The 115,343-nt window shown below is 72.2% G+C and carries 97 protein-coding genes, 1 tRNA gene and 4 pseudogenes (1 of these 102 cut by a window edge); 47 read left to right on the top strand and 55 right to left on the bottom strand.

Annotation, left to right across the window (positions count from 1 at the left end; translation table 11 throughout):
* Positions 1–172 precede the first annotated feature (172 nt).
* The 8 genes from C1C97_RS10230 to C1C97_RS10195 all read right to left on the bottom strand — a co-directional run bounded on the left by C1C97_RS10230 (position 173) and on the right by C1C97_RS10195 (position 10,786).
* On the bottom strand, positions 173–1,060 hold the full coding sequence (locus tag C1C97_RS10230; RefSeq protein WP_110919263.1) for a glycosyltransferase family 32 protein: 888 nt from the start codon (positions 1,058–1,060) through the stop codon (positions 173–175).
* Positions 1,057–2,181, bottom strand: a complete 1,125-nt coding sequence (locus C1C97_RS10225; protein ID WP_121031676.1) for an NAD(P)/FAD-dependent oxidoreductase — start codon at positions 2,179–2,181, stop codon at positions 1,057–1,059. The genes C1C97_RS10230 and C1C97_RS10225 overlap by 4 nt, the downstream gene beginning before the upstream one ends.
* A gap of 155 nt (positions 2,182–2,336) precedes the next feature.
* On the bottom strand, positions 2,337–3,032 hold the full coding sequence (locus tag C1C97_RS10220) for a LysM peptidoglycan-binding domain-containing protein (RefSeq protein ID WP_233542879.1): 696 nt from the start codon (positions 3,030–3,032) through the stop codon (positions 2,337–2,339).
* Between the two features lie 478 nt (positions 3,033–3,510).
* The gene (locus C1C97_RS10215) at positions 3,511–4,368 is read right to left on the bottom strand and encodes an inositol monophosphatase family protein (RefSeq protein ID WP_121031672.1); all 858 of its coding nucleotides are present in this window, start codon (positions 4,366–4,368) and stop codon (positions 3,511–3,513) included.
* Positions 4,369–4,374: 6 nt separating this feature from the next.
* Positions 4,375–6,720, bottom strand: a complete 2,346-nt coding sequence (gene ligA, locus C1C97_RS10210; RefSeq protein ID WP_121031670.1) for an NAD-dependent DNA ligase LigA — start codon at positions 6,718–6,720, stop codon at positions 4,375–4,377.
* Positions 6,721–6,938: 218 nt separating this feature from the next.
* Positions 6,939–8,021: a MaoC/PaaZ C-terminal domain-containing protein gene (locus C1C97_RS10205; RefSeq protein ID WP_121031668.1), complete on the bottom strand. Its 1,083-nt coding sequence runs from the start codon at positions 8,019–8,021 to the stop codon at positions 6,939–6,941.
* Between the two features lie 4 nt (positions 8,022–8,025).
* Positions 8,026–9,408, bottom strand: coding sequence for a 3-oxoacyl-ACP reductase (locus tag C1C97_RS10200; RefSeq protein WP_110919257.1), 1,383 nt, complete (start codon positions 9,406–9,408; stop codon positions 8,026–8,028).
* A 49-nt stretch (positions 9,409–9,457) separates the two neighbouring features.
* Positions 9,458–10,786, bottom strand: a complete 1,329-nt coding sequence (locus tag C1C97_RS10195; protein ID WP_110919268.1) for an acetyl-CoA C-acetyltransferase — start codon at positions 10,784–10,786, stop codon at positions 9,458–9,460.
* Between the two features lie 158 nt (positions 10,787–10,944).
* On the opposite strand from C1C97_RS10195, the gene C1C97_RS10190 reads away from it, so the two are divergent.
* The gene (locus tag C1C97_RS10190; RefSeq protein WP_233542876.1) at positions 10,945–11,667 is read left to right on the top strand and encodes a TetR/AcrR family transcriptional regulator; all 723 of its coding nucleotides are present in this window, start codon (positions 10,945–10,947) and stop codon (positions 11,665–11,667) included.
* Positions 11,664–13,778, top strand: a complete 2,115-nt coding sequence (locus C1C97_RS10185) for an acyl-CoA dehydrogenase family protein (protein ID WP_110919255.1) — start codon at positions 11,664–11,666, stop codon at positions 13,776–13,778. Before C1C97_RS10190 ends, C1C97_RS10185 begins: the two co-directional genes overlap by 4 nt.
* Before the next feature lie 285 nt (positions 13,779–14,063).
* On the opposite strand, the gene C1C97_RS10180 is transcribed toward C1C97_RS10185, so the two are convergent.
* Genes C1C97_RS10180 through C1C97_RS10165 form a run of 4 tightly spaced genes read right to left on the bottom strand, consistent with a single transcriptional unit; the run spans position 14,064 to position 17,656 of the window.
* Positions 14,064–14,981: a PP2C family protein-serine/threonine phosphatase gene (locus C1C97_RS10180; protein WP_110919254.1), complete on the bottom strand. Its 918-nt coding sequence runs from the start codon at positions 14,979–14,981 to the stop codon at positions 14,064–14,066.
* Entirely contained in the window at positions 14,978–16,138 is a 1,161-nt protein-coding gene (locus C1C97_RS10175) for an adenylate/guanylate cyclase domain-containing protein (RefSeq protein ID WP_110919253.1), read from the bottom strand. Before C1C97_RS10175 ends, C1C97_RS10180 begins: the two co-directional genes overlap by 4 nt.
* Entirely contained in the window at positions 16,131–16,739 is a 609-nt protein-coding gene (locus tag C1C97_RS10170; protein WP_110919252.1) for a hypothetical protein, read from the bottom strand. The genes C1C97_RS10175 and C1C97_RS10170 overlap by 8 nt, the downstream gene beginning before the upstream one ends.
* On the bottom strand, positions 16,736–17,656 hold the full coding sequence (locus C1C97_RS10165) for a biotin--[acetyl-CoA-carboxylase] ligase (protein WP_110919251.1): 921 nt from the start codon (positions 17,654–17,656) through the stop codon (positions 16,736–16,738). Before C1C97_RS10165 ends, C1C97_RS10170 begins: the two co-directional genes overlap by 4 nt.
* A 150-nt stretch (positions 17,657–17,806) precedes the next feature.
* Between C1C97_RS10165 and C1C97_RS10160 the strand changes: the two genes are divergently transcribed.
* From C1C97_RS10160 to C1C97_RS10125, 8 genes are all read left to right on the top strand, one after another.
* Positions 17,807–18,088, top strand: coding sequence for a YciI family protein (locus C1C97_RS10160; protein ID WP_110919250.1), 282 nt, complete (start codon positions 17,807–17,809; stop codon positions 18,086–18,088).
* 151 nt (positions 18,089–18,239) lie between these two features.
* The gene (locus C1C97_RS10155; protein WP_121031665.1) at positions 18,240–19,823 is read left to right on the top strand and encodes an acyl-CoA carboxylase subunit beta; all 1,584 of its coding nucleotides are present in this window, start codon (positions 18,240–18,242) and stop codon (positions 19,821–19,823) included.
* Positions 19,820–20,155, top strand: coding sequence for an acyl-CoA carboxylase subunit epsilon (locus tag C1C97_RS10150; protein WP_121031663.1), 336 nt, complete (start codon positions 19,820–19,822; stop codon positions 20,153–20,155). The genes C1C97_RS10155 and C1C97_RS10150 overlap by 4 nt, the downstream gene beginning before the upstream one ends.
* Positions 20,156–20,294: 139 nt before the next feature.
* Positions 20,295–21,407 carry a MauE/DoxX family redox-associated membrane protein gene (locus C1C97_RS10145; RefSeq protein WP_121031699.1) on the top strand — a complete coding sequence of 371 codons (1,113 nt, stop codon included), beginning with the start codon at positions 20,295–20,297 and terminating at the stop codon, positions 21,405–21,407.
* A gap of 76 nt (positions 21,408–21,483) precedes the next feature.
* Positions 21,484–23,220, top strand: coding sequence for a DUF885 domain-containing protein (locus C1C97_RS10140; protein WP_110919247.1), 1,737 nt, complete (start codon positions 21,484–21,486; stop codon positions 23,218–23,220).
* Positions 23,221–23,325: 105 nt separating this feature from the next.
* A complete protein-coding gene (locus C1C97_RS10135) occupies positions 23,326–24,756 on the top strand; it encodes a dicarboxylate/amino acid:cation symporter (RefSeq protein WP_121031661.1) in 1,431 nt (476 codons plus the stop codon).
* 255 nt (positions 24,757–25,011) lie between these two features.
* A complete protein-coding gene (gene exaC, locus C1C97_RS10130) occupies positions 25,012–26,535 on the top strand; it encodes an acetaldehyde dehydrogenase ExaC (protein WP_121031659.1) in 1,524 nt (507 codons plus the stop codon).
* Between the two features lie 158 nt (positions 26,536–26,693).
* A complete protein-coding gene (locus C1C97_RS10125; RefSeq protein ID WP_233542878.1) occupies positions 26,694–27,125 on the top strand; it encodes a DUF779 domain-containing protein in 432 nt (143 codons plus the stop codon).
* A 401-nt stretch (positions 27,126–27,526) separates the two neighbouring features.
* On the opposite strand, the pseudogene C1C97_RS12615 reads toward C1C97_RS10125, so the two are convergent.
* From C1C97_RS12615 to C1C97_RS10105, 5 genes and pseudogenes are all read right to left on the bottom strand, one after another.
* Positions 27,527–27,955 (bottom strand): annotated as a pseudogene (locus C1C97_RS12615) (sugar transferase).
* 24 nt (positions 27,956–27,979) lie between these two features.
* Positions 27,980–28,120 (bottom strand): hypothetical protein, encoded by a 141-nt coding sequence (locus C1C97_RS12360; RefSeq protein WP_158591149.1) that lies wholly within the window; start codon positions 28,118–28,120, stop codon positions 27,980–27,982.
* 33 nt (positions 28,121–28,153) lie between these two features.
* The gene (locus C1C97_RS12355) at positions 28,154–28,291 is read right to left on the bottom strand and encodes a hypothetical protein (protein ID WP_158591148.1); all 138 of its coding nucleotides are present in this window, start codon (positions 28,289–28,291) and stop codon (positions 28,154–28,156) included.
* Between the two features lie 24 nt (positions 28,292–28,315).
* Positions 28,316–28,564, bottom strand: a complete 249-nt coding sequence (locus tag C1C97_RS10110; RefSeq protein WP_121031651.1) for a hypothetical protein — start codon at positions 28,562–28,564, stop codon at positions 28,316–28,318.
* Between the two features lie 12 nt (positions 28,565–28,576).
* Positions 28,577–28,840 carry a hypothetical protein gene (locus C1C97_RS10105; RefSeq protein WP_121031650.1) on the bottom strand — a complete coding sequence of 88 codons (264 nt, stop codon included), beginning with the start codon at positions 28,838–28,840 and terminating at the stop codon, positions 28,577–28,579.
* Between the two features lie 212 nt (positions 28,841–29,052).
* Here C1C97_RS10105 and C1C97_RS10100 point away from each other — a divergent pair, with 212 nt between their 5' ends.
* The 4 genes from C1C97_RS10100 (at position 29,053) to C1C97_RS10085 (ending at position 33,536) form a co-directional block, all read left to right on the top strand.
* Positions 29,053–29,367, top strand: coding sequence for a hypothetical protein (locus tag C1C97_RS10100; RefSeq protein ID WP_121031648.1), 315 nt, complete (start codon positions 29,053–29,055; stop codon positions 29,365–29,367).
* Between the two features lie 18 nt (positions 29,368–29,385).
* The gene (locus C1C97_RS10095) at positions 29,386–30,024 is read left to right on the top strand and encodes a Maf family protein (RefSeq protein ID WP_121031646.1); all 639 of its coding nucleotides are present in this window, start codon (positions 29,386–29,388) and stop codon (positions 30,022–30,024) included.
* 104 nt (positions 30,025–30,128) lie between these two features.
* Positions 30,129–31,940: an acetyl/propionyl/methylcrotonyl-CoA carboxylase subunit alpha gene (locus tag C1C97_RS10090; protein ID WP_121031644.1), complete on the top strand. Its 1,812-nt coding sequence runs from the start codon at positions 30,129–30,131 to the stop codon at positions 31,938–31,940.
* Between the two features lie 189 nt (positions 31,941–32,129).
* Positions 32,130–33,536: an MFS transporter gene (locus tag C1C97_RS10085; RefSeq protein WP_110919241.1), complete on the top strand. Its 1,407-nt coding sequence runs from the start codon at positions 32,130–32,132 to the stop codon at positions 33,534–33,536.
* A gap of 194 nt (positions 33,537–33,730) precedes the next feature.
* On the opposite strand, the gene C1C97_RS10080 is transcribed toward C1C97_RS10085, so the two are convergent.
* On the bottom strand, positions 33,731–35,155 hold the full coding sequence (locus tag C1C97_RS10080) for an NAD(P)H-quinone dehydrogenase (protein WP_199712246.1): 1,425 nt from the start codon (positions 35,153–35,155) through the stop codon (positions 33,731–33,733).
* Between the two features lie 76 nt (positions 35,156–35,231).
* On the opposite strand from C1C97_RS10080, the gene C1C97_RS10075 reads away from it, so the two are divergent.
* Together C1C97_RS10075 and C1C97_RS10070 are read left to right on the top strand one after the other, a co-directional pair.
* Entirely contained in the window at positions 35,232–36,047 is an 816-nt protein-coding gene (locus tag C1C97_RS10075) for a purine-nucleoside phosphorylase (protein ID WP_121031642.1), read from the top strand.
* 104 nt (positions 36,048–36,151) lie between these two features.
* The gene (locus tag C1C97_RS10070) at positions 36,152–36,589 is read left to right on the top strand and encodes a hypothetical protein (RefSeq protein WP_110919238.1); all 438 of its coding nucleotides are present in this window, start codon (positions 36,152–36,154) and stop codon (positions 36,587–36,589) included.
* Between the two features lie 246 nt (positions 36,590–36,835).
* Here C1C97_RS10070 and C1C97_RS10065 read toward each other — a convergent pair whose 3' ends face one another.
* Both C1C97_RS10065 and mfd read right to left on the bottom strand, forming a co-directional pair.
* On the bottom strand, positions 36,836–37,024 hold the full coding sequence (locus tag C1C97_RS10065) for a hypothetical protein (protein ID WP_147406073.1): 189 nt from the start codon (positions 37,022–37,024) through the stop codon (positions 36,836–36,838).
* A gap of 114 nt (positions 37,025–37,138) precedes the next feature.
* Positions 37,139–40,918 (bottom strand): transcription-repair coupling factor, encoded by a 3,780-nt coding sequence (gene mfd / locus C1C97_RS10060; RefSeq protein WP_121031638.1) that lies wholly within the window; start codon positions 40,916–40,918, stop codon positions 37,139–37,141.
* A gap of 223 nt (positions 40,919–41,141) precedes the next feature.
* On the opposite strand from mfd, the gene C1C97_RS10055 reads away from it, so the two are divergent.
* On the top strand, positions 41,142–41,984 hold the full coding sequence (locus tag C1C97_RS10055; protein WP_121031636.1) for a uroporphyrinogen-III synthase: 843 nt from the start codon (positions 41,142–41,144) through the stop codon (positions 41,982–41,984).
* On the opposite strand, the gene C1C97_RS10050 is transcribed toward C1C97_RS10055, so the two are convergent.
* Both C1C97_RS10050 and C1C97_RS10045 read right to left on the bottom strand, forming a co-directional pair.
* Positions 41,957–42,715 carry a sirohydrochlorin chelatase gene (locus C1C97_RS10050; RefSeq protein WP_110919234.1) on the bottom strand — a complete coding sequence of 253 codons (759 nt, stop codon included), beginning with the start codon at positions 42,713–42,715 and terminating at the stop codon, positions 41,957–41,959. The two genes, C1C97_RS10055 and C1C97_RS10050, sit on opposite strands and share 28 nt — an antisense overlap.
* A gap of 22 nt (positions 42,716–42,737) precedes the next feature.
* On the bottom strand, positions 42,738–44,426 hold the full coding sequence (locus tag C1C97_RS10045) for an alpha/beta hydrolase family protein (protein ID WP_121031634.1): 1,689 nt from the start codon (positions 44,424–44,426) through the stop codon (positions 42,738–42,740).
* A 370-nt stretch (positions 44,427–44,796) separates the two neighbouring features.
* Here C1C97_RS10045 and C1C97_RS10040 point away from each other — a divergent pair, with 370 nt between their 5' ends.
* On the top strand, positions 44,797–45,297 hold the full coding sequence (locus C1C97_RS10040) for a DUF2505 domain-containing protein (protein WP_110919232.1): 501 nt from the start codon (positions 44,797–44,799) through the stop codon (positions 45,295–45,297).
* Positions 45,298–45,409: 112 nt separating this feature from the next.
* Positions 45,410–46,705, top strand: a complete 1,296-nt coding sequence (gene nhaA, locus C1C97_RS10035; protein ID WP_121031632.1) for a Na+/H+ antiporter NhaA — start codon at positions 45,410–45,412, stop codon at positions 46,703–46,705.
* Between the two features lie 78 nt (positions 46,706–46,783).
* On the opposite strand, the gene pth is transcribed toward nhaA, so the two are convergent.
* Both pth and C1C97_RS10025 read right to left on the bottom strand, forming a co-directional pair.
* Positions 46,784–47,371, bottom strand: coding sequence for an aminoacyl-tRNA hydrolase (gene pth, locus C1C97_RS10030; RefSeq protein ID WP_110919265.1), 588 nt, complete (start codon positions 47,369–47,371; stop codon positions 46,784–46,786).
* Positions 47,372–47,633: 262 nt separating this feature from the next.
* On the bottom strand, positions 47,634–48,269 hold the full coding sequence (locus C1C97_RS10025; protein WP_110919230.1) for a 50S ribosomal protein L25/general stress protein Ctc: 636 nt from the start codon (positions 48,267–48,269) through the stop codon (positions 47,634–47,636).
* Between the two features lie 675 nt (positions 48,270–48,944).
* On the opposite strand from C1C97_RS10025, the gene C1C97_RS10020 reads away from it, so the two are divergent.
* Positions 48,945–50,423, top strand: coding sequence for a sugar transferase (locus C1C97_RS10020; RefSeq protein WP_110919229.1), 1,479 nt, complete (start codon positions 48,945–48,947; stop codon positions 50,421–50,423).
* A 182-nt stretch (positions 50,424–50,605) separates the two neighbouring features.
* The gene (locus C1C97_RS10015) at positions 50,606–52,279 is read left to right on the top strand and encodes a GH25 family lysozyme (protein ID WP_121031630.1); all 1,674 of its coding nucleotides are present in this window, start codon (positions 50,606–50,608) and stop codon (positions 52,277–52,279) included.
* Positions 52,280–52,472: 193 nt separating this feature from the next.
* Here the strand turns inward: C1C97_RS10015 and C1C97_RS10010 are convergent, their stop codons facing one another.
* The 4 genes from C1C97_RS10010 to C1C97_RS09995 form a co-directional block, all read right to left on the bottom strand.
* Entirely contained in the window at positions 52,473–53,453 is a 981-nt protein-coding gene (locus C1C97_RS10010) for a ribose-phosphate diphosphokinase (protein WP_110920549.1), read from the bottom strand.
* Positions 53,454–53,508: 55 nt separating this feature from the next.
* Positions 53,509–54,984 (bottom strand): bifunctional UDP-N-acetylglucosamine diphosphorylase/glucosamine-1-phosphate N-acetyltransferase GlmU, encoded by a 1,476-nt coding sequence (gene glmU, locus C1C97_RS10005; RefSeq protein ID WP_121031628.1) that lies wholly within the window; start codon positions 54,982–54,984, stop codon positions 53,509–53,511.
* Positions 54,985–55,048: 64 nt separating this feature from the next.
* Positions 55,049–55,120: transfer RNA gene (locus C1C97_RS10000), tRNA-Gln, on the bottom strand.
* Positions 55,121–55,193: 73 nt separating this feature from the next.
* Positions 55,194–55,922, bottom strand: coding sequence for a hypothetical protein (locus C1C97_RS09995; protein WP_121031626.1), 729 nt, complete (start codon positions 55,920–55,922; stop codon positions 55,194–55,196).
* Positions 55,923–56,060: 138 nt separating this feature from the next.
* Here C1C97_RS09995 and C1C97_RS09990 point away from each other — a divergent pair, with 138 nt between their 5' ends.
* Positions 56,061–57,938 (top strand): ABC-F family ATP-binding cassette domain-containing protein, encoded by a 1,878-nt coding sequence (locus C1C97_RS09990; protein WP_121031624.1) that lies wholly within the window; start codon positions 56,061–56,063, stop codon positions 57,936–57,938.
* Between the two features lie 205 nt (positions 57,939–58,143).
* Here the strand turns inward: C1C97_RS09990 and C1C97_RS12610 are convergent.
* A pseudogene (locus C1C97_RS12610) lies at positions 58,144–58,404 on the bottom strand (GTP-binding protein); the annotation flags it as partial.
* 148 nt (positions 58,405–58,552) lie between these two features.
* Between C1C97_RS12610 and C1C97_RS12605 the strand changes: the two are divergent.
* A complete protein-coding gene (locus tag C1C97_RS12605; RefSeq protein WP_233542880.1) occupies positions 58,553–59,116 on the top strand; it encodes a hypothetical protein in 564 nt (187 codons plus the stop codon).
* Positions 59,117–59,246: 130 nt separating this feature from the next.
* Here the strand turns inward: C1C97_RS12605 and C1C97_RS09980 are convergent, their stop codons facing one another.
* From C1C97_RS09980 to rsmA, 5 genes and pseudogenes are all read right to left on the bottom strand, one after another.
* The gene (locus C1C97_RS09980) at positions 59,247–59,885 is read right to left on the bottom strand and encodes an HD domain-containing protein (protein WP_121031622.1); all 639 of its coding nucleotides are present in this window, start codon (positions 59,883–59,885) and stop codon (positions 59,247–59,249) included.
* 136 nt (positions 59,886–60,021) lie between these two features.
* Entirely contained in the window at positions 60,022–60,327 is a 306-nt protein-coding gene (locus C1C97_RS09975) for an antibiotic biosynthesis monooxygenase family protein (RefSeq protein WP_110920544.1), read from the bottom strand.
* A gap of 91 nt (positions 60,328–60,418) precedes the next feature.
* A complete protein-coding gene (locus C1C97_RS09970; protein WP_121031621.1) occupies positions 60,419–61,858 on the bottom strand; it encodes an RNB domain-containing ribonuclease in 1,440 nt (479 codons plus the stop codon).
* A 122-nt stretch (positions 61,859–61,980) separates the two neighbouring features.
* Positions 61,981–62,991, bottom strand: a complete 1,011-nt coding sequence (locus C1C97_RS09965) for a 4-(cytidine 5'-diphospho)-2-C-methyl-D-erythritol kinase (RefSeq protein WP_110920998.1) — start codon at positions 62,989–62,991, stop codon at positions 61,981–61,983.
* Positions 62,992–63,179: 188 nt separating this feature from the next.
* Positions 63,180–64,061: pseudogene (gene rsmA / locus C1C97_RS09960) on the bottom strand (16S rRNA (adenine(1518)-N(6)/adenine(1519)-N(6))-dimethyltransferase RsmA); the annotation flags it as partial.
* Positions 64,062–64,941: 880 nt separating this feature from the next.
* Between rsmA and C1C97_RS09955 the strand changes: the two are divergent.
* Entirely contained in the window at positions 64,942–65,469 is a 528-nt protein-coding gene (locus tag C1C97_RS09955) for a hypothetical protein (RefSeq protein WP_147406072.1), read from the top strand.
* A gap of 77 nt (positions 65,470–65,546) precedes the next feature.
* Here C1C97_RS09955 and C1C97_RS09950 read toward each other — a convergent pair whose 3' ends face one another.
* Positions 65,547–66,545, bottom strand: a complete 999-nt coding sequence (locus C1C97_RS09950; RefSeq protein WP_407657276.1) for a TatD family hydrolase — start codon at positions 66,543–66,545, stop codon at positions 65,547–65,549.
* 187 nt (positions 66,546–66,732) lie between these two features.
* On the opposite strand from C1C97_RS09950, the gene C1C97_RS09945 reads away from it, so the two are divergent.
* The 3 genes from C1C97_RS09945 to C1C97_RS09935 are packed head-to-tail and all read left to right on the top strand — an operon-like array spanning position 66,733 to position 71,515.
* A complete protein-coding gene (locus C1C97_RS09945) occupies positions 66,733–67,683 on the top strand; it encodes an AAA family ATPase (RefSeq protein WP_121031613.1) in 951 nt (316 codons plus the stop codon).
* Complete coding sequence (locus C1C97_RS09940; RefSeq protein ID WP_121031611.1) at positions 67,680–69,104, top strand: DUF58 domain-containing protein; 1,425 nt, start codon at positions 67,680–67,682, stop codon at positions 69,102–69,104. Before C1C97_RS09945 ends, C1C97_RS09940 begins: the two co-directional genes overlap by 4 nt.
* Positions 69,101–71,515, top strand: a complete 2,415-nt coding sequence (locus tag C1C97_RS09935) for a transglutaminase TgpA family protein (protein ID WP_233542875.1) — start codon at positions 69,101–69,103, stop codon at positions 71,513–71,515. Before C1C97_RS09940 ends, C1C97_RS09935 begins: the two co-directional genes overlap by 4 nt.
* A 238-nt stretch (positions 71,516–71,753) precedes the next feature.
* On the opposite strand, the gene rsmI is transcribed toward C1C97_RS09935, so the two are convergent.
* Entirely contained in the window at positions 71,754–72,821 is a 1,068-nt protein-coding gene (gene rsmI, locus C1C97_RS09930; RefSeq protein ID WP_233542874.1) for a 16S rRNA (cytidine(1402)-2'-O)-methyltransferase, read from the bottom strand.
* Positions 72,822–72,999: 178 nt separating this feature from the next.
* On the opposite strand from rsmI, the gene C1C97_RS09920 reads away from it, so the two are divergent.
* Complete coding sequence (locus C1C97_RS09920; protein WP_233542873.1) at positions 73,000–74,622, top strand: dolichyl-phosphate-mannose--protein mannosyltransferase; 1,623 nt, start codon at positions 73,000–73,002, stop codon at positions 74,620–74,622.
* Here the strand turns inward: C1C97_RS09920 and C1C97_RS09915 are convergent.
* The 4 genes from C1C97_RS09915 to C1C97_RS12725 are packed head-to-tail and all read right to left on the bottom strand — an operon-like array spanning position 74,606 to position 77,886.
* Entirely contained in the window at positions 74,606–75,325 is a 720-nt protein-coding gene (locus tag C1C97_RS09915; RefSeq protein WP_121031693.1) for a TIGR01906 family membrane protein, read from the bottom strand. The two genes, C1C97_RS09920 and C1C97_RS09915, sit on opposite strands and share 17 nt — an antisense overlap.
* A gap of 8 nt (positions 75,326–75,333) precedes the next feature.
* Positions 75,334–76,644 carry a L,D-transpeptidase gene (locus tag C1C97_RS09910; protein ID WP_110920604.1) on the bottom strand — a complete coding sequence of 437 codons (1,311 nt, stop codon included), beginning with the start codon at positions 76,642–76,644 and terminating at the stop codon, positions 75,334–75,336.
* 52 nt (positions 76,645–76,696) lie between these two features.
* Entirely contained in the window at positions 76,697–77,311 is a 615-nt protein-coding gene (locus tag C1C97_RS09905; protein ID WP_121031609.1) for a DUF3499 family protein, read from the bottom strand.
* Between the two features lie 5 nt (positions 77,312–77,316).
* The gene (locus tag C1C97_RS12725; RefSeq protein ID WP_110920602.1) at positions 77,317–77,886 is read right to left on the bottom strand and encodes a WhiB family transcriptional regulator; all 570 of its coding nucleotides are present in this window, start codon (positions 77,884–77,886) and stop codon (positions 77,317–77,319) included.
* Positions 77,887–78,117: 231 nt separating this feature from the next.
* Between C1C97_RS12725 and C1C97_RS09895 the strand changes: the two genes are divergently transcribed.
* Complete coding sequence (locus C1C97_RS09895) at positions 78,118–78,825, top strand: TIGR03089 family protein (protein ID WP_110920601.1); 708 nt, start codon at positions 78,118–78,120, stop codon at positions 78,823–78,825.
* Positions 78,826–78,941: 116 nt separating this feature from the next.
* Here C1C97_RS09895 and C1C97_RS09890 read toward each other — a convergent pair whose 3' ends face one another.
* Positions 78,942–79,511: a GtrA family protein gene (locus C1C97_RS09890; RefSeq protein ID WP_121031691.1), complete on the bottom strand. Its 570-nt coding sequence runs from the start codon at positions 79,509–79,511 to the stop codon at positions 78,942–78,944.
* A gap of 183 nt (positions 79,512–79,694) precedes the next feature.
* On the opposite strand from C1C97_RS09890, the pseudogene C1C97_RS09885 reads away from it, so the two are divergent.
* The 5 genes and pseudogenes from C1C97_RS09885 to C1C97_RS09870 form a co-directional block, all read left to right on the top strand.
* Positions 79,695–80,876: pseudogene (locus tag C1C97_RS09885) on the top strand (5-(carboxyamino)imidazole ribonucleotide synthase); the annotation flags it as partial.
* 102 nt (positions 80,877–80,978) lie between these two features.
* Complete coding sequence (gene purE, locus C1C97_RS12720; RefSeq protein ID WP_325048978.1) at positions 80,979–81,482, top strand: 5-(carboxyamino)imidazole ribonucleotide mutase; 504 nt, start codon at positions 80,979–80,981, stop codon at positions 81,480–81,482.
* 249 nt (positions 81,483–81,731) lie between these two features.
* Complete coding sequence (locus C1C97_RS09880; protein ID WP_121031605.1) at positions 81,732–83,456, top strand: LCP family glycopolymer transferase; 1,725 nt, start codon at positions 81,732–81,734, stop codon at positions 83,454–83,456.
* 51 nt (positions 83,457–83,507) lie between these two features.
* Positions 83,508–84,500: a lipid II:glycine glycyltransferase FemX gene (locus tag C1C97_RS09875; RefSeq protein ID WP_121031603.1), complete on the top strand. Its 993-nt coding sequence runs from the start codon at positions 83,508–83,510 to the stop codon at positions 84,498–84,500.
* Positions 84,497–85,252, top strand: coding sequence for an SDR family NAD(P)-dependent oxidoreductase (locus tag C1C97_RS09870; RefSeq protein ID WP_121031601.1), 756 nt, complete (start codon positions 84,497–84,499; stop codon positions 85,250–85,252). The genes C1C97_RS09875 and C1C97_RS09870 overlap by 4 nt, the downstream gene beginning before the upstream one ends.
* 87 nt (positions 85,253–85,339) lie before the next feature.
* Here the strand turns inward: C1C97_RS09870 and C1C97_RS09865 are convergent, their stop codons facing one another.
* Positions 85,340–86,800: a hypothetical protein gene (locus tag C1C97_RS09865; protein WP_121031600.1), complete on the bottom strand. Its 1,461-nt coding sequence runs from the start codon at positions 86,798–86,800 to the stop codon at positions 85,340–85,342.
* Positions 86,801–86,914: 114 nt separating this feature from the next.
* Positions 86,915–87,922 carry a class II fructose-bisphosphatase gene (glpX, locus tag C1C97_RS09860; protein WP_121031598.1) on the bottom strand — a complete coding sequence of 336 codons (1,008 nt, stop codon included), beginning with the start codon at positions 87,920–87,922 and terminating at the stop codon, positions 86,915–86,917.
* A 137-nt stretch (positions 87,923–88,059) separates the two neighbouring features.
* On the opposite strand from glpX, the gene C1C97_RS09855 reads away from it, so the two are divergent.
* From C1C97_RS09855 to C1C97_RS09830, 6 genes are all read left to right on the top strand, one after another.
* Positions 88,060–88,866: a DUF4245 domain-containing protein gene (locus tag C1C97_RS09855; RefSeq protein ID WP_233542872.1), complete on the top strand. Its 807-nt coding sequence runs from the start codon at positions 88,060–88,062 to the stop codon at positions 88,864–88,866.
* Positions 88,867–89,085: 219 nt separating this feature from the next.
* Positions 89,086–89,736: a carbonic anhydrase gene (locus C1C97_RS09850; protein WP_110920084.1), complete on the top strand. Its 651-nt coding sequence runs from the start codon at positions 89,086–89,088 to the stop codon at positions 89,734–89,736.
* 92 nt (positions 89,737–89,828) lie between these two features.
* Positions 89,829–91,235 (top strand): class II fumarate hydratase, encoded by a 1,407-nt coding sequence (locus C1C97_RS09845; RefSeq protein ID WP_121031596.1) that lies wholly within the window; start codon positions 89,829–89,831, stop codon positions 91,233–91,235.
* 246 nt (positions 91,236–91,481) lie between these two features.
* Complete coding sequence (locus tag C1C97_RS09840; protein ID WP_121031594.1) at positions 91,482–93,224, top strand: pyruvate dehydrogenase; 1,743 nt, start codon at positions 91,482–91,484, stop codon at positions 93,222–93,224.
* A 284-nt stretch (positions 93,225–93,508) separates the two neighbouring features.
* Positions 93,509–94,669, top strand: coding sequence for an ABC transporter ATP-binding protein (locus tag C1C97_RS09835; RefSeq protein WP_121031592.1), 1,161 nt, complete (start codon positions 93,509–93,511; stop codon positions 94,667–94,669).
* Positions 94,670–94,848: 179 nt separating this feature from the next.
* The gene (locus C1C97_RS09830) at positions 94,849–95,862 is read left to right on the top strand and encodes an NAD(P)-dependent alcohol dehydrogenase (RefSeq protein ID WP_121031690.1); all 1,014 of its coding nucleotides are present in this window, start codon (positions 94,849–94,851) and stop codon (positions 95,860–95,862) included.
* Between the two features lie 16 nt (positions 95,863–95,878).
* On the opposite strand, the gene C1C97_RS09825 is transcribed toward C1C97_RS09830, so the two are convergent.
* From C1C97_RS09825 to C1C97_RS09815, 3 genes are read right to left on the bottom strand one after another with little or no spacing between them, the layout of a single operon-like run.
* Positions 95,879–96,772, bottom strand: coding sequence for a carbohydrate ABC transporter permease (locus tag C1C97_RS09825; RefSeq protein ID WP_110920080.1), 894 nt, complete (start codon positions 96,770–96,772; stop codon positions 95,879–95,881).
* Positions 96,772–97,743, bottom strand: coding sequence for a carbohydrate ABC transporter permease (locus C1C97_RS09820; RefSeq protein WP_110920090.1), 972 nt, complete (start codon positions 97,741–97,743; stop codon positions 96,772–96,774). Before C1C97_RS09820 ends, C1C97_RS09825 begins: the two co-directional genes overlap by 1 nt.
* Positions 97,744–97,745: 2 nt before the next feature.
* A complete protein-coding gene (locus C1C97_RS09815; protein ID WP_233542871.1) occupies positions 97,746–99,062 on the bottom strand; it encodes an ABC transporter substrate-binding protein in 1,317 nt (438 codons plus the stop codon).
* A gap of 281 nt (positions 99,063–99,343) precedes the next feature.
* Here C1C97_RS09815 and C1C97_RS09810 point away from each other — a divergent pair, with 281 nt between their 5' ends.
* Together C1C97_RS09810 and xylB are read left to right on the top strand one after the other, a co-directional pair.
* On the top strand, positions 99,344–100,306 hold the full coding sequence (locus C1C97_RS09810) for a sugar-binding transcriptional regulator (RefSeq protein WP_121031588.1): 963 nt from the start codon (positions 99,344–99,346) through the stop codon (positions 100,304–100,306).
* A gap of 95 nt (positions 100,307–100,401) precedes the next feature.
* The gene (gene xylB / locus C1C97_RS09805; protein WP_121031586.1) at positions 100,402–101,814 is read left to right on the top strand and encodes a xylulokinase; all 1,413 of its coding nucleotides are present in this window, start codon (positions 100,402–100,404) and stop codon (positions 101,812–101,814) included.
* Between the two features lie 79 nt (positions 101,815–101,893).
* On the opposite strand, the gene C1C97_RS09800 is transcribed toward xylB, so the two are convergent.
* From C1C97_RS09800 to C1C97_RS09790, 3 genes are all read right to left on the bottom strand, one after another.
* A complete protein-coding gene (locus tag C1C97_RS09800) occupies positions 101,894–103,426 on the bottom strand; it encodes a mannitol dehydrogenase family protein (RefSeq protein ID WP_121031584.1) in 1,533 nt (510 codons plus the stop codon).
* 130 nt (positions 103,427–103,556) lie between these two features.
* Positions 103,557–104,024, bottom strand: a complete 468-nt coding sequence (locus C1C97_RS09795) for an NUDIX hydrolase (protein WP_110920923.1) — start codon at positions 104,022–104,024, stop codon at positions 103,557–103,559.
* Between the two features lie 30 nt (positions 104,025–104,054).
* Positions 104,055–104,594, bottom strand: coding sequence for a prepilin peptidase (locus C1C97_RS09790; protein ID WP_121031582.1), 540 nt, complete (start codon positions 104,592–104,594; stop codon positions 104,055–104,057).
* Positions 104,595–104,673: 79 nt separating this feature from the next.
* Here C1C97_RS09790 and C1C97_RS09785 point away from each other — a divergent pair, with 79 nt between their 5' ends.
* The gene (locus C1C97_RS09785; protein WP_110920909.1) at positions 104,674–105,444 is read left to right on the top strand and encodes a hypothetical protein; all 771 of its coding nucleotides are present in this window, start codon (positions 104,674–104,676) and stop codon (positions 105,442–105,444) included.
* A 156-nt stretch (positions 105,445–105,600) separates the two neighbouring features.
* Here C1C97_RS09785 and C1C97_RS09780 read toward each other — a convergent pair whose 3' ends face one another.
* Complete coding sequence (locus C1C97_RS09780; RefSeq protein ID WP_233542870.1) at positions 105,601–107,058, bottom strand: PhoH family protein; 1,458 nt, start codon at positions 107,056–107,058, stop codon at positions 105,601–105,603.
* A gap of 285 nt (positions 107,059–107,343) precedes the next feature.
* On the bottom strand, positions 107,344–108,105 hold the full coding sequence (locus C1C97_RS09775; RefSeq protein ID WP_110920910.1) for an isoprenyl transferase: 762 nt from the start codon (positions 108,103–108,105) through the stop codon (positions 107,344–107,346).
* A gap of 138 nt (positions 108,106–108,243) precedes the next feature.
* On the opposite strand from C1C97_RS09775, the gene trhA reads away from it, so the two are divergent.
* The gene (gene trhA, locus C1C97_RS09770; RefSeq protein ID WP_121031580.1) at positions 108,244–108,957 is read left to right on the top strand and encodes a PAQR family membrane homeostasis protein TrhA; all 714 of its coding nucleotides are present in this window, start codon (positions 108,244–108,246) and stop codon (positions 108,955–108,957) included.
* Positions 108,958–109,048: 91 nt separating this feature from the next.
* Here trhA and C1C97_RS09765 read toward each other — a convergent pair whose 3' ends face one another.
* The 3 genes from C1C97_RS09765 to mca form a co-directional block, all read right to left on the bottom strand.
* A complete protein-coding gene (locus C1C97_RS09765) occupies positions 109,049–111,145 on the bottom strand; it encodes a thioredoxin domain-containing protein (RefSeq protein ID WP_110920756.1) in 2,097 nt (698 codons plus the stop codon).
* 140 nt (positions 111,146–111,285) lie between these two features.
* On the bottom strand, positions 111,286–111,690 hold the full coding sequence (locus tag C1C97_RS12600; protein WP_233542869.1) for a hypothetical protein: 405 nt from the start codon (positions 111,688–111,690) through the stop codon (positions 111,286–111,288).
* A gap of 8 nt (positions 111,691–111,698) precedes the next feature.
* Positions 111,699–112,613, bottom strand: a complete 915-nt coding sequence (gene mca / locus C1C97_RS09755) for a mycothiol conjugate amidase Mca (protein ID WP_110920757.1) — start codon at positions 112,611–112,613, stop codon at positions 111,699–111,701.
* 141 nt (positions 112,614–112,754) lie between these two features.
* Here mca and C1C97_RS09750 point away from each other — a divergent pair, with 141 nt between their 5' ends.
* From C1C97_RS09750 to C1C97_RS09740, 3 genes are all read left to right on the top strand, one after another.
* On the top strand, positions 112,755–113,243 hold the full coding sequence (locus tag C1C97_RS09750; protein ID WP_110920758.1) for a DUF4307 domain-containing protein: 489 nt from the start codon (positions 112,755–112,757) through the stop codon (positions 113,241–113,243).
* 163 nt (positions 113,244–113,406) lie between these two features.
* Positions 113,407–113,904, top strand: a complete 498-nt coding sequence (greA, locus tag C1C97_RS09745; protein WP_110920759.1) for a transcription elongation factor GreA — start codon at positions 113,407–113,409, stop codon at positions 113,902–113,904.
* A gap of 161 nt (positions 113,905–114,065) precedes the next feature.
* Positions 114,066–114,281 (top strand): hypothetical protein, encoded by a 216-nt coding sequence (locus tag C1C97_RS09740; protein WP_110920760.1) that lies wholly within the window; start codon positions 114,066–114,068, stop codon positions 114,279–114,281.
* A gap of 129 nt (positions 114,282–114,410) precedes the next feature.
* Here C1C97_RS09740 and ilvA read toward each other — a convergent pair whose 3' ends face one another.
* Positions 114,411–115,343, bottom strand: the 3' portion of a protein-coding gene (ilvA, locus tag C1C97_RS09735; protein ID WP_121031578.1) for a threonine ammonia-lyase. The gene runs 315 nt beyond the window's last position; only the last 933 of its 1,248 coding nucleotides appear in the window; the start codon falls outside the window, past its right edge; its stop codon occupies positions 114,411–114,413.

Below are 115,343 nucleotides of genomic sequence, written 5' to 3'. Positions count from 1 at the left end.
GCACCTGCCTCGCTCCCGGCGCCCCGTGGCCGTCTCCTGGCGCCCCGGTCCGGAGCACCCCCGTCCGGAGCGCCCCCGGTGGGCGAGGTCCTGGGCCCCGGTGGGCGAGGTCCGGAGCGCCCCCGGTCCGCGGGGTCCGGGGCACGGCGTGCCCTGGGCGCGGCGCCCGTCGCTACTGGTAGTCGCCCAGGTCCAGCCGCAGCTCCGGGTCCTGCCGGACGTGCTCCAGGTGCTTCAGCTGCAGCGGGTGCAGGACACCGCCGAGCAGCCGGGTCCACGAGACGGGGTAGCCCACCACCTCACCGCGCTGCTCCCCGGGGAACTCGGCCGCCTGGTCCGCGTAGTAGTCCAGGCGGCGCTCCACCTCCCGCAGCCACTCGGCGGTGAGCGGGGTGGCCGCATGGGCGATGAACGCTCCCATGCCCACCAGGCGGGAGTGGTACAGGGCCAGGTCCTTGCCCAGCTGGCCGGGCAGCCGGGTGACCTGCCCCGCACTGAGCTCGGGGTACCCGGCGAGCCACGCCCGTGGATCCTGTCCCACCCGGGTGAACGCGGAGCCCCACGACCCCGTGGGCGCCTTGAGGTCGCAGTACCCGCCCCCGTGGTGGTGCATCAGGTACGCGCGCAGGTAGTCCGAGCGGTGAATCAGGGACAGGTTCTCGTAGGCCGGGTGCAGGGGGTGCTCCGGCACCACCCACTCGTGCAGGTTCTGCGCGGTGACCAGATCCACGGGCACTCCGATCCGTTCGCGAAGCACCGCCAGGTTCTCCCGACGCCGCGGGGTCATGGGGTTCTCGCCCAGCCAGAGCACGAACACCCGGCGCCGCACCGGACCGGGCACCGCGGTTGCTGCTGCGGTGGCAGGGGCGTCGCGGGCCACGAAGGAGCGGCGGTACCGGGCGGGATCGAACTCGTACGGGTGCCATCTGGCGTGCCAGCGACCCGCCACGGTTGCCGCGGAGAACAGCGCCGAGCGCTGCGCCCGGCGGCGGCGCTTGTTCGCCACGAACAGCGCGTGCTTGACCTGGCGCGCCGCCAGCAGCGGGTCCACCGGGTTCACGCCGCACGCTCCGGCTGCAGCGCGGCCACCGTCTCCGGGGTGAGCCACCCGCCCACGCCGCCGGTCACGATCTGCTCGGCCGCCGCGGCAGCCATCGCCGCGCTCGTCTGGAAGCCGTAGCCGCCCTGGCCTGCGAGCCAGAACACGCCGTCGGCCGCGGGGTCCCAGCCGCACACGGGCACGTCCGAGGCGCGTTCGGTCCGCAGCCCGGTCCATGCCTTCGCCACCCCGGTGATGCGCAGCTCCGTGTGCTCGTGGATGGTGGCGATCAGGCGCTCGACGGCGCCCGGGTGCGGCTGCGCGTCGCACGCCTCGCTGGGCTCGGACTCCCCCACCGAGATCATGGCGCCCACGGGATCGGGCCGGTAGTACCAGTGCTCCGCGGCGTCCATGACCATGGGGTGCTCGGCCGGCATGGCCGTGTCCAGGCGGACGAGGGCAGCGGTGCGGCGCAGCGGCTGCAGACCCTGCGGCGCGCCCCCCAGCAGCGAGCCCACGTGCTCCGCCCACGCCCCGGCCGCGTTCACCACGGTGCCCGCGCGGACGACGTCGTCGGGTTCCGTCCCGGGGCTGGTCGCCGCGGGCAGCAGCTCCCAGGTGCTGCCGGCACGCCGGGCCCCGGTCACACGGAACCCCGTGCGCACTGCCACGCCCGCGCTCTCGGCCCGGCGCCGGTGCCACGCGAGCAGCGCTGTGGCGTCCGAGCGCACCGCGGCGCCGTCCACCGCGGCAGTGCGGTAGCGGGCCGCGTCCGCGCGCAGCTCGGGGCACAGGGCGAACAGGTCGGTGCCGCTCATGCGGCGCAGTCCCGGCACGGTCTCCGCGGCGACGTCCGCGGGGGACCCGGCCACGACGAACGGGCTGGGCCACACCAGGGGCGAGGGCAGGTCCGCGGACGCCTCGGCGAGAGCGGCGATGGACCACCGGGTCAGTTCCAGCACCGGTTCCGGGCCGTAGCTCGGGATGAGCTGCTGGGCCGAACGCGCGGAGGTGTGCTGGGCCACGGCGTTCTCGGCCTCCAGGACACAGATGCCCCGGCCGGTGCCGCGCAGGCGTGCCAGCTCCGATGCCGCGGACAGACCCGCGATGCCCGCCCCGATGATCACGATGTCGTGGTGCATGAGCCCATGGTGCCATCCGCCGCAGGAGCAGGTGCGCGGCACACGAGAAGAACCCCGCCCCTCACCGTGACGGTGAGGGGCGGGGTTCCGCGGCGGTCCCGGACGATCGGATCGGCCGGGTCAGCCGTTCATCGACGCGCGATGAGGTGCCTGGATCAGGCGGGGATGTTCAGGACCTGGCCCGGGAAGATCAGGTTGGGCTCCGCCACGATGCCGGTGTTCGCCGAGTACAGGGCCTTCCAGCCGCCGTTCACGCCGAGCTTGTTGGCAATCGTGCCCAGGGTGTCCCCGGCCTGCACGGTGTAGGTGCCGGCGGCCGGAGCTGCCTGCTGCACGGGAGTAACCGGAGCGGAGTACTGCACGGCCGGGGCCTGGGCCACGGGGGCGGCCTGCTGGACCGGGGCAGCCTGCTGCACGGGAGCGGCCTGCTGGACCGGAGCAGCCTGCTGCACGGGGGCGGCCTGCTGGGCCGGAGCGGCTTCCTTCACCGGCGCGGCCTGCTGCACAGGGGCAGCCTGCTGCACGGAGGAGGACTGCGGGGCCACAGAGGACGCGGCACCGGAGGCGATCATGCCGGAGCACTCCCACTGGCTGGCACCGGAGCGGGCCATGAGGGCGGCGGCGGCAGCGTCCTGCACGTGGGCGGGAGCCTCACCGGCAGTGGCGTAGCCCTGCGTGATGTCGCTTCCCATGCCCTGCCAGGTGCTGGTCAGGAACTGGTAGGCACCGGAGGCACCTGAGGAGGCGTTGTGCGCCTGGTAGTTTCCACCGGACTCGCACTGCTTGATGGCGTCCAGGCTGGGGGCCGCGTTGGCGGGAACGGCGAAAGCACCGACGGCCACACCGCCCATCATGACAGCAGCGGCACCACGGCGAATAGCGGTTGAAGTCTTCATCATGCTCCGTAAGGCCACCTACGCTCGTTCCCATCCCTGGGTGTCTTCGCGCCGTCGTCTACCCGTGACTGTTGGTTTTAGGGGTAGAAGCTACGGAATGCTGCCATATAGACGACGTACGGTGTTGCAGCAGCATCCAGCACAATCCGGGGCACGGATCATGTGCACCCGGAGGCGAACTTCCGCTCACGAAAGTCCGCCGAGGAAGTTGTAGATAACGGTAGCGTAACGTTCCCCTGTTTTCCAAGAGCAACGTTACGTGTTCGTTATCCCGCTTCGGGGGGCAACCCCAGTCGCGGGCATGTATCACGGCCTTGGGGACCGTTCAACTCGGGCAACGCTAGGGCACCCCACCCCGAGGGTCAACCCGAGACCGCCCGGATCGGTGGATAACGGCGGGATTCCCAGGTGATAACGGGGTGATATCCAGCCTCTATCGGGCGCCCCACGCGGCAATCACACTAGCCATGCGCGCCTTCTCGTAGGCGTTCGCCTTCGCACTCGATGCGCTGTGGGGTTCCTCACTCAGCGCCGGCTGCGGCGGCAGCTGCGGCCGCTCGACCCGCGCACCGGCCTCCTGGGCGATGAGTGCTCCGGCGGCCCAGTCGTGCTCGTGCAGACCGCGCTCCGAGTAGCCGTCCAGCGTCCCGTCCGCGACCATGCAGAGATCCAGCGAGGCCGCCCCGAGGCGCCGCATGTCCGAGAAGTGCTCCATGGTGTCCAGGAACGAGCCGAACTGCTCCCGGCGCACCGCGGCGTCGTAGGAGAAACCCGTCCCGTACAGGGCTCCCCTGCGGGCCGGCACCGGGCCGGACAGCCGTGCGTCCTCGCCGTTGCGCCGCACCCACGCCCCCAGTCCAGCCACGGCGTAGTACACGCGCCCCAGCGCGGGGGCGTCCACCACTCCCACGAGCCAGTTGCCGTGCTCGTCGCAGGCGGCCACGGACGTGGCGTAGTACACGATGTCCCGGATGAAGTTGGTGGTCCCGTCCAGCGGGTCCACGGACCAGCGCAGGCCCGAGCGCTGCTCGGGAACGTGGGTCCCGGACTCCTCACCCGTGACGGCGTCGTAGGGCCGCTCCCGCTGCAGCACGTCCAGGACCGCCTGCTCCGCGGCGACGTCGAACGCCGTGACCCAGTCCCCGTCCGAGGACTTGTTCACCGCCTGGAACGCCGAGGCGTCCCGGCCGCGCAGCACGTGCGCTCCCGCCTCCGCGGCCCGCAGGGCCACGCCCAGCAGGTCCTCCAGCTCGTCCGTCCCGGGACCCAGCCCCTCCAGGGCATCCGCCATGGTTCTCTACTCCTGTGTGTCGTCGGTGGTGCCGGTGGTGTCGGCCGTGTCCTGGGAACCGTCGGCGGTTCCGGTGCCGGCGCCCGCGGCGTCCTCGAACGCCGCCGGACCCTCGGCGAGCAGGCGCTCGAACCCGGACTCGTCCAGCACCGGGACGCCGAGCGACTCCGCCCTGTCCAGCTTGGTGCCCGCGTTCTCGCCGGCCACCAGGAAGTGCGTCTTCCTGGACACGGACCCCGAGGCCTTCCCGCCGCGTCTCAGGATGGCCTCCTTGGCGGAGTCCCGGCTGTAGCCCTCGAGGGAGCCCGTGACCACCACCGTGATGCCCTCGAGCGTGCGCGGTGTGGACTCGTCGATCTCCTCCTCCATGCGCACACCCGCGGCCGCCCAGCGGTCCACCACGGTGCGGCGCCACGGCTCGTCGAAGAACTCCCGGACGGCCTGGGCGATCACCGGCCCCACGCCGTCGGTGCCGGCCAGGGTGTCCAGGTCCGCCGCGCGGATCGCGTCCATGCTGCGCAGTGCGGTGGCCAGCGAGCGCGCCGCGGTGGGACCCACGTGGCGGATGGACAGCGCCACCAGCACGCGCCACAGCTCGGTGTCCTTGGCCTGCTCCAGCTGCGCGAACATCTGCTCGGTGGTCTTGGAGGGCACGCTCGGCTTGGCCCTGGTGGGTTTGGTCCAGAAGTACGGCACCAGCTCCGGGGTGGTCCGCTGGGTCTTCTCCCCCGTCTGCCGGTCCGTGACCGTGCGCCGGGAGTCCCGCCACACCATCACGTCCCGCAGGTCCTCCGGGGTGAGGTCGAACAGCCCGGCCTCGTTGCGCAGCGGCGGGACCGAGAGATCGGTGCCGTCCGGTGCGTCCAGGGGCACGGGCTGGGTGAGGGCCTTGGCGGCCTCCTCGCCCAGCGCCTCGATGTCGAAGGCACCCCGTCCCGCCGCGTGGTTCACGCGTTCCTTGAGCTGGGACGGGCAGGTCTCCGCGTTGGGGCAGCGGATGTCCACGTCCCCCTCCTTGGCAGGGCGCAGCGGCGTGCCGCAGGAGGGGCACTCGGTGGGCATCACGAACTCCCGCTCGGTGCCGTCCCGCAGCGCCACCACGGGGCCCACGATCTCCGGGATCACATCCCCGGCCTTGCGCAGCACCACGGTGTCCCCGATCAGCACGCCCTTGGCCTTGACCACGTCCTGGTTGTGCAGCGTGGCCATCTCCACCGTGGAGCCGGCCACCCGCACCGGGTCCATGAGGCCGAACGGGGTCACACGACCGGTGCGGCCCACGTTCACCAGGATGTGCACCAGTTTGGTGTTGACCTCCTCCGGCGGGTACTTGTAGGCCACCGCCCAGCGGGGCACGCGCGAGGTGTATCCCAGCCGGAACTGGGTGCGGCGGTCGTCCACCTTGACCACGATGCCGTCGATCTCGTGCAGCAGACTGTGCCGCTTGTCCCCGAATTCCGCGATGAACTCCAGCACCTCGGGGATGGAGGCGAGCACCCGGGAGTACGGGCTCACGGGCAGCCCCCACTCCTGCAGGACGTGGTACGCCCGGGACTGGGTCTCCAGCTCGAAGCCCCGGGCGGCGCCGATGCCGTGCACGAACATGGACAGCGGCCGCCTGGCCGTGACCTGGGGGTCCTTCTGCCGCAGGGACCCCGCGGCGGCGTTGCGCGGGTTGGCGAAGGGCGCCCGGCCCTCCTCCACCATGGCCTCGTTCAGCGCCCGAAAGTCCTTGGAGGAGATGAACACCTCGCCGCGGACCTCCACCTCCTCGGGCAGGTCCTCGCCCGTGAGCCGCTGCGGGATGCTCCTGATGGTGGCCACATTGTGGGTGATGTCCTCGCCCGTGGTGCCGTCGCCGCGGGTGGCCGCGCGCACGAGCACACCGTCCCGGTACAGCAGGTTCACCGCCAGCCCGTCGATCTTGACCTCGCTCAGCCACGCGACCTCCGGCGCACCGGGAAGCTCGACCACCTGCTTCTGCGCGCGTTCCAGCCACGCCACGAGCTCGTCGGTGGAGAAGACGTCCTCCAGCGAGTACATCTTCTCCAGGTGCTTCACCGGGCTGAACGCCGCCCCCACCTCGCCGCCCACCTCCTGCGTGGGCGAGTCGTTGGCCTTGAGCTCCGGGTGCAGCGCCTCGAACTCCTCGAGGGAGCGGTAGAGGGCGTCGTACTCGGCGTCCGAGATCACGGGCTGGTCATGCACGTAGTACGCGGCGCGCGCCTCGCGGACCCGGTCCGAGAGCTCGGCGTACTCCTCCCGCAGGGCCTCGCTGGGCTCCTCCGGGTTGAGGCTCTGGCCGTTTGCGTCCGTGGCCCGCTGCGCGTTCTTGGCGTTGACTGTGCTCACGCCACCATTGTGGCCCAGGACGACGACACGCACGACACGCCCCGCACCCCCTGAGCCCGCGATCCGGCTCGCCGACACCGCGAGGTCACCGTCGGGACGCTCCGCGCGGCCACGGCCGGGCGGAATTCGGTGGCAGTCGGACAGAGGCAACGGGCCCCCTCGGATCCGTGGATCCGAGGGGGCCCGTCGAGCGGTGTCCCGTGGCGGCGGTGCGCCGCCTACAGCGCGGCGACCCGCAGCTGCGCGTGCGGACGGTTGCGCTTGGGGCCCCACACCTGGACGTGCGATGCGCTCCAGTGGGCGCCCCGACCGTCGTCGTCCACGGCCACGGCGACCGTGGCGGGCAGGCGCACCGGGGTGGCGAAGTCCACCGACCACGTGAACGGCACCTCGGACGGCACGCCCGTAAGCGCGAGCGCGCGCGACGCCGTGTACATGCCGTGCGCGATCGCCCCCTTCATGCCCAGCGCCCTGGCGGAGGGGTCCGAGAGGTGGATGGGGTTGTAGTCGCCGCTCACCGCGGCGTAGTCCCGCCCGGTGCCGGCGCCCAGCGACCACTGCCCGGTGGGCAGCGGCGCCTCGAACGGCGCGTGCTCGCGCTGCGCGGCGTCCTCGGAGCCCGCGCGCGGGGCCTCACCCGCAATGGCGGTGTGCACCCCCTTGGCGAGGTAGCCGGAACGTCCGGCCCACGCGACCGAGCCGTCCTCGCGCGTCAGGGTGACGACGGCGTCGAGCATGGTCCCGGCGCGGTGCGCACGCAGGTTCTCGGTCCACGCGGTCGCGGTGACCCGCTCCCCCACCGCCACGTCCGAGACGTGGTGCACGGTGTTGGAGATGTGCACCATGCCGAGCACGGGCAGCGGGAAGTCCTTGCGGGTCAGCACGGACATGGCCACGGGGAACGCGAGACAGTGCAGCGCACCGGAGAACACGGCGGTCTCCGCGGACCCCGGCGCCTCGGGGTGCGGGGTGGCGTGGACCACACGGCAGAACTTCTCGTGCCACTCGGGATCGGCGGCCAGACCCTCCACCACGTGGGCCACGCGGGGCAGCTCGAGCGCGCCCGAGACCCTGTCCCGCCCGGGCGTGCGCAGCGACGCCGGCAGGATGCGACCCACGGGCGAGGTGCGCAGCGCGGGCAGCACCCTGCGCGAGGCCGACGCCGCGGCGTCGCCCGCGGCGGACGTAGCCGCGCGCGCTCCCGCGGTGGCGTAGAGCGCGGGCAGCTTCACGGCGCCCGACGGCATGGTGCGCTCGTAGCCCTCCGGGAGCGAGGGGACGGTGGAATCCGCAGCACTCATGCGCTCAGGCCCCCACCATGCTCTGGCCGCACACGCGCAGCGTCTGGCCGTTGACGCCACCGGCGGCGTCCGAGAGCAGGAACGTGATGGCCTGCGCCACGTCCACCGGGGTGCCACCCTGCTGCAGGGAGTTCAGCCGGCGGGAGATCTGCCGGCGCGCGGCCGGGATCTTGGCGGTCATCTCGGACTCGATGAACCCGGGTGCCACCGCGTTGATGGTGCCGCCCTTGGCGGCGATCAGCGGAGCGGTGGCGGCCACCGCGCCGATCACACCGGCCTTGGAGGCCGCGTAGTTGGTCTGCCCGCGGTTGCCGGCCACACCGCTGGTGGAGGCCAGGCACACGATGCGCGGCGCGGGCCCCAGCTTGTCGGAGGACAGCAGGGTCTCGGTGATGCGCAGCTGGGACTCGATGTTCACCGCGATCACCGAGTTCCACTTGGCCTCGTCCATGTTCGCCAGCATCTTGTCCCGGGTGATCCCGGCGTTGTGCACCACGAGGTCCAGGCGGCCGTAGCGCCCGGCCACGAGGTCCAGGATCTTCTGCCCGGCCTGGGGATCGGTCACGTCCAGCTGCAGCGCGGGGACGCGCAGCTCGTTGGCGAGCTTGCTCAGGGCGTCCCCGGCGGCCGGGACGTCCACCGGGATCACGGTGGCGCCCGAGGCGGCCAGCGTGCGTGTGACCTGCTCGCCGATCCCGCGTGCGGCGCCGGTGACCACGGCCACCTTGCCCGCCACGGGGTGCTCCCAGTCCACACCGGCATCGCCGCGGTCGTCGCCGACCGTGAGGAACTGCCCGTCCACGTACGCGCTGCGCCCGGACAGGAAGAACCGCACGGCGCCGATCACGCTGGGGGCGTCCGCGGCCACGCCGTCCGCGACGAGCACGCCGTTGGCGGTCACGCCCCCGCGCATCTCCTGGGCCACGGAGCGCAGCAGGCCCACCACGCCCTGCCGTGCGGCCGCCTGCGCCGGAGCCAGCTGCTCCGCACCCGGGAGCGTGCCCGAGGCCGCTCCCGTGCCGATCCCCGGGGCGGGGCGGGACAGCGTGATGACCCGGCCACCGGCACGCAGCTTGCGCAGCGCCGAGGACAGCTCCAGGGCGGGACCGCCCAGGTCGGCAGGCCCCTGCGCCTCGGTGTAGTCGATCAGCACGGCGCCCACACGGTCCACGTCGGAGGCGTGGCGGCGCACGTCGAGGTCCCAGCCGAGCATGGCCGACGCCGCGGCGTCGGCGGCCCTGCCCCGGCCCAGCACCAGCACCGCGCCCTCGGGGAAGTCCCGGCCGCTGCGGTAGCGGCGCAGGGCCACAGGGCGCGGCAGGCCCAGCTTGCTCGCGAGCTGCTTGCCCAGCCCCGAGTTGACCATGTCCAGATATGTGTCCGTCACTTCAGTTCTCTCCCGGATCTCGTGATGTCTCGCGGTTGACGTGGGGTGCTCAGGCCGAGCGCAGCAGCATGGCCACGCCCTGGCCACCGGCGGCGCACACAGAGATCAGCGCGGTCTGCGGGCGGCCCTCCGCCTTGGCTCGGGCGGCGAGCTCCTTGGCCGTGGAGGCCACGATGCGACCGCCCGTGGCCGCGAAGGGGTGGCCCGTGGCCAGCGAGGAGCCGTTGACATTGAGCTTGGAGCGGTCGATCGAGCCCAGCGGAGCGTCCAGACCCAGGCGGTCCTTGCAGAACTCGGGGGACTCCCACGCCTTCATGATGGCGAGCACGGTGGAGGCGAACGCCTCGTGGATCTCCACGAGGTCCAGGTCCTGCAGGGTCAGCCCGTGGCGGGCCAGCAGGCGCGGCACGGCGTAGGCGGGGGCCATGAGCAGGCCCTCCTTGCCGGTCACGAAGTCCACCGCGGCGGACTCGGTGTCCACGACCTCGGCGAGCGGGGTCAGCCCACGCTGGGAGGCCCACTCGTCCGTGGTGATCAGCACGGCGGAGGCACCGTCCGTGAGCGGGGTGGAGTTGCCGGCCGTCATGGTGGCCTCACCGGAGAGCTTCTTGCCGAACACCGGGTTCAGGTTGCCCAGCTTCTCCACGGTGGAGTCCGGGCGCATGTTGTTGTCCTTGGTCAGGCCCTTGAACGGGGTGACGAGGTCGTCGAAGAAACCGCGCTCGTAGGCGGCGGCGAGGTGCTGGTGGGAGGCCGCGGCCAGCTCGTCCTGCGCCTCGCGGGTGATGCCCCAGTGCTGGGTGGTCAGCGCCTGGTGCTCGCCCATGGACAGGCCCGTGCGGGGCTCCCCGGAGCTGGGCACGGCGGGCGTGAGGTCCGCGGGGCGGATGTCCTTGAACGCCTGGATCTTCTGCATGGTGGTCTTCGCGCGCTGCAGCTTGAGCAGCGCACGGCGCAGGCCCTCGCTCACGGCGATGGGCGCGTCCGAGGAGGAGTCCACGCCTCCGGCGATGCCGGCCTCGATCTGGCCCAGGCGGATCTTGTTGGAGATGGAGCTCACCGTCTCCATGCCCGTGGCGCACGCCATCTGGACGTCGTAGGCCGGGGTGGCGTGGTCCAGCGCGGAGCCCAGGACGGACTCGCGGGTCAGGTTGAAGTCGCGGGAGTGCTTGATCACGGCACCGGCGGCCACGGCACCCAGGCGCTCGCCCGCGATGCCGGTGCGGGCCACCAGGCCGTCGATCGCCGCGGTCAGCATGTCCTGGTTGGAGGCGTTGGCGTACGGGCCCCCGGCGCGCGAGAACGGGATGCGGTTGCCGGCCACCACCACGGCGCGGGTGCCCGCCGGGGTCGAGGCGTGCTTGCCGGTGGCTGCCATGACGGGAGCGGGCTTGCTCCCGGTGCCGCGCGTGTCCGTGGTCTTCTCCGTGGTCTTCGGTGCGTTGCGCTGCGTGTTCTCGGACATGGGGGTCCCTCCTGAGGGGTGTGTGCGATGTGGATCACTTGAAACCCAGAGTAGCTGATACTCTCGGTATCGTGAAACAGGTCACGACCCCCGTGGACGGCAGGAACAGCCGCTGGCAGCGCCACCGTGCCAAGCGGCGCACCGAGTTGCTCACGGCCGCCCGCGACGCCGTGGCCGCCCACGGTGCCGCCATCTCCATGGAGGAGATCGCGACCGCGTGCGGCACGTCCAAATCCGTGTTCTACCGCTACTTCACGGACAAGGCGGGCGTGCAGGCCGCCATGGGCGAGTACTTCGTGACCCGCATGCGACGCCGCATGGTGGCCGCGGCGAGCGAGGCGGACACGTTCGCGGCCATGATCCACGCACTGGTCTCGGAGTACCTGCGCTCCGTGGCGGGCTCGGCGGAGGTCTACCGCTTCGTCGTGACCGCCCCGGACGAGCAGGGTTCCACAATCGAGCGCTTCGTGAACTCGGTGCGGGACCTGCTCATGGAGCAGCACGTGCGACACCACGGGGAGCAGGTGATGGCCGCGAGCCTGCTGCAGTGCTGGGCCGCCTCCACCGTGGGCATGGTCCGCGGTGCCGGTGAGGCCTGGCTCGCCCGGGGGGACGTCCCCGGGATGCCGGACCGCCACACCATGAGCCGCATCATCACCACATGGGCCGTGGAAGGCCTGCGCCCCGCGGCGGGTGCTGTCCCGCCGGAGCCCTCCGGCGCGGACCTCCCTTCCAGCGCGACCCGTCACCAGGACGGCCCGTCCGTCCACGACACCCCTCAGGAGTCAGCATGACCACCATTCCGGTCAGCGGAACCATTCCCGACACCGACCGCATCGAGGACCTGCCCGAGGAGGGCGCCACCGTACCCTCGGGCATCGACACCGCCGAGCTCGGCAGGATCCTGCTGGGCCGCTGGCCCGAGGCGCGCCTCGCGGCACGCAAGCGGGCCGAGGATCCCAGGTTCCACTCGCAGTACAACCAGACCGTGGAGGACCAGCGCAACCACACGTTCGAGCAGCTCAAGCTGCTCGCGGACGCCGGGCCCCAGTACCTGGGCATGCCCGAGAGCGTGGGCGGGGACATGAGCCCCGGCGCGAACCTCTCCGCGTTCGAGGAGCTCGTGCTCGCGGACCCGTCCCTGCAGATCAAGTCCGGTGTCCAGTGGGGTCTCTTCGGCTCGGCCGTGCTGAACCTGGGCACCGAGGAGCACCACCAGAAGTGGCTGCCCTCGATCCTGGACCTGAGCATGCCCGGCGCCTTCGCCATGACGGAGATCGGCCACGGCTCGGACGTCGCGTCGATCGGGACCACCGCCACGTACATTCCCGAGACCGACGAGTTCGAGATCCACACCCCGTTCAAGGCGGCGTGGAAGGACTACCTGGGCAACGCCGCGGTGCACGGGCGGGCCGCCACGGTCTTCGCGCAGCTCATCGTCAACGGCACCAACCACGGGGTGCACTGCCTCTACGTGCCCCTGCGGGACGAGAACGGCGAGTTCCTGCCCGGTGTGGGCGGCGAGGACGACGGCCGCAAGGGCGGGCTCAACGGCATCGACAACGGCCGGCTGCACTTCGACCACGTGCGTGTTCCCCGCACCAACCTGCTGAACAAGTACGGGGACGTGGACGAGAACGGGGTCTACTCCTCCCCCATCCAGTCCCCGGGCCGGCGCTTCTTCACGATGATCGGCACCCTGGTGCAGGGCCGCGTGTCCCTGGACGGCGCCGCCACCATCGCGAGCCAGGCGGCACTGAGCATCGCGGTGCGCTACGCCGAGCAGCGCCGGCAGTTCAACACCCACTCGGACACCCAGGAGCAGACGCTGCTGGACTACCAGCGCCACCAGCGCCGCCTCATTCCCAGGATCGCCGAGACCTACGCGATGACGTTCGCGCACCAGCAGCTGCTGGACAAGTTCCACGAGGTGTTCTCCGGCGAGGACGACTCCGACGAGAACCGTGAGCAGCTGGAGACCCTGGCCGCCGCGTTCAAGGCCATGTCCACGTGGAGCGCGCTGGACACCCTGCAGGAGTGCCGCGAGGCGTGCGGCGGTGCCGGGTTCATCGCCAAGAACCGCTTCGTGGAGCTGCGGGCGGACCTGGACGTCTACGCCACGTTCGAGGGTGACAACACCATCCTGCTGCAGCTCGCCGCCAAGCGGCTGCTCACGGACTACTCGGCGGGCTTCAAGGACGCGGACATGGGCGTCATGGCGCGCTACGTGGCGGACCGGGCGGCCGAGACCGGGTTCAACCGCACGGGGCTGCGCAAGCTGACCCAGGCGGTCTCCGACACCGGTGACTCCCGCAAGTCCGTCAACGCGCTGCGTGATCCGGAGGCCCAGCGGGCGCTGCTCGTGGACCGGGTGCACACCATGGTGGGTGACATCGCGGACGAGCTGCGTGCGGTGGGCAAGAAGTCCCGCCTGGAGCAGGCGGAGGCGTTCAACGAGAACCAGAACCGGCTGCTGGAGGCCGCCCGAACCCACGCCCGGCTGCTGCAGTGGGAGGCGTTCACCGCGGGGCTCGAGAAGATCGAGGACCCGGACACCAAGCGTGTGCTCACGTGGCTGCGGGACCTGTTCGGGCTGCACCTGATCGAGACGGACCTGGCCTGGTACCTGTCCTACGGCCGGCTGTCCATGCGCCGGGGCCGTGCCCTGGAGTCCTACATCAACCGCTTGATCGCCCGCCTGCGGCCGTACGCGCTGGAACTCGTGGACTCCTTCGGGCTGTCCCCCGAGCTGCTGCGCGCGGAGATCGGCGGCACGGTGGAGGCCGAGCGCCAGGAGGAGGCCGCCGAGTACTACCGGCGGCTGCGGGCCAGCGGGGACGCCCCCGTCAAGGAGCCCAAGCCCGCCAAGCCCGCGGGCGCGAAGAAGCGCGGCAAGCGCAGCTGAGCGGCCGGCCGCCGCGTCACGCCCCCGAGGGGTGCGGTGCGCAGCGGCTGGGTCTGCCATCCCAGGACACGTCCCAGGACCACGGTCCCGCGGCACCCTCCGAACTCGGAGGGTGCCGCGGGACCGTTTCCGTGTCCGCAGGGCATATCCACCGCCCGGGTTCCGACCGCCGCCGCGTCGAGCCCCCGCCAGGTCGGGCCGCCGTGGGGTCGGGCCCGCACCGGGTACCGGGGCCAGCGCGCGTCGCCTGCCGTGCGGGCATCGGCGTCCGCGCCGCGCCGCCGTTCAGCGGACGCGCGGGATGGAAGAGGTGTTCGCCCGGGGGTCGTCCGCGGTGAGCACGTCCGCGACCACGAGCGTGACGTTGTCCCGCCCGCCGGTGCGCAGCGCGGCCTGGACGAGGACGTCCGCGGCCTCCTTGGGGTGCTGGACCGAGTGCAGGACCCGGGCGATGTGCGCCGGGGACAGCTCCCCGGTGAGACCGTCCGAGCACATCAGCAGCCGCTGGCCCGGCACCGCGGGCAGCACGACGACGTCCGGCTCCCAGATCTGTCCGGTCCCCAGCGCCCGGGTGATCACGTTGCGGCGCGGGTGCACGAGTGCCTGGGCGGGGGTGAGCTGGCCGATGGACACGAGGTACTGCACCTCGGAGTGGTCCACGGTGAGCTGGGCGACCCCCACGGGCCCGGTCTCGGGCGTGACCTGCGCGCCCGGTGCGGGGCCGGTGAGCTGGTAGGTGCGCGAGTCCCCCACGTTGAACACGAGCCACAGCCACGTGCCGGAGATCTGCACGAGCCACGCTCCCGTGACCGTGGTCCCGGCGCGGGTTCCGCACTCCGCCTGGATGGCCCGGTCCGCCTCCCACAGCACCGAGCGCACCCGGCGCACGGCCTCCAGCGCCTCGTGGGGGATGTCCGGGTCCAGCTTGAGCTGCCGGTCGATGGTCGCGCGGAAGCGGGCCACGTCCGAACCCGGTTCCGGCTCCACGATCCGGTAGTCCCGGAAGTCCTCGAGCGTGAACAGCTCCGAGGCCCCGAGCGTGGACACGCACAGCGCACTGGCCACCTCGCCGGCCTCGTGCCCGCCCATGCCGTCCGCCACGGCGCACATGGTGTCCGTGACGATGAGGGCGTCCTCGTTGGTCTCACGACGCAGCCCGCGGTCGGTGACACCGCCCGATCGGATGGTCAGCGCAGCGGTCATTCGACCTCGTCTTCCAGGAGGGGCCCGTGGCCCTGGGTGATGGCCACGGGGCGCACGTCCCCGAAGCCGCGGACGTTGCACGTGGCCTGGGGTTCCAGCACGAAGCGCTCGTCGCCGGCGAGCACGCGGGCCGTGGACTCGTCCACCACCACCCCGCCGGGATCCGTGAGCGCCACCAGGCGGGAGGCGAGGTTCACCGTGGGTCCGTACAGGTCCCCCAGCCGGGGCAGCACGCGCCCCCACACGAAGGCGACCCGCGCCTGCGGCAGCAGCTCGTCCTCCCTGATGATGCGGGCGAGCGCCAGTGAGATCTGCGCCCCGCCCTCGGGGGTCTCGGAGAGGAACATGACCTCGTCCCCGATGGTCTTGATGACCCGGCCGCCGCCGATGGAGATGACCTCGGCGCACCGCTTCTCGAAGCGCTGGACGAGGTTCGCGAGCGTGCGCTCGTTCATCCGCCGGGACAGGGACGTGTAGGAGACGAGGTCCGCGAAACCCACGCCGCGCGCGAGCGGCAGGGCGGACCCGCCCACGTCCGGGGCGGCGTCGTGCAGGGTGAGGGTGGTGCCGTCCGGGCGCTCACCGCGCATCGCGAGGCGCTGGACGGCCGCGGAGAGCTGCCGCCGCCACGCGTAGTCCAGCAGGTGCTCGAGGGGTTCCAGCAGATCGGGGAGGACGCTGAGCAGCTCGCGCCGGGCCCGGGCGTCGGTCATGCCCTGGTGGGCCACCATGTCCTCCACGAGTGCCTCCACCTGCCACACGACCATGCGGTCCGTGAGCTGCGCCACGGAGCGGGCCAGGGACAGGGCCGCCTCCTCGCTCAGCCTGCCCCCCTGCACCAGGCCGGAGACCACGCGCAGGGCCCGGACGTCCTCACCGGTGAAGTAGACCTCGTCGTCACTGAGGTTGGGGAACCCCAGCGCGCGCCAGATCTTGCGGGCGGACGCTGTGGACAGCTCCGCGTCCCGCGCGGCCTCGCGGCGTCGCAGGTTGCGCTGGGACCCGAGCAGCAACGAGTCCAGGTGGCGCACCGCGGCCTGGGACTCCTCCGAGCCGTACAGGTTGGACTGCACGGGGTTGTGCAGGTTCAGGTTCAGCTGCTCCGTCTGGGGGCCCGTGACAGGCGGGCCCGTGTGTTCCGAGGGGTCGTCAGCCACGCGGTCCTCCTTGCTGGGCGTTGGGGGTCCCGGGACGGCCCGGTCCGGCGGTGTCGCCTCCACCACTGTAGTTCCCCACCCCGGCCGCGGACTCGCGCACGAGCTGCGCGAAGCGTGCCGGTTGCGGGCAGCCCGCCAGTTTGAGGCCGCCCAGCGGGCCGAAGTCCGCGAGCACGGTGCCGCGGTCCAGCACCTCGCGGGTCTCCCCCGCCGTGGCGGCACCGCGCGTGACCCGCACCGAGCCCAGGGCGCTCAGCGGCAGGTGCACCACGCCGTCGCGGGCCGCCGGGCCCAGCAGCGCCAACCGCGCGGTGGTGAGCACGAACCGCGTGCGCAGCCACCGCCACGCGGGGATCAGCACGAACCGCCACGCCGCGAGCAGCGCCACCACCAGCAGCACCCACCCCACGAACGTGTGCAGCGTGGTCCACGGGGTGTCCGTGGGCCGCCAGGTGAGGTCCAGGACGCGGCGCAGGGCCGAGTACACGAGCACCGTGAGCCACGCGGCGAGCGCCGGACGCACCAGCCCCAGGGGGTGCGGGCGGGTGGCCACCACGGTCTCCTCCCCCGGTGCCAGGTCCAGACGGTGCCCTTGCCTCATGCGCGGGGCCCCTCGGCGGCGCCCCGTCCGCCCGGTGCGGGGCTCGCGGGACGCACGTGGACGACGTCGCCCGCGGAGTACTCGTGCTCGGTCCCGTCCGCGGCGCGCACCAGCAGCTGCCCGGAGGCGCCGAGCCCCGTGGCCGTGGCGAGCAGGGGCTCCGCGGACCCGGGCAGCTGGAGGGACACCCTGCGCCCGAGGGTGCCCAGCCGGTTCTCGATGTCGCGTCGCAGCTCGCCGTCCGGGCCCAGCTGTCCGGCGGGGTCCTGCGCGGCCCGGTCCATGACCTCGGAGAACCGGGCGAGGACCACCGTGAGCAGCTCGGGGCGGGCGGGGACGTAGCCGTCGGGCCCGGCCTCCAGCCGCAGGGACGTGGCCGTGGGCACGGGGAGCTCCTGCTGGTTCACGTTGATGCCCGCGCCGATCACCACGGTGCGCGGGCCCGCACCGGTGGTGGGCACGAGGCCCGCGAGGATGCCGCAGAGCTTGCGGTCGCGGTTCAGGACGTCGTTGGGCCACTTGATCGTGGCCGGTGCGCCCATGAGCCCGCGCACGGCCTCCGTGATGCTGTGCGCCATGAGCAGGGTGAGCCACGGGAGCAGCTCCTGGGGCCAGGGGCGGCCCGCGCGGTCCACGGGGGTGCAGGCCACCGAGAAGGTGACGGCGGCTCCCGCGGGGGTCACCCACTGCCGGTCCAGCCGGCCCTTTCCCCGGCTCTGGTAGCCGGTCACGACGGCCTCCAGGTCCGGTCCGTCCCCGTCCCGCGGGGTCCGCTGCGCCACGCGGTCGGTGAGCCACGTGTTGGTGGAGCCCACGCTGTCCAGGACCGTGATCTCGCGGTACCCAAGGGGCCGCAGCGCCGCGGCGAGCTCGGCGGCGTCGTAGTCCGCGGCGGGATGCTGTTCCGTGACGTCCATGGGGCCTGCGCTCCTTCGGCATGCGGCCTGCGCCGCGGTCGGTGTCTCCTCGTACTGTCGTGCTCCCAACCCTATGTCCAGCCCGGTGCCCCGGACATATGCTGGGACGGGCCGGACCCGGCCCGTGACCCGGCCGTGGGAGGACCCAGCATGAGCATCTTCGCCCTGAACTACACCTACGGCGGTCCGCCAGAGATCCTCGCGGAGCACCGTCCGGCCCACCGGGCCTTCTTGCGGCAGCTCAACGAGCGCGGCGTCAACCTGGCCTCCGGACCGCTCGGTGACGACGGCGCCCTGATCCTGCTCCGCGCCGACGGCGCCGACGAGGTGGAGCGCCTCATCCAGGACGACCCCCTGGTGGTCCACGGGGCGGTCACCGCGCACGAGATCCGCGAGTGGTCCGTGACGATCGGGGCCGTGGGCACGGACTGAGCCCCGGCGCCGTCGACCGCTCGAAGATCACCCCCGGGGATTGTGGGACCTCGACAACGGCCCACCCCGCGGTGCCATCTACACTGGAGGTCGATTCCGGGGGGCCCGCGGCACGCCCGGACACGAGCCGACCACGACAACGCGAGGTGTTATGAGCCACGACCTGTCCACCACAGCAGGCAAGATCGCCGATTTCCGGCAGCGCCGGGAGGAGGCCGCAGCGCCGGCCGGACAGGCGGCCGTGGACAAGCAGCACTCCCGGGGCAAGAACACCGCGCGCGAGCGCATCGAGATGCTGCTGGACCCGGACTCCTTCGTGGAGTTCGACGCGCTGGCCGTGCACCACAGCACCATGTTCGGCATGGAGAAGAAGAAGCTGCTCGGTGACGGCGTGGTCAGCGGCTACGGCACCGTGGACGGGCGCCTGGTGGCCGTGTACTCGCAGGACTTCGGGGTGTTCGGCGGTTCGCTCTCCCAGGTCAACGGCGAGAAGATCGTGAAGGTCCAGAAGTTCGCGCTGCGCAACGGCTGCCCCGTGATCGGCATCAACGACGGCGGCGGCGCGCGCATCCAGGAGGGCGTGGCCTCACTGGCCATGTTCGCCGACATCTTCCGCATGAACGTGCGGGCCTCGGGTGTGATCCCGCAGATCTCCCTGATCATGGGGCCGTGCGCCGGCGGTGCCGCGTACTCCCCCGCCCTGACCGACTTCGTGGTGATGGTGGACAAGACCTCCCACATGTTCATCACCGGCCCGGACGTGATCAAGACCGTCACGGGTGAGACCGTGGATATGGAGACCCTGGGCGGTGCCCGCTCCCACAACGAGCGCACCGGCACCGCGGCGTACCTGGCCTCGGACGAGCAGGACGCCTTCTACTTCGTGCACGAGCTGCTGGAGTACCTGCCCGGCAACAACCTGCAGGACAGCCCCCTGCTGGACCACGACCAGGTGCCCGAGACCACGGACGAGGACCTCGCGCTGGACGAGCTGATCCCGGACTCCGCGAACCAGCCCTACGACATGCGCACCGTGATCGAGACGGTCGTGGACGACGGGCAGTTCCTGCAGATCCAGGAGCTCTACGCACCCAACGTGATGGTGGGCTACGCCCGTGTGGAGGGCCACACCGTGGGGATCGTGGCGAACCAGCCCATGCAGTTCGCGGGCACGCTGAACATCGCCGCGTCCGAGAAGGCCGCGCGCTTCGTGCGCCACTGCGACGCCTTCAACATCCCCATCCTCACGTTCGTGGACGTCCCCGGGTTCCTGCCCGGCACGGACCAGGAGTTCAACGGCATCATCCGCCGCGGCGCCAAGCTGCTCTACGCCTACGCCGAGGCCACCGTCCCGATGGTCACCCTCATCACGCGCAAGGCGTACGGCGGCGCGTACATCGTGATGGGCTCCAAGAAGCTCGGTGCGGACATCAACCTGGCGTGGCCCACCGCGCAGATCGGCGTGATGGGCTCCCAGGGCGCGGTGGAGATCCTCTACCGCCGGGACCTCAAGGCCGCCGAGGACAACGGGGAGGACGCCCAGGCCCTGCGCGCCGAACTGGCCCAGCAGTTCGAGGAGGACCTGCTGAACCCGTACCAGGCCGCCGAGCTCGGGTACGTGGACGCCGTCATCTGCCCCTCCGAGACCCGCGAGCAGATCATCAAGGCCCTGCGCGGGCTGTCCGACAAGCGGGCGTCCCAGCCCGCCAAGAAGCACGGGAACATCCCGCTGTGAGCCCCGCGGACCGGATCGACCGTGCTGCTCCCGCCGCCTCCCCGGCGGCCGGGACACCGCCGCGGCCCCCTGCCGATCCCGGGACCGCCGCGGTGGCGTCCCTGCCGGAGGCCTCGGTGCAGGGGAAACCGCTGTTCACCGTGACGCGCGGCAACCCCACCCCCGAGGAACTCGCGGCGCTGGTCGCGGTCCTCGGTGCGCAGCCCGCGCCACAGGAGTCGCCCCGGCCCCGTCCCGGCCGGGCCCCGCGGTCCCAGTCCCGACGGGTCCGGCTGGGCCTGCGGCTGCGTCCCGGCCGCGGTGCGTGGCGCTGGACCCAGCCCGAGCGCTAGCAGGCGGGACAACGCCTCGGCCCGGCCGGCGGCGCGCCCGCCCGTCTTGTGGTGCTCGCGCCGTCGGCACGGGCACCGGCTCCCACCCCCGGGGTGCTTCCGGACGGCGGACGGTTCCGCAGGAGGGAATAATGTGCACGTGGCCGCCATCTCCGTCTCCGCCCTCGTGTCCCTCGCCGTCGTGCTGCTCGTGAGCGGCACAGCGAAGCTGCTGGCCCCGGAGACCGGCCGCACCCTGCTGTCCACCGTGCCCCTGCCATCCGCCCTGCGTGCCGGCTGGGTGCAGGGCGTTCTGCCCTGGGTGGAGATCGTCCTGGCCGCGGGGCTGCTGTTCACCTCGGGGACCCTGCTGATCGCCGCAGCACTGGCCGCCACGGTGCTGTTCGCGGCCTTCACCGCGGTGGTGCTGCGCGGTACCCGGGTCCCGGACCCCGCGTCCTGCGGGTGCTTCGGTTCCCTGTCCCGGGCGCCGGTTTCCCGACGCACCGTGGTGCGCAATCTCGGTTTCACCCTCGTCGCGGTGCTCGCGCTGGTCCTCGCGGTGCTGGGTGCCGACGGCCCCGCGGTCGACGTCCCGTGGTGGACCGTCGCGGCGGGGGCCCTTCCCGTGGTGCTCGTCCTGCTGACCGTGTGGAGCGAGCGCCCGGGTGCACCTGCGGCGGATCCGCACGACGTCGCCCGCGTGCCCCTGCTCCCGGATTCCGGGGGGCGTCGCGGTGCCGGGGGAGGCCGCGAGGCCGCGGCGGTCCCTGCGACCGGGCGCCCCGCGGCAGTGCCGGCCCGGATGGCACCGGACGCCCCCGACGGCGCTCCGGATCCCGCTCCCGGGGCGGAGCCGGCGGAGTACGAGCGGGTCCCCATTCCCTTCGCCGGGCTCACCGGTGCCGAGGGCTCCGTGGTGACGCTGCGGGAACTGGCCAGGACGCAGGCACGGGCGCTGTTCACCGTGAGCCCCACGTGCGGCTCGTGTGCTCCCGTGATCGAGCGGCTGACCCCGTTGCGGGACCGGGTGGGGCCGGTGGCGCTGCACGCGGTCGTGGCCCGTGAGGAGCACCGCGACCTGCTCCCCGCGCCGTTGCGCCCCGCCGCCCTGGTGGACCGGGAGCACGCCACGGCCACGCTGTTCGAGCAGTCGGGCACGCCCTGGGCCGTGGTGCTCGGCGCGGACGGCCTGCTGGCCGGCGGGCCCGTGGCCGGGAGCGGACCCGTGCTGGAGCTGCTCGACGAACTGCAGGAGCGCTTCGCCGCATGAGCAGCGCGGGCGGCACGGTGGCCGGGATGCGGATGGATGCTTGCCCGGGACCCGAGTGTGACTAGGGTTACATTCCGTGACCACAACCAACACCGCATCGCAGCCCCCGGAGCCCCTGGCACCCCTGGGCTCCGCCCGGCGCACGGCCACCGCCGTTGACGCCCTCGCCGACACCTACTTCCAGCAGTGCATGGCCCTGGACCCCAGCGCCGCCACGTTCAACGGGATCCCCGGCCATGAGACCGAGTACCCGGACTTCGGCCCGGACGGACGGGCCCGGCGTGCCGAGCTCGTGCGCACCACCCTCGAGAAACTGGACGAGGTCCAGCCGCAGGACGACGTCGACCGCGTGACCTTGCACGCCCTGCGCAACGAACTCGAGATCGAGTGGGAGCGCCACGAGGCGAACCTGGACGTCTCCGCGGTCAACAACATCGAGTCCCCCGTGCAGGGCATCCGCCAGATCCTCGACGCCATGCCGCGCGAGACCGAGCAGGACTGGCAGCACATTGCCGGGCGCATGGCGAACATCCCGGCCGCCCTGGAGCAGTACCGCGCGGGACTGGACGAGGCCGTGGCACTGAACCGTCCGCCGTCGGCCCCGCAGATCGTGGAGGCCTCCCAGCAGGCCGAGCAGTACGCCTCCGACGAGGGGTTCTTCGCCACGCTCGCGGCGGACCCCGCCGCGCCCGCCTCGGTGCGTGCGGACCTGTCCCGCGCCGCCGACGCCGCCCGCGAGGCCTACCGGGGCGTCGCCCGGATGCTGCGCGAGGACTTCGCCCCGGTCGCCCGGGAGTCCGACGCGTGCGGCCTCGAGGACTACCGCCTGCACCTGGCGTCCTTCCTGGGCGCCCGCCGGGACCCCCGCGAGGTCTACGACTGGGGCGTGCAGCAGCTGCTCGCCCTCGATGCCGAGCAGCGCGCCGTGGCCGAGCAGATCCAGCCCGGCGCCAGCATCCAGGAGGCCATGGCCGCGCTGAACGCAGACCCCGCACGGCAGCTGCACTCCCCCGAGGAGCTGCAGGCGTGGATGCAGAAGCTCTCCGACACCGCCCTGGCCGCCATGGCGGGCACGCACTTCGAGATCACCGAGCCCATGAGCACCCTGGAGTGCTGCATCGCCCCCACGCAGGACGGCATCATCTACTACACCCCGCCCAGCTCGGACTTCTCCCGGCCCGGGCGCATGTGGTGGTCCGTGCCCGCGGGCGTCTCGCAGCACAACACGTGGGAGGAGACCACCACCGTCTACCACGAGGGCATCCCGGGCCACCACCTGCAGTGCGCCACCGCGCTGGCGAACGCCGGTGAGCTCAACGAGTGGCGCCGCATGGGCATCTGGGTCTCCGGCCACGGCGAGGGCTGGGCCCTGTACGCGGAGCGCCTCATGGCCGAGCTCGGCTTCCTGGACGATCCCGGGGACCGGATGGGCATGCTCGACTCGCAGCGCCTGCGCACCGTGCGCGTGATCTTCGACGTGGGCTTCCACTGCGGCTTCGAGATCCCGGAGGAACTCGGGGAGCTGCTCGGCGGCGCCCGCGCGGGTGAGGTGTGGACCCCCGAGGACGGCTGGAAGTTCCTGCGGCACAACGTGGCCATGGCGGAGGGCACGCTGCGCTTCGAGTGGCTGCGCTACATGGGCTGGCCGGGTCAGGCGCCCTCCTACCGCGTGGGGCTGCAGATGTGGCTCGACGCCCGCGAGCAGGCCAGGGCGCGCGAGGGCGCGGACTTCGACCTCAAGCGCTTCCACAGCCGCGCGCTGCGACTGGGCTCCGTGGGATTGGACACACTGACCTACGCCCTCGCGCTGTAGCGCCGCGCGCTCCCGGGGATCGTCGCCCGCGGTCCCCGGGAGCGCCCGTCACACTTCGTCATGGTGGCCGCGCGGTTCATGACGGGGCGCTCTATTGTAGCGGACATGAATTCCGCAGAAAGTACCCGGCGTCTACCGCGATGGATGACGTCCTTCGGGTGGCAGATCCTCGTCGCCCTGATCGCGGGCGTCCTCCTCGGGTCCCTGGCCGCGGCCATGGGCGGGGACCCGGAGGAGAGCCCCAACTGGCTCATGACCACGCTGGACACGATCGGCACCAGCTACGTGACCATCCTCAAGGCCGCGGTGGTCCCCCTGGTGATCACCGCCGTGATCTCGTCGATCGCGAACCTGCGGGACGTCTCCAACGCCGCGCGCCTCGCGTGGAAGACCCTCATGTGGTTTGCCATCACCTCGCTGATCGCCGTGGTGATCGGCATGGTGCTCGCCGTGGTGGTCCAGCCCGGGGTCGGCACCGGCCAGGCGCAGCCCGAGGCCTACTCCGGTTCCGAGGGCTCGTGGCTCGCGTTCCTCAAGGGCCTGATCCCCGTGAACGTCCTGGGGCTGGAGACCACCTCCACGGTGGTGGATCCCGAGACGGTGACCACCAAGGTCAACTTCAACATCCTGCAGATCCTCGTGGTGTCCCTGGTGCTGGGCATCGCCGCGCTGAAGGTGGGCAGGGCCGCGGAGCCGTTCCTGACGCTGATGCAATCCGGGCTGGCCATCATGCAGAAGGTGGTGTGGTGGATCATCCGCCTGGCGCCCCTCGGCACGCTGGGCCTGATCGGGACCGCCGTGTTCCAGTACGGCTGGACCTCCATGGGTTCGCTCGTGAAGTTCGTGCTCACCGTGTACGCGGGCCTGGCACTCGTGGCCTTCGTGGTCTACCCCGTGCTGCTCAAGCTCAACGGGCTGTCCGTGAAGCAGTTCTTCGCCGGCGTGTGGCCCGCCATGCAGCTGGGTTTCGTCTCCCGCTCGTCCCTGGGCACCATGCCCGTGACCCAGCGGGTCAGCGAGTCCAACCTGGGCGTGCCCGGGCACTACGCCTCGTTCGCCATCCCGCTGGGTGCCACCACCAAGATGGACGGCTGCGCCGCGGTCTACCCCGCCGTGGCCGCCATCTTCGTGGCCCAGTTCTACGGCGTGGACCTCACCCCCATGCACTTCGTGCTGATCGCCCTGGTGGCCGTGCTGGGCTCGGCGGCCACCGCCGGGACCACCGGCGCCACGGTGATGCTCACCCTGACGCTGTCCACCCTGGGCCTGCCCCTGGACGGCGTGGGCCTGCTGCTCGCCGTGGATCCCATCCTGGACATGGGCCGCACCGCGCTCAACGTCACCGGCCAGGCCCTGGTGGCCGCGGTGGTCTCCACGCGCGAGGGCATCCTGGACCGGGGCCGCTACGACGCACCCCTGGCCGGTCGTCCCTTCAAGGACGACGACGCTCCCAGCACCCCGGATGCCTCGCTGCCGGTTCCCGCGCCGGTGGGCGTGGCCGCCACCGCGGAGACGGACGGGCAGCGCACCGAGTAGTTCCACGAACCGCTACTTCTGCGACCAGGGCGGACCGGGTACTTCCCGGTCCGCCCCGCCGCGTGCCGGTGTGCCCGTGGCGCGGTGCGCGTGCGCGTGCGCTTGCACGGGACGGGAGGGCGCCCGGCGGTCTGCGGAGTGTTTCGCGGACACCCGGGGCACCCGGGGCACCCTCCGGCGCACGCGGGGGCTGTGCGTGTCCCCTCCGAACACTATGCTGTGATGCACGTCACCTACGAACACAGGATGGTCAGCATGAGCGTGTACGCACAACCCGGCAAGGACGGCTCCAAGGTCTCCTTCAAACCCCGGTACGAGCACTTCATCGGCGGGTCCTGGGTGCCCCCGGTCAAGGGGCAGTACTTCGAGGACATCACGCCCGTGACCGGGCAGCCGTTCACGGAGGTGGGGCGCGGCACCGCCGAGGACATCGAGGCCGCGCTCGACGCCGCGTGGGCCGCGGCCCCCTCGTGGAACGCCTCCACGCCCACGCAGCGCGCACTCATGCTCAACCGGATCGCGGACCGCATGGAGGAGAACCTCGAACTCATCGCGGTCGCGGAAACCTGGGACAACGGCAAGCCCGTGCGGGAGACGCTCAACGCGGACATCCCCCTGGCCATCGACCACTTCCGGTACTTCGCGGGTGCCATCCGCGCACAGGAGGGCCGCCTGTCCCAGCTGGACGAGGACACCGTGGCCTACCACTTCCACGAACCGCTGGGGGTGGTGGGCCAGATCATCCCGTGGAACTTCCCGATCCTGATGGCCGTGTGGAAGCTCGCCCCGGCGCTGGCAGCAGGCAACTGCGTGGTGCTCAAGCCCGCGGAGCAGACGCCCGCGTCCATCCTGGTGCTCATGGAGCTGATCCAGGACCTGATCCCGGACGGCGTGGTGAACATCGTCAACGGCTTCGGCGTGGAGTGCGGCAAGCCGCTGGCCTCCAACAAGCGGATCCGCAAGATCGCGTTCACGGGCGAGACCACCACGGGGCGTCTGATCATGCAGTACGCGTCCGAGAACATCATCCCCGTGACCCTGGAGCTGGGCGGCAAGTCCCCCAACATCTTCTTCGCGGACGTGGCGCGCGAACGGGACGGCTTCTACGACAAAGCCCTGGAGGGCTTCGCGTTCTTCGCCCTGAACTCCGGCGAGGTGTGCACGTGCCCCTCCCGCGCGCTGATCCAGGAGTTCATCTACGACTCCTTCCTCGCGGACGGCATCGAGCGCGTGAAGCAGATCAAGGCCGGCAACCCCCTGGACACGGACACCATGATCGGCGCGCAGGCCTCCACCGACCAGCTGGAGAAGATCCTCTCCTACCTGGACATCGGCAAGAAGGAGGGCGCCAGGGTGCTCGTGGGCGGTGAGCGCGCCGAGCTGGAGGGGGATCTCGCGGGAGGCTACTACGTGCAGCCCACGGTGTTCGAGGGCACCAACTCCATGCGCATCTTCCAGGAGGAGATCTTCGGCCCGGTGCTTTCCGTGGCGAAGTTCGGCGGCTACGAGGACGCCATCTCGATCGCCAACGACACCCTCTACGGTCTGGGAGCGGGCGTCTGGTCCCGGGACGGCAACACCGCGTACCGCGCGGGCCGGGCCATCCAGTCCGGACGGGTGTGGGTGAACCAGTACCACAACTACCCCGCGCACTCGGCGTTCGGCGGGTACAAGTCCTCGGGCATCGGACGGGAGAACCACCTGATGATGCTCGACCACTACCAGCAGACCAAGAACATGCTCGTCTCGTACACCGAGACGCCGCAGGGCTTCTTCTAGACCGGAACGGTGGGAAGCACATGGGTGAGCAGCCAGCGCAGGACCGCCCCTCGGACACGGCGGCGATGTCGCCCCCGGGGCCCGATGCGCGTGGCATCGGAACTGCTGCGGTCGGCGTCGGCTCCGCGGCGGAGCGGGACGGCGTCGGGCGCGGCGGGATCGAAGTGGCGCTGGAGGCCACTCCCGCCGTGCCCGGGGAGAACGCGTCGCGGGTGGGGTTCACGGCGGCCGCCGTCGAGCTGCTGCGGGAGCTGTGGGGGACGCACGGACCCTTGATGTTCCACCAGTCCGGCGGGTGCTGCGACGGCTCCGCGCCCATGTGCTTCCCCGCCGGGGAGTTCCGCACCGGGAGCTCGGACGTGCTGCTGGGCGTGGCCCGGCTGACCGCGTCCGATTCCTCGGCGCTGGGGCCCGTGGAGTTCTGGATCTCCGCCGAGCAGTTCGAGGTGTGGCGGCGGACGCGCCTGGTGATCGACGCGGTGCCCGGCCGGGGCTCCGGGTTCTCCATGGAGAGCCCCACGGGCAAACGCTTCCTGACGCGCAGCGAATTGTGCGCGGTGGCACGTGGAACTGGCGCAACCCCGGGGTGATGTCCCGCTCCTGCATCCCCTGGCGGCAAGGACGGACGTAGTCCACCCCGACGCGGGCCCCTGCGGCGCGAGACCTCGTGCCTCGGTGCCGGTGGCGCGGTCACCGCCTCCGGGCCGTCCTCCCCCGCCCTCTGGGCGGGCGGACAGAACGGCACCCGCGTGAAAACACGATTGTGCTGGCGGGCAGCCTCATCCTGGTTCAGCGGTTCTTCTGCCGGGTGGGGGCCACGCTCACGCTCTGGAGCACGATGACGGCGTCACCCGCCAGGGACCAGTTTTCCATGTTGGCCAACCCCAGCCGGTCTCTCTCCTCCCCAGAGGTGAACGAGCGCCCACCCACCTGCCGAGGTCCTCGTGCTCCCGGGCTTGACGCTGGGTCGGCGGAGCAGCCGACCGGGCAGCTACGCCCCATCATCGCGCGGCTGCGGCCGCGACCCCACCACGGCCATGTCCCCGCGCAGCACGTTCACCAGCTGTGGGAACTCGTCCACAGATCACGCCCGCAGCATTTAGCCCACCGAGGTCACGCGGGAGTCCCCGCGCAGCTTGAGCAGCGCCCCGGAGGCCTCGTTGCGAGGGAGCAGACCCCGTCAGTTTTCCTGGGCGCCCACGCGCATGGATCGGAGCTTGTACAGGGTGAATACGACACCGTCGATTCCCGTGTGCTCCTGGCGATGCCGCACAGGTCCTCCGTCCTGGATCCTGATGGCAAGCACGGCGACAGACAGCATGAAAAGAGCGGCCAGGAGTCCGAAGCTCGCCACCACGATATCGAAAGCGCATTTGCGCACGCACTTGAAGCCTGCTGACTGCAGGATGCCCACCGTCATCAGGGGCACCCCCTCCACCGGGCGTCAGCGGGCCCACGGACCCGGCACGTCGGCGGGTCGAATCGCGAGCACGGGCTGGACGTCCCAGTCCACGACCCGCTCCGACAGGTGGCGCAGCGACGCATGGTCGGCGTGGACGCCGTCCGCCACGATCACGGTGCGCATCCCGGTCTCCTCCAGCAGCTGGGGGAAACGGTCTCAGTGGCGTAGGTTGCACAGCACCGTGCCGTCCGCGAGCGTGAGCACGCCCGGGGCGCCCGGTTCGGCGCACGCGACGGCACTCACGTGGTACCCGCCCATGGGGGTTGCGCGGATGCGCTCAGCCGCCCAGGTCACGCCCGCTGGGGAGCCGATCAACAGTCAGTCCTCGATCATGGCACCGCTACGACCCTTGCGCACGAGCACGTGGCGCATGCCCCGGCGGCCGGCGAGCAGCAGAACGGCGCCCGGCGACAGGGCAGTGAAGAGGAAGCCACGGGCGACGTCCATCCGCACCAACACCGTCATCGCGGACAGCACACCGCCCAGCATGAACATGGCGTGCGCCACACGGTGGCACTCATAACCCCCGATGCCCAGCAGGTAGTGCGCGTACGCCCTGCGGACCACGAGAGCGAGGATTCAGCCCGCGCCGATCAGCGTGGCGAAGGACGGGGGGCTGAACCAGACCACCCCGTCCCCGTGACAGACGCGGCGCCATGGGGCCGGAGCGTGGGTGGCCACGACCATGGCGGTGCCCACGGCGAGGACATCGCGCAGGAGGGCAAGGCGTCTGTACGGAACCCACCACGGGTAGTGCGGGCGGGGAGAGATGTCCAGGCCCATCACGGCGCACAGGAGGCTACTCTGCGAACCGGCGGGGTTTTCTGCCTGGCCCAGGCTCATGCGCCCACCTCCCAACCCACGGAATTCACGCGCCACTGTAAGAATGCGTATGCATGTTCGTACACGTCTCCTCAAGTCTGATGCGTTTCCCCTTCCGGGACACGGGGGAGCTGCGGTGGTTGAGCCTGCGGCGGCGCCACGCGAATGGAGTCGCCCGTGCACCGGGCACCCGAGCGGGCGCCGTCGGCCAAGGACCGCGCGCGCTCCAAAGCATGCGACCGGGGCGGCTGCCCGGCACGGTCGCACCGAGGTGGAGGGACAGTGCCCTGGAGAACCCGGAGGACCCGTCGCAGCTGCTGGTGCTGCTGCCCGAGCGCCTGGTGGTGCTGGCCGGCGTTGCACCCATGCTGTGGCACGCGTGCCGCGAGCGCGCCCCGCTCACCGCCCGTGCCCTATCGCGCCTGCTCGTGGATGAGTGCGGCGAGAACCCGGACGCCGAGCGCCTCACCCGGGAGTCCGTGGCCCACCTGCTGTCGCTGGGCGTCCTGTCCCCGGCCCCGGATGCCACGGGAACGCCCGAGGGGTGAGCGCCGTACAGTGAAGGGGTGGAACTCCCTCTGATTCTCGCGTCCCAGTCCCCAGCCCGCGCGGGCCTCCTGCGCAAGGCCGGCATCCCCTTCGACACCGTGGTCTCCCACGTGGACGAGGACGCCTTGGTGGCCGCCGAGGGGCCGCTGTCCCCGCGGGAGACCGCCCTGCGGCTCGCTCGCGCCAAGGCGGAGGCCGTGGCCCAGCTGCCGGGCTCCGAGAACCGGCTGGTGCTCGGCTGCGACTCCGTGTTCGAGCTGGACGGCGTGAGCTACGGCAAGCCGTACGAGGCGGAGGTGGCCGTGCAGCGCATCGCGGCCATGAGCGGTCGCACCGGAACGCTGCACACGGGCCACTGGCTCGTGGACACCCGTCGCGAGCCGGCGCTCGGTGAGGGCGCGGTGGCCTCCGCGGACGTCCGCTTCGCCCACATGAGCGCGGCGGAGATCCGGGACTACGTCGCCACGGGTGAGCCCCTGCAGGTCGCGGGCTCCTTCACGCTGGACGGCCGGGGCTCCGTGTTCGTCGAGCAGGTGGTCGGGGACCCCAACGCGGTGATCGGGCTGAGCCTCTCCACCCTGCGGGAGCTGCTGCGCGCCGTGGGTGTCTCCGCCACCGCGTGGTGGGACGGCACGGCACAGAGCGACCGCTCCTGATTTGTAGACGTCCTACAGACGGTGCGGCCGCGCACCCCCGCGCTTAGGCGATCCCCCGCGCGGGGCACTAATCTTTCGGCAGAGAGTCGACAAGGAGTTCACACGTGACAACCACCCCACGGCAGCCAGAAGCCGCCTCGGCCATCCGCCCCGTCACCAAGGTCCTGGTGGCGAACCGGGGGGAGATCGCGGTGCGCGTGATCCGTGCCGCGCGTGACGAGGGCATCGCCTCCGTGGCCGTGTACGCGGACCCGGACCGGGACGCCCTGCACGTGCGCACGGCGGACGAGGCCTACGCCCTGGGCGGGACCACCGCGGCGGACTCCTACCTGCGGATCGACAAGGTGCTCGACGCCGCACGGCGCTCGGGTGCCGACGCCGTCCACCCCGGCTACGGCTTCCTCTCCGAGAACGCGGACTTCGCCGCGGCCGTGATCGAGGCCGGGCTCACGTGGATCGGCCCGCCGCCCGCGGCGATCGCCCAGCTCGGTGACAAGGTGGCCGCGCGCCACATCGCGGAGAAGGTGAACGCCCCGCAGGTGCCCGGCACCGCGGACCCGGTCACCTCCGCCCAGGAGGTCCTGGACTTCGCGGACGAGCACGGCCTGCCCATCGCGATCAAGGCGGCCTTCGGCGGCGGCGGCCGCGGCATCAAGGTGGTGCGCGAGCGCGAGGCGATCCCCGAGCTGTACGAGTCCGCCGTGCGCGAGGCCACCGCGGCCTTCGGCCGGGGCGAGTGCTTCGTGGAGCGCTTCCTGGACGCCCCCCGCCACGTGGAGACCCAGTGCCTCGCGGACCAGTACGGCAACGTCGTCGTGGTCTCCACCCGCGACTGCTCCCTGCAGCGCCGCAACCAGAAGCTCGTGGAGGAGGCACCCGCGCCGTTCCTCTCCGAGGAGCAGAACCGCCGGCTCTACGAGTCCTCCAAAGCCATCCTGCGGGAAGCCGCCTACCAGGGCGCGGGCACGTGCGAGTTCCTGGTGGGCCAGGACGGCACCATCTCGTTCCTGGAGGTCAACACCCGTCTGCAGGTGGAGCACCCGGTGTCCGAGGAGGTCTCCGGGCTGGACCTGGTGCGCGAGCAGTTCCGGATCGCCCGCGGCGAGGCCCTGGGCTACGACGACCCCGAGATCCGCGGGCACAGCTTCGAGTTCCGCATCAACGGTGAGGACGCCAGCCGCAACTTCATGCCCTCCCCCGGCACCCTCTCCACGTTCACCGTGCCCTCAGGCCCCGGCGTGCGCGTGGACTCGGGCGTGGAGGCCGGTGAGACCGTGGGCGGCAGCTTCGACTCCATGCTGGCCAAGCTCATCGTCACCGGCGCCACCCGCACCCAGGCCCTGGAGCGCTCCCGCCGCGCCCTGCAGGAACTGACCATCGAGGGCATGCCCACCGTGGTGCCGTTCCACCGCGCGGTCGTGGCGGACCCCGCGTTCGCCACCCCGGACGACACCCCGTTCACCGTGCACACCCGGTGGATCGAGACGGAGTTCGACAACCGGATCGAGCCGTTCTCCGCCGCTCCGGAGCCCGCCGGGGACGAGCCCGAGCGCCAGAGCATCGTGGTGGAGGTGGGCGGCAAGCGCCTGGAGGTGACCATGCCGCAGCTGGCGGGGGTCGCGCGCCCGGCCCCGGCGGCCCAGCCCAAGGCCCGCAAGCAGCGCGGTGCCCGCGCGGGAGCAGCGGCGCGCGGCACCTCCGGGAACGACCTCACCTCCCCCATGCAGGGCACGATCGTGAAGATCGCCGCGTCCAACGGGGACGAGGTGGCCGAGGGCGACCTCATCGTGGTGCTCGAGGCCATGAAGATGGAGCAGCCCCTGACCGCCCACAAGTCCGGAACCCTCGAGGGCCTGGACGTCTCCGAGGGGGACACGGTCTCCGCCGGAACGGTGCTGGCCACCATCACCTCCTGACCACTGTGACGGCCCACGAGGCCCCGGTCCCGCACGGACCGGGGCCTCATGCGTTCCGTAGAGCTGCCCGGGAGCCGCCGGAGGCCGTCAAGGGTCTGTCTCACATGGTGAACACTTGGATTCACCATGTGGTACGCCGCACCCTATCTTGGAGTCATTCTTCCGACGTCCCTGCCTGTGAGGTGCTGCATGTCCACCCCCGCGTCCACCGTGGATCCCGGTTCGCCCGCGGACTCCGCCCGCGTTCCCAGGAGCCGCGTGATCCTCGCGTCCCTGGTGGGCACGACCATCGAGTTCTACGACTTCTACGTCTACGCCACCGCCGCCGTGGCGGTCTTCCCCGCACTGTTCTTCACGGGCCACGACGACACCGCCAAGCTGCTCGCCTCCATGGCCACGTTCGCCGCGGCATTCTTCGGGCGTCCCATCGGCTCGGTGATCTTCGGCCACTACGGTGACCGGATCGGGCGCAAGGCCACGCTGATCGGTGCGCTGCTGACCATGGGCATCGCCACATTCCTGATCGGCGTGCTGCCCACCTACTACCAGATCGGTCTCTGGGCCCCGCTGATCCTCACCATCCTGCGCTTCTGCCAGGGCGTGGGGCTCGGCGGCGAGTGGTCCGGCGCGTCCCTGCTCGCCACGGAGTACGCCGAGGAGGGCAAGCGGGCCCGCGCCGCCATGTGGCCCCAGCTGGGTGCGCCGTTCGGTTTCATCCTGGCCAACGGCTTCTTCCTGCTGCTCACCGTGGCCATGCAGTTCGGCACCGCCGGGCACGAGCTGGGCACCGAGCACCCGTTCCTGGTGTGGGGCTGGCGCATCCCGTTCCTGGCCTCCGTGGTGATCGTGTTGCTGGGCCTGTGGGTGCGCGTGAAGCTCGAGGAAACCCCGGTGTTCAAGCGCGCCGAGCAGCGCGGTGAGAAGGTCCAGGCCCCGGTGCTCGCCGTGTTCAAGACCTCGTGGGTGCAGATCATCCAGGGCACGTTCATCATGCTCGCCACCTACGTGCTCTTCTACCTGATGACCGCTTGGATCCTCTCCTACGGCATCGGCAAGCCCGCTGCGGGCGGCCTGGGCATCCAGTACCGCACGTTCCTGGTGCTGCAGCTGCTCGCCGTCCTGCTGTTCGCCGCCACGGTCCCGATCTCCGGCTGGCTCGCGGACCGCTACGGGCGCCGCTCCTCGCAACTGGTGATCACATCCGCGATCCTGCTGTTCGGCCTCACCTTCGGCCTGGTCATGGATCCCGCCCGCGTGGGCACCGGTGAGGATGCCTCCCTGCCCCGGATCCTGTTCTTCCTCGCGCTGGGCATGACGCTCATGGGCCTGACCTTCGGCTCAATGTCCGCGATCCTGCCCGAGCTGTTCCCCACCAATGTGCGCTACACCGGTTCCGGGATCGCGTACAACGTGGCCTCCATCCTGGGTGCCGCCATCACGCCGTTCATCGCCGTCCAGCTCAACGCGAGCTACGGCGTGGGCTCGGTAGGTCTGTACCTGTCCCTCGCGGCCGTCATCACGCTCGTGGCCCTGTGGTTCTCCCCCGAGACCCGCCACGTGGACATGCACTCCGTGGGCACCGGCCTGGTGCCGTGACACCAGCGCAACGCACGACGACGCCGCGGTGAGCCTTCGCACGGAGGCTCACCGCGGCGTCGTCGTACGCGGGTCCGTCGCAGTCGTCGTGCGCTGGTCCGTCGCACCGGGCCCGGCGGGGCCGGAGGACGCGGCCGAGGCGCTGCGGGGATCGCCCCGTCACCGCCGCCACCGCCCCGGAAGGGCAGGCGGACTCAGCGGTGCACGTGCAGGCGGCGCGCGGCCTCGGCAATGGTGCCGGACAGGGACGGGTAGACCGCGAAGGTGTCGGAGAGGTCGTCCACGCCCAGGCGGTGGGTGACCGCGAGCGCAATGGGGAAGATCAGCTCGGAGGCGCGCGGGCCCACCACCACACCGCCCATCACGGTGCCGCTGCCGCGGCGGGCGAAGATCTTCACGAAGCCGTCGTCCACGGCCATCATCTTGGCGCGCGGGTTGGTGGCCAGGTTCATGGTCATCCCCGTGAACATGGCGGGATCCGCCTCGACGTCCTGCTGGCTGATGCCCACGGACGCGATCTCCGGGGAGGTGAAGATGTTGGAGGCCACCTCGTCCGTGCGCAGCGGGTGGACGGTGTCACCCAGGATGTGGGCCACGGCGATGCGGCCCTGCATGGCGGCCACGGAGGCCAGCGGCAGCACCCCGGTGCAGTCGCCCGCGGCGTAGATGCCGGGGGCCGTGGTGCGGGAGACGGTGTCCACCCTGATGTGCCCGCTCGGGCTCAGGGCCACGCCGGCCTCCTCGAGGCCCATGTCCGCGGTGTTGGGGATGGAGCCCACGGCCAGCAGGCAGTGCGAACCGCGGATCTTGCGGCCGTCCGAGAGGGTCACGCGGACGCCGTCGCCGGTGTTCTCCACCGCGTCCGCGCGGGAACGGGAGACCACGCGCAGACCGCGGCGCTCGAACACGTTCTCCAGCACCTGGGCGGCGTCCGTGTCCGAACCCGGCAGCACCTGCTCACGGGAGGAGATCAGGGTGACCTCCGAGCCCAGCCCGTTGTACGCGGAAGCGAACTCCGCGCCGGTCACGCCGGAGCCCACCACGATGAGCTTCTCGGGGATCTCCGTGAGCTGGTAGATCTGCTTCCAGTTGAAGATCCGCTCGCCGTCCGGCTTGGCGGCGTCCAGCTCGCGCGGGTGGGCACCCACGGACACGAGCACCACGTCCGCCTTCAGCTCGTAGGGTTCGTCGTCGCTGGGCTCCACCACCACGGTGTGGCGGTCCACGATCTTGCCGCGACCCTGCACCACCCGCACGCCCACGCGCTCCAGACCGCGCTTGATGTCCCGTGACTGTGTGGCGGCAAGACGCAGCAGACGCACGTTGACCTTGTCCAGGTCCACGCGGAGGTTGTTGAGCTCCTCGGTGGCGTCGAGGTCGTCACCGACGTGCACACCGAGGTCCCGCGCGGACGCGAAGCGGTTCATGGTGTCCGCGGACGCGATGAGCGTCTTGGACGGCACCACGTCCGTGAGCACGGCGGAGCCGCCCATGCCCTGCTCCTCCACCACGGTGACGTCCGCTCCGAGCGACGCCGCCACGAGAGCGGCCTCGTAGCCGCCCGGGCCGCCGCCGATGATCACGAGTTTCTGGTCCGCGAATTCCCTCTGCACAGTCATGTCTGCCATGGGTGCAAGCTTAGCGGTGCCCTCCCACACGCTGACGTGGCTCACGGGCTCCCCTACAGTGGGGCCCATGACGAACACGGCAGAGACCACGGACCCCTTCGACCTGGCCCGGCAGGCCGCAGACGCCCTGCGCGAGCGCACCGGCGTGGAGCGGTACGAGATCGCGCTGACACTGGGCTCCGGGTGGGGTGGTGCCGCGGACCTGCTCGGGGAGACGGTCTCCGAGATCCCTGCCCACGAGATCCCCGGGTTCTCGAAACCCGCGCTGGAGGGTCACGGCGGGAAGCTGCGCTCCATCCGCCTGGCGGGCGGCGGGCACGCCCTGGTGATCGGGGCGCGGACCCACTTCTACGAGGGCAAAGGCGTGCGGGCGGTCTCGCACGGGGTGCGCACCGCGGCCGCGGCGGGTGCCTCGACCGTGATCCTCACCAACGGCTGCGGGGGCCTGAACCCGGACTGGGCCCCGGGCACGCCCGTGCTGATCCGGGACCACCTCAACCTCACCGGACGCTCCTCCCTGGAGGGTGCCACCTTCGTGGACCTCACGGACCTCTACTCCCAGCGGCTGCGGGACATCGCCCACGCCGTGGATCCCACCCTGGACGAAGGGGTCTACGCCCAGTTCCCAGGCCCGCACTACGAGACCCCCGCCGAGGTGCAGATGGCCAAGGTGCTGGGCGCGGACCTCGTGGGCATGTCCACCGCACTGGAGGCCATCGCCGCACGTCACGCGGGCCTCGAGATCCTGGGGATGTCCCTGGTCACGAATCTCGCCGCCGGGATCAGCCCCGAGGCGCTCTCCCACGAGGAGGTGCTCGAGGCCGGACGGGCCGCCGGCCCCCGCATCTCGCGGCTGCTCGCGGACATCGTGGGGCGGCTCTGAGCACCGCAACCCACTGACGGAATGTCGGCAAGTCCGGGTGCGAGGCACTAGACTGACCGCAAGACAGTACTGGGCCCGCCGCGGCGGTCTGAAAGGGTGAACTCATGGTCAGAAGAGCAGAAGCCGAGACGAGCACGAGCCGTCAGCACTCCGCCGGACGCACCGCGGAGGACGGCAGCCACGCCGTGGACGGGCACGAGCACACCGGGCGCAGCGCACGCCAGCCGCACGGTCGCCGGATGCCCCAGTACTCGGGCGAGGGCGACGTCGTGAAGAACGTCATCCTGTTCGGCGGCGGCATCATCACCATCCTCGTGAGCCTCTACCTGTTCAGCACCTACCCGAGCAGCCCGTGGCTGTTCTTCTTCGGCATCCTGGCCTACGGCCTGGCCCTGATGGTCCCCACCCTGTTCCTCAACGGCAGCACCGCCTCCCACTCCACGGGCGGCACCGAGACCACGCTGGACCTTCCCCGCAACCCCTCGCAGATGGCCCAGCGTGCCGTGGGCGAGGGTGAGCAGAAGCAGGACCGCGCCGTCTGATCCGCAGCACCTCCCGAGAGCCCCGCTCCGTCTCCGTGACGGGCGGGGCTTTCGCGTGTCCACGGTCGCCCGGGCGGTGCCGGCACGCGGGTGCGCCGGCATCACGATTCGACACGCGTTCCGCCTGAGCCTGCGCTCAGGTGTGCGCATGCCACCGTGGTGGTCCCGGGTCACGCGTGGGGGGCGCATCGCCGGCGCGTGCCGTCTACAGCCCGGTGGTGCCGGTCATCGAGAACGGGCTCGGGTTCAGACCTCGCGCTCACGCCGGGTGCCCCGCTGCGCCCGTGCCCCGGAAGCCGCGGCCGCCTCGTGGGCTACGGCCCTGCTGTCCCGCGGTGTGAAACCCGTGGCCACGATCGCGGAGAGGTCCAGGCAGCTGTTGGCGGGATGCACGGCCACCCGGTCCGCGCCCTTCGTGTACTCCGCCGTGCTCACGGGTGTCACCCGTTCCGGGTCCTCCCCCAGCGACGCGCGCGCACCGGCGGTAAGTTCACCCCGGGGCGCTCGCGCACCGGCGGGGCAGTGGGAGCCGCCGCGGCCCCGGGGCCGCTACCCTGCGGCGTCGCCCTCCCCCGCCGCGACAGGTTCGAGCACCGGGAAGATCGCGTCCAGCACCTCGCGCCCCCAGGCGAGGATGTCCCCGTCCACGAGGTCCTTGCCGCCGATCCGCGCGGTCTTGGGCTTGGGGATCAGCACCATGCGGTCCTCGGTGCCAGGCACCGGGCGGACCTGCGCGCCCGGGTACATGCGCTGCAGCCGCATCTCCCGGGACTCGGCGAGATCCGCGGGCGAGAAGCGGACCATGGTGCCCTGCGTGGCCACGTCCGTGAGCCCGGCGGCGCGCGCCCGGATCCGCAGCCGGGCCACGTCCAGCAGGTTCTGCACCGGGGTGGGCATGGGCCCGTAGCGGTCCGTGAGCTCCTCCCCGGCCTCCGCGACCGCCTCCTCCGTGGCGGCGTTCGCAATGGTGCGGTAGGCCTCCAGGCGCAGCCGCTCACCGGGGACGTAGTCGTGCGGCAGGTGCGCGTTGACGGGCAGCTCGATCTTCATCTCGGCGGGACCGGTGTCCTGGTCACCGCGGTACTCGGCCACGGCCTCACCCACGAGCCGCAGGTACATGTCGAAGCCCACGCCCGCGATGTGCCCGGACTGCTCGCCGCCCAGCAGGTTGCCCGCACCGCGGATCTCGAGGTCCTTCATGGCCAGCTGCATGCCCGAGCCCAGCTCGTTGTGCGCGGCCACGGCCTTCAGCCGCTCCAGGGCGGTCTCGCTCAGGGGCTTCTCCACGGGGTAGAGGAAGTACGCGTACGCCCGCTCGCGCCCGCGGCCCACGCGACCGCGCAGCTGGTGCAGCTGGGAGAGCCCGTAGCGGTCCGCGTGGTCCACGATCAGCGTGTTCGCGTTGGCGATGTCCAGGCCGGTCTCCACGATGGTGGTGCACACCAGGACGTCGAACTTCTTCTCCCAGAAGTCCACGATGATCTGCTCCAGGCGGGCCTCACCCATCTGCCCGTGGGCCACCGCGATCCGCGCCTCCGGCACGAGCTCCGCGAGCTCCTTGGCCCGGGCCTCGATCGTGGAGACCCGGTTGTGGATGAAGAACACCTGGCCCTCGCGCATGAGCTCGCGCCGCACGGCCGCGGAGACCTGCTTGTTGGTGTACGGCCCCACGTACGTGAGCACGGGGTGGCGCTCCTCGGGCGGGGTGGCCAGGGTGGAGGTCTCGCGGATGCCCGTCATGGACATCTCCAGCGTGCGCGGGATGGGCGTGGCGGACATCGCGAGCACGTCCACGTCCGTGCGCATGGCCTTGAGCTTCTCCTTGTGCTCCACACCGAAGCGCTGCTCCTCGTCGATGATCACCAGGCCCAGGTTCTTGAACTGCATCTCCTGGCCCAGCAGCCGGTGGGTGCCGATCACCACGTCCACCGCACCGCTGCGCAGCCCCTCCATGGTGGCCTTCGACTCCTTGGCGCTCTGGAACCGCGAGAGGGTGGCCAGGCGCACGGGGAAGCCCGAGAAGCGCTCGGCGAACGTCTCCGTGTGCTGCTGCGCGAGCAACGTGGTGGGCACGAGCACGGCCACCTGCTTGCCGTCCTGCACCGCCTTGAACGCGGCGCGCACGGCCACCTCGGTCTTGCCGTAGCCCACGTCCCCGGAGATCAGCCGGTCCATGGGGATGGGCCGCTCCATGTCCGCCTTGACCTCGTCGATCGTGGTCAGCTGGTCCGGGGTCTCGATGTACGGGAACGCCTGCTCCAGCTCGCGCTGCCACGGGGTGTCCGGGCCGAACGCGTGGCCCTTGGACGCCATGCGCGCCGAGTACAGCCGGATCAGCTCGTTGGCGATCTCCTTGACGGCCTTCTTGGCGCTGCGCTTGGTCTTGTTCCAGTCCGCACCGCCCATCTTGGACAGCGACGGCGCCTCGCCCCCCACGTACGAGCTCACCTGGTCCAGCTGGTCCGTGGGCACGAACAGCCGGTCCCGCGGCCCGTTGCGCTTGGACGCCGCGTACTCCAGCACGAGGTACTCGCGCACGGGCCTGGGCTGGCCCGGTGCGGTCATGGCACCGGCGATGGGCCGCTGCACGAGCTCCACGAACTGCCCGATGCCGTGCTGCTCGTGCACCACGTAGTCGCCCTTCTGCAGGGTGAGCGGGTCCACCTGGTTGCGCTTGCGGCGCTGCGGGAGCTTGCGCTCGGCCCGGTTGTCGTAGGTGCTGGAGCGGCCCAGCACGTCCGCCTCGGTGAGCAGCGCCGTGCGGGTGGCCTCCAGCACGAAACCGCGGCCCGCGCGCGCCGTCGTGAGCTCCACGAGACCCGGCTGGGGCGTGTCCACGAGGTCCGCGAAGCGGGACGCGGGGATGTCCGCTCCCTGCAGCAGCTCGGTCAACCGCTGCAGCGGGCCGGGGCCGTCCGTGACGAGCACCACGCGCCAGTCCTCGCGCACGCGCTCCCCCAGGAACTCCAGCATGGCCGCCACGTCCCCGGAGAACCGGGTGGGTTCCCGCGCGGTGACCGTGAGGGTGTCCGCGTCCGTGTCCGCGAGGTGGACCTCCTCCTCGGGGGTGTCCGCGTCGATCTCGGAGGGGGTCACCGCGTTGACGTTGAGCCCGGTGACGGACCACCAGCCCACCGCGCGGTCCAGGGCCAGGTCCCGGACGTCCGCAATGGTGTGGAAGGACCCGGAGGCCAGGGTGCGGGAGGTGCCGTCGTCGGCGTCGAGCGCGGCGTCGAGGTCCAGGGGCGCGTCGTTGCCGCCCGAGGCGGACTCCCACGCGGCCATGAGGAACTCCTCGTTGGTGGCCACGAGGTCGTGGGCGCGCGCCCGGACCTTCTCGGGTTCCAGCACCACGGTCACGGACCCGGCCGGCAGCAGGGACATCACCTGCACCATCTCGTCCGCGAGCAGCGGCGCGAGGGACTCCATGCCCTCCACGTACTGCCCGCCCGCAATGCGCTCGAGCATCTCGCGCCCGCCCGGCAGCTGCTCCTTGAGCTTCGCGGCCCGGGACTGCACGGTGGGGGTGATGAGCAGCTCGCGGCACGGCGGGGCCACGAGCACCGTGGGGTGCTCCGCGGTGCTCAGGGTGCGCTGGTCGGCCACCGCGAACCAGCGCATCTCGTCCAGCTCGTCCCCGAAGAACTCCGCGCGCACGGGGTGGTCCTCGGTGGGCGGGAACACGTCGATGATGCCGCCGCGCACCGCGAACTCCCCGCGCCGGGTCACCATGTCCACGCGGGAGTAGGCGGCCCCGGCGAGGTCCGCCACGAGCCGCTGGAAGTCGTAGTCCTGGCCCGTGCGCAGGGTCACCGGCGCCATCTGTCCGAGGCCCGCGACCACGGGCTGCAGCACGGAGCGCACGGGGGCGACGACCACGCGCAGCGGCTGCTCGGAGCCGTCCGTGTGCTCCAGGCGGCGCAGCACGCTCAGCCGCTGCCCCACGGTGTCCGAGCGGGGGGACAGCCGCTCGTGCGGCAGCGTCTCCCAGGACGGGAAGTTCGCGATCTGCTCGGCGGGCAGGTACGAGGCGAGACCGGCCTGCAGCTCCTCGGCCTCGCGGCCCGTGGCGGTGACGGCCAGCAGGATCGGGGCGTGGGCGGCGCCGTCGCCAGCGGTGGCCCCCGCGGGTGCCGACGCCGCGGCGTCGCCGTGGGAGGCGTCCGCCAGCCCGGACGCGATCTGCGCGAGCACGGGGGCGCGCAGCCCGTCCGTGGCGCTGATGATCGTCTCCGCGGAGCGCTCCGCGAGTGGGCGCGCGGCCTGCGTGCGGATGTTCGCGAAGCTGCGGTCCTCGGTGAGCGCGGTGAGCAGACCGGTCAGGGACATGGGTGGCGGACTCCTGGATGAGAGTGGTGCGGGTGGGAACGGCGACGGGTGCGGCCGGTGTGCACCGACCGTCGCCGGGCACGACGACGTGCCGCTGACCGGCCCCGGGGCGTCTCACGCGAGCGCCGCGCGGTGGCCGCCCGGAGCGGTCGGTGCGGATCGCGCCCCAGCCTACCCGCGCCGTCGGACACGCACCCGGGCTCCGCGCTCCTACCCTGGAGCCATGACGATCTCCCAGGACAGTGTTCTCACCGGTCTCACCGTGGCCGTGACCGCTCACCGGCGGGCCGCGGAGCAGGGGGGCGCGTTCGAGCGCCACGGCGCGCGCGTGAGCTACGCACCGGCCCTGCGGCTCACGCCCGCGGACGAGGACGACGACGTCCTGGCTGCCGTCCGCGACACCGTCGCCTCGGCGCCCGGCACCGTGCTGGTCACCACCGGGTACGGGCTCAAGCGCTGGCTCGCGGTGGCTCAGGAGCACGGGCTGCGGGAGGAGCTGCTGGGGGCACTGCGCGCGAGCACCGTGCTGGCCCGCGGGGCCAAGGCGAAGGGTCAGCTGCAGGCGCTGGAGATCCCGTGCGCGCACACCGGGACGTCCGGGCGCACCGCGGAGCTCGTGGACCGGGTGCTCGGCACGGAGCCCCTTCCCCGGGGCACCGTGACGGTCCAGGTGCACGGCACCACGGACGAGGCGCAGCTGGACCGGCTCCGCGCGGCCGGGCTCACGGTGCGCGTGGTGGCGCCGTACCGGTGGGAGTCCGCGGACGAGGGCTCACGCCTGGCCGGGCTCGTGCGGGACGTCGTGGCCGGGGACGTGGACTACGTGACGTTCACGGCGGCTCCCGCCGTGGACGCCCTGTTCGACGCCGCCCGCGCCGCGGACGCGTACGACGCCCTCGTGGCCGCGCTGCGGGACGGCCGCTGCACCGCCGTGGCCGTGGGGCCCGTGTGCGTGCAACCGCTCGAGGAGGCAGGGATCGGCAACGCGGTGGTGCCCGAGCGCTTCCGTCTGGGGGCCATGGTCAGGGCCGTGTGCGATCACGCCGCGGCGGAGGCCTCCCGGTAGTGCTCCACCACGAGCTCCACCAGTTCCGGGGGAACCGCCCCGGGGTGCACCAGCAGGGGTTCTGCGGTGACGTCCGCCCCGGCGGCGAGCGCCCTGCCGTGGAAGTAGCCGGGCGCCAAAAGGTACGGGACGAGCAGGACACGACCCGCCGCGGCGGCGTCGGCCGTGTCCTGCCGGGCGGCCGCGACGGCCTCCTGCAGGGTGGGGTGGGCCGCGGAGAGGTACGCGGTGGTCACGGGGTGGCCGAGCTCCGCCGCGAGCAGACCGGCCACCACGCGGCAGTCCCTCCCCGCGCGGGCGTCGGAGGAACCGGCGGCCACCATGACCACGCGGTCCTCCGCGTCCAGAGCGGGGCCGCCCGCGGCGGCGAGCGCCTCGGTGAGACGGCGCGCCATGACCGTGGCGAGGCGCCGGTCCGGGCCGAGCGCCGCGGCCACCCGGTGCCCCGCAGCCGCCTCGACCGCCCGGGCCATGTCCACGAACACGTGGTACCCGGCGGAGAGCAGCAGGGGGACCACCACGGCGTCCTCCGCCGCGTGCTGGGCCGTGCGGGAGTCGAGGTCCGGTTCCTGGACGTCCACCCACGTGTCCACCACGCGAACGTGCGGCAGGGTCTCGCGCACGGCGGCGACGAGCGCGGCCACCGCCCGCTGACCGCGCGGATCGCGGGTTCCGTGCGCGCAGGCCAGCAGGACGGGGGGTGTCTCGGACGAAGTGCTCACGCGTCCCATTGTGGCGCGTGCCGGCCCGTGCTCACGACCGGTTCCCGAGCAGCGCCTCCAGCTCACGGGCCGTCCGCTCCCGCGCCGCCCGGCTGAGGGCCTGTGCGTCCCCGACGTCCACGCGGTGCTGCCGCGGGGCACGCGACGGTCCCCCGGTCCGCGGCCGCAGACCGCGTGCGGCGTTCAGGACGCGCCGGGCCGCCGCACCCGGCCGCCTACCGGGTGCTCGCTGCCAGGACCCCACGAGGACGACGCCGTCCACGGGGGCACCGTCCGTCGCGTCCGCCACCCGCCGGGCGGTGGGGATGCCCTCGCCCGCGGCCACGAGCACCACGGGCCCGGGGTGGCGCTCGGCAAGCCACCGCAGCTGGTGCCGCACCGCGCGTGCGCTGCCGGCCTGCCGGGGATCGGGGATCCGCTCCTGCCACGGGGGCACGCGGTCTCCCGCGCCGTCCCCGTCCGCGCGCAGGGTCACGACGCCGCGCCCCGCGAGCCGCCGCGCCACGGGCGGCCACAGTCCCGAGGCGTCCCGCGCACCGCACCCGCCGGCGACGAGCACCACCGCGGGCCCATCCGGTGCGGCCGCGCGGTTGCCGCTCCCGTCGTCGGTGCCGGGCAGTGCGGTGGCGGGCCCGCTCAGCACGCCGCAGTGGCCCCGCCATCCCACGGCCACGAGCTCCTCGACGCACGCGTGCCCGGAGTCCGCCACGAACTCGTTGCGCGCGGGACCCCTCCCCACGCCGGTGAAGGGCACCAGCCGGGGGCGGGGCAGGGCCCACAGCAAGTCCTCCAGGACGTCGTAGCGCACCGGCTCCTCGTCTTGTAGGTCCGTGAGCGGGTTCCGTGTGCGCGGGTCGCACCCGCGCGGAGCCTGCTCGTGCGGGACGGGCGCGCCCGGGGTGTGCCGACCGGGCAGGCGCCGAGCCGTGCCGTGCCGTGGGGCGCTCGAACTCGCCGCCCCCACCGGGTACTCGCTCGCGTTCCCTCGGGATGCGGGCCCGGCACCCCGGGCGGTCCACCCCAGGACCTGCACCGCGTCCGGGCGGTCCGCGTCCGGGCGGTCCACATCGGGGGCGGGGCCCGGCAGGGCGCGCAGCTGTGCGGCTTGCGCGGCCGTGAGCCACAGTCCCGGCAGGTCCACCCCGTGTTCCGGGGGGACGTCGCGGGGGTCGACGGCGCGGGGGCGGCTCCAGCGCCGCAGGAACTCGGCGCCGCTCTCCGGCTCCCAGGCGATCACGCGGTCGAAGCACTCCACTGCGCGCAGCAGCAGGGCCGTTCCCACCCGGTGGCCGATGCCGTAGACCGGCGCGTCGGCGATCCCGCACACCGCGCGCGCCTGCGTCACGGCGTCGCGGACGTTGCGCTCCCAGAGCGCTGCGACGTCGTCGTCCGGGCGCAGGCCGTGGGAGTCCCCCGTGCCGCGGTAGTTCACCCGGGCCACGCAGTACCCGGCGCCGGCGAGCATCATGGCCAGCTGACGCAGCTCGCGGTAGGACCGGGTGTGGTCCGGACCCACGGGTGGCGCCAGGACCACGAGCGCCCGGACCCGGCCGTTCTCCGGCGTGTGCAGCCACGTGACGGTCGCGGTGTCGCCGCTGCCCGTCCACATGCCCGCCCCGTGGATCCCCGCCGGTCCCCGGTCCGATGGCGCCGGGGCCGCGCCCGGGACGTCGCCGCCCCGGGCTGCCCGCGGCACGCTCGTGTGCGTGTCAGTGATCATGTTTCTCTCCCCCACATGGCGGGCTGCTGCACCCCCGCCTCCGGCTGCACTCTCGCCGCTCTCCCCAGAGCGCCCCACCGTGACGGCCCGGGCCGGCTCCCCCGCCGAACCACGTGCCGCACCGTGCTCACGTGCCACCCTAGGCGACCGCGGGGCGGGCCCGGCGGCCCCGGAGGCGGGTGAGCTGCCCCTTCTTCGGCGGACATCACGGGGTGCGTCGCCCCGCGGGCGCCCCGGCGGACTCCCACGGTCCGCGGTCGTGCGGGCACGCCGCGTGCGGGCAAGTCGCGACTAGGATGAGTGCAGCGCCCGCGCCGGCCGTCATGCCGCGCGGGATCCGACGAACCGGTACCGATCCAGAAGGAGCACCATGTCCGTCAAGGCATCCACCACCATCAAGGCCCCCGTGGACACCGTCCTGAAGACGTTCGTGGACGAGGCGTTCGTGCGCCACGTCAGCGAGCTGGCCGGCACCCAGTTCGAGTCCTTCGAGGTCAACGGGGACACCGCCACGGCGTTCACCGCCACCACCGTGCGCAGCATGGGCTCCGACAAGCTGCCGGACGCCGTCAAGAAGTTCGTGAAGAACGGCGTGAAGCTGACCCAGGTGGACACCTACGACGCTCCCGCCGCGGACGGCTCGCGTGCCGTGCGCAGCGAGATCAAGGCCGGCGGCCTGCCCGTGGGCGCCACCGCCACCCAGAACATCAAGCCCCTCGGCGAGCAGGAGACCTCGGTGGACGTCTCCGGGGAGGTCCAGGCGAACATCCCGCTGGTCGGGAAGAAGATCGCCGCCACGGCCGAGCCCTACATCGGCAAGGCGCTGACCCTGCAGGCCCGCCAGGCCGAAGCATGGATCGCGGAGCACTGAGCCCCGCAGCACGGCCGCGGATGGCCGGGCGGCACGCGTGCCGCCCGGCCATCCCCCATTCGACACGACAATCGCGGCTCACCCGTGGGCCGCGCGTTGGGAGTTACTCGCCTTGAGCACGGACACGCAGACGGCCTCCGACACCGGGGGGCCCTTCACCAATTTCCTCCGCCGGGACACCACCGGCGGGCTCCTCCTGCTGATCGCCATGGTGCTGGCCCTCGTGATCGCGAACTCCCCGTGGGGGGACTTCTACTTCGGGCTCCGTGACGCCGAGGTCGGCCCGGGCGGCGTGGCCGGACTGCAGCACACCGTGGGCCACTGGGCCTCGGACGGGCTCCTCGCGGTCTTCTTCTTCCTCACGGGCCTGGAGCTGAAGACGGAGTTCGTGGACGGTGAGCTGCACAACATCCGCAAGGCCATCCTCCCCGTGGTGGCCGCCGCCGGAGGTGTGCTGGTCCCCGCGCTGATCTTCCTGGGCGTGAACCTCTTCGCCGGGGGTGAGCCCACGGCACTGCACGGCTGGGCCATCCCCACCGCCACGGACATCGCCTTCGCGGTCTCCGTGCTCGCGGTGGTCGGTTCGTCCCTGCCCGTGGCCATGCGCACGTTCCTGCTGACGCTGGCCGTGGTGGACGACCTCATCGCGATCGCCATCATCGCGTTCGTCTACACCGACAGCGTGAAGTTCCCGTTCCTGCTGGGCGCCGCCGTGCTGCTGGGCCTGTTCTGGTTCCTGACCCACAAGTACATGGGCTGGTTCATGGCGCAGCACTGGGCCGCGTGGGTCATCCTGCTGCCCATCGGCCTGGTGACCTGGTGGCTGGTCTACGAATCCGGCATCCACGCGACCATCGCCGGCGTGCTCCTGGGTTTCATGGTGCCGGTCCTGAAGCAGAAGCCGCGCGTCATCCGGCAGGAGGACCCGCGCATGGGCCTGGCACCCGCGCTGGAGCACCGCTTCCGCCCCCTGTCCAACGGCCTGGTCATCCCGGTGTTCGCCTTCTTCTCCGCGGGTGTGGCCGTGGGCGGCTGGGAGGGCATCAGCTCCGCGGCCACGGACCCCGTGGCCCTGGGCATCGTGGCGGGTCTGCTGCTCGGCAAGCCCATCGGCATCTTCGGTGCGGCCTGGCTCATGGACCGCTTCACCTCCGCGGAGAAGGACCGGGACTACACGTGGTTCGACATGCTCGGCATGACGATCGTCGCCGGCATCGGCTTCACGGTCTCGCTGCTCGTGGCGGAGCTGAGCTTCGGCGAGGGCAGCCCGCACAGCGATCACGCCAAGGTGGGCATCCTGTGCGGTTCACTGCTCGCGGCACTCATCGGCGCGGCCCTGGTGGCCCCGCGCAACGCCAAGTACAAGGCCATGCGCGCCGCCGGACACGACCCGGACACCCTGGACTGATCCGACGCCGCGCCACGGCGCCCCCTTCCGACCGGGAGGGGGCGCCGTCGTCGTCCTGCCCCTCGTGCGCGGACCCGCTCAGGCCGGGTTGCGCGGGTGGAAGTGCTGCTGCGCGGCGGTGAGCCCCTGCTCCACGAGCAGCTCCACGGCGTCGGCGGCGTCGGAGACCAGCAGCGGCAGCTCCTTGGCCTCCGCGCCGGAGAAGCGCTTGAGCACGTAGTCCGCGGTGTCCATGCGGCCGGGCGGACGCCCCACGCCCACGCGCACCCGCACGTACTCCTTGCCGGCCATCGCCCTGGTGATGTCGCGCAGACCGTTGTGGCCGCCCTCCCCGCCCCCGCGCTTGAGCTTGACGGCCCCGAACGGCAGGTCGATGTCGTCGTGGACCACCACCAGGTCCTCGAGGCCCAGGGAGTAGTACTTCGCGAGCGCGCTGACGGGCCCCCCGGAGACGTTCATGTAGCTCGTGGGCCGCGCCAGCACGAGCCGCGGTGCCCCCGGGCGCAGCCGCGTCTCGGCCACGAGCGCCCGCGCCCTGTGGGCGGACAGCACCGATCCCGCGCGCGCGGCGAGCTCCGCGACCACCATGGCGCCGATGTTGTGCCGGGTGCCCGCGTACCGGTCACCGGGGTTGCCCAGGCCCACCACCAGGGTGCGATCCGTCATCTCGTGCTCCTCGTCCGCGGCGCCGCCCGGGTGGATCCGCTCCACCCGTCCGCGCACCGCTCTCGTCCCGGGCGCCGCCGTCGCACGGACGTCGAGCCGCTGTCGTGGCCCCCGCAGGGTTCCTCGGGAGCCCTCGAGAGCGTGTGGTCACCGCGCGCCTCGTGGCGCCGGTGGTACGACGACGGCGGCGGGCCCGTGATGGCGCCCACCGCCGTCGTCACCCGGGCCGCTCGACACGAGGTGAGCGGCGGACGGGAAGGTCCTACTCGTCGTCGCCGGAGGTCTCCTCGGTGGACTCCTCGGAGGTCTCCCCCTCGGACTCCTCACCCTCGGTCGCGGGCTCCTCACCCAGGTCCTGCTCCACGGGCTCGGAGACGTTGATGACCAGCAGCTCGGGGTCGGACACGAGCGTGACACCGGAGGGCAGCGTGACGTCCTTGGCGTAGACGTGCTCGCCGACCTCCAGGCCCTCGATGTCGATGACCACGTGCTCGGGAACCTTCAGGGCGTCGGCCTCGACCACCAGGACGTTCTCCTCCACGTTGTGGATGGCCGTGGGAGCGACCTCGCCCTCGACGGTCACGGGGATCTCGACCTCGACGCGCTCGCCACGGCGGACCGTGAGCAGGTCGATGTGGAGGATCTCGGGACGCACCGCGTGGCGTTGGACCTCCTTGATCATGGCCAGGTGGCCCTCGCCGTCCACGTTGATCTCCAGGACGGCATTGGGGTTGCGGGAGGCCAGCATCATGTCGTGGCCGGGCAGGATCACGTGCAACGGCTCGGCACCGTGGCCGTAGATCACGGCGGGGATCTGGTCGTTGGCGCGCACGCGGCGGGAGTAGCCCTTGCCGAACTCGGTGCGCAGGGTCGCGGGGATGGTGATGACGTCCACCATGGTGGTTCTCCTTCGATCGTGGGTCTGGTGTGGTTACCGTCAGACCGTCCGATGCCGCGCGGTGCTCGGCGCACCACGCGTCCGGACGAACTCCGACCGACGCGGTGCGGCACCCGCGTGCCCGCCGCCCGGGAAGCACACACCGGTTGCGGCGGATCGCAAGGATCCACAGGCCGTCGTCGATAACGGGGCGGTGGCACCGCCCCCTCGCCTTGGCAACCCGGTCAGAGTACCACGGCAGGGCTTTCCTCCCCCGCTCGCGGGCGGGCCGACCTACGGCGCGGATCCCCTCGAGGAGGTCGCGTTCTCCTCGCCCGCTCGCGGGCGGGCCGCCGTAGGTGGCCGGACCGGGCCCGCCGGCGGGATCGGCGGTGGGCGACTCGAATGTCCCGGGGGTCACTCGGCAGCCGGGGAGGACCCCGGTGACCGTTGACCCCCAACCGGGCCACGGATGCCCACGACGCGGGCCGTCATCTGTCCACAATTGCGTACCAATTCATGCAACGGGAGGATATTCGAGCATGTGGGAGGGTATCTTTGAGAATTAGCGGGCGTAAATCTCGGGGGAGATGAACACCGTGGTGCCAGGACCGCCTCTGATCCGGTCCGGGCACCCGAGCGAGCGCGTGGGGCGTCTCGCCGTCGAACGGTTTTGTGGGGGAAGGTTCGTCGACCGTGTTCCAGCAAGCACAGCACAAGTACAGGCACATCTCGTGGCGTGAGAACTACCAGCGGGAGCTGCGAGTCTACGACGCCCTCTCGCTCGTCGTGGCCCTGGCGGTGGCGCAGGGGCTGCGGTTCGGGTGGCTGCAGGGACTGCTGCATGTGGAGGACCTGCCCGTTCCGTACTGGCTCGTGGGCCTCCTGCTGGCGGTGGTCTGGTGGATCTGGCTGGAGCTGCGCGGCACCCGCGGGGTCCGGCTGATCGGCAACGGCGCCGAGGAGGCCAAGCAGCTCGTCACGGCGTCCCTCACCCTGTTCGCGGCCATCGCCATCGCCTCCTACGCGCTGAGCGTCCCCACGGCCCGCGGCTACATCCTGATCGCGCTGCCCCTGGGCACGGTGGCCCTGCTGGTGGGCCGCATGTGGGCGCGGCGCCAGCTCATGCGACGCCGCGCGGCCGGTCTCAACATGTCCCGCACCATGGTGGTGGGCCGCTTCCCGGGCGCGGTGGAGCTCGTGGGTGAGCTGCAGAGCCGCCCGGACGCGGGATTCGACCCCGTGGCGGTCTACATGCCCGCGTCGCACCACCGGCTCCCGGCGTCCCTCGAGGCAGTGCGGCTGCCCGCCAACGCCCTGGCCGCCGAGGAGCGCCCCAGCGTGCAGGGCATCGTGCAGGCATGCCGGGAGCACGACGTCGAGACGCTGGTGATGGCGGCCTCCGTGCCGCTGACCACCACCGAGATCCGCCACCTGGGGTGGGCACTCGCGGACGAGCGGATCCGCCTCGTGATGAACACCGGTCTCACGGACGTGGCCGGCCCCCGGATCCACACCACCCAGCTGGCCGGGCTGCCCCTGATCCACGTGGCCACGCCCCGCTTCACGCGGGCGAAGAAGATCGTGAAACGGCTCATCGACATCGTGGGCTCCCTGAGCGCGCTGATCATCCTGTCCCCCCTGATGCTCGTGCTGGGTCTGCTGGTCAGGCTGCACGACGGCGGTCCCGCGTTCTTCGCGCAGGAACGCGTGGGGATCGACGGCACCCGGTTCAAGATGCTCAAGTTCCGCTCCATGTACACGGACGCGGAGGAGCGCAAGGCCGCTCTGCTGGCCACCAACGAGTCCGACGGCGGCGTTCTTTTCAAGATGAAGGACGACCCCCGCGTGACCAGACCCGGCAGGTGGATGCGGCGCTACAGCCTGGACGAGCTGCCACAGTTCATCAACGTGCTCAACGGCACGATGTCCCTGGTGGGGCCCCGCCCCCCGCTCGCCAGCGAGGTGGACAAGTACGAGCAGCACGTCTACCGCCGGCTGCGCGTCCGCCCCGGGATCACGGGCCTGTGGCAGGTCTCCGGTCGTTCCAACCTGGACTGGAACCAGACCGTGCGCCTGGACCTCTACTACGTGGAGAACTGGTCCCCCGTGCAGGACATGGTCATCATGCTGCGCACGGTCCGTGCCGTCTTCGCCTCCGACGGCGCCTACTGACCGGTCCCGGTGGTCCCCGGATCCCTCCATTCCCCGCCGCGACGTGCGCCGGTCGTTCACATTTCGGCATGGGATACGTGGAATTTCCATGTGAACACCTACACTTTCAACTGCGTCCCCCCAGGTCGCTCCCCTTCCCCCCCGAGCCGAGCGACTCCCCCCACGCAGTAAAGGCTTCACGTATGACCTCCCCCCACAGAACGATGCTGCCCGCCGCCGTGACCGCGGCCGTGCTGGCGCTGACCACCTTCCTGCCGGCCGCCGCCGCCGACGATCCGCACCAGAACCTCAACCCCGACAGGGGTGACGTGGTCTCCGTGGAGACCGACGAGCTCAAGACGGTCGTCGAGGACCCGCAGCTCCCCGCGGCACCGCCGAGGACCGGTGACAAGAACCCCGGTGCCACCATGGGCCAGAAGTTCAAGTCCATGGCCGAGACCGCGCGCCTCTCCCCCCAGTCCGAGAAAGAGCTGGACAAGGTCGCGACCGAGGTCCTGGGTGCCGGTGGCGCACCCGCGAGCGCGACGCCGTCGCGCGCGACCCCGGCCCGGCCCTCGACGGGCGCGTCCCCCAAAGGCACCCCGAGTGCCTCCGCCCAGGCCGCGGGTGTGGGACCCGCCGGTTCCATGTCCCTGTCGATCCGTTCCGGCACCTGGCGCCCCGCAGGCATCGCCGGGATGGACGTCTCGGGATGGCAGGCAGCCGTCAACTGGAGCGCGGAGTACGCCAACGGTGCGCGCTTCGCGTACGTCAAGGCCACCGAAGGTGTCGGCTACGCCTCCGAGGCGTTCGCCGACCAGTACACGGGTTCCTACTCGGTGGGCATGAACCGCGGGTCCTACCACTTCGCGCTCCCCAGCCAGTCCTCCGGTGCCGAGCAGGCGGACTTCTTCGTGAACAACGGCGGGGGGTGGTCCGCGGACGGCAGGACCCTGCCCGGGCTGCTGGACATCGAGTACAACCCGTACTCCGTGCTGGGCGACACCTGCTACAACATGTCCGCCGCGCAGACGAACGCGTGGATCAAGTCCTTCTCGGACCGGTACAAGCAGCGCACCGGCCGGCTGCCCGCGATCTACACCACCGCGGACTGGTGGGCCACGTGCACGGGCAACACCGCCCAGTTCAACAACCACCCGCTGCACCTCGCCTCGTACGGGGTGCAGTACCCCTCGTACATGCCCAACGGCTGGTCCCGCCACGACCTGTGGCAGTTCTCGGACAACGGGCCGTTCTCGGGCGACTCCAACGTGTACGGCGGTTCATGGGCGCAGTTCCAGTCCCTCGCGTCCTCGTCCTCCTACACGCCGCTGGGCGGACGGCCCGCCGGCTACACCGTCCGGGGCGGCATCGCCACGGTCTACAACCGGACCGGGGGCGCCGCGACGTGGGGACCGCCCACCTCCGCGGAGAGCGACGCCGCCTTCGGCGGGAGGTACCAGCAGTTCTCCCGCAACGGCGTGCGCTCGATCGCCTACTGGCACCCCCGCACCGGGGCGCACATGCTCCGTGCCACCAGCAGCATCGGCGCCAAGTTCCTCAAGGCCGGCAGTGAACGCGGGTACGGCTTCCCCGTCGCCGAGGAGCGTTCCATCCCCGGTGGGGCCTACCAGGTGTTCCGCACCCCGTCCGGTCAGGCCACGAAGGTCATGTGGACTCCCTCGCGCGGGTCCTACGCCGTGAAGGAGTACGGGGCGATCGGCAAGCGCTGGGCCCAGCTCGGCATGGAGCGCGGGGCGGGCTTCCCCGTCACGGACGAGTACCGCCGCGGCACCGAGATCCGCCAGACGTTCTCCAACGGCTGCATGATCGGGTACGACACCGCGAACGGCAGGGTCCGGGTGGTGCGGCTGTGACGGTCCGGTCCCGCTGACGCGGCACCGTGGCGGCCCGCAGGCCCCGGGCCGCCACGGTGCTCCCGGGGGCCGCCCGCCCGCAGACCCGCCGAGCAGCCCGCCGCTGCGGGAAGCCCCCGGGGACCGCGGTCACCGTGAAAGAAGCCGCCCACGTCACACGACGTGGGCGGCTTCATCCGTAGGGGCGGACCGGTCAGGAGTGGCCGTTGAACAGGCTCGTGACCGAGCCGTCCTCGAAGACCTCCTGGATGGCGCGGGCGATCAACGGGGCGATCGAGAGCACCTCGAGGTTCTCGAACGTGTGCTCCTCGGGAACGGGCAGGGTGTCCGTCACGACCACCTGGTCCGCTCCGCACGTGGCCAGCCGCTCCACGGCGGGGCCGGAGAACACGGCGTGCGTGGCGGCGATGATCACGTTCTTGGCGCCCTGGTCCTTGAGCACCTGCACGGCACCCGTGATGGTCCCGCCGGTGTCGATCATGTCGTCGATGAGCACGCACGTGCGACCCTGGATGTTGCCCACGACCTCCTTGGACACCGCCTGGTTGGGCACGGTGATGTCACGGGTCTTGTGGACGAACGCCAGCGGTGCACCGCCCAGGCGCTCGGCCCACTGCTCGGCGACGCGCACGCGGCCGGTGTCCGGGGACACCACGGTCACGTTGTCCACGTCCACCACGGAGCGCACGTAGTTGCTCAGCAGGGGGATGGCCATGAGGTGGTCCACGGGGCCGTCGAAGAAGCCCTGGATCTGCGCGGTGTGCAGGTCCACGGACATCAGGCGGTCCGCACCGGCGGTCTTGTAGAGGTCCGCGATCAGCCGGGCGGAGATGGGCTCGCGGCCGCGGTGCTTCTTGTCCTGGCGGGCGTAGGGGTAGAACGGGCTCACCACGGTGATGGACTTGGCGGAGGCCCGCTTGAGGGAGTCCAGCATGATGAGCTGCTCCATCAGCCATTGGTTGATGGGAGCGGGGTGGGACTGGATCAGGAACGCGTCCGCGCCGCGCACGGACTCGCCGAAGCGGACGTAGGTCTCCCCGTTGGCGAAGTCGTAGGCGTCCGTGGGGACCAGCTCGGTCCCCAGCTCGCCGGCGATGTTCTCGGCGAGCTCGGGGTGCGCCCGGCCCGAGAGCAGGACCATCCGGTTCGAACCCGTGTTGGTGATGCCGGTCATGTGAACTCGCTTTCCTAGAATTCCTGCTGGATCACTGCTCGCGGTGCGCCGGGGTTCAGGCGCGGTCCTCGCGGTCAGACTGCTGGGCGGCCTCCGCCGCGCGGGCCGCGGCCGTGCCGGGGCGGTGCTCGCGCACCCACCCCTCCACGATGACCTGCCTGCCCTCGGTCAGCACCAGGGCGCCCGCGGGGACGTCCTTGCGCACCGTGGTCCCGGCCCCGGAGTAGGCGCCGTCGCCCACGGTCACGGGTGCCACGTACATGTTGTCGGAGCCCATGCGCACGTCGTTGCCGATGGTCGTGTGGTGCTTGGCCACGCCGTCGTAGTTCACGAACACGGAGGCCGCACCGATGTTGGAGTTCTCACCGATGGTGGCGTCCCCCACGTAGGACAGGTGCGGGACCTTGGAGCCGCGCCCGATCGTGGCCTTCTTGGTCTCCACGAACGTGCCGATCTTCCCGTCCTCCCCCAGCACCGTGCCGGGGCGCAGGTAAGCGAACGGCCCCACGGTGGCGCCCGCGCCCACCTCGGACTCGCTGCCGTGGGTGCGGGTCACGGTGGCACCCCGGCCCACGGTCACGTCGGTGAGGGTGGTGTCCGGGCCCACGACGGCGTCCTCCGCCACCCGGGTGCGCCCGTGCAGCTGGGTGCCGGGCAGCACGGTGGAGTCCGCCTCGAGCTCCACGGTGTCGTCGATCCACGTGGTGGCGGGGTCCACGACGGACACCCCGTTGCGCATGTGACGCTCGAGCGTGCGCTGGTTGAGGTAGCGGCCGAGTGCCGCGAGCTGGACGCGGTCGTTGGCGCCCTCGAGCTCCATGTAGTCGGTCATCTTCAGGGCGTCCACCCGGTGCCCGGCCTCCCGCGCCAGGCGGGGGACATCCGTGAGGTACTTCTCGGCCTGGGCGTTGTCGGTGTCCACGCGGGACAGCGCGTCGCGCAGCACGGCGGCGTCGAACGCGAAGATCCCGGAGTTGACCTCGGTGACCGTGCGCTCGGCGTCGGTGGCGTCCTTGAACTCCTTGATCTCCGTGAACCGGCCCTGCTCGCCCCGCAGGATGCGCCCGTACTTGCCGGGTTCGGGGTGGTCCGCGGTGAGCACCGTGACGGCGTTGCCGTGCCGGTCGTGGTGGGCCACGAAGCCGCGCAGGGTGTCCGCGGTGAGCAGGGGGACGTCCCCGTAGGTGACCAGGACGGTCCCGGAGACGGGGGTCCCGGCGTCGAGCACCTCGAGTCCCGCGTCCACCGCGGCGCCGGTGCCGGGGACGTCGGACTGGTCGGCGGTCAGCACCCCGGGCGCCACGGAGGCGATGTGCTCGGCCACGAGGTCCCGCTGGTGGCGGATGACCGCGACGATGCGTCCGGGCTCGAGCTCACCGGCCACCTTCAGCGCGTGGGCGAGCATGGAGCGGCCGCCGATCTCGTGCAGGATCTTGGGCGTCTTGGACTTCATGCGCGTGCCCTTGCCGGCGGCCAGGACGATGATTGCGGCGGGGTTCTCCCCGTTCGTGGCGGTGTCAGCGGTGCTCACGGACCAGACTCCTCTGGGTGCTCGTGAGGCGGTGGGGGCCATCTGCGCCTCGATGTGTCGTGCGTTCCGCCACTAGGACTCGAACCTAGACTCACGGCTCCAAAGGCCGGTGTGCTGCCAATTACACCATGGCGGAGCGTTGCCACCCGCGGGCGCCAACAGGGGATGCGCGCCCGTGGGCACACGAAAATTCACTGTAGCACCTGCGCTCAGCGCGTCAGGACGGCCAGAATCCGCCCCTCCACGCGGTCCTCGTGGAAGCCGGGAAGGGTGCGGTCGAGCGTCCTCAGCTCCCGCTCGTCCACTCCCCGCACGAGCACCTGCGCGCGGGCCGCGGCGCGGTGCACGTGCTGCCAGGCGTCGTCGTCGGACTGCCCGGCGGCACGGGAGCGGGAGACGTCCCACGCCATGGAGGTGACCCCCGGGGAGGTGACCTCCAGCGTGCCCTGCTCGAACTCGCGGTCCAGCAGCGCCAGGAGCATGAGCACCTCCTCCACCACGCTGCTGTTCTGGACCGTGAGGCGGACCCCGTGGTGGGACGCGGCCTCCGCGAGCGCGGCCAGCATGGAGTACAGCCGCTGCCGCTGGCGGCCGCGGTGGGACAGCCCGCCGAGGGCCAGCACGAGCATCTCAGCGCCCACACCGCGGCACAGTCCCAGGGCGTCGTCCACCGCGGCGATCACGCCCTCGTCCGGGATGTCGTCGTCCACGGCCACCGGCGCGCGCAGCAGCAGCGGCTGCGCCCCGGCACCGTGCAGCTGCTGCCCCGCCTGTCGGCGCACGATGGATCCCAGGTGCGGGCCCACCGGCCGGTCACTCCCAATGGTGAGCTCCACCGGGCCGGGGGTCTCGCGCACGCGCGCCACCGCGGCCGTCAGATCCTGGGGGTCGTCCAGAACGGTTCCCACGAGCTCTCGCCCCGCACCTGTTTCCTGCATGCCCGTCAGTCTCCCATGCCGCACCGGCGGTTGCCCGCGCGGGCGGGGCCGCGGGGACCGCGCGCCGCGGCGGCGGCACCCTCGCCCGGGCCCACGACGCCGCCCGTCCCGGTTCCGGCGCGCTTGTATCCTTGGCGGGTGGCTCATCTGATCGGCGGAGAAAACATCCATCTCGAGTACCCCACCAAGACCGTGTTCGACGCGGTCACCGTGGGGATCGACGAGGGCGACCGGATCGGCATCGTGGGCCGCAACGGGGACGGGAAGTCCACCCTGATGCGGCTGCTCGCGGGCCGGATCCCACCGGACTCCGGGCGCGTGACGGTGCGCTCCGGGACCACCGTGGGCATGCTCGACCAGGCGGACACCCTGGACCCGGACCAGACCGTGGGCCACGCCGTGGTGGGCGACGTCCCCGACTACGTGTGGGCCGCGGACCCGAAGGTGCGGGACGTGGTGGAGGGCCTGGTCTCGGACGTGGACTGGGACACCCCCGTGGGCCAGCTCTCGGGCGGGCAGCGGCGCCGCGTGGCGCTCGCGAGCCTGCTCACCGGGGACTGGGACGTGATCTTCCTGGACGAGCCCACCAACCACCTGGACGTGGACGGGATCACGTGGCTCGCGAAGCACCTGAACTCGCGCTGGTCGCGGAACTCCGGCGCGCTGGCCGTGGTGACCCACGACCGGTGGTTCCTGGACGCGGTCTGCACGGACACGTGGGAGGTGCACGACCGGACGGTGGAGCCCTTCGAGGGCGGGTACGCCGCCTACGTGCTGCAGCGCGTGGAGCGCGACCGCCAGGCCGCGGTGGTGGAGCAGAAGCGCCAGAACCTGATGCGCAAGGAGCTCGCGTGGCTGCGCCGCGGGGCACCGGCGCGCACGTCCAAGCCGAAGTTCCGCATCGAGGCGGCGAACACCCTGATCGCGGACGTCCCGCCGCCCCGGGACACCGTGTCGCTGTCCCGGATGGCCGTGTCCCGGCTGGGCAAGGACGTGGTGGACATCGAGGACGTCTCGGTCTCCTTCCCCGCCCCGGAGGGCGCTCCGGCCGGGGAGACCCGCGTGCTGCAGGACATCACGTGGCTCATCGCCCCCGGCGAGCGCACCGGCATCCTGGGGGTCAACGGCGCCGGCAAGTCCACCCTGCTCGGGCTGGTCACCGGGGACGTGCAGCCCACCTCCGGGCGGGTCAAGCGCGGGAAGACCGTGAAGATCGCCACGCTCACGCAGCAGCTGGACGAGCTGAAGGACATCGCGGACGACCGCGTCTCGGACGTCGTCGCCCGGAAGAAGACCTCCTACGTCACCGGCGGCAGGGAAATGACCCCCACCCAGCTGCTCGAGCGGCTCGGGTTCACCTCCGCGCAGCTGAAGACCCCGGTCAAGGACCTCTCGGGCGGGCAGAAGCGGCGCTTGCAGCTGCTGCTCATCCTGCTGGACGAGCCCAACGTGCTGATCCTGGACGAGCCGTCCAACGACCTCGACACGGACATGCTCGCCGCCATGGAGGACCTGCTGGACACCTGGCCCGGCACGCTGCTGGTGGTCTCCCACGACCGCTACCTGCTGGAGCGCGTCACGGACCAGCAGTACGCGGTGGTCGACGGCCGCTTCCGGCACCTGCCCGGCGGGGTGGAGGAGTACCTGCGGCTCTCCGCCACGGCGGCCTCGGGCACCGCGGCGGGCTCCGCCGGTGCCTCCAACCCCCTGGCCGGTGCTGCCTCCGGGTCGGGGGCCGGAGCGCCCACCGGTTCCGACGACGCCGCGGCCCCGGCTCCCGCGCGCCCCGCCCTCGGCGGCGCCGAGGCGCGGGCTGCGCAGAAGGAACTGGGCGCCGTCGAGCGCAAGCTGCAGAAGCTGCAGAAGGAAACCGAGGCGCTGGACGCCACCATGGCCGCCGCGGACCCGTCCGACTTCGAGGGGCTCGGCGCGCTCGCGGCGCAGAAGTCCCGGCTCCAGGACGAGATCGAGGAGCTGGAGCTGCGCTGGCTCGAACTCGGCGAGGCGCTCGAGTAGCTCCGCGCGGCGGGCGCCCCCGGTGCCCTCCAGTCCGCGGGCCGCGTCGGTCCGCGTGGCCGTTCACCGTGGGCCACGCCGGGAAGGGGTCCGCGAACCGGGACCACGCGGCGGGACCGGCGGCGAACTCGTCGTCGGTCGGCGCGACGTCGTCCAGGGCGGTCCGCAGCGCGGTGACGCGCAGGTCCAGCCCGATGATCCCGAGGTCCTGCCCGAGGGCGAGCAGCTCGTGGCCCTCCCCGAGGTCCTCGTCACGGGCGAACGGGGAGAAGCAGCTCATCCGGCCCACGCGGTTCCAGCGGACGATCAGGTGGGGGCGCGTGGCGAAGCGGCAGAACCCGGCGGAGCGCAGCACGGTCCCGAACTCCCCCGCCTCGACCCGGTGGTCCAGCAGGTGCTCGAGCCTGCCGGGGTGCAGCGGGCGCACGTTCTCGTAGTGCACGGCGCTCACGCGCGGGTCCGTCATATAGGGATCGTGCTCGCCGTTGAGCAGCGTGACCCAGCGGGAGCGCTCCTGGGTGACGTCGTAGCCCTCGCCGCGGGCGGGCAGCTCGCGCAGCCAGCGCTCCTGCCCGCCGTGGTGCAGGCGTAGGCGGGCGCGCGGGCCGAGGTGGTTGACCAGGGCCAGCACCGTGGAGAGCTCCGGCGTGCTCAGCGGCTCCCAGTTCACGAGCACCACGGTGGAGGCGAACTCCAGGTCCATGACGGTGGTCAGGGCCCTCGCCACGTGGCGCGGGCCGGCGTGCGGCAGCGCGGGACGGATCACGCAGTCCTCCCGGTGCAGGTCCGCGAGCAGGTGGGAGGCGTCCACCACGCAGAGCACCCCGGTCAGCGACGTCCCGGCGCCCGGTGCGGCCGTTGCCGCGATCACCTCCGTGACGTCCGTGCCCTCCGGGAACTCCAGCAGCGCTCCCTCCGCACGGGAGCACCACGGCGCCAGGGAGACGGCCTCCAGCACGGGGTCCGGGGCCAGCCGGAGCCGCTGGGCCGGCACGAGCATGCGCCCGGCGTGTCGTGCCACCTCCCGCGCGAAGCCCGCGCGCTCCGGGGCGCAGCCGCCCACCACTGCGATGACGTCGACCGGTTCCACGAGGCCTCCCTGGGTGGTGCTGGCTGCGGCGGCCCGCACGACGTCCGGGGTCTCGCGGGACGCACCGCCCCGGGTCCCCGGGGCCTGACACGGCGAACGGCGTGCGGACTACATGATAACCATTCTCATTATTCCGTCTCGGGGCCGCCCGGCAAAATCGCGGCCCCGCCCGGAGTTCTTCCGAGCGGGGCCGTGAGCGGACCGGGAGCGCGTGGGACTCACTCGCTCCAGTCGTTGGTCCTGATGATCTCCACGAAGTCGTCACGGGTGAACTCCGGATCGAAGTGCGCGAGCACGTCCGCGTTCATGGTGCCGAACGTGGAGCCCGGACGGTGCTCCATGCCGTGGTGGAACGCCCGGAGGATGCGGTTCTTGAAGTCCGGGCGGGGGTGGGCCGCCACCACGGCCCGCCGCTGGGACTCGCTGAGCTCGTCGAAGTGCATCCCGAGCACGTCCGTCTCCACCCCGGCGCTCACGAGCGCGACCTCGGGGGTCAGGAACTCGGGGACCCCGGGAGTGGTGTGCAGGGCGATGCCGAGCCACGCGTTGTGCGCCCGCTCCCGGGAGGCGCCGCGCTCCATGAGGAACTCGAACACCTCGTTCGCGCCGTCCACCTCGAAGCGCAGGGTGGAGTCCTTGTGGTCCTCGGTCAGCCCGCGGTCGTGGAACATGGCGCCCGCGTAGAGCAGCTCGTGGTCCACGCTCATCTCCTGCACCTGCCCCAGCAGCGCCCCGAAGAAGAACACGCGGCGGGAGTGGTGGTAGAGCAGGTCGTCCTCGGTGTCCCGGATGAACTCCGTGACGTCACGGGTGAGTGCGGTGTCCGGCACGGCGATGCCGGCGATCGTGTCTGTCATGGTGGGGCTCCTCTGCGGTTCGGTCCCACGGCCACCGCGTGGTGCGGCCCGTGGCATGACCCGTTTCATGCTGCTGCGGGCTGCCCGCCCCCGGCCAACGGCTCGGTGCGGGCAGCACGGGGTCGAGGCGCCGGAGTCACCCGGCGCTGTCGAGGTCCACGACCTCGAACTCCAGCAGGGACGCCCCGGTGGCCACGGGCTTGCGATCCCCTCCGGCGTGGGCGGCCTTGGCGTTGCCGTCCCGCCACGCCTCGAAGTCCTCCTGCGTGGCCCACGTGGTCACCACGTAGTAGCGGTTCTCCCCCGCCACCGGACGCAGCAGCTGGAAGCCCTCGAACCCGGGCTCCCCGTCCACGGAGTGCTTCCGGGCGGCGAACCGCGCCTCGAGCTCGCGGCCCGATCCCTCGGGCACCTCGATGGCATTGATCTTCACGACGGACATGTCGACCTCCTGGTGGTTGCGGTAACCCTTCCACTGTAGGCCCGCCGGGTGACCGCCGCCCGGGACCACGCATCGCGTCGCGGACGGCGTCCTAGCCGGCCCCGCCCGGAACGAGTTCGAACTCGCTGCGGCCGGCGGCGACGTAGGCGTTCAGCAGCCGGACGCGGATCTCACTTCCCAGCTCCAGGCCGGGGACCTTGAGGGACGCCTCCACGGCGGGATCGCGGATGATGATGGTCCCGCGCGAGCCGTCCTCCCTGACCTCCACCACCGTGGCGGTGAACTCCTGGCCCACGTGCGCCGAGAGCATGAGGGTCTCCACCATGTTCACGATCCCCCGCTCGTAGGCCGAGGCCCTGCGCCCGGAGGACTCCATCTCCGCGGGCAGCCGGGCCAGCGCCTGCAGCGACCACTCGGGTACGGCCTGCCCGGCGCTCACGGCCAGGCACACCTCGCTGCCGTACCGGTCCACGAGGCGACGCAGCGGTGCGGTCACGTGCGCGTAGGGCGTGGCCAGCGCGGAGTGCTCCCGGTTCTCGGGCGGCCGCCCCTGGAACGCCTCGTAGCCCGCTCCGCGGAACAGCAGGGTGCACGCGTGCAGCATGGCCGCGTGGGTTCCGGTCGCCGGATCCAGACCGCGCACGAACTCCGGGTAGGACACACCCTGCGGCCACGGGATCCGCAGCGCCTCCGCGGTCACGCGCAGCTTCCGGATGGCCGCATCGGTCGCGGGCGGCAGGGTCCGGAGCAGACCCACGCCCGCGTCCAGCATGAGGTGAGCGGCGGCGATCCCCGTGAGCAGGGAGATCTGCGCGTTCCACCCCTCCACCGGCAGGGCGCTGCGGTGCACCACCCACCACTGCTCCTGCTCCACCACCACTTCCTGCTCGGGGATCCGCAGGCTCACGCCGCCGCGTTCCCGCTCGATCCGCTCCCGCAGCAGCCCCACCGTGCGCAGCAGCCGCAGCGGGGTCTCGGCCGTGCCCGCGTCCAGCGCATCCTGGACCTCCCGGTAGCTCAGCTGCGCCCGGCTGCGCACGAGCGCGCGGACCACCGAGGTGCCGCGCAGCTCACCGCGCGCGTCCAGCCCGAGCCGCCACAGCACGGCCGGACGCACCCGGTCCGGCAGCAGGCTGGCCGCGTCCTCGGAGAGCTCGGGCGGGTGCAGCGGGGTGCGGTGGTGCGGGGCGTAGAGGGTCTGGCCCCGCCGGTGGGACTCCAGGTCCACGGGGTCTCCCGGGGTGACGAACGCGGCCACGTCCGCAATGGCGTACCACACCGTGAAACCGTCCCCGGCGGCCTCGACGAACACCGCCTGGTCCAGGTCCCGCGACCCCTCGGGGTCGATCGTCACGAGGCCCAGGTCCGTGCGGTCCAGGGACGGGAGGCGGGGCGAGGCGGCGGCGGCCGCTGCGGCGTCGTGCACCGGGGCCGGGAAGTCCGCGGGGATGTCCAGCTCGCGCTGCAGGGACTCCAGCGCGGCGACGAGCGGCTCGGGGACGGGACGGACCTGCTGCGGTCGGATGGCCAAGGTGACTCCTCACCCGGTCGCCGCACCGGAACGCGCGGTCCCGGGCGTGCGCCGGTTCTCGAAACCGTGGTGACGCACGTGTCCGCTCCCGATTGTGCCCCGCACCACCCGTGGTCACGGGTTCATCCGCGTGCTTCCACCCGCGCGCCGGGAACGGGGCCGGCCACCGCGAGGGCGTGACGGCGTTCATGGGCGAACTGCCCGGCCAGGTTTCGGGCCGCGGTCCCGGACGCCGCCAGGAAGCAAAGGGTGGGCCCCGAACCGGACACCCAGCCCGCGAGCGCCCCGAGGTCCACACCGTGGTTGAGCAGGCCCTCGAGCTCGGGCAGCAGGCGGATGGCCGGAGCCTGCAGGTCGTTGCGCACCCGGGCGGCCAGCCGCTCGGGGTCGCCGACCGCGAGGGCCTCGAGCGCCTCCGCGGGCACCGGGTCCGGAGCCGACCCGGTGCCGGACGCCGCGTTGGCCACAGTGTGCTCGGCATCCCACTGCCGGTACACCGCCGGGGTGGAGAGCCCCTGGTCCTGCGGGACGAACACGAAGTGCAGTCCGGAGGGGCCCGGCACGGCCGTGAGCTCGGTGCCCGTGCCGCGGCCGATCGCCGCTCCCCCCAGGAGCATGAAGGGCACGTCCGCACCCAGTGCCGCGCCGAGCCGCGCGAGCCGCTCCGCGGGCAGGGGCGCGGCGCCCAGGTGTCCGGCCAGCAGGTCGTTGACGGCCACGAGGGCGGCGGCCGCATCCGCGGAGCCACCACCCATCCCACCGGCCACGGGCACGGCCTTGCGCAGGTGCACGCGGAGTCCGGGAACGGGCGCACCGAACGCCTCGCACACCGCGAGCGCAGCCCGCACCGCGAGATTCCCGGCGTCCAGCGGCACGTCCGCGAGCCGCGCGCTGCCCTCGGCCACCATGCGGGCGTACTCGCTGCCCGGCGCCGGCTCCACCGTGACCGTGATGCCCGCGTCCCGCCGTGCCAGGGCCGGGTCCAGCGTCACGGTGACGGTCTCCCGCAGGTCCACGGCCACGAACAGCGTCTCCAGCGGGTGGTACCCGTCCGGGGAGGGGCTGCCCACGTGCAGCACCAGGTTGGTCTTGGCCGGTGCGCTCGCGGTGACCCGCCGGCATGCCGCGGTCACGCCCGGTCCTCCGGATCGTCACCGGCGCGCGCCGTCCGCCCGGGCGCGGCGCCCGTGGCTTCCTGCTGCCCGGGCGCCGCGGGGACCCGGGCCGGGGCGCTCGGGGCGCGGGCAGCGTCGTCGTCCGGCGCGAGGGCGCGGTCCGGGACCCGCTCCGGGGTGTGCTCCGCGGGGGTGAAGGGCGGGTCCACGTCGTCGGCGGCCAGCGCACTGGCGGTTTCCGCGATCCGCGCGAAGTCCGCGACCCGCAGCTTCTCCCCGCGCTCGGTCGGGTCGATCCCGGCGGCCCGCAGGATCTCCTCGGCGCGCGCGCCGGAGCCCGCCCAGCCGCTCAGCGCGGCACGCAGGGTCTTGCGCCGCTGGGCGAACGCGGCGTCGACCACGGCGAACGTGGGGATCCGCATGCTCTGCGCCACCGGGGGGTCCCGCCGCTCGAAGCGCACGAGACCCGAGGCGATCTTGGGCGCGGGCCAGAACACGTTCTTGCCGATCACCCCGGCCTTGCTCACCCGCGCGTGCCACGACGCCTTCACGGACGGCACCCCGTACACGCGCGAGCCCGGCCCCGCGACCAGCCGGTCCGCGACCTCGTCCTGGACCATCACCAGCCCGTGCCGGATGCTCGGGAAGGTCTCCAGGACGTGCAGCAGCACGGGCACGGCCACGTTGTACGGCAGGTTGGCCACCAGTGCGGTCGGATCGGTTTCGTGGGGCAGCTCCCGCACGCGGGCGGCATCGTCCCGCACCACGTGCAGGCGCGGGGCGGCGCTCGGGAAGAACCGGGCCACGGTCGCGGGCAGCTGCTCCGCGAGGGGCGGGTCGATCTCCACCGCCGTGACCGCCGACGACGCCGCCAGCAGCCCCAGGGTCAGCGACCCCAGCCCGGGCCCCACCTCCAGGACGTGCTCGTCCTGCCCGAGCTGCGCCGCCGCCACGATGCGGCGGATGGTATTGGGGTCGATCACGAAGTTCTGACCCAGGGTCTTGGTGGGGCGGATCCCCGCCTGCTCGGCGAGCTCCCTGATCTCCGCGGGCCCCAGCAGCGGGCCGGCTGTGCTGTGCTCGGTCACCGGACAATCCTACGGGGCGAGCCCGGCGGGGCACTTCCACCTACGTGGTGTGGCCTGAGGAGAGGTTCTGCCCTGGATTTCTGCAAAAAACGGGTCAGAACCTCTCCTCAGACGTTGCGCCCTCGAGGCGGCCGCCTCGCTCCACATCACGTTCCGTCCACTTCCTGCCCGAGGGCGGCATGGCTAGCGTGCCCTCGTGCGCACTGATCCGACACCCAACCAGCCCCTGCCCCGGCTCCTCACAACCGCCTCCGCCGGCGGCCGAACGGACCGGCTCCGGGCAGCACCCCGTGCCCACCGGATCGCCCAAGGGGTGTGGTGCCTCTCCGACTCCCCGCCCACGCCTCTACAGCGCGCGGTGCTGATGCGGCAGCACCTCTCGTCCGCCCGGTCACCGCTCAGGTTGACCGGTCTCACGGCGCTGCAGCTGCTCGGGCTCCCGATTCCCGCCGGCCACGGCTGGGTCCGCACCGTGCTGCGGGGCCGACGACCGCCACATGGTCACAACCTCCAGCGTCATCTGAGTGCCACGGCGCATCTGGCGTGGGACGTCACCAGATTCCATTCCCACCTGCCGGAGGTGCGCCTCAGCAGGTCGTCAGGGACCCCCACGGTGCTCGGTGCGTGGGGCGCGCCCCTCGTGGATCCGGTCGAAGCACTCGTGACAGCCGCGCCCATGATGGAGAGCTGGGCCATCACCGCCACGCTGGACGCCCTCCTCAGCGCCGGGCCCGTGACCCGGGTTTTCCCCACCGCCCAGGGATGCCCGACACCGGGTCGTCCGACCCCGGGACGCCCGACCCCGCGGGGTGGCCTGATGCCGCCGGGTGGCAGGGTGCCACCTGATCCACCGTGCTCGCAGGGCCCTGGCGTGGCTCCCGTGACGCGAGGAGCCGAGCGCCCGTGGGCCCCGGAGGCGTTCTCCGAACCACCGTGGTTCCAGCCCGTGACCTGCACCCCGGACGTCGTCCGCCGCACGCTGGACCTGATGCCTCCGCACTCCGGTGGCGTGCGAGCCGTCCGGGTGGCGCTGGGGCGCACCGCGGCGAACACGTGGTCCCCCATGGAGACGCTGCTGCGGCTGATCGTGGTCACCGCGGGCCTGCCGGTGCCGGAGATGAACCTGGAGGTCCGCACCCAGTACGGAACGCGCTACCTCGACACCGCGTGGCGCGAGCCGAAGCTCGCCCTCGAGTTCAACGGCCGGGTGCACGCCACGGACTTCGCGGCGTACAGGGACGAGATGCACCGCCTCGAAGTGCTCCGGGACCTCGGCTGGGCCGTGCGGGTCCTGGTGTACAACGACCTCCGCGACCCCCGGCGGCGCGCCGCCTGGCTGGAGTGGCTGGAACGCGGGCTCAGGCGAGCTCACGGGCACACCGGCCACCCGCGCAGGGGCGACGTCTGAGGAGAGGTTTTACCCCGCTTTTGCGTGAAAATCCCGACAGAACCTCTCCCCACGCGTCTCGGGCCGCGGCCCGCCCCTCAGAACTCCCCGTACACCGCCACCGAGTTCTCCCAGATCTGCCGGCACAGCGTCTCGAGGTCCGCATCCAGCAGCTGCGCCATGCCCCGCACCGTCCAGTTGACCATGTACGGGGCATTGGGCCGGCCCCGGAACGGGTGGGGCGTGAGGAACGGGGCGTCCGTCTCGCACAGCACCAGCGCGGGATCGGCCACCCGCAGCGCGGCCTGCAGCGGCTTGGCGTTCTTGAACGTCACGGTCCCCGCGAAGGACATGTACCAGCCGTTCTCGTTGCACACCGCCGCGAGTTCCGGGTCCCCGGAGAAGCAGTGGAACACCGTGCGCTCCGGGGCTCCGGCGTCCCGCAGGATGCGCAGCACGTCCTCGTGGGCGTCCCGGTCGTGGATCTGCAGGGCCAGCCCGTGGCGCTCGGCGATCTCGAGGTGCGCCCGGAAGGACTCCTCCTGCGCCGCGCGTCCCTCCTCCGGGGTCTGCGCCCGGTCCATGCCGGTCTCCCCCACCACGCGCACGCGGTCCCGGGCGGCCAGCGCGTCGATCTCCCGCAGCGCCTCCTCCAGCTTTCCCGCCCGGGCGAGCTCCGGCGCCTCGTTGGGGTGCAGCGCCACTCCCGCCAGCACACCGGGCACGGCCTGGGCGGCGGCCACCGCGAAGCGCGAGGACTCGACGTCGCACCCCGCCTGCACGAGCCCCGTCACGGAGGCGTCCCGCGCGGTGGCCAGGGCGTCCGCCACGGACACCCGCACCAGCCCGTCCTGCATGTCCAGGTGCGTGTGGTTGTCCACCACGGGGTGCGGCAGAGGTTCGGGCAGCGCCGGGAACACGAGGTTGCGCTTCTGCCCGTGCACGTCCGTGTCCCCGCGGCGCTCGGTGCCCTCGCCGCTGGCGGCACCGGCCGCGAGCGCGTACGGCTCGGGGCGGTAGGCCGCGGGGGTCTCACCCACCGCGGGCTCGGGCCGCTCGCCGGGGTTCCACAGGGACTCGCTCAGGGGTGTCTCGATCACGCCCCCACGATAGGCGACGCCGCCGCCCGGCCGCCGCCCACGCCCACCCCGCCCCCGGAGCTGCTCACCACCCCGGGCTCGCCCGGCCCGCACCCGCACCCGCAATGCACGCGCACCCCGGCGATTCCTGAGAACATGGACCCCGGTGCACCCCCGCCCCCCCAGGCCCGTGAGACGAGGAATTATGGAGCAGTTCGCCAGCCACACGACGGCCGTCCTGGACCGCATGAACGCGGTCATCGACGGCAAACCCGCCGAGACCCGCACGGCACTGACCGTGCTGCTGGCCGGCGGGCACCTGCTGGTGGAGGACGTTCCCGGTGTGGGCAAGACCATGCTGGCGCGGACCCTCGCGGGGGCGGTCGGCGGCACGGTGAACCGCATCCAGTTCACCCCGGACCTGCTGCCCACGGACATCACCGGCGTGTCCGTGTACGACCAGGCCCGCAGGGAGTTCGAGTTCAAGCCCGGTCCGGTGTTCGCGAACATCGTGATCGGGGACGAGATCAACCGCGCGTCCGCCAAGACCCAGTCCGCGCTGCTCGAGGCCATGGCGGAGGGCCAGGTCACCGCGGACGGCACCACGTACCGGCTGCCGTCCCCGTTCATGGTGGTGGCCACGCAGAACCCCGTGGAGATGGACGGCACCTTCCCGCTGCCCGAGGCCCAGCGGGACCGCTTCACCGCCCGGATCTCCATGGGCTACCCGGACGCGGACGCGGAGGTGGCCATGCTCTCGGACCACGGTGGGGGCTCCCCCCTCGCGGGGGCGGCCCCGGTGCTGGACATCGACCAGGCCCGCCGGCTCGTGGAGCACGTGGCCTCCCTGCACGTGTCCACCGCCGTGCGGCACTACATCGTGGCGCTGTGCCAGGCCACGCGCACGCACCCCCACCTGCGCCTGGGCGCGAGCCCCCGTGCCGCGCTGCAGCTGCAGGCCACCGCCCGGGCCCAGGCGGCGCTGTCCGGGCGCAACCACGTGCTGCCGGACGACGTCAAGGACGTGGCCGTCCCCGTGCTCGCCCACCGCCTCATCCTGGAGCGCCGTTCCGGGGCGGACAGCGCCCAGGACCTCGTGCGCGGGATCCTCGACGTCGTCCGCGTCCCCACCGAAGCCGCTCCCCGGACCCGATGAGGGCCGCCGCTCCCACGGCGCGGGTGGACTCGCGCGCCAAGTTCACCACGCGCGGCTGGTGCTTCCTCGCGGCCGCGGTGCTGAGCCTGGCCGCCGCCACCTGGCTGGGCCGCAAGGACGTCCTTGCGCTGTCCCTGTTCCTGGGCATGGTCCCCCTGCTGTCCTCGCTGGCCATGTGGCTCGTGAAGCCCCGCGTGCTGCTCAAGCGCTCGGTGGACCCGCCCCTGGTCACGCTCGGCGACGCCGCCCAGGTGGCGCTGCGGGTCCGACGCCGCCCCTCGCCCGGGGCACGCACCTCAGCCCTCGCCTCCGGATCCGGCTCCACGACCGTGCCGCGCGCCGCCGTGGACGTCCACGAGACGGTGGACCCGCTGCTGGGACGGGACCAGGACGTCTCGGTCCCCGTGTCCGGGGCGCCCGTGACGTACACGGTGCGGCCGCGGCGTCGTGGGATCCACGAGCTGGGGCCCGCCACGGTGCGCGTGAGCGATCCCTTCGGCGTGGTGACCGAGCTGCTGGACGTGGCCGAGCGCACCTCCCTGCACGTGGCCCCGGACCCGGAGGAGCTCACGGAGCACGGCGCCGCCACGGCCCGGGAGACCGGCCGTGACCCGTCCCGCCGGGCGCAGCCGCAGCCCGGACCGGACAACGTGACCACGCGGGAGTACCGCCACGGCGACCCCATGCGGCGGGTGCACTGGGCGGCGTCCGCCAAGCACGACCGGCTCATGGTGCGCCAGGAGGACCCCCGCAGCACGCGCCGGGCCGTGGTGGTCCTGGACACCGTGGAGCAGCACTGGCCCGGCGAGCGCGTGTGGGCCGGAACCCTTGCGTCCACCGAGGAGTTCGAGTGGGCCGTGACCGCCACCGCCTCCGTGCTCGAGCACCTCACCCGCCGCGAGACCGTGGTCCACGCCCTGGACGACCAGGGCCGGGCCCTGCCGCGCGGTGACGCGCGGGCCGCCCAGCTGCGGGACACCGCGGTGAACGACGCCGTGGCCACCGAGGTGGTCCACGGCCTGTCCCGGGCGGCCCTCGTGGAGCGGCCCGAACCGGAGGCCGCGCACGACCCCCTGGCCCGCAGGCTGGAGCAGGAGGGCCTCGTGCACCCGGTGCTGCTGCTCACCGGCAGGCTCTCCGCGGCCGCGGCGCGGCGCTACGTGCAGGCCACCACGGTGAGCGCCTCCTGCGCCGTGGTCATGGTGCTCAGCCCTCCCCTGGTCCGCCCGGACAGCGCGGACGTGTTCGAGTCCGCGGGCTGGTCCGTGGTGCTCGTGAGCCGCTGGACGGACGTGGACGCCGCGTGGCTGGCCGTCACCGGTGGCGGCTCGCTGCTGGCCCCGCCGCCCCCGAAGCCCGGAGCGCCCCAGCTGAGCATGGACGACGTCATGGGCCGCACCCGACGGAGGACCACCGCATGAGCTCCCCCCGCACCTCCTCGCTGCGCTCGCCGTGGGAAGCGGCTCCCGAGTCGTCCGACGCACCCGGCGGGTCCCCCGCCCGCACCCCTCCCGGTTCACCCGTGCCCGACGCGCCCCCGGAGCGGGCCCCTCGCGTGCGCGTGGTGGAGCTGGACCTGCTGCTGCTCGTGGGCGTCGCGCTCGGCTGCGTGGGCATGTCCGCGGCACTGAGCGGGCCGTGGTGGGTGCCGCCCGTGGCGGCCACCGTGGCCACGGTCCTGCTGGTCACCGGGGCGGCCCGGTGGCTGCGGCTGCCGTCCGCGCTCGTCACGGTGCTGGGTCTCGCGGCCCTGCTGCTCGCCCTGACCGTGCTGCACCTGAGCGGCCACGCACTGCTGGGGTTCATCCCCACGAGCGGGACGTTCACCGCGGCATCGCGGTTGTGGGGCGGGTCCGGGGACTTCGTGTCCCGGGATGCCGCTCCCTACGGTGCCCATCCCGGCCTCTCGTTCGTGCTGTGCGCCCTGGTGGGGCTGGTCACCGTGTTCATGGAGACCGTCCTGGTGGGGCTGCGCATGGCGGGGCTCACGTGCGTGGGCGTCCTCGCCCTGCTCGTGGTGCCCGCGCTCACCCTCCCCGGCAGCATCAACCCGCTGGGTCTCGCGGCGGCCGCCCTGGCCGCCCTGGCGCTGCTCGCGGGCTCCCGGGCCTGGGGTGCCACGCGCGACCAGCGCATCGCCCCCGCACCGGGCGGGGTGCCGCGCGCGCTGCTGGTGGTTGCGGGGGTGCTGGCGGTGGTGCTGTTCGTGCCCACGGTGATGCCCGGGTTCTTCAACGGCGCCTTCCCGCAGGGCAGCTCCTTCACCGCGGAACGCGCCTCCGGTGTGGGTCCGCTGCGTGCGGTGGGTCAGGACCTGCGCACCAGGGAGCCCGCCCGGCGCTTCAGCTACACCACCTCGGACGACCGCGCCCAGTACATGCGCCTGCTCACGCTCTCGGACTTCTCGCAGGACGAGTGGTTCCCGGACACCGAGCACCTGGACGAGGACCTCTCCGGGCTGGGCGACGGCGCGCGCAACACCGTGCCCCGCGGTCCCGAGATCACCGCCAAGGTCACGCTCGACGACTTCACCGAGCACTGGCTGCCCGCCCCGTACGCCCCCGTGGGCGTGGCCGGTCTGGGCGCGGACGGCTGGGGGTGGAGCCCCCGGGACCTCTCCGTGCACAGCGCGTCCTCCGGGATGTCCGGCGGCAGCTACACCGTGACCTCGGCCCCGCCGCAGGCCACCCCGGAGGCGCTGCGCAGGGCACCGGCCGCGGCCCCCGACGCCGCCATGGCCGACTACCTGCGCCTGCCCGCCGACCGACCGCAGTCCCTCGCGGACGCGGCCCGGCAGTTCACGGACGGCGCCCGCACGGACTACGACCGCGCCCTCGCGATCCAGAACCGGCTGCGCACGGACTTCCGCTACGACGTCGACGCGCCCCTCGCCCAGGGCTACGACGCGGGCGGGATGGCCGCCCTGGGGACGTTCATGAAGACCCGTGCGGGCTACTCGGGGCACTTCGCCCCCGCCATGGCCCTGATGGCCCGCGAGCTGGGGATTCCCGCGCGCGTGGCCGTGGGCTACCTGCCCACCACGCAGCGCCAGGACGCCAACGGCGCGCCGGCCTTCCCGGTGGGCACCGGGGACTCCCACGCCTGGCCCGAGCTCTACTTCACGGGCGTGGGGTGGGTGCGCTTCGAGCCGACTCCCGGGGTTCCCAGCACCCCGGACTACGCCCCGGACACCCCTCGGGACGCCGACGACGGTGCATCCCCCTCCTCGGGTCCCGGCGAGTCCGCGACCGCGTCCCCGAGCGAGCCCCCCAGCGGCAGGCCCTCCGCTCCGCCGAGCGGGACACCGCAGAACCAGCAGCCCACGGACCGGCCCGAGCCGCCGGAGCAGCGCCCCGCCGCGCTCCCGATCCCGTGGTGGGCGCTGGCGGCAGCCGTGCTCGTCCCGGTGCTGCTCGTGCTCCTGGCGCTGCCGCGCTGGCTGCGCGGGCGGCGTCGTCGGAGGCGGCTGGCCGCGCTGCGCGATGCCTCCCTGACCCCGCAGCGCCGGGCGGGTGCCGCGTGGGACGAGTTCTGCGCACTGGCCGAGGACTACGGCGTCACCTCACGGCCCTCGGACACGCCGCGGGCGCGGGCGCGGCACCTGGCCGCGGGCATCCCGGCCGCCCACCCCGCGGTGCGGCGGCTGGTCGCGGACCTGGAGTCGGCGAGCTACGGCGCCCCGGACGCACAGTGGGCGCCGAGCGCCACTGCCGAGGACCTCGCGCGCGTGCGGGACGAGTACCGCCACCGGGCCTCCCGCGGGCAGCGCCTCCGGGCCGCGTGGTGGCCGGCCTCGCTGTGGCGCACGGACCGGGGCACGGGCCGCCGCTGAGCCACGACGACGATGCCCGCTCCCCTCCCGGGGGCGGCGGGCGGTGCCGGCTCCCCTCGCGCGGGCGGCGGGCGGCGGGCGGTGCCGGCTCCGCATGCGGGACCCCGACAGGTGCGGGGCCGTCCCGGGTGCGAGGCCCGGTCCGGAGCACGGGGTCCCGTCCGGCGCGCGCAGACTTCCGTCCCGGGTGAGCAGGGTCCGTTCCCGGTGCGGGGGCGAGCACCCCGGGCGCGAGGACTCAGTCGTGGGCGCGGGAGGCGATCACGGCGTCGTAGAGCCGGCGGGTGCTGACCCCGCGCTCGGTGGCGATCTGACGTGCGGCGGCCTTGAGCTTGATCTCGTGGGAGGCCACGAGCGCCTCGACCTCCCCCACGAGGTCCTCCGGCTCGGGCGCGGGGGCGGGGGCGGCGCCGTGGACCACCACCACGATCTCCCCGCGCACCTGGTTCCCGGTGGCCCACGCGGCGAGGCCGGCGAGCTCGTCGCGCAGCACCTCCTCGTGCAGCTTGGTCAGCTCGCGGCACACGACGGCGCGCCGGTCCCCGCCCAGGGCGTCCCGCAGGGCGGTGAGCATCTCACCCAGGCGGTGCGGGGACTCGTAGAAGACCATGGTGCGCGGCTCGGCCGTGAGAGTGGCCAGCTGCGCGGCGCGCTCGCCCGACTTGCGCGGCAGGAACCCCTCGAACGTGAAGCGGTCCGTGGGCAGCCCGGAGACCGCGAGCGCCGCGAGGACGGCGGACGGACCCGGGAGCACGGTCACGGGCAGTTCCGCCTCCGCGGCGGCCCGCACGAGTGGGAAGCCCGGGTCCGAGACGGTGGGCATGCCCGCGTCCGAGAGCACCGCCACCGTGCGGCCCTGCCGGACCTCGTCCAGCAGCTCCCCCGCGCGGTGGTTCTCGTTGTGCTCGTGGTGCGTGAGGATCTTCCCGCTCACGCTCACCCCGAGCCCGGTGGCCAGCCGGTGCAGCGTCCGGGTGTCCTCCACGGCCAGGACGTCCGCGGTGGCCAGGATGTCCCTGAGCCGCTGGGACGCGTCAGAGAGGTTGCCAATGGGCGTGCCCACGACCACCACGGCACCGCCGCCCGGACCGCCGTGACGCTGCGGCTCGGCCTCCTCGCGGTGCTGCGGCTCGTGGTGCTCCCGCCCGGGGGGAACCTGCTCGGGGAGGTCCCGGCCGTGCCGGTCCCGCCCGCGCGCGCTGCGCCCCCCCGCGTCCCGCTCGTCGGAGGGCCGCTCGTCGGAGGGCCGCTCGTGGCAGGACTGCTCCCGGGCGGGCTGTGCCGGTGTCGATGACTGCGAACTCACGTGTCCACTGTACGAACCCCGCGCCGTGGGTGGCGGGAGGCCGCGGTACGACGGCCGGCGCGCCGTCGCACCGCCCGGCGGGTCCCGGGGACATGGCCCCGTGCGGTGCCGACCGGCACCTCCCCGGGGGCACCCCGGTTCCCGGGCCCCTCCCCGGGCCGCACCCTACGATGGGTCCGTGTCCTCGAGCGTCTCCTCCCCCGCAGTCCCCCCGGCGAGCCCGGGTTCCCGGTCCCTGAGCGAGCTCCTGCTGCCCGCCGTCACGCGCCTGCCCCGGCACTGGTGGATCCCCCTGCTGCTCGTGACCGTGCTGGGCGGGGTGCTGCGCTTCGTGGGCCTGTCCTCCCCGCACGCCGTGGTCTTCGACGAGACCTACTACCTCAAGGACTCCTACTCGCTGCTGCTGCACGGCACGGAGCAGCAGTGGCCCGCCGGTGCGGACGACGGCTTCGTCTCCGGGAACATCCCGGACGTGGAGAGCCACCCGTCCTTCGTGGTGCACCCGCCCCTGGGCAAGTGGCTCATCGCGGTGGGGCTGTGGCTGTTCGGGCCCGAGGACCCGGTGGGCTGGCGGTTCTCCCCCGCCGTGATCGGCACGCTGTCCATCGCGCTGGTCTGGTGGGCCGGCTGGCTGCTCTTCCGCTCCGTGACGCTCGCGAGCATCGCGGGCCTGCTCACGGCCCTGGACGGTCTGCACCTCGTGGAGTCGCGCCTGGCGCTGCTGGACATCTTCCTGATGTTCTTCCTGCTGCTCGCCCTCGTGCTCGTCCTGCTGGACCGCGACGACGGACGACGCCGCCTGGTCGCCCGGTTCGACGGCTCCCCCCTGGGCCCGTGGCTGGGGGTGCGGTGGTGGCGGATCGCGGCCGGCGTCGCGTGCGGTGCCGCGGCCGCGGTGAAGTGGAACGCCCTGTTCGGCATCGCCGCCCTGGGGATCCTCGCGGTGCTGTGGGACATGAACGCCCGACGGGTGGCCGGTGTGCCCCGCTGGCTCGCGGGCGCCGTGCTCAAGGACGGCCCGTGGGGCTTCCTCACCATCATCGGCACGGCCGCCGTGAGCTACGTGCTCACGTGGTCCGGGTGGCTGCTCACGGACACGGGCTACGACCGCAACTGGGCCGCCCTGAACCCGGGTGACGGCCCGCAGTGGCTGCCCCCGGCCCTGCGCTCGCTGTGGGAGTACCACGTGGCGGCGTACTCGTTCCACACCGGCCTGGACGCGCACCACACCTACATGGCGGGTCCGCTCACGTGGCCGGTCGTGGCCCGTCCCACGTCCTACCACTACGAGTCCCCCGGCAACGGGGTGGACGGCTGCACCGTGGACGCCTGCAGCCAGGCCATCCTCAACCTGGGCAACCCCGCGATCTGGTGGGTCGGGATCCCGGCCGTGCTGCTCGGGGTGTGGCTGTGGGCCGGGCGGCGGGACTGGCGCTTCGGCGCGCTCGTGGGGGTCTACGCGGCCGGGTACCTCCCGTGGTTCCTCTACCCCGAGCGCACCATGTTCTTCTTCTACGCGCTGTCCTACTTCCCCGCCACGGCCCTGCTCGTCGCGGGAGCCGTGGGGGTGCTGACCGGGCGGCTCGCGGTGCCGCGACAGGGTGGCACGGCCGGCACGGCGGCGGCGTGGGACCGCGAGCGGGTGGTCTCCCGCGCGTGGGCCGGGCGCTGGCGGATCGTCACCGTGGTGTTCCTGCTCGCGGTGGTGGCGCTGGCCGTGTTCTTCTGGCCCGTGTGGACGGGTCAGACCATCCCGTACGAGCACTGGCGCTGGCGGATGTGGTTCACGTCCTGGGTCTGAGGGCGCGGGCCCGGCGCGTGCGGCGCGCGGCGAGCAGCATCACGGCGAACGCGCCCACGAGGGTCACGAGGGCCACCGTGACGGCGGCGTCGATCCAGAACTGCGTGGGGTAGAGCCGGATCAGGGTGTCCGTGACGCTGAACGTCCACGTGCCGGAGCTGAAGAACAGGGCGTGGAAGCCCGCGAAGAAGCGCTCCCACCCCAGCAGCCCCGCCACCGCCGCGACCACGAGCAGCACCACGGTGAGCCAGGAGCCCGCGAACCACGCGGCGGCCGCCGCACCCGGTGCGGTGCGGTGCAGGTACCAGGCGGCCAGTGCGCTGAGCACCAGCAGACACCCGGCGAGGCCCAGACCCCACAGCATGACGTGCTGCACGTCGGTCATGTGGGAGACCTCCCCCGGGGTGAACGCCAGTCCGCCCTCCGGGCTCACCAGCCCCGCGAGGTACTCGGGCGGGGCCAGGTTCATGATGTAGTCCAGCCCGTAGGAGCCGAACGTCATGCGCTCGCCCAGGCCCATCCCCCAGTGGTCGGCGGGAAATCCCGGGCGGTGGTACTCGAGCCACAGGAACGCGGGGGTGGCCACCAGACGCACCGCCAGGGCCAGCAGCAGCACGGGCAGTGCGAGGGCCAGCAGCACCTGCAGCACGCGCTGCACCGCCGTGCGCCGGGGTCGGGAGGGGGCCGTCGAGGATGAGCTCACGGGCAGTGTCACCAGTTTCCGTGCCAGTCCTCGTCCGAGTAGTGCTCGAACGGGATGTTCCAGTCCCCGTACCCGTCGTCCGGGTTCGCCTGGGGGTAGTCGGTGTTGACCACCTCCACCATGTCACCCGGACGGAAGGTCTTGAAAATGTACGCCGCGCCCTCGGGCGGCATGCCCACGCAGCCGTGGGACACGTTGGCCACGCCGAGCAGCGGCCACGCGGAGGGCAGCGCCTGGTGGATGAACTCCCCGCTCCACGTCAGCCGGGACACGTTGGTCGCGTCGAACGGCGGGTAGTAGTGCGGGTCCCCGGGCTCCAGGTGCAGCGAGGACGCCTTGAACTCGTAGGAGGCCGCCTGCTCCAGGATCACCTTCTTGCCCGTGGTGGAGGGCCACTCGGGGTTGCCCAGCGTCACGGGCCAGCTCCCCGTCTTCTTGCCGTTCACGTAGGCCACGAGCGTCTTGGTGTCGTTGTCCACGTAGGCCCGCTGCTCCGCGCCGGTCTTGAAGCTCACGGTTTTGTTGCCGTTGCCGATCATCCCGTTGCCCAGGTCCGTGCCCAGGATGTTCGCGCTGACCTTCACGGTGGAGTTCGGGGCCCAGGGCTTCTCCGGGCGGAAGCGCAGCTTCCTGTCCGAGTACCACCGGAACCGGCCCTTCTCGTGGGCGCCGTCCACGGTGACGGCCTTCTCCACGGCGTCCTTCTCGGTCACGGGCTCGGAGAAGGTCAGCTCCACCACCTGCCACACGCCGTAGGTCTGGCCGTCCTTGACGTCGAAGCTCACGTCCGCCTCGTGGGCGGCGTCCACGGTGCTGAACGCGGTGCGGTCCGCGGTGGTGTGGCTCCCGTTGCGGGCGGTGTACGCCACGGTGTAGGTCTCGCCGAACTCCAGCGGGGCGGACGAGCGCCACTCGGTGCGGTCCTCGTTCAGCGCCCCCTCGGCCCGCGTCCCGGAACCGGTGGCCGTGACGCTGACGTCCGCGAGCTCGCCGGCATCCGTACTCACGACCACGGGGTCGGCCGGGTTCACCATCCCGGCGTCCGCGGCGGGTGCCACCTTCACGGTGGGCGTGGCATCGGGGTTCGGGCGGTCCTGCTGCGCCCCGGCGGTGCCGGAACCCGAGGCGCCCGACGACGCGGCGTCGTCGTTCCCGCCGCCCGCACCGCACGCGGTGAGGCCCAGGACGGCCACCAGGCCCACGGAGGCCAGCACGGTGCGCCCGCGGCGTGACCCCGTCACCACGGGGCGGCACGAGTTCCGGGCGGCGGACGGCACACGGGAGGGGATCGCCCGGGGGCGGAGCGGCGAAGACGTCATGGGAACCTCACAGTGGGGGGATGCGACCACCCGCCCGCGCCTGTCCCGTGGCCTACGGGCGCCGCCAGTGCGGGGTGCGCAGGGCTGCGGGCAGTGGGACGGAGGTGTGGGTCGGAACCGGATGCTGATTTGCGTTCGCAATTGAGCGCGTCGGTTCAGAATACCCGTCGGCGCCGCCCGCCGGAACCGTGTGGGCCACGGAGTCCTCCGCCACGAATCCCCGGCGAGCGGGGTCCTCGGACGCCTCGCGGGACGTGTCCTCGGCACCCGGGGCGCCGTCCGCGGGCGGGCGGTAGGAGACGTCGCGCAGGAACCGGCGCCCCTCGTGGTCCCCGGCCCCGGGACGTGACGCGGCGAGGGAGGCCCCGTGACCCGGGGTGCGGGACGGCGCCGACCCGTCGTCCTGGGGCACGGCGCGGACCGCGTCGGGGAGGTCGTCGCGGTCCCACCCGTCGGCGGACTCCAGCCGCACCACGCGCCAGCCGCGGGGAGCCGTGAGCGTGTCCGCGTGAACGGGGCAGAGGTCGTAGGCGTGGGGCTCACGCCGCGCGGACAGCGCCCCGATCACCGCGGTGGAGTCGGAGTAGACGTAGGTGAGCGTGCAGACCGCGTCCCTGTTGCACGTCTGCTTGGAGCAGGCGCGGCGGGGAGCTCCGGGATCCCGCACCGGGGTCAGTGCCCCCGGCGGCGCAGCCTGCGCCGCTCGCGTTCGGAGAGCCCGCCCCAGATCCCGAACTTCTCGTCGTTGGTCATGGCGTAGTCCAGGCACTGCCCGCTCACGGGGCACGCCTCGCACACGCGCTTGGCGTCGCGGGTGGAGCCGCCCTTCTCGGGGAAGAACGCCTCGGGGTCCGTCTGGGCGCACAGGGCGTCCGTCTGCCACGCGAGCTCGCCCTCGACGTCCCCCTCGCTCACCGAGTACGCCCCGGCCACGGCCTGCCACACGGAGGCGTCCACGCTCTGGACGTCGTGGACCTCCATGTCCGTGAGGTCCTGGGGGGTGTGGGCGGGGGGTTGCGGTTCGCGCGGCTTCTTCCGGTCGGAGCGCAGCAGGACGTCTCCCGCGACCTCGGGGTGGGCTGCCAGGAAGGCGGAGGCCAGATCGTCCAGGGTGGTCACCCCGGCGCCGCCGCGGGCCTGGTCCACGGGATCCACGAACCAGTCCACGGGAACGGCTCCCCCGCTCGCATCGGGCTCGGAGTCCTCGCGACCGTCGATCCGGCGGCGTGCGGCCTCTCCCATGTCAGTCCTTCCGTCCCACGCGTTCGCTGTCTCGGTGCCCTCAACCAGCCCGGTTGCCCCGGCCGGGAAGGCGCACCCCGCGAGGGGCTCACACGCCGTCTGCCGGGTGGACCCCTTAATTACATGCGTGTAAGTCCTAGCGAGTCAAGCCGAGTATCCTGGGCTTCCCGGGTTCCCCGGCGCGCCGTCCGGGAACCCGCGGGCCCGTCACTTACCCTAAGGAGTTTCCGCGTGGGACGCACACCGAGAGACCTCGCCCAGGCCCTGGCGGCCGTGGCACAGCGCCCCACGCCCGCCCTGATCTGGCGCGACGGCGCGGAACGGGTGGAGCTCTCCGGCCGGGTCCTCGTGAACTGGGTCGAGAAGTCCGCCGGCCTGCTCGTGGACGAGCTGGACGTCGCGGCCGGGGACACGGTCACCGTCTCCCCGGTTCCGCACTGGCGCCTGGTGGTGCTCGCCCTGGCCGGGCTGCGCGTCGGGGCGCGGGTGGACTTCACGCACCACCCCGAGCCGGACTCCGTGGTCCACGCCCAGCTGGAGACCCGCCCGGACCGCGACGCCGCCGCGCAGCTGCTGCTGACGGTTGCCGATCCCGCGCTGGCCTTCGCGTGCTCCGAGCCCGTCCCGGACGGCGCCGTGGACTTCTGCGACGAGGTCCGGGGCATGCCGGACGTCTACTCCGGGTTCGAGGCCCCGGAGCCCTCCGAGGTGGCGCTGAGCTCCGGTCTGCCGCACGGGGATCTGGTGCCCGCGGCCGTGGCCGCCGTGCCCGCGGATCCCACCGGAACCCTGCACCTGCCACTGGCCGACGGCTGGGGCGAACCGGAGCTGCTGCGGCTGCTGGGGGTGATCGTGTCCGGCGGCGCGGTGCTCTTCACCGCGCGGCCCGAGGACGCCACCGCGGACGTGCTCGCCCAGGAGCGCGCCGCCGCGTTCTGACGTCCCCGGTGGTTCCGCAGACCTCCCCGGTGCTCAGGCAACGGGGACCGGGGCCGCGTTCGACCACCTTCCCGGCACGCTCCTGCGAGCGCGCCCGGAGCGGGGGCGGCACGATCTCAGGAGGCGCGGCGGACGTCGTCGTCGGGCTCGGCGGCCGTGCCGTGCCCGGTGTGCGGGTGCACCACCGGGATCTGGCCGGTGATGAACGCGAACTCCTGGTCGGGGCTGTCGGCGAAGTCCGGGTCCTCGTCCAGCTTGGTGCTGAACACCCAGAACCGGTAGGCGAAGTACCGGAACACGGTGCCCAGGACGGTGCCGATGATCGTGCCGGAGATGAAGGAGGCCGTGGGCGAGGTGAGGTGGAGGACGTAGATGCTGACGCCGAGGCATCCCATTTCGATGGCCAGGCCGATGGCATTGGCGATGGCGAACTGAATGGCCTCCTTCCGCTTGTCCTCCTGCCTCTTGTCCCGGAAGGTCCACAACCTGTTGGCCACCCACGAGAACGCGATGGCCACGATCGTCGCCACGAACTTGGCTTTGATGTGGCTCGTGGCGAAGAACTCCGTGTGCATGAGAAGCCACACCAGGCCGGCGTTCAAGACCCACGCCGCCGCGCCCACCAGCCCGAACTTCATCAGTTCCTTGACGAACAGGTGCCAGAGAGCACTGACTCGCTCAACCATGGTGTTCAAGGATTCGTTCTCACTCTGCTCATCGGGGAAGGCGGACCGGCCGGAGGTCCGTCAGGACATGCCCCGCGGCCACGGAAACCACCGGGGTGTCCGGGCGCGGCAGGGACCGCCGAACAATTCACTGCATGGTACTCCGACATGACTGGGCGTCCGCTGTGACGCTAACCTGGGGCGGTGAATTCTCCCGTTACCGGTCCTGTCATCGGCGTCGTGGGCGGTGGGCAGCTCGCCCGCATGATGGCCCCCGCAGCCACCGCGCTCGGCGTGGAACTCCGAGTCCTCGCGGAGGGTCCCGAGGTGAGCGCGGTCCCGGCCGTCCGCACCGCCCCCACGGGCGACTACACGGAGCTGGCGGCCCTCCGGCGGTTCGCCGCGGAGGTGGACGTCCTCACCTTCGACCACGAGCACGTCCCCACGGAGCACCTGCGCGCGCTCGAGGTGCAAGGTGTTGCGGTGCGTCCCGGCCCGGACGCGCTGCAGCACGCGCAGGACAAGCTGGTGATGCGCCGCGCCGTCGAGAAGCTCGGCCTGCCCAATCCGCAGTGGGCGGAGGTCCGCTCCCCCGAGGAGCTCGTGGCCTTCGGCGAGCGCGTGGGCTGGCCGGTGGTGCTCAAGACCCCGCGCGGCGGCTACGACGGCAAGGGTGTCCTGACGGTGGACGACCCGCACGCCGCGCAGAGCGGCACCGCCGCCCAGTGGTTCGAGCGCAGCCGCTCGGCGGACACCGGTCAGGGACTGCTCGCGGAGGAGGCCGTGCCCTTCAGCCGCGAGCTCTCCGCGATGGTGGCCCGCCGCCCCTCCGGTGAGACCGTGGCGTGGCCCGTGGTGGAGTCCATCCAGGTGGACGGCGTGTGCGACGAGGTGATCGCCCCCGCTCCGGGACTGGACCCCGAGATCGGGCGCGCGGCGCGCGAGGCCGCGATCCGGCTGGCCCAGGACCTCGGCGTGACCGGTGTGATGGCCGTGGAGCTGTTCGAGACCCCCGGCACGGAGGCCGGCTTCGCGGTCAACGAGCTGGCCATGCGCCCCCACAACTCGGGGCACTGGAGCATGGACGGCGCCGTCACAGGGCAGTTCGAGCAGCACCTGCGCGCGGTCCTGGACTGGCCCCTGGGCGGCACCGACCCCGTGGCGGGCGCCGCCGTGATGAAGAACGTGCTGGGCGAAGAGAACCAGGACCTCTTCGCGGCCTACCCCGAGGCCATGGCGGCCGAACCGCGCGCCAAGATCCACACCTACGGCAAGTCCGTGCGTCCCGGGCGCAAGATCGGGCACGTGAACGCGGTGGGCAGCACCCACGAGGTGCAGCGGCTGCGTCGGATCGCCACGCACGCGGCGGCCATCGTGCGCGACGGCGGGGACCACCCCGGATCCGCGGACCTCACCGCCCGCGCCGTGGACGCACCGTGGGGCGCCGTGCCCGCCGCCCAGTCCGAGGCGCCGCTCGTGGGCCTCGTGATGGGCTCGGACTCCGACTGGGCCACCATGCGCGCCGCCGCCGAGGCGCTGGAGGAGCTCGGCATCCCGTACGAGGCGGACGTGGTGTCCGCGCACCGGATGCCCGCGGAGATGCTCGAGTACGGCCGCACCGCCCACGAGCGCGGACTGCGCGTGGTGATCGCCGGTGCCGGCGGGGCCGCGCACCTTCCCGGCATGCTCGCCTCCGTGACCCCGCTGCCCGTGATCGGCGTCCCGGTGGCCCTGAAGACCCTGGACGGCATGGACTCCCTGCTGTCCATCGTGCAGATGCCGGCGGGCGTCCCCGTGGCCACGGTGTCGATCAACGGCGCGCGCAACGCCGGTCTGCTCGCCGCGCGCGTGCTGGGCTCCGCCCCGGACGTCGCCGGGCGGGAGCTGCGCGAGCGGCTGCGGGAGTTCGCGGCCGAGCTCGCCGAGGCCGCCCACCGCAAGGGCTCCGCGCTGCGGGACACCGTCTCCCGCGGAGCCGACTCCCAGGACTGAGCCGCCACTCCTTACCCCGGTCACTCCCGCGCGCCCCGGCCCACCCGGGTGGTCTCCGCCCCCGGTGGGGCCGCGCGCGGCACCCGGTGGCCGTCCCTCCCACGCCTGGCGGGCTGTCGGCCCGGACCCAGGTGGAGGGGACACAATGAGCGCGTCGGGGTCGGCCGGTGACGGCCGCGCCCCGACCCGGCGGGGCCGCCACCCACGGCCCCCCGCAACACCGACTTCCCCATTCGCACGGAGTTGCACGTGAACGGATCCACCGACCGCCCCGAGGCGGACACCCCCCACCCCACGGCTACCCGGGCCTACGAACGGGTCGCCCCGGACTCCTCGGGGCAGCCCGAGGAGCGGTTCGCGGGCGCGAGTGCCGCGCGCCATCCGGACGAGGGACCGCGCCGCGCCCGCTCCCGCGTGGGTGAGCCGCTCAGGAACCCCCGCTTCGCCGCCCCCGCCACCCGCACCAGGCGTGCGTGGTGGCTGCTGGGCGCCACGCTGCTGGTCCCCGGCTCCGCCCAGCTGGTCGCGGGCCGGCGCGGCATCGGACGGATCGCCGTGCGCATCACCGCCGTGGTGTGGGGGCTGATCGTGCTGGCCCTGCTGCTGTGGTTCGTGTGGCGCACGGCGCTGGTGTGGCTGCTGACCAACGGCATCACCTCCGCGCTGCTCATGTACGGACTCGTGGCCCTGGCCGTCGGCTGGGTGCTGCTGTGGTTCGACACCCTGCGCATCGTCAGACCGGGCATGCTCACGGACGGGGTGCGCCGCGGGGTGGTCGTCGCCACCGTGCTCGCGATGCTCGTGACGGGCGGCGGGCTCGGGTACGCGGCCCACCTCGTCTCCGTGGCCCGGCACGCGGTGTCCGGGATCTTCGGCGGAGGAATGCCGTTCGCCCCGTCCGAGGGGCGCTACAACATCCTGCTCATGGGCGGTGACGCCGGCGAGGACCGCGAGGGCCGCCGCCCGGACTCCATGACCGTGCTGAGCATCGACGCCTCGTCCGGGCAGACCGTCACGGTGTCCATCCCGCGCAACCTGCAGAACGTCCCGTTCCCGGACGACTCCCCCCTGCACTCCGTGTACCCGGAGGGCTTCGACTGCGGGGACGAGTGCATCATGAACGCCATCTACACGGACACCATGCAGAACCACAAGGACCTGTACGAGGGTGTCGCGGACCCCGGGGCGCAGGCCACCAAGGAGGCCGCCGAGGGTGTCACCGGTCTCAAGATCCAGGCGTACGCGCTCATCGACATGGACGGCTTCGCCTCCCTGGTGGACGCCCTGGGCGGGATCGACCTGAACGTGGGCGGCCGCGTCCCCATGGGCGGCGGCACCAATCTGGACACCGGCGAGAAGAACCCGATCCTGGGGTGGATCGAACCGGGCACCCAGCACATGGACGGCTACCACGCCCTGTGGTACGCCCGTTCCCGCGAGGGCGCCACGGACTACGACCGCCAGGCCCGCCAGCGCTGCGTGCAGGCCGCGATGCTCGCCCAGCTCAACCCGGTCACCGTGGCCACCAAGTTCGACGACCTCGCCAGCTCCGGGCAGCGGATCCTGGAGACGGACATCCCCCAGGCCTCGATCGGCTCCCTGGTCACCGTGGCCACCAAGGCCCAGCACCACGAGCTCACCGCGTACGCCGCCGGCCCGCCCTACTACGACCAGTCCTTCCCCACCTACCCGGACTACGAGACGTTCCGGTCCGATCTCGCGGGCGTGCTGGAGAAGGCGAACGGCGACGACGCCCGGGCCGCGTCCGCGGATGGCGGCGCCGCGGCGTCGTCGACCTCCCGCACCGTGGCCCACGGCGCGCGCGAGGCCACCGGGGGCGGCACCGCGCACACGGGCGGCGCGGCTGTGATCGGCGGCGGGCCCGGGATCGGGACCGCAGCGGTGGTTCCCGCGGCGCTGCAGGTCCCCACCGAGGAGAAGCTGTCCCCGAACGGGACGTGCTCGGTGCCCTAGGGATGCGCCCGGACGGGGCGGCCCCGCCGCGTGCACCGGTACAGTGGAGCCGTGGTACATATCCTGCAGTCCCCCGCGTGGGCACAGTTTCAACAAAGCATCGGACACCGGGTGATCCAGGCGGCGGGCCCCGGGTGGCGGTACCTCGCCACCGTGGAGGGTGGCAGCGCGGGGCGGTACCTCTACTGCCCCTACGGCCCGGAGGCGGACTCGCCGCAGGCCTTCGACCGCGCGCTGGAGGACCTCGTGGCCCGGGCGAAGACCCACCGCTGCTGGTTCGTCCGTGTGGAGCCCGTCAACGGGCACACCGTGGACGGGCTCGAGACCCCGGAGGCGTCCCTGCGGCGACGCGGCCTGAAGCGCTCCCCGCGCCAGGTGCAGCCCGGGCACACCCAGGTGATCGACCTGCGCCGGGACACCAAGGACCTGCTCAAGGACATGAAGTCCACCAACCGCAACCTGTACCGCAACATCCACAAGAAGGGTGTCAGCATCGAGCGCTCCGAGGACCCGCAGGACATCCGGTACCTGCTGGCGTTCCTGGAGGACACCGCGAAGCGCCGCAACTTCCACCGGCAGCAGGACGACTACCTGCGTGCGGTCGCGGAGTCCCTCATGCCGGTGGGGGCCGCGAGCCTCTACCTCGCGAAGCTCGAGGGCGAGCCCATTGCGGCGTCCCTGGTGTACGACTCCCCGGACACCCGCACCTACGCCCACGCGGCCATGGACCGGGCGCACCGCAAGCTCTCCGCGGGCATCCCCCTGGTGGTCACCATGATCATGGACGCCAAGGAGAAGGGCCTCACGTGGTTCGACCTCTTCGGCACCGCTCCCGAGGGGGCGGGCCCCGAGCACGAGTGGCACGGCTTCACCGCGTTCAAGAAGTCGTTCGGCGGTGAGCCCGTGTCCTACCCGGGCACGTGGGACCTGCCCGTCTCCCGGGTCGGCTACACCGTCTACAGCGGCGCACGGGCCGCCCGGGAAGCACTGTCCACCGCGCAGACGAAGCTGCGCGAGATGCACACCACGAAGGAGACCTCATGACCCGCACCGCCGTCATCACGGGCGCGACCGGCGGCATCGGCCGCGCGTTCACCCAGGCCCTGCACGACCGGGGGTACGAGCTGGTCCTCACGGGACGCAGCACGGAGAAGCTCACGGAGCTGTCCGGGAGCGTCACCGGGGGCACCGCCCGGACCGTGGCCGCGGACCTCGGGACCCAGGAGGGCATCGACGCCCTCGTGGCGGTCCTGGAGAGCGGGTCCGTGGACCTGCTGGTCAACAACGCGGGCTTCGGCACCCACGGGGAGTTCGCCACCCTGGACCTGGACCGGGAGCTCGAGGAGCTCACCGTCAACGTGCGGGCGCTGATGACCCTGACCCACGCCGCACTGCGCTCCATGACGGCGGCCCGCCGGGGCGCGATCATCAACATCGCCTCCGTGGCGAGCCTGCAGCCGCTGCCGTCCATGGCCACCTACAGCGCGTCCAAGGCCTTCGTGGACCGGTTCACGCTGGCCGTGGGCGCGGAGGCCCGCAAGCACGGCGTACACGTGCTCAGCGTCAATCCCGGCCCGGTGGACACCGACTTCTTCAAGGTGGCCAACGCCTCCGCCATCGACATGGGCCGCTCCGCGAAGCCCGCCGATCTCGTGGCGGCCTCCCTCGCGGCACTGGATGCCAAGCGTGCGCGGATCGTGTTCCCGCGCGCCTACTACGCGCTGGAGCGGATCGTGGGGCTGCTGCCGCAGTCGCTGACCGCCCGCGCCGCGAACCTCGTGTCGGGGCGCGGCTAGCGCGAACCGGCGGTCACCGCGCACCCGGGGATCACCCCGTGCTCGGCGGCCGGTCCGGCTGCCCGCCCTGCCGGTTCCGGGCGCCCGTCACCAGCGGGCTGCGTCCCGCACGGCCGCGCGGCCCTCGGTCATGACGCGGCCCAGCAGGGTGGCGGAGGAGCTGCCGCTCCCTCCCCGATCGGCCCCGTCCGGTGCGGACGACGCCGCCGCATCCGCCGTGGCGTTCCCGTCCCGGCCGTCGTGGGCCGGCGCGTTGTCCCGCGCCCTCCCGTCCGTACCGGGCAGGGTGATCCTGGGGACCGGGAGCAGCCTGCGCGTCCGCTTCCCGGGCCGGTGCCCCGTGTCCGCCGGGGTGTCCGCGGTGCTCTGCGCCTCCCCGGCGGACGGTGTGGCCCGTTCCTCGGGACGCACCAGGTCCGGGTCCGCGTCCACCGCCGGGGCGACGGGCGTGACCGGTGCCGCAGCGGCGTCGTCCCGCTCCACAGCGGTGGGCTGCGGGTCCGGGGCGCGGTCCGCCGTGCCGCTGGCCGTGGTGGGATCGGGCAGCAGCTGCTCCGGGGCGGATCGGCGCCCCCGGCGGCCGAAGATCCTGCGCCGGGTCTTCTCCGCCCGCCCCGCGAGCTGGAACTCGCCCGCGAGCGGGTACTCCCACGTGCCCAGCACCTCCATGTCCTCCGTGGCAAGTTCGCGCAGCACCATGGGCTGACCCGGCTGGTCCGGGTCCCCGGCGAGCACCCTGTGCACCTGGCGCTGCTGCAGCTGCACGAGACCGGTGAGCAGCAGGGCGTCGTCCACACCGAGCTGCCGGGCGCGGTCCGTGAAGCCCAGGCGGTAGATCATGGCGGACTCCCCCGTGTGCACGAACCACAGGTACCCGAGCGCCGTCTCCGGGCCGTCCTCGGGGCGTTCGGTGGCCACCAGGAACACCGAGTTCTCACCCACGGCGCGCAGCAGCTCGCGGATGTGCTGGGTGCGCAGACCCACGTGGGAGAGGTCCCGGTCCGCGGCGTTCACCCGGCGCACGCGCACCCCGGAGTCCCGCAGTCCGGCGCGGCAGCGCTGCAGCGTCTCGCTCGAGAGCCGCTTGGACAGCTCGCCCTCGGTCTCCCCGAGGCGCACCACGAGGTGACGCGGGCCGGCCTCCCCGCGGCGGGGCCTGTCCCGGCGTCGGTAGCCGGCCTCGCCGAGCTGGGCGGCGAGCTCGGTGGTGGCGTGGGTGTCGGGGCTCGCGCGCAGCACGGCGGCGTGGTGGGCGTCCCGCGCGTGCTCCTGCAGGGCCGCCAGCACGGTGACGAGGTCCCGGGGGTTCTTCACGTGCAGGGACTTGGCGTCCACCACGGTGTGGTAACCCTCGGTGAGGACCAGCAGCTGCCCGTAGCCCACGGTCTGCTCCCCGCGGTCCACGGCGACCCGTTCCACCCTGACGTGCTCCCGGGTCAGGGCCTCGGCCTCGCCGATCCCCCAGAGCAGGTCCGGGTGCCCGCCCGTGACACGGACCCGGGCGTCCCAGGTCTTCCGGTTGCCGCACGGGGACACGCTCAACGCCACGGTGGTTCCTCTCCTCAAGCCCTGCAGACCGCGCCCCAGCTTAGCCGCGAAACACGAACGCGCGTGCTCACCCGCACCGGGTGAGCACGCGCGTCCGTGCGTGTCAGGAGTGGGTCAGCCGTGCAGCCGCTCGTACTTCTCCCACTTCTTGGCCAGGTGCTCGGCCTCCACCATGCGCACCGTGCCGGAGCGCGAGCGCATCACGATGGACTGGGTGGTGATTGTGCGGCCGCGGTAGCGCACGCCGCGCAGCAGGTCGCCGTCCGTGATGCCGGTGGCGGCGAAGAAGCAGTTGTCGGAGGTGACCAGCTCGTCCGTGGTGAGGATGCGGTCCACGTCCAGACCGGCGTCCTCCGCCTTCTGGCGCTCGGCCTCGTCCGTGGGGGCCAGACGGCCCTGGATCACGCCGCCGGTGGCCTTGACGGCGCAGGCCGTGACGATGCCCTCCGGGGTGCCGCCGATGCCCATCATGATGTCCACCCCGGTGCCCTCGCGACACGCGGCGATGGCGCCGGCCACGTCCCCGTCGAGGATCATGCGGGTGCGGGCACCGGTGGCGCGGATCTCGTCCACGAGCTTCTGGTGCCGGGGGCGGTCCAGGACGCACACGGTGACCTGGTTGGGCTTCACGCCCTTGGCCTTGGCCACCAGGTGGATGTTCTGCTTCACGGGCAGGCGCAGGTCCACCATGTCCGCGGCCTCCGGGCCCACCACGAGCTTGTCCATGTAGAACACGGCGGAGGGGTCGAACATGGAGCCGCCGTCCGCCACCGCGATCACCGCGAGCGCGTTGTTCATGCCCAGCGCGGTCAGCCGGGTGCCGTCGATGGGGTCCACGGCCACGTCCGAGGCGGGGCCCGCGCCGCTGCCCACCTGCTCGCCGTTGAACAGCATGGGCGCCTCGTCCTTCTCGCCCTCGCCGATCACCACGGTGCCGTTGAAGTCCACGGTGGAGAGGAACGAGCGCATGGCGTCCACGGCCGCGCCGTCCGCACTGTTCTTGTCGCCGGCACCCACCCAGTGACCGCCCGCGATCGCGGCGGCCTCCGTGACGCGCACCAATTCCAATGCCAAGTTCCGGTCGGCCACATTTCCCGAACCCTGCTGGGTCGTCTCTGCCACGTTGTTCCTCACCTTCGAGTTTCGGCCGTGCCCCCGCCCCCGCTCGCAGGGACCCGGGAGCACCGCCACGGGTGTCCCCAGCATATCCCCGGCCCGTCCGGTTGGGCCGGTCCCCGGGAGCACGGCACAATGGGGGCGTGAGTTCTTCTGCCCCCGGACCCGGCACCGGTCCCGACGATTCCCGCTCCGCCCCCGGCGCGCGCTCCTCGGCGCACGACGCCGCGGTCCCCGCCGCGAGCGCCTCCGGCGGGCCGGGGGATCCCGTGCGCGGGTCCCGGGCGGCCACCGGGGCGGACGGCACCTCCGGTCAGGACGACCCCGCGCGGGACACCGTGGACGCGGACCCCGCGACCTCCGGGCCCGGGACGGACGCCGAGGGGCAGCCGGTCCCCCAGATCACCGAGAAGCAGGCCACGCGCCTGAACGCGCCCATCCGCGGCATGGTGATCTCCATGCTCGTGCTCATCCTGCTGCTGCTGCCCTTCCTGTGGCTGCAGCCCAAGCCGGACGCCCAGCCGTACCGGGCGAACGTCGACGTCAGCCAGGAAGCCCACTTCGCGAAGGACCAGGCCTCCTTCACCCCGGCCGATCCGAAGCCCGGGGACGGCTGGAGCGCCAACTACGCCCGCTGGAGCGAGAAGTCCCAGGACGGGGTCCCCCTGTGGAACGTCGGCTACCTCTCCCCCGACTACCACCTGGTGGACATGGTGCAGACCGCGCAGTCCAACCCCACGTGGCTCGCCCAGCGCACACAGCTGATCCCCGAGACGGGTGAGCGGACGGTGGACGGCGTCACTTGGAAGCTCCACCACCGCGACGCCTCGGGCAAGCAGGAGGAGTTCACCGCGTGGGTGGGCCAGCTCAAGGACTCCACCGTGGTGCTCAGCGGCAAGGCCCCGGACGGTGACTTCGAGCGGGTGGCCAAGGCGCTCTCCCGGTCCTGAACCGGCACCGGCGGGCTTCCCCCCGATTCTCCCGGGCAACCACCCCCAAGGGCCCACGCCACCGCTCCCGCACGCCACCGCATGTGCGACCCGTGGGGCCCCGTCCCGCCGTGGCACCCCCGCGGGACCGGCGGTTCTCCCGCGGGCTTACCCTGGATGCGGCACGGGGCCGGATCCGGCCCGTCGAACCCACCCGCCGAGCACACTTGGAGTTCCAGCGTGAGCACTCAGACCACCCCCGCGGACCACACGCCCCACACCCCGCTGGAGGCGTGGCGGGCCCTGCAGGACGGCAACGCCCGGTTCATCGCCGGCAACACCCTGCACCCGCACCAGGACGCGCAGCGGCGCAAGGACCTCGCGCTGTCCCAGAAGCCGTTCGCCGTGATCTTCGGGTGCTCGGACTCCCGCCTGGCCGCGGAGATCATCTTCGACCTCGGCCTGGGTGACACCTTCGTGATCCGCACCGCGGGCCAGGTGATCGACAACGCCGTGCTCGGCTCGCTCGAGTACGCGATCGAGGTGCTGGGCACTCCCCTGATCATGGTGCTCGGCCACGACTCGTGCGGTGCCGTGACCGCCACCAAGGACTCCGTGGAGTCGGGTGAGCTGCCCCGCGGGTTCCAGCGGGACCTCGTGGAGCGGATCACCCCCTCTGTCCTGGAGGCCAAGCGCGCCGGCGACGCCGACCTGCAGGACATGGTGGTGGAGCACACCAAGCAGACCGCGGCCCGCCTGCTCGACCACTCCGCGGCCATCTCGGACGCCGTGACCCGCGGCGACGCCGCCGTGATCGGCGTCTTCTACCACCTCGCGGACGGCAAGGCCGAACTGGTCTACAGCAACGACCCCCGGTTCCAGGACGCCTGACCCGCAGGACCACGACGCGGCGGGGGATGGAGACCAGCGGGCGTCGTCGTCACCGCGGGCGGAGGGGCCGGGGTGCGCCTAAACTGGGCGCCATGGCTGAAAACACCGAGTACCGCATCGAACACGACACCATGGGCGAGGTGCGCGTTCCCAGGAACGCCCTCTACCGCGCGCAGACGCAGCGCGCCGTGGAGAACTTCCCCATCTCCGGCACCACCCTGGAGCGCGAGCACATCAGGGCGCTCGCGCAGGTGAAGAAGGCCGCCGCGACCGCCAACGAGGAGCTGGGTGTGCTCGACGCCCAGCGCGCCCAAGCCATCCGCGACGCCGCGGACACCGTGGCCGCCGGTGACCACGACGCCGAGTTCCCGATCGACGTGTTCCAGACGGGTTCCGGAACGTCCTCGAACATGAACACCAACGAGGTGCTGGCCACGCTGGCCTCCCGCGCGCTCGAGTCCGCCGGGGTGGAGGTCCACCCGAACGACCACGTGAACGCCTCGCAGTCCTCCAACGACGTGTTCCCCACCTCGGTGCACGTGGCCGTGACGAACGCCCTGATCAACGACCTCAAGCCCGCCATGGACGTGCTCGCCACCTCTCTGGAGAAGAAGGCGGCGGAGTTCGGGAACATCGTGAAGTCCGGGCGCACCCACCTCATGGACGCCACTCCCGTGACCCTGGGCCAGGAGTTCGGCGGCTACGCGGCGCAGGTGCGCTACGGCATCGAACGCATCGACGCCTCCCTGCCGCGCGTGGCGGAGGTCCCGCTGGGCGGCACCGCCGTGGGCACCGGCATCAACACCCCGGACGGCTTCTCCGCACGCGTGATCGAGCTGCTCTCCGAGGAGACCGGGCTGCCGCTCACGGAGGCCCGCAACCACTTCGAGGCGCAGGCCAACCGGGACGGTCTGGTGGAGGCCTCCGGGCAGCTGCGCAACATCGCGTACTCGTACATGAAGATCATGAACGACATCCGCTGGATGGGGTCCGGGCCCAACACCGGTCTGGGCGAGCTGCACATCCCGGACCTGCAGCCGGGCTCCTCGATCATGCCGGGCAAGGTCAACCCCGTGATCTGCGAGGCCACCATCCAGGTGGCCGCCCAGGTGATCGGCAACGACACCACGGTGGCACTGTCCTCGACCAACGGCGCGTTCGAGCTGAATGTGGGCATCCCCGTGATGGCCGCGAACCTGCTCGAGTCCATCCGCCTGCTCGCGAACGCCTCCCGCGTGGCCGCGGAGAAGATGGTGGACGGGCTGCAGGCCAACGAGGAGCGCTGCACCTTCCTGGCCGAGGCCTCCCCCTCGATCGTGACCCCGCTGAACAAGGCCATCGGCTACGAGGCCGCCGCGAAGATCGCCAAGCACGCCGTGGCCAACAAGGTCACCGTGCGCGAGGCCACCGTGGAGCTCGGCTACGTGGACGGGGAGAAGCTCACGGAGGAGCAGCTCGACAAGGCCCTGGACGTCACCACCATGACGGGCAAGCACTGAGCACCGTGCGCTGAGCGCCGGGCCGCCCGGCGCGGACCAGCACGAAGGACCCGGTCTCCCCACGAGGGGCGGCCGGGTCCTTCGTCCGTGCCCGCCCCGGTGGTAAGGCGGGGCACAGCCGCGTGTTTCCTTGCCCACAAACCTTTTCTCCCGAAAGCACCCGCGGCTAGGGTGGAGGGTGAGAACAGTCGTCGTGCCCGCGCGGTGTCCAGGATCCGCAGCGGGCGCCTGATCCGAGGAGACAGCGTGAAGCTCGCAGAGCAGATCATCCAGCAGCTCGTCGACGCCGGGGTGGAGCGCATCTACGGCGTGGTGGGCGACAGCCTCAACCCCATCGTGGACGCCGTGCGCCGCACCGGCGGCTCCGCCAAGGGCGGGATCGACTGGGTCCACGTGCGCCACGAGGAGGCGGGCGCCTTCGCCGCGAGCGCCGAGGCCCAGCTGACCGGCAAGCTCGCGGTGTGCGCGGGTTCGTGCGGCCCCGGCAACCTGCACCTGATCAACGGGCTGTACGACGCCAACCGCTCGGGTGCCCCGGTGCTGGCGATCGCCTCGCACATCCCCTCCCAGTACATCGGCTCCGGCTACTTCCAGGAGACCCACCCGGACCGGCTGTTCACCGAGTGCTCGGTGTACTCCGAGCTGGTGAGCACCCCGCAGCAGTCTCCCGGCGTCGTGAGCTCGGCGATCCAGTTCGCCGTCACGAGCCCGGGCGTCTCCGTGGTGACGCTGCCCGGTGACCTCGCGGACTCGGAGGCCGTCGCCGAGGCCCGCCCGTACGCCGTTCCGGACGCGAGCGCCGTCGTCCCCTCCGACGAGACCATTGCGCGCGTGGCCGAGGTGCTGAACTCGGCCGAGAAGGTGGCCCTGTTCGCGGGCATCGGTGTGGACGGTGCGCACGACGAGGTCGTCGCCCTGGCGGACACCCTCAAGGCGCCCGTGGGCCACTCGCTGCGCGGCAAGGACCGAATCCAGTACGACAACCCGTTCGACGTGGGCATGACCGGGCTGCTGGGCTACGGTGCCGCGGCGGAGGGACTGCACGGCGCGGACGTGATGGTCATGCTGGGCACCGACTTCCCCTACGACCAGTTCCTCCCGGACGTCACCACCATCCAGGTGGACACCGATCCCACCGTGATCGGGCGCCGCACCGGCGTGGACATCCCGGTGCACGGTGACGTGCGGTCCACGATCCTCAAGCTGCTGCCGGAGCTCACGGTCAAGACGGACCGCTCGTTCCTGGACAAGACGCTGGCCAAGCACGACAAGCTCATGAACAAGGCCGTGGGGGCGTACACCCGCAAGGTCGAGAAGATGACGCCGATCCACCCGGAGTACGCGGCGTCGATCCTGGACCGGGTGGCCGCGAGGGACGCCGTGTTCACCGCGGACACGGGCATGTGCAACGTGTGGACCGCGCGCTACATCAACCCGCTGGGCACCCGCCGGATCATGGGCTCCTACCTGCACGGCTCCATGGCCAACGCCCTGCCCCAGGCCATCGGCGCGCAGCTGGCCGAGCCGGGCCGCCAGGTGATCTCGGTCTCCGGCGACGGCGGGCTGTCCATGCTCATGGGCGAGTTGCTGACCCTGGCCGCCTACAACCTGCCCGTGACCGTGGTGGTCTTCAACAACTCCACCCTCGGCATGGTCAAGCTCGAAATGCTCGTGGACGGGCTGCCGGACTTCGGCGTGGACGTGCCCCAGGCGGACTACGCGGCGATCGCCCGCGCCGTGGGCATCCAGGGCATCCGGGTGGAGAAGCCCAAGGACCTGGAGTCCGCGTTCACGTCCGCGCTGGCACACCAGGGCCCCTCGCTCGTGGAGGTCTTGACGGACCCGAACGCCCTGTCCATCCCCCCGGAGATCAAGAGGGACCAGGTCTTCGGCTTCGCCACGGCCATGTCCCGGATCGTGCTCAACCGCGGTGCCGGCGAGGCCGTCTCGATGGCACGCTCCAACCTGCGCAACATCCCGCGCGGCTGAGCGCGCGGCCGGCCGGGGATCCTGTCGGGCACGGACGGACGCCGCCGCCGCGGGGCCACCGGGCGCCGTCGCCCCTGCCCGTGCGGGTCCCGGGTCCGGTGCTTGACGTCCGGCGGCCCGGTGGGAGACCACCGGGCCGATGTCGCATTCCCGCAGGGATGCCGTCCGGGGTGGTTCAAGTCACAGACAGTCGATATGCTCACATCTGAGAGCTGAGCCTCTCACGTTTGTGCCTTCTCTCCTACGGATCGTCCGGCACGTGCCTGCCGGGAAAGAGGACCGCCATGTCGAGCGTGCAGTACGACCACGTGACCTGTCGTTATCCGGGCGCCGAGCGCGCGTCCGTCTCGGACCTGGACCTGGACATCGCCGACGGCGAGTTCCTGGTCCTGGTGGGGCCGTCCGGGTGCGGCAAGTCCACCACCCTGCGGATGCTGGCGGGCCTCGAGGAGGTCAGCGAGGGCGCCATCCGGATCGGCGGGGAGGACGTGACGCACACCGCGTCCCGGGACCGGGACATCGCCATGGTCTTCCAGAACTACGCGCTCTACCCGCACATGAGCGTGCGGGAGAACATGGGCTTCGCCCTGAAGATCGCGAAGGTGGCGGAGGCGGAGCGCAACGAGCGCATCGAGGAGGCCGCCAGGATCCTGGACCTCACCGAGTACCTGGACCGCAAGCCCAAGGCCCTGTCCGGCGGTCAGCGCCAGCGTGTGGCCATGGGACGCGCCATCGTGCGCTCCCCGCAGGTGTTCCTCATGGACGAGCCCCTGTCCAACCTGGACGCGAAGCTGCGCGTGCAGACCCGCACGCAGATCGCCTCGCTCACCCGCCGGCTCGGGGTCACCACCGTGTACGTGACCCACGACCAGACCGAGGCCATGACCATGGGCGACCGTGTGGCCGTGCTCAAGGACGGGCGGCTCATGCAGGTGGACACCCCACGCGAGCTGTACGACCGCCCGGCCAACGAGTTCGTGGCCGGATTCATCGGCTCCCCCGCCATGAACCTCTTCCGCACCACCGTGTCCCCCGAGGACACCGTGGAGCTGGGGACGCTCTCGTGGCGGTTGAGCGCTGCGGCCCGTGAGGCCCTCACCGGACCCGAGGTCACCGTGGGCGTGCGCCCCGAGGATCTCGTGGCCTCCCGGGACGGCGAGGGTCTCGCGGTGGTGGCCGACGTGGTGGAGGAGCTCGGTGCGGACGCCTACGTCTACGGGCACCTCGACCACCACACGGAGCAGCACGTGACCCCCGTGGCCGCCACGCACGGCGAGAGTGAGGACGAGGCACCTGGCGCAGGTCTCGGTGACACCGCCGACCCCCTGGTGATCAGGGTGGACGGGCGCAACCCACCCCGCGCCGAGTCCACCGTGTGGGTGGCTCCCACACCCGAGCGCGCCCACCTGTTCGACGCCGCCACCGGGCTGCGGCTGCCGGACTGAGTCCTGCGCCCGCCGGGACCGCAGGCCCCACAACCGCGAGCGCCGCGTGATGAGATCACTCTCACGCGGCGTTCGTTCGTCTCCCGCACCGCCCGCGAGCGCGCGGGCCGCTGCACCGCCACGCGCCACACCGAGGAGGACACCCCGTGACCCACCCAGAAGCCACCGTCCCGGCGACCATGCGCGCCAGTGTGCTGAAAGCCCCGGGCGAGATCCGTGTGGAGCACCGCCCCGTTCCGCGTCCCGGTCCGCACGACGTGCTCGTGCGGATCGCCGCCGTGGGCGTGTGTGGTTCGGACACGCACTACTACGAGCACGGACGCATCGGCGACCACGTGGTGGAGCAGCCCCTGGTTCTCGGCCACGAACCCTCGGGCGTCGTGGTGGCCGTGGGACCGGAGGTCTCCGACCGGCATCCCGGCCAGCGGGTGTCCCTGGAACCCGGGGTGCCCACGGCTTTCTCCGCCCAGACACTGAGCGGCAGCTACAACCTGGACCCGGACGTTCGGTTCTTCGCGACCCCTCCGGTGGACGGCGTGTTCAGTGAGTACGCGGTGCACCCGGCAGCGTTTGCGCACCCCGTCCCGGACTCCCTCTCCGACGACGCCGCCGCACTGCTGGAGCCCCTGTCCGTGGCCGTGAGCGCGGTGCGGGCAGCCGCAGTGACACTCGGGGACAGGATCCTGGTCACCGGGGCTGGACCTGTGGGACTGCTCATCGCCCGGTGCGCGCGGCTCGCCGGGGCGGTGGACGTGGTCGTCTCCGACACCCGTGCGGACCGGCTCGCGAAGGCCCGCTGCTACGGCGCCACGGACACTTTCACCGTGGCCGACGCCCCGGACGTGACCGGTCCGTTCCCGGGTTCGGGGTACACCGCGATGCTGGACGCGAGCGGGGCCGAGGCCGCCGTCCTCTCTGGCATGCAGCGCCTGGCGCCGAGGGCCCGAGTGGTGCTCGTGGGCATGGGCTCGGACACGTTGCGCGTCCCGGTGCCGCTGCTGCAGGAGCGGGAACTCCTTCTGACGGGCATCTTCCGCTATGCCAACACCTGGCCGACGGCCGTGTCCCTGGCGGCCTCGGGCGCCGTGGACCTGGACTTTCTCGTCACGTCCCACCACACACTGGACGAGGTCCCCGCGGCCCTGACCGCGGGGGCCTCAGAGGGAGCCCTCAAGGCCATCGTCACGCCCTGAGCCCTGGGACGCCCGGCTACTTGATGGCACCCATGGACAGACCGCGCACAAGTTGCTTCTGCGCGATCCATCCGGCGAGCACCACGGGCAGGGAGGCCAGGACACTCGCCGCGGACAACCGTGCCAGGTACAGGCCCTCGCTCGTCATGGTGGAGACGAGCATGAGAGGCACCGTGGCGGCGTCGGCGGCCGTGAGGTTCAGGGCGAAGAAGAATTCGTTCCACGCGAAGATCACGCAGATCAGGGCCGTGGATGCGATGCCCGGGGCCACCATGGGAATCAGGATCGAGCGCATCGTGGTCAGCAGCGACGCCCCGTCGATCTGTGCGGCCTCGAGGACCTCGCGCGGGACCTCCTGGAAGAACGACCGCATCATCCAGACCGCCAGGGGGAGGTTCATGGCCGTGTACAGGAACACGAGGGTCCACACGTTGTCCAGCACCTTCAACCGGCCCGCCACCACGTAGATGGGCATGATCACGGCGACTACGGGGAGCATCTTCGTGGAGATGAAGAAGAACAGGACGTCCTTGGTCTTCGCCACGGGCCGGATGCTCACGGCGTAGGCGGCGGGGACGGCGAGCAGGATCACCAGAACGGTGGAGACCACCGTGGCCACCAGGGAGTTCCAGAAGTATCCACCCGCGCCGGCCTCGAACACCGCCCTGTACTGGTCCAGCGTGGGGCGGAAGAAGAAGGTGGGCGGGTTGGAGGCGGCGTCGGACTCCTGCTTGAACGAGGTCAGGACGAGCCACAGGACAGGCATGAAGAACCCGATCGCGAGCAGCCAGGTGAACAGGGTGAGAGCCGCGGAGCCGAGCCCGGATCCCCCCTCGCGGACGCGCCTGGACCTGCCCCGACCGCGCGTCGGCGAGGTGGGTCCTGCGGTGGTGGTTGCCGTGGTGCTCATCAGTTCTGCTCCGTGCTCATGAAGCCCTTGAAGATCAGACGCAGGGCGAAGTTGGCAATGACGATGGTGGCCACGACCACCACCACACCCATGGCGGCGGCTTGGCCGATGTCGAAGCCCAAGAACGCGCGCTGGTAGATGTAGTAGGGAAGATTGGCGCTGCTGGTACCGGGGCCGCCCGCGGTCATGAGATAGATCTGGTCGAACGTGTTGACCACGTAGATCGCCCCCAGCAGGACGGACAGCTCCAGGTAGCGCCGCAGGTGCGGCAGCGTGATGTGCAGGAACGTCTGCAACCGCGAAGCACCGTCCATCTGTGCCGCCTCGAGCACGTCCTTGGGCTGGGACTGCAACCCGGCCAGGATCAGCAGCATCATGAAGGGCGTCCACTGCCAGACCAGCGCGATCAGGATGGAGAGCACCGGGTACGAGGACGTCCAGTCCAGGGGTTCGATGCCCACGAGGCCGAGCACCCAGTTCACGAGTCCGAACGTGGGATTGAACATGGACACGCCCCACAGTGTGGCAGAGGCCACCGGCATGATGAGGAACGGGGTGATGAGCAGGGTGCGCACGATCCCCTGGCCCCTGAACGTGCGGTCCAGCAGGAGTGCGAAGAGAGTCCCCAGCACCATGGCCGCGACCACGCAACCGAGGGTGTAGAGCACGGAGTTCAAGGCCACCTGTCGGAACGTGCTGTCCGTGAAGATGGCCGCGTAGTTCGACAGTCCCACGAAGACGTCGGACGCCGGGTTCAGGAGGTTCCACGAACGCAGGGAGTACCAGATGGTGATGAGGAACGGGATCTGGGTCGCGATGACCGTGAAGACCAGTGCTGGCAGCAGCGGCAGCCGCCGGGACCAGGCGTCCCGCCGCTGGGCGTCGCTCCTCGCACCGCGGCTCACGGCGGGGTTGGCGTCACGACGTCGTCCGGCGGGACGCTGACGGGCGGGGGTCGAGGATGCAGGCATGGTCACTGCCCTTCTCGCTGGTAGGTACGCGCGACCTGCTGGGCGTAGTCCTGGGACTGCTCCAGGGCCTCGTCCACGGACTTGGTCCCGGCGATGGCGGAGGAGACCTGCTGGCCCACACGGGTCCCGAGGTCCTGGAACTCCGGGATGGAGACGAACTGCAACCCCTCGTACGGCACCGGGTGGGTCATGGACGTCTTCTGGGAAGCCCCGTCCATGGCGTGGAGCGTGGGCTGGGCGTAGGCCTTGGAGATTCTGCGGTACTCGGGGATCTGATAGGTGGAGTACCGCGATCCCGGTGGCACCCGCTCCCAGCCGAAGCGCTCACCCACGTTCCGGATGTACTCCTTGTCCGTCATCCAGGAGACGAAGTCCCACGCGGCATCCTTGTGCTCGGAGGTGGTGGGGATCGCGAGCGACCAGCTGTAGAGCCACCCCGCGGCGTCGGTGTTCATCACAGGGGCCGGAGCGTAGCCGCTCTTGCCCGCCACCGGCGAGGACGCGGGATCCTCTATTGCCGAGACCATGGCCGTGGCGTCGTACCACATGGCGGAGTTGCCCTGGCTGTAACGGGTGATGCAGTCCCCGTACCCGGACGTGGCCGCGCCCGGCTGGCCGTGGTCGCGCACCAGGTCCACGTACTCGGTGACCGCCGCCCTGGTCTCGGGCGCGGTCAGAGTGGGGTTCCACCGCCCGTCGAACCAGCCGCCGCCGTACGTGTTCATGACGGTACTCAGCGGAGCCATGACCTCGCCCCACCCGGCCAGGCCGCGCAGACAGATGCCGGACACGCCGTGGTCCGGGTCGTCCAGTTTCTCGGCCATTTCCGCCACCTGGGGCCATGTGGGATGCTCGGGCATCCGCACCCCGGCCTTCTCGAACAGTTCCTTGTTGTAGACCAGGAACGAGGACTCTCCGTAGAACGGAACGGAATACATGTCCCCGTCCTTGCTCAGGGAAGCCCGGATGGAACCGATGAAGTCCTGGTCGTCGTAACCGTCGGTGCGCTCGATGTACGGCTGCAGGTCCTCGATCCAGCCGTTCTCGGCCCAGATGGGGGTTTCATAGTTGGAGATCATCACCACGTCGAACTCGCCGCCCCCGGTGGCCACGGATGCCGTGATCTTGGCGCGCGCCTCGTTCTCCGGCAGGGACACGAATTTGACGTCCACGTCCGGGTGGGCCCGGGTGAAATCGTCCTGCATCTTCATGGCGTCCTGCATCTGCGGGTTCGACACGATGGCCACCACGATCTGGTCCTTGGCGTCGTCCGCCGCAGCGGTGCACCCCGTGAGGGTGAACCCCGTGAGGACCGCCACGCCCGCGGCGCTCCACCACCCGCGGGGGCGGGTGCACCCGAACGCGCTGGATCGCGGGCGATCAGGTTCTCGGGGCGGACCCGTGAAACGTCGTCTCATGGTGTTCCTTCTCGTCGTGGCACGCTGTGCGCCGGGGTCCCGAATCATCGGTCGACCTGTGCACCCACTCGTGGCTCTCAAATGAGAAAACAGCTTTCCTCAGGTGTGAAGTGATGCTAGTCATATAAGATCGATCGGGCAATACGTCCCTCCTCGATTGCTCCCCCCGGATGTGGTGACACATGACGACCAGCTCTCCCTGGCCCCCGACCGACCCAGAACAGCGCCACCGGCTGCTGGCCGATCTGGCCCGCGCCCACTTCGTGGAGGGGGTCTCCAAGGTGGCCCTGGGGAAGAAGAGCAACCTGTCGCGTTTCCAGGTGGCCGCTCTGCTGCAGGAAGCCCAGGACACGGGCATGGTGCGCATCGAGATCGCGCTGCCCCCCGAGGACTCGGATGCCACCCTCGCTCGAGCCGTCGGTGTGCAACGGCTCGTCACCGTGGGAACGAGCCAGTGGAACGCGGAGCGCGATGCGCTGGCCCGGGCAGTCGCCCGCGACATCATGCAGGTGCTGCGGAACGAGGACGTCCTGGGCATCTCCTGGTCCCGCACCCTGCAGCTCGCGGTGCAGCACCTGCCGGCGCTGCCCCACAACGACGTCATCCAGCTCGCCGGCGCCCTGAGCACCGAGGAGGACGGCGAGCGGGAAGCACCCCGGCTGCTGGCGAACCTGCACAGTCGCACCGCCTGGCCACTGTGGGCGCCACTGGTGGTGGAGCAAGCCGAATCGCTGAAGAAGTCGGTGGAGATCGAGGTCACCCTCCGGCGGGCCAGCTCCCTGGACGTCGCCGTCCTGGCCGTGGGCCGCTGGGCACCCGACTCCTCCACCGTGTGGTCCCGGGTGAGTGAGGACGCCGCACGGGCGGCGCAGCGGGCGGGGGCGGTGGCCGAGATCTCGGGGCACCTGCTCGACGCACACGGCCGCGAGCTGGACACCCCCGTGGCGGGGATGATCGTGGCGGCCGGGGTCGAGCAGCTCCGGGCCGCACGCCGCAAGATCGCCGTGGCCTCGGGCGCCGACCGCGCCCCCGCCGTGCTGGCCGCGGTCCGCGGCGGCCTGGTGGACCACCTCGTGTGCGATGCCGAGCTGCGCGACGAGCTTCGGGTCCTGCTCGACCAACCGGCGCCGCCCGGCACACCCTGACCTCGCCCCGCGTGAGGACCACCCACGCGTCGTGGGCCACCGCCGCACCGGGCTCCTCCCGGGCGGCACCACCCGCTCTTTCCCGAAAGGTCACCATGAACACGGTCGTCGGCATCGACTCCTCCACCCAGTCCTGCAAGGTGGTGGTCGTGGACGCGGGTTCCGGTGAGACGGTGGCCCGGGCCAGCGCCCCCCACCCGGACGGCACGAGCGTGGCCCCCCGAGCCTGGCTGGCCGCCCTGCGCACCGCGTGGCGCGAGGCCGGCGTGGCGCAGCGCCGGGACGTGATCGGCGTTGCGGTGGGCGGTCAGCAGCACGGCATGGTGGCCGTGGACCACCGCGGCGAGCCGGTGTTCGACGCCCTGCTGTGGAACGACGTCCGCAGCGAGCCCCAGGCCACGCGCATGGTCCGGGACCACGGCACCCGGTGGTGGATGGAGCGGGTGGGCATGGCGCCCATCCCGTCCATGACGCTGTCCAAGCTCGCGTGGCTGCGGGAGAACGAGCCCGCGGCCGCCGAGCGCGTCGCCCGGGTCATGCTCCCCCACGACTGGCTCACCCTGCAGCTGTGCGGGGAGTTCGTCACGGACCGCTCGGACGCCTCCGGCACGGGGTACTTCGACGCCGCCGGCACCGGCTATCGACCCGAGCTGCTCCGCGAGTACTTCGGTTCCGTCCCCGAACTGCCCCGTGTGCTCCCTCCCGGTGGGGTGGCAGGGACGCTGCGTCCGGAATGGGGCGGCGGTGAGGGCGTCGTCGTGGGCCCGGGAGCCGGAGACAACGCCGCCGCCGCACTCGGGCTGGGACTCGGCGAGGGCGAGGTGGTGGTGTCCGTGGGAACCTCCGGAACCGTGTTCGGGTGCAGTCCGGAGCCGCCCCGCGACCCCACGGGCGTGACCGCCGGTTTCGCGGACGCCACCGGGCGCTTCCTGCCGCTGCTGTGCACCATCAACGCGGCCCGCGTCATGACGTCCACGGCGCAGCTGCTGGGTGCGGACCTGGACGAGTTCACCCGCCTTGCCACGGCCGGGGACGCCGACGCCGGGGGCCTCACGCTGCTGCCGTACTTCGACGGCGAGCGCACCCCCAACCTCCCCCGCGCCACGGGGCGGCTGGAGGGTATGACACGGGCTGCTCTGACGCGCGAGAACCTCGCGCGCGCGGCGGTGTTGTCCGTGGCGAACTCCCTGGCTGACTGCCTGGACATCCTGCGCGGGGTGGACGTGGAAGTGCACCGGGTGCTGCTGATCGGCGGCGGCGCGAGGTCCGAGGCCCTGTGCGGCGTTCTCCCGGACACCCTCGGCATGCCCGTGAGCGTCCCCCGGTCGGACGAGTACGTGGCGCTCGGCGCGGCCCGGCAGGCCGCGTGGGTGGCCACGGGCACGTTCCCCGAGTGGCCCCGCGCGGTGAGCAAGCAGCTGCAGCCGTCCTCGGACGACGCCGCCGCCCGCGCCTTCCGCGCGCGCTACGGTACCGCGCGCGCCCGCCTGGAGTCCGACCTGAGCTGAGATCCGCGGCTCCACGTGCACGCGCCGCCCCACCCGTGACGGGTGGGGCCGCGCGTGTGCGTGCCGGGGCGCCGGACTCCTACTGCGCGAAGCGCGCCACGGCGTCCTCGATGGTCACCCGTGCTCCGCGCTCGCGGAAGCTGCGCAGGGCGGCCGCGTAGGGGCGGGTGAACCCCTCGTGCTGCGCGAGGTCGCCGAAGAGGTCCTCGTCCCGGATGAAGGCGAGCTCGTCCTCGTCCTGCTGGGCTGCCGCGGCCATGACGCGCTCCCTGCGCTGGTCCACCACGGTGATCGGGGCGCCCTTCTCGTCCACGCCCTGCGCGTACCGGGCCCACGAGGCCACGATGGTGGCACTGAGCTCCACGGGTCGGCCTTGCGCCAGATTCTCCCGGATCACGGGCACGAGCCACGTGGGGATCCGGTCCGAGGACTCGGCGCACAGCCGAGCCAGGGTGTCCCGCACGTGCGGGTTGGCGAAGCGCTCGATCAGCTGGTGCTTGTAGGCGTCCAGGTCCACGCCCTCCACGGCGCGCAGGGTGTGCGTGGCCTCGCGGTTCATGTACCCCAGCAGGTAGGCCACGAACGCGGGGTCCTGGCACACCTCGTGCGCGTACTCGTAGCCGGCCAGGAACCCGGGATAGCACAGCGCCTGGTGGCTCGCGTTGAGCAGCCGCAGCTTCATGAGCTCGTAGGGCGCCACGTCCGGCACCACCTGGACCCCCACCTCCTCGACAGCGGGGCGCCCGTCCGCGAAGGCGTCCTCGAGGGCCCACTGCGCGAACGGTTCGGCCACCACGGGCCACCGGTCGACCACCCCGAACCGCTCCGTGACGAGCTGCCGGTCCGCGTCCGTGGTCACGGGGGTGATGCGGTCCACCATGGAGTTGGGGAACGGCACGTTGGCCTCGATCCACTCGGCGAGCTCGGGATCGCGCAGCCGGGCGTAGGCGGTGAACTGCTGGTGGGCCATGTGGCCGTTGCCCTGGATGTTGTCGCAGGACATCACCGTGAACGGCGGGGTTCCCGCCTCCCTGCGGCGCGCCAGGGCCTCGACCACCATGCCGAACACGGTGCCGGGCGGCTCGGCCTCCCGGCCCTCGGCGGCGGCACGGGCCTGCTCCAGATCACGGGCCACCGCGGGGTTCGTGTGGTCGAACAGTCCCGTGGACTTGCTGAAGTTGTACCCGCCCTCGGTGATGGTCAGGGACACGATCCGGGTGGCGGGATCGGTGAGCCGCGCCATGGCCTGCTCGGGCTGCTCCGGGGCGAAGACGTAATCCACGACGGAGCCAACGACCCGCGGTTCCAGGGTCCCGTCCGGGTGTTTGAGCACCAGGGTGTAGAGGTGGTCCTGCTCCGCCATGACCTGCTTCATGGCGGCGTCGCCGGGCAGCACCCCCATGCCGCAGATGCCCCAGTCCAGGTTCTTGCCCCGGTTCATCAGCCGGTCCAGGTACATGGCCTGGTGGGCCCGGTGGAAGCCTCCCACCCCGAAGTGGACGATGCCCACGGACACCGCGGACCGGTCGTACTCGGGGACCGGGATGTCCAAATCCTGCAGCGCGGCCCGCGTCAGCCTCACTGCCCCTGTGGCGGATGTGTCCTGCTGCATGGCTGCTCCCGTCAGAGAATCCTCGGGTGAATTCTGTGATTCATCCCACGGTCAAAATATCAGATGAGAAAATGCCCACCTCAATCGAGCAATCTCGTGCGAGGGGGTTCCCACCCGGGCCTGCCCCGGCTCAGCGCTCGAAACCCGTGCGGCCCGTGTACTCCAGTGCGGCCCGCAGGCGCTCCGCCTGGTGCTCGGGCAGCGGCGGCAGCTCGTCCAGGGGGTACCACCCCACCACGAGGGACTCGTCGTCGGCGACCCTCGCCTCCCCGGCCACGTAGCTGCACAGGAACGTGTGGTCCAGGAACTGGCAGCGGTCGCCGTTGGGGAACTCCACCACGCCCCCGGCCTTGACCCGGACCAGGGCGTCCACGGTGATCTCCACGCCGGTCTCCTCGAGGCACTCGCGTCGCGCGGCCACGCCCGGGTCCTCCCCCGGCTCCACGATGCCCGTGATGAGACCCCAGTTGCCGTTGTCCGCGCGCCGGCCCAGCAGCACCCTGCCCTCGTGCAGCACCACCGCAGTGCACCCGGGCAGCCAGAGCAGGTCGTGGCCGATGCTGCGGCGCAGGTGCTGGATGAACTCCGGTGTTGCCATGGGTGCTGTCTCCCGGTGCTGGACGGTCGGTCAGGCGAATGCCACCACGCCCAAGCTTCCCACGATCATGAACGGCCCCAGGGGAATGCGGCTGCTCGCGCTCGCCCGTCGCAGCAGCACGAGGACCAGGCAGAACACACCGGCCAGCACGAACGTGAGGGCGAGGGCCAGCACGGTGTGGGTCACGGAGGAGAACCCGGTCACCAGCCCCAGGACCCCGGCGAGCCGCACGTCCCCCAGACCCATCCCGGCGGGGTGGAGCAGGCGCAGCAGCAGGAAGATCCCACCCATGATCACGAGACCCCACAGCATCCACCACAGCCGCGCGGTGTCCTGGGCGAGCAGGGCTGCGGCACCCAGCAGGGTGGCCGTGACGGGGTAGAGCGGGCGGACCACGGAACCGGGGAGTCGGTGCTCGCGGATGTCGGTGGCGGCGAGCCACACCCCGGAGCACGCGAGGACGAGCACGGCGGAAGCGCACATCACCGCCGCGAGGTGCGCACTGACGGTGGCGCCCTGCAGGTGATCCCCCACGAATCCCCCGATACCCGCCGCACTGGGCTGCATCATGGGCTCATCCTAGGCACCCCGCCCGCTCCCACCCCGTGTGTTGCAGGGCCTGTGGAGGGGCGCTTCCTAGACTGGGCCCATGAGTGCTCCCCGGCAGAACGGACCCGATGTCCCGGAGGTCTCCGCCGCCTCGTTCGCGGCCCTGTGCCGGTCGTCGCCGTGGCGGTGGCACACCCTGCGCTTCACCCTGTCCTGGGTGGGCGGTGACGCAGCCAGCCCGGCCGCCCCGGTGCGCGCCTGGCTGCGGCGCCCCTCGGACCTGCGCGTGGAGACGGTGGGCGGTGCGCCCCTCTACACCACCACCTCCCTGGAGCGCTCCCGGGACGACTTCTACGTCACGGACACGCCCCGCTCCTGGCTGCTGCCACCCGCGCTGGTGGCCCCGGTCTACGACGACCACGGCCTGGTCACGCGCCGCCCCGACGCGGCCTACGGGGACCCGATCTTCGGTGGTGGCCGCTGGCAGGCCATCCTTGACCCCGTCGAACTGGCCGGCCCGGCTCCCACGCCGCCCTACCTCCCGGAGGCCCGCCCCGCCGTCGTCCGGTCGGTGGCCGCCGGGGCGTTCGCGAAGCGGCGCGTGTGGTGCGCCACGGTGGCGCCCACGGTGCGCTACCGCCCCGTGACGAGCGGTCACCCCCTGGCACCCGGGCCCACGCGGGTGGCGGTGGACACCGCCACGGGGGTGTGCGTCTACTCGCACGTGCTCCACGGCCCGCACGCGGGTCAGGGCCACCGGCTGGTGATCGAGGGCGTGGACGAGTACCAGCTGGACGATCTCTTCACCCGGCAGGACTTCGACCTCACGGACGTCTCACGCCACGTGCCGTGGCCCGTGGACGCCCGCTGAGTCCGCGGTCCGTGCCGGGTGCGAGCCCACCGGTCGTGCCCCGACGCGGAGCCCGCGATCTCCGGTCGGTGTCGTGCCGCTCCCCGCCGACGCGGACCACGGCTGCCGCACCGCGGCCGACGACGCCGCCCGCGCGCCCGCCGCGCTGCACCCCTCTCACACGTCGTGGCGCTCCAGGACGTCCGTGACGAGCGCGGCGATGGGTGAGCGCTCCGACCGGGTGAGAGTCACGTGCCCGAACAGCCGCTGGCCCTTGAGCGCCTCCACCACGGCCATGACCCCGTCGTGACGCCCCACACGCAGGTTGTCCCGCTGGGCGACGTCGTGCGTGAGCACCACCTTGGAGTTCTGCCCGATCCGCGACAGCGCCGTGAGCAGCACGTTGCGCTCGAGGGACTGGGCCTCGTCCACGATGACCCACGCGTCGTGCAGCGAGCGCCCGCGGATGTGGGTCAGGGGGAGCACCTCGAGCATGCCGCGCGCCACGACGTCGTCCACCACGGCCGGTGAGACCACGGCGGAGAGGGTGTCGAAGACCGCCTGACCCCACGGGTTCATCTTCTCCTCCTCGGTGCCGGGGAGGTAGCCCAGGTCCTGCCCGCCCACCGCGTAGAGGGGACGGAACACCATGATCCGGCGGTGCTCGCGGCGCTCCAGCACGGTTTCGAGCCCCGCGCACAGGGCGAGCGCGGACTTGCCCGTTCCGGCCCGGCCACCCAGGGACACGATGCCCACGGTGGGGTCCAGCAGCAGGTCGATCGCCAGGCGCTGCTCGGCCGAGCGGCCCTGCACCCCGAAGACGTCCTTGTCCGCGGCGACCACGCGTGCCCGCCCCTCGGGCTCCACCCGCGCGAGGGCGCTGCCGGCGGACGAGCGCACCACGAGCCCCGTGTTCACGGGCAGCTCCCGCGCCCCGGGCACGTCGGCGCGGCCCTCGAGGTACAGGGCGGACACGACGTCGTCGGGCACGTCCAGGTGGGCCACGCCCGTATACTCGTCGTCACCGCCCAGCCACTCGGCGCGGTACTCGTCCGCGGCGAGACCGAGGGCCGACGCCTTGACCCGCATGGGGAGGTCCTTGGACACCACGCACACGTCGTGGCCCTCCTGGGCGAGGTTCGCGGCAACGCTCAGGATCCGGGAGTCGTTGTCCTTGAGCCGGAAGCTCTGCGGCAGCACGGTGTCCGCCACGTGGTTGAGCTCCACCGTGAGACACCCGCCGCCCGGCAGCTCCACCGGACGGTCCAGTCCGCCGTGCGCCACCCGCAGATCGTCCAGCAGCCGCAGGGCCTTGCGGGCGAAGTACCCGAGGTCCGGGTCGTGGCGCTTGGCCTCGAGCTCGGTGACGACCACCATGGGCACCACCACCCGGTGCTCGGCGAAGCGCAGCAGCGCCCGCGGGTCCGAGAGCAGCACGGAGGTGTCGATCACGTAGCTGCGCACCGCCCTCGGGGTCGTGGCGGCCGTGTGGACCGCGGAGGGGGCGGAGGGCACCCGGTCGCGGCCCGGCTGCTCCTGGTCACCGCTGCGACCGGTGAGGGCCGCACCGGTGGGCGCGCTCACACCGGGGGTTCCTGCGGATCGAACGGGTGCCACGGGGGCGTCGCTGCTCATGGGGACCTTTCCACGCGGGCTCGCACCGGCGGTCCGCCGGCTGCTCCCACGCTAGGAGCCCCGGTCGAGGGCAGCCCGCCACCGGGGTGAACTCCGCGTGAACATCCGCTGCGGAACGGGTACCGGCAGGACGCCCTGCGGGCAACCGGGTGAACACCGGGAACCGTGTCCGCCCGGGGACCGGGCGCGTGTCCTCCCCCGCGCGGGACCACGGGGCGGGGCACGCACCCTCCCCCGCGCGGGATGGCGGGGCGGGTGCGCGGACGGCCGGGAGGCGTCGTTGGCTCAGCCCCCGAAGCGGCGCTGGCGGCGCGCGTAGTCCCGCAGCGCGCGCAGGAAGTCCACGCGGCGGAAGTCCGGCCACAGAGCCTCGCAGAAGTAGAACTCGCTGTACGCGGACTGCCACATCAGGAACCCGGACAGCCGCTGCTCACCGGAGGTGCGGATCAGCAGGTCTGGATCCGGCTGGCCCCGCGTGTAGAGGTGGGAGGAGATGTCCTGGACGCTCAGGGACGCGGCGGTGTCCGCCAGGGACTCCCCGCGGGCACCGGCCTCCGCGAAGACCTCCCGCACGGCGTCCACGATCTCCTGGCGCCCGCCGTAGCCCACCGCGATGTTGACGTGCGGGCCGGGATTGGCGGCCGTGCGCTCGGCGCTGCACGCGAGCTGCTCCTGCAGCGCCCGCGGCAGCGTGGCGAGGGCGCCCACGGCCTGGATCCGGCCGATGCCCTCGTCCCGGAGCTCGCCCATGAGGTCCGTGATGATCTGCAGCAGCGCCGCGAGCTCCTCGGGCGGACGGTTCAGGTTCTCGGTGGAGAGGATGTAGAGCGTGACCACCCGGATGTCGAGCTCGTGGCACCACCGCAGGAACTCCACGATCTTGCGGGCACCCGCCCGGTGGCCCTCCACGGTGGTGGCGCCGAACTGCCTGGCCCACCGGCGGTTGCCGTCCACGAGGACACCCACGTGGCGCGGCAGCTCGTCCGGACCGAGGGTGCGGGCCAGCCGGTGCTCGTAGAAGGAGTACAGCAGTCGGGGGAGTTTCACGGCACACCTACCCCCTGGGTCGACTCGGCCAACGCGGATTCACACCCTCTAAACTACCCGTAGGTCAAGCGCAATCCAGCAGCGCCTCACGTCCCCGGCCCGCTCGGGGGACAGTCACGGAAGGCAGTGGTATCCAGCATGCGAGACGACCGCGCGACGAAACCCCCCGCCCCCGCACCCCTCACCGTGGTGCGGCACACCCGCAACGGGCCCCTGACCGTGGAGAAGAAGCCGTCGTGGCGGGGGTGGATCCACGCCGGGTTCAGTCCGTTCGCCATCGCCATGGGTGTCGTGGCCGTCGCGGTGGCACCCACGGGACAGCTGCGCCTGGCGTGCCTCGTCTACACCGTCACCGCGATCATGCTGTTCGGGACCTCGGCCGTCTACCACCGCTTCTACTGGGGCGCCCGGATGAACGCGGTGCTGCGGCGGCTGGACCACTCGAACATCGCGCTGATCATCGCGGGCACCTACACGCCGCTGGCCGTGAGCTTCCTGCCCGGTGATCGTGCGGCGCTGCTGCTCGGCGTGATCTGGACGCTCGGGGCCCTGCTGGTGGTCTTCCGAGTGTTCTGGCTGGGCGCTCCCCGCTGGCTCTACACCCCGCTGTACATCGTCATGGGCTGCCTGGCCCTGCTGTACCTGCCCGCGTTCTTCGCCGTGAACGTCCCGGCCACCGTCCTGCTGATCAGCGGCGGCGCCGCCTACATCGCCGGGGCGCTGTGCTACGCCCTGAAGCGGCCCCGGCTGCTGCCCGCCACGTTCAGCTTCCACGAGGTGTTCCACGCGTGCACCATCATCGGCTTCGTGTGCCACTACATCTCGATCATGCTCGCGATGTTCGCGTCCTGACTGCACCGCGGGCCCCCGCTCCGAGGGCCCGCGGCCCGTGGGAGCAGGTCCGCGGAGCACTCCCCCGGGCCGTCCACCAGGTTCCGTCCGCTCAGTCGTCTCCGCCGCGCTCGCTCGCCACGCGGCGCGCGAGCTGCGCCACCGAGTGGACGGGCAGCTCGCACCGGCCGTCCCGGCAGCGCCACACCGTGAATCCGGGCTCCGACGTCCCGGGCACCCCGTAGGGGGCCACCGCACCGTCCAGGACCAGGGTGTCCAGCACCCGTCCCGCACCCAGCGTGTCCATGACCTGGTCCCACTGCTGCGCCGAGGCGTGCGCCACCTCCAGCAGCTCCGGCGGGCGGGCCGCACCGAGCACGGCCGAGACCGTGCCGCCGGCCGCGGTGGGGGCCTTGAGCACCACTCCCGCGGCGGCGCCGGTCACGGCGGCCACCACCTCTTGGACCTTCCGCCCGCCCGCCTCGGGCCGGGACAGCTCGGTGAGCCACCGGGCGAGGATGGCGGCACTGGACGCGGCGACGTCGTCGAACGGCTCCGCGCGGCCCGTGGACCCGGCGGCCGCGAGCGTGGGGTCCACCTCCGCGGACTCGAGGACGGTGTCCTCGCGCGCGAAGCGCGCCACGGCGGTGTCCGCGAGCGCCGCGCTGCGCTCGTACCAGGCGGTGTCCCCCGTGGCGCGGTACAGCGCCAGCAGCCCGGCGCCGAGGCATGCGTAGTCCTCGAGCTGGCCCTCGTGCGCGTCCACGACGCCGCCGCGCGAGGTCCGCGCCAGGGTGCCGGTAGCGGCGTCGCGGTGGTTCTCCCACAGGAACGCCGCTGCCGTGGTGGCAGGTTGCAGCCACTCGGGACGGTCCAGCAGCACGCCCGCCTCGGCCAGGGCGGTGAGGGCCATGCCGTTCCAGGCGGTGACGATCTTGTCGTCGCGGTGCGGGGCGGTCCTCGTGAGCCGCCGCTGCCACAGGGCGCGGCGCACGCTCTCGTCCAGGACGCCGGTGACGGACCCGGCCTCGCCCCAGGACGCGGTGACCGGCTCCGGGCGGCTGCCACCGGAGGACCGCGACGGGCGGGAGAACGTGTAGTAGGCGCCCTCGCGCTCGGCGTGCGGTTCGTCCGGGGCGGGGTCGCTGTCCGCGTCCAGGGAGGCGGCGAACGCGCCCTCGGGAGTGATCATCTCCCGCTGCAGCCACGCCACCAGCGCCGTGGCCGCGTGCCGGTACCGCGCCGCGCGGGAGGGGTCGGTGCCCACCCGGTCCAGCAGCTCCACGGTGCGGGCGAGCACCCGCAGCAGCTGGGCGTTGTCGTAGAGCATCTTCTCGTAGTGCGGCAGGGACCAGTCCGGCGTCACGGAGTAGCGGAAGAACCCGCCGCCCACATGGTCCTGCAGGGCACCGACGACCATGGCGTCGAGCGTCACGCACAGCAGGTGCCGCGCCGTTCGCCGCTCGGCCGCCGCAGTCGGATCCGCACCACCCTCCGAGGGGCGGGCGAGCCGTGCGAGGGCGTCGAGAGCCGGGGACGGCGGGAACTTGGCCCCCGTGCCGAAGCCCTCGTGGGCGGCGTCGCGCGCCACCTCCAGACCGTCGAGCCACGCCGCCACGAGCCGCCCGGTGCGGTCCTCGTCGGCCCCGCTCGCGGGCTCGGCCACCACGGACGGGCCGGCATCCGCGAGCATCCGGTCCACGAGTTCCGGGTGCCGGGAGAGGGCCTCGGAGACCTGCTCGGCACTGCGCAGCACCTCGTCCCGCCGCTGGGTCCAGGCCTCCGTGACGGCCGTCATGACCTGCACGAACGACGGTCGCCCCTGCACGGGCCGCGGCGGGTAGTAGGTCCCGGCGTGGAACGCCCTGCCCTCCGGCGTGAGGAACACGGTCATGGGCCACCCGCCCTGCCGCGTGAGCAGCTGCGTGGCGGCCATGTAGATGGAGTCGACGTCCGGGCGCTGCTCGCGGTCCACCTTCACGGACACGAAGTGCGCGTTCATGTACTCGGCGGTGTCCCGGTCCTCGAAGGACTCGTGCGCCATGACGTGGCACCAGTGGCACGCGGCGTACCCCACGGACAGCAGCACGGGGACGTCCCGCTCCCGCGCGGTGGCGAAGGCCTCCGGGGTGAACTCCCACCAGTCCACCGGGTTCTCGGCGTGCTGCAGGAGGTAGGGGCTCGTGGCGTGGGCCAGACGGTTCGACATGGTTCCACGGTCTCACAGCGGCGCGGGTACCACAGCCCCGTTCACCCACGACGATGCCGCTCGGATCGCCTCGGGGCGCCGCAGGTCCGCTGGCCGGGGGTGTCGCCCGGGTATCGGTCGGTCGGGGTGGTGCCCGGGCGTCAGTCGTTCGGGGGCTGCGCGCCCAGATGGTCGGCGTCCGGGCGCCCGGGGCGTGCGTCCCCGCGGGGTGAGCGGGCGGCGTCGTCCCCCTGTGCGGGGTGCGCCCCGGAGACGTCCGCACGCGCGCGTCCGGCGCCCCCGGTCACGGGCTGCCCCTCGCCGTGTCCGCCGCCCATGCGCTCCTCGGCGGCGCGCTGCTCGGCGTACTGCGCGCGGTAGCGCAGGCGCCGGTTGCGGCGGTTGAAGTCGATGACGAGCAGCACCACGGCCGCGGTCAGCACGAACGTCATCAGGAAGCCCACGAGCCCCGGGGAGACCTGGCTCGGGTCCAGCCCGGGGCGCAGCGTGTCCTCGGGACTCGGTGCGGGTGTGGCGGCGGCGAGGACGCTCAGCAGCGTGGGCACGGAGGCACTCACTTCCGGGGTGGGGTGGTCGGGTCGATTCCTGCGAAGAGATCGGTTTCCGGCACCGAGCTCGGCACCCGCGACTCCGCCAGCGTGTAGTCCTCCCAGGGCCACACCTCGGCCTGGGTCTCGGTGGACACCGCGAAGAACAGGCCCTTGGGGTCCACCTGCGTGCGGTGGCTGCTCAGCGCGCGGTCCCGCGCCGGGAACTGGTCCGCGCACTCGATCCTGGTGGTCGTCTCGTGCCGGGGCATGGGAGGGCGGTGGCCCTCGGGGTCGGACTCCTGGATGGCGGCGATCCGTTCCGCGTACGGGGACTTCATCCCGCGGGCCTCGAGGGCCTCGTGCAACGCCATGAAGCGCTCGGGGTTGAACGCACGGTCGTAGTACAGCTTCGACGGGGTCCAGGGTTCTCCCGTGCCGGGGTACGCCTCGGGATCGCCCGAGCGCAGGTAGGCCTCCATGGACACGTTGTGGGTCTGGATGTGGTCCGGGTGCGGGTAGCCCCCGTTCTCGTCGTAGCTGAGGATCACGTGGGGACGGAACTCGCGGACCAGCTGCACCACCGGGGCCGAGGCGCGCTGCAACGGCTGCAGAGCGAAGCAGCCCCACGGCAGCGGGGGCAGCGGATCGCCCTCCGGCAGGCCCGAGTCCGTGAAACCGATCCAACGGTGCTGCACACCCAGTGCTTCCACGGCGGACGCCATCTCGTGGCGGCGCAGCCCCGGCAGGTCGCGTTCCGCCCAGACGTCACCCGCCATCTCCGCGTTGAGGATGGACCCGCGCTCGCCGCCGGTGCACGTGGCCACCATGACCTGCGCGCCCAGACGGGCGTAGTGGGCCATGGTCGCGGCGCCCTTGCTGGACTCGTCGTCCGGGTGCGCGTGAACGGCCAACAATCGAAGCTGTGAATAGTCCGTCACCGAACGGATGCCTCCATGACGTCATCGTGAAAAGTGTGATCCCGGGTATCCTACGCCGACTCCCCCACCGGGGGCTGTCGTCCACCTCACCCCCTCGGGGCCACCAGGAACCGCCCACGCGCCCTGGGTACAGTGTGTGCCATGAGTTCCGCGACGCCCCCTCCCTCGGAGGCAGGCCCCGATCCCGAGTTCCCCGGGGCCGACCGGGTCCTCGCGCAGCGCTACGGGGCCGCCCACCGTACGGTCGCCGCCGTCCCCCGCCGGGGACCCTCGACACGCGGGTGGCTGCTGATCGCCGCGGCGGCCACCCTCGTGTCCGCGGTGTTCGTGGTGTGGATCGTGTGGGGAGGCTCCCAGAAACCCGTGTCCAAGGACGTCAGCTTCCAGATCACGGACGCCGCCCACGTGTCCGCAGACTTCGACCTCACCAAGGACCCGGACCAGACCGTCACGTGCGCCGTCCGGGCACTGAACGAGCAGCACGCCGTGGTGGGGTGGAACGAGGTGACGATCGGCCGTGTGGCGCCCGAGCGGCTGAACGGGCGCACCAGCACGCACCGGGTCCCGGTCCGCACCACCAACACGGCCACGACGGCCGGGGTGGACTCGTGCTGGGAGACCGCGGGCTGAACCGCGGTGTCGCGCGTCACTTTGGGTTGCGGACGCGGAGTCCTCTAGACTTCTGCGGAGTTCACACCCCCGACCCGGACGCGCTGGGCCACACGGCCCGCCCCGGGGCGGGGTTTTTCACACGTGCTCATCAGGGCGATGAGCAGCACAGAACGGAGGCACCGTGCCTACTCACGAGGGAGCCTGGCTCACCCAGGAAGCGTACGACCGGCTCAAGAAGGAGCTCGACCACCTCGCCGGGCCCTACCGTCAGGAGATCGTGGACCGGATCGAGCAGGCCCGCTCCGAGGGTGACCTCAAGGAGAACGGCGGCTACCACGCGGCGCGCGAGGAGCAGGGCAAGAACGAGGGCCGCATCCAGCAGCTGACCCAGCTGCTCGAGAACGCCCAGGTGGGCGAGGCCCCCGCGGACGACGGCGTGATCGAGGCCGGCATGGTGGTCACCGCCGAGATCGCCGGGGACGAGATGACGTTCCTCATGGGCTCCCGCGAGGTCGCCGAGGACCTCACCGGCGGCGAGGACCTCGAGGTCTTCTCCGAGCGCTCCCCCATGGGTGCCGCCATCAACGGCCACAAGGTGGGCGAGACCGTGAGCTACAAGGCGCCCAACGGCAAAGACATCACCGTGAAGATCCTGAAGGCCAAGCCCTTCAGCCGGTGAGCACCGTCTGAGCCCCTCACGGGAGGCCGCCTCGCACTCGCGCGGCGGCCTCCCGTCTTCGTGCCGCCCCTCCCGGCGCCGGGCCCGGGGGCGGGGCCGGAATCCGGGGGCGGCGCCGTAGGATCGAGGCACACGCCGTCGCCCGCGCTAGGAGATCCCCCGTGGTCACCCACTGGAACCGCACACCCACCCGCTGGACCATCCCGCTGCTCGCGCTCACGGCCCTGCTGGCGGTGGCCGCCATCGTGGTGCACTTCCTGGGGCAGAACGACCCGTCCCTCAACGCCACCGGGGGTCCGCGCAACATCCTGTGGGTGGCCACCTTCGTGGCCGGTTTCCTCAGCTACGTCTCGGCCCGCGGACGACGCCGCCCCTGACCCGCCGCGCGGGCCGGCCGGGCTCACGCCCCGGGGCCGGAGCGCGTGGCCACCAGCCGGTCGTGTGCCCCCGGGACGCGTGGCCAGCCGCCGGTCGCACGGCCCCCGGGACGCGGCGTCCCGTTCGTCTCAGTGCACCACCACGGGGTGGTAGCCGTGGGACTCCAGGGCCGCGAGCACCTGGTCGCAGTGCGAGTGTCCCTTGGTCTCCATGTCGATCGTGATGGAGACGTCCCCCATGGACAGGGAACCGCCGATGCGCGTGTGGTTCACACCCGTCACGTTCGCGTCCATGTCCGCGATCAGCTGCGAGATCTGCGCCAGCTCACCGGGGCGGTCCGTGAGCATCATCTTGATGGTCATGTAGCGACCCGCCGCGGACAGGCCGCGCTGGATGACCTTGAGCATCAGCATGGGATCGATGTTCCCGCCCGAGAGCAGCACCACCGTGGTGCCCAGGTCCGGGTGGCTCTGCCGCAGCTCACCCTCGAGGATCGCGGCGACCCCCACGGCCCCGGCCGGTTCCACCACCATCTTGTTGCGCTCCAGCATGAAGATCAGGGCCTGCGCGAGCGAGTCCTCCGAGACCGTCACGACGTCGTCCGCGAGCTCCCGGATGATGCTGAAGGGCAGCTGCCCGGGGCGGCCCACGGCGATGCCGTCCGCAATGGTGGACACCCGCGTCAGCGTGACGATCGCGTCCCCGGCGAGCGACGGAGGGTATGCGGCGGCGTTCTCCGCCTGGACCCCGATCACACGGATGTCCCTGCCCTGCTCCGCGGCCTTGGCCTTGACGGCCACCGAGACGCCCGCCAGCAGACCGCCGCCACCCACACCGGCGATCACCGTGTCCACGGTGGGCAGCTGCTCGAGGATCTCCAGCCCGATGGTGCCCTGGCCGGCAATGATGTCCACGTGGTCGAAGGGGTGGACCAACACGGCTCCCGTCTCGTCCGCGTGGCGCTGGGCCGCCGCGAGCGCCTCGTCCACCGATGAACCGTGGAGCACCACTTCCGCACCGTGGTCCTGGGTGGCCGCGATCTTGGGCAGGGCGGCACCGCG

Source organism: Kocuria tytonis, from assembly GCF_003226895.2.
GTDB classification, from domain to species: domain Bacteria; phylum Actinomycetota; class Actinomycetes; order Actinomycetales; family Micrococcaceae; genus Kocuria; species Kocuria tytonis.
Note: the sequence above shows the minus strand (reverse complement) of the source record. Positions and strands in the feature narration are given on the sequence as shown.

Coding starts and splice junctions, on each gene's coding strand:
- C1C97_RS09995 (WP_121031626.1), bottom strand. CDS start 55,922: ATGCAGGAAACAGGTGCGGGGCGAGAGCTCGTGGGAACCGTTCTGGAC.
- C1C97_RS09785 (WP_110920909.1), top strand. CDS start 104,674: ATGAGTGCTCCCCGGCAGAACGGACCCGATGTCCCGGAGGTCTCCGCC.
- C1C97_RS09910 (WP_110920604.1), bottom strand. CDS start 76,644: ATGACGTCTTCGCCGCTCCGCCCCCGGGCGATCCCCTCCCGTGTGCCG.
- mfd (WP_121031638.1), bottom strand. CDS start 40,918: ATGTCCCTGACCGGTCTGCTCACCGCGCTCACCGAGGACCGCAGCTTC.
- C1C97_RS10225 (WP_121031676.1), bottom strand. CDS start 2,181: ATGCACCACGACATCGTGATCATCGGGGCGGGCATCGCGGGTCTGTCC.
- pth (WP_110919265.1), bottom strand. CDS start 47,371: ATGACGGATCGCACCCTGGTGGTGGGCCTGGGCAACCCCGGTGACCGG.
- C1C97_RS09810 (WP_121031588.1), top strand. CDS start 99,344: ATGACGACCAGCTCTCCCTGGCCCCCGACCGACCCAGAACAGCGCCAC.
- C1C97_RS10195 (WP_110919268.1), bottom strand. CDS start 10,786: ATGGCAGCCACCGGCAAGCACGCCTCGACCCCGGCGGGCACCCGCGCC.
- C1C97_RS10085 (WP_110919241.1), top strand. CDS start 32,130: ATGTCCACCCCCGCGTCCACCGTGGATCCCGGTTCGCCCGCGGACTCC.
- C1C97_RS09940 (WP_121031611.1), top strand. CDS start 67,680: ATGAGGGCCGCCGCTCCCACGGCGCGGGTGGACTCGCGCGCCAAGTTC.
- C1C97_RS12360 (WP_158591149.1), bottom strand. CDS start 28,120: ATGCGCACCGTGATCGTGGCGGACGGCGTCCACGCCGACCATGCGTCG.
- C1C97_RS09825 (WP_110920080.1), bottom strand. CDS start 96,772: ATGAGCACCACGGCAACCACCACCGCAGGACCCACCTCGCCGACGCGC.
- C1C97_RS10160 (WP_110919250.1), top strand. CDS start 17,807: ATGAGCATCTTCGCCCTGAACTACACCTACGGCGGTCCGCCAGAGATC.
- C1C97_RS10080 (WP_199712246.1), bottom strand. CDS start 35,155: ATGACTGTGCAGAGGGAATTCGCGGACCAGAAACTCGTGATCATCGGC.
- C1C97_RS09830 (WP_121031690.1), top strand. CDS start 94,849: ATGCGCGCCAGTGTGCTGAAAGCCCCGGGCGAGATCCGTGTGGAGCAC.
- C1C97_RS09975 (WP_110920544.1), bottom strand. CDS start 60,327: ATGTCCGTCGTGAAGATCAATGCCATCGAGGTGCCCGAGGGATCGGGC.
- C1C97_RS10105 (WP_121031650.1), bottom strand. CDS start 28,840: ATGAGCCTGGGCCAGGCAGAAAACCCCGCCGGTTCGCAGAGTAGCCTC.
- xylB (WP_121031586.1), top strand. CDS start 100,402: ATGAACACGGTCGTCGGCATCGACTCCTCCACCCAGTCCTGCAAGGTG.
- C1C97_RS10070 (WP_110919238.1), top strand. CDS start 36,152: ATGGTCAGAAGAGCAGAAGCCGAGACGAGCACGAGCCGTCAGCACTCC.
- C1C97_RS09845 (WP_121031596.1), top strand. CDS start 89,829: ATGGCTGAAAACACCGAGTACCGCATCGAACACGACACCATGGGCGAG.
- C1C97_RS09820 (WP_110920090.1), bottom strand. CDS start 97,743: ATGCCTGCATCCTCGACCCCCGCCCGTCAGCGTCCCGCCGGACGACGT.
- C1C97_RS09795 (WP_110920923.1), bottom strand. CDS start 104,024: ATGGCAACACCGGAGTTCATCCAGCACCTGCGCCGCAGCATCGGCCAC.
- C1C97_RS10165 (WP_110919251.1), bottom strand. CDS start 17,656: ATGGACGTCACGGAACAGCATCCCGCCGCGGACTACGACGCCGCCGAG.
- C1C97_RS10155 (WP_121031665.1), top strand. CDS start 18,240: ATGAGCCACGACCTGTCCACCACAGCAGGCAAGATCGCCGATTTCCGG.
- C1C97_RS10135 (WP_121031661.1), top strand. CDS start 23,326: ATGAATTCCGCAGAAAGTACCCGGCGTCTACCGCGATGGATGACGTCC.
- C1C97_RS09780 (WP_233542870.1), bottom strand. CDS start 107,058: ATGAGCAGCGACGCCCCCGTGGCACCCGTTCGATCCGCAGGAACCCCC.
- C1C97_RS09750 (WP_110920758.1), top strand. CDS start 112,755: ATGAGTTCCGCGACGCCCCCTCCCTCGGAGGCAGGCCCCGATCCCGAG.
- C1C97_RS09980 (WP_121031622.1), bottom strand. CDS start 59,885: ATGACAGACACGATCGCCGGCATCGCCGTGCCGGACACCGCACTCACC.
- C1C97_RS10015 (WP_121031630.1), top strand. CDS start 50,606: ATGACCTCCCCCCACAGAACGATGCTGCCCGCCGCCGTGACCGCGGCC.
- C1C97_RS09870 (WP_121031601.1), top strand. CDS start 84,497: ATGACCCGCACCGCCGTCATCACGGGCGCGACCGGCGGCATCGGCCGC.
- C1C97_RS10185 (WP_110919255.1), top strand. CDS start 11,664: ATGACCACCATTCCGGTCAGCGGAACCATTCCCGACACCGACCGCATC.
- C1C97_RS10100 (WP_121031648.1), top strand. CDS start 29,053: ATGCGACCGGGGCGGCTGCCCGGCACGGTCGCACCGAGGTGGAGGGAC.
- C1C97_RS09765 (WP_110920756.1), bottom strand. CDS start 111,145: ATGTCGAACCGTCTGGCCCACGCCACGAGCCCCTACCTCCTGCAGCAC.
- C1C97_RS10040 (WP_110919232.1), top strand. CDS start 44,797: ATGTCCGTCAAGGCATCCACCACCATCAAGGCCCCCGTGGACACCGTC.
- C1C97_RS10215 (WP_121031672.1), bottom strand. CDS start 4,368: ATGGCGGATGCCCTGGAGGGGCTGGGTCCCGGGACGGACGAGCTGGAG.
- C1C97_RS10075 (WP_121031642.1), top strand. CDS start 35,232: ATGACGAACACGGCAGAGACCACGGACCCCTTCGACCTGGCCCGGCAG.
- C1C97_RS09945 (WP_121031613.1), top strand. CDS start 66,733: ATGGAGCAGTTCGCCAGCCACACGACGGCCGTCCTGGACCGCATGAAC.
- C1C97_RS10055 (WP_121031636.1), top strand. CDS start 41,142: ATGACGATCTCCCAGGACAGTGTTCTCACCGGTCTCACCGTGGCCGTG.
- C1C97_RS09935 (WP_233542875.1), top strand. CDS start 69,101: ATGAGCTCCCCCCGCACCTCCTCGCTGCGCTCGCCGTGGGAAGCGGCT.
- C1C97_RS10180 (WP_110919254.1), bottom strand. CDS start 14,981: ATGACCGCTGCGCTGACCATCCGATCGGGCGGTGTCACCGACCGCGGG.
- C1C97_RS10050 (WP_110919234.1), bottom strand. CDS start 42,715: ATGGGACGCGTGAGCACTTCGTCCGAGACACCCCCCGTCCTGCTGGCC.
- purE (WP_325048978.1), top strand. CDS start 80,979: ATGGGCTCGGACTCCGACTGGGCCACCATGCGCGCCGCCGCCGAGGCG.
- C1C97_RS10045 (WP_121031634.1), bottom strand. CDS start 44,426: ATGATCACTGACACGCACACGAGCGTGCCGCGGGCAGCCCGGGGCGGC.
- exaC (WP_121031659.1), top strand. CDS start 25,012: ATGAGCGTGTACGCACAACCCGGCAAGGACGGCTCCAAGGTCTCCTTC.
- C1C97_RS10170 (WP_110919252.1), bottom strand. CDS start 16,739: ATGAGGCAAGGGCACCGTCTGGACCTGGCACCGGGGGAGGAGACCGTG.
- C1C97_RS09890 (WP_121031691.1), bottom strand. CDS start 79,511: ATGGTTGAGCGAGTCAGTGCTCTCTGGCACCTGTTCGTCAAGGAACTG.
- C1C97_RS09835 (WP_121031592.1), top strand. CDS start 93,509: ATGTCGAGCGTGCAGTACGACCACGTGACCTGTCGTTATCCGGGCGCC.
- C1C97_RS12725 (WP_110920602.1), bottom strand. CDS start 77,886: ATGGGAGAGGCCGCACGCCGCCGGATCGACGGTCGCGAGGACTCCGAG.
- C1C97_RS10025 (WP_110919230.1), bottom strand. CDS start 48,269: ATGGTGGACGTCATCACCATCCCCGCGACCCTGCGCACCGAGTTCGGC.
- C1C97_RS10220 (WP_233542879.1), bottom strand. CDS start 3,032: ATGGGCGGTGTGGCCGTCGGTGCTTTCGCCGTTCCCGCCAACGCGGCC.
- C1C97_RS10205 (WP_121031668.1), bottom strand. CDS start 8,021: ATGAGTGCTGCGGATTCCACCGTCCCCTCGCTCCCGGAGGGCTACGAG.
- trhA (WP_121031580.1), top strand. CDS start 108,244: ATGCGAGACGACCGCGCGACGAAACCCCCCGCCCCCGCACCCCTCACC.
- C1C97_RS09790 (WP_121031582.1), bottom strand. CDS start 104,594: ATGATGCAGCCCAGTGCGGCGGGTATCGGGGGATTCGTGGGGGATCAC.
- C1C97_RS09800 (WP_121031584.1), bottom strand. CDS start 103,426: ATGCAGCAGGACACATCCGCCACAGGGGCAGTGAGGCTGACGCGGGCC.
- C1C97_RS10010 (WP_110920549.1), bottom strand. CDS start 53,453: ATGACCGGCATCACCAACACGGGTTCGAACCGGATGGTCCTGCTCTCG.